The following is a 114315-nucleotide window of genomic DNA, read 5'->3' on the forward strand; positions in this document are numbered from 1 at the left end:
GCGACCGTCCCGCTGGGCCGGGGCGCCATGACCGCGCTGCCGGTGGTCGGCGCCGCCCTGGGGGCGCTGGCCGCGGCCTTGGTGTGGGGCGGCGCGGCGGCGTTCGGTCCGGCCAGCCCGTTGCCCGGGCTGCTCGCCGTGGCGGTGCTGCTGCTCGCGACCCGCGGCCTGCATCTCGACGGCGTCGCCGACACGGCCGACGGGCTGGGCTGCTACGGGCCGCCGCCGCGCGCGCTGGCGGTGATGCGCGAGGGATCCACCGGGGCGTTCGGCGTGGCCGCCGTCGTGCTCGTGATCGCGCTGCAGGGTTTCGCGTTCGCGGCTCTGCCGCCGGCGGGGATCGTCGTGGCGGTCGTCGCGGGCCGGGTCACCGCGGTGCTTGCCTGTCGCCGGGCGGTCCCGGCGGCCGAGGGCAGCGCCCTGGGCGCCCGCGTCGCCGGCAGCCAGCCCGCGGCGGTGGCGGCGGCCTGGGTCGCGGTGTTGCTCGCCGCGTCCGTGCCGGCCGCTCCGCGGCCGTGGCAGGGGCCGGTGGCGATGCTGGTGGCGGTGGGCTGCGGCGCGGTCCTGGCGAAGCACTGCGTGCGGCGGTTCGGCGGCATCACCGGTGACGTGCTGGGCGCCGCGATCGAGGTGACGACGACGGTCGGCGCGGTGACGCTGGCCGGCTTCCAGGGGTGAGCGGTTAGCCCAGCCGGGCCATCCAGCCGTGGGTGTCGGCGAAGGTGCCGCGCTGGATCCCGGTCAGCGTGTCGCGCAGCGCCATCGTCACCTCGCCGGGCTCGCCGTCGGCGATGGTGAACTCGCCGTCGCCGTACTTGACCCGCGACACCGGGGTGATGACGGCGGCGGTGCCGCAGGCGAACACCTCGGTGATCTCGCCGGCTGCCGCCTTCTTCTGCCACTCGTCGATGTCGACCTTGCGCTCCTCGACACTGAAGCCCGCGTCGATCGCCAACTGCAGCAACGAATCCCGCGTGATGCCCGGCAACAGCGAGCCGGACAGCTCCGGGGTGACCAGCCGCGCGGAGCCGCCGCTGCCGAAGACGAAGAAGATGTTCATCCCGCCCATCTCCTCGACGAAGCGGCGTTCGACGGCGTCCAGCCACACCACCTGGTCGCAACCGTTGTCGGCGGCCTCGGCCTGGGCCAGCAGCGAGGCGGCGTAGTTGCCGCCGAACTTGGCCGCACCGGTGCCGCCCGGGCAGGCCCGCACGTACTCCGTCGACACCCAGACGCTGACCGGGCTGATGCCACCCTTGAAGTAGGCGCCGGCCGGGGAGGCGATCAGCAGGTAGCGGAACTGTTTGGCCGGCCGCACCCCCAGGCCCGGCTCGGTGGCGATCATGAACGGGCGCAGGTACAGCGCCTCTTCCCCGCCGGCGGCGGGCACCCAGGCCTTGTCGACGCCGATCAGCTGGCACAGCGAGCCCATGAACAGCTCGTCGGGCAGTTCGGGCATGGCCAGCCGCCGGGCCGACGAGCGCAACCTGGCGGCGTTGGCCTCGGCACGGAACGACACGATCGAGTCGTCGGCCCACCGGTAGGCCTTGAGCCCCTCGAAGATCTCCTGCGCGTAGTGCAGCACGATCGCCGAGGGATCCAACTCGATCGGCCCGTACGGGATGACCCGGGCGTCGTGCCAGCCGCGACCGTGGGTGTAGTCGATCGACACCATGTGGTCGGTGTGGTACTTGCCGAAACCCGGGTCGGCCAGGATGGATTCGCGTTCCGCGTCGGTCGCCGGATGTGGCGAGCGTGAAACCGTGAATTCAGGGGAGCCGCTCGTCATGGCGCCGATTGTATCTCCGGATGCGATGGTGCTTTCGCCGTCGGGAACGCGACCTGAACTCAACTGGCGGCTAATGGGTTTTCGCCGCGACGAACGGTGGTCGCACGACTTCGCATTCGACCGCGCGGCCACGCACGTCGACGGTGACGCGCCGGCCGTCCTCGATGCCGGCGGCGGTGTCGATCAACGCCAGACCGATGCCGATTTGCAGCGTGGGCGAGAACGTTCCGGAGGTGGTGACCCCGACGGGGGCGTCCCCGGCGAGCACCGTGAGCCCGGGGCGCAACACCCCGCGGCCGACCATGCGCAGCCCCCGCAGCAGCCGCCGCGGCCCCGCCGCCTTCTCGGCCAGCAGCGCGTCGCGGCCGAAGAAGGCGGGCTTCTTCCAGCCGACCGCCCAGCCGCACCGGGCCTGCAGCGGCGAGATGTCGAGCGAGAGCTCGTGCCCGTGCAGCGGGTAGCCCATCTCGGTGCGCAGGGTGTCGCGGGCGCCCAGGCCGGCGGGCTCGCCGCCGGCGGCACGCACGGAAACGAGCAGCGCGTCGAACACCACCCCCGCCGAATCCCAGGGCGGTAGCAGCTCGTAGCCGTGCTCGCCGGTGTAGCCGCTGCGACACACCCGCACCGGCACCCCCGAGTAGGAGGCGTCCGCGTAGGCCATGTACTCCATGTCGGTGGGCAGCCCCAGCTCGCCGAGCACGTCGGCCGACCGCGGCCCCTGCACCGCCAGCACCGCGTAGTCGCGGTGCTGATCGGTGATCGTCAGGCCGGCCCCCGAACCGGCCTCAGCGGCCGCCCGCAGCGCCGCCACGACGCCCGCGGTGTTGGCGGCGTTGGGCACCAGGAACATCTCGTCGTCGGCGACGTAGTAGGCGATCAGGTCGTCGATGACCCCACCGGATTCGGTGCAGCACAACGTGTATTGCGCCTTGCCCGGGCCGATGCGGGTCAAGTCGTTGGTGAGCGCGGTGTTGACGAACTCCGCGGCGCCCGGCCCCCGAACCAGCGCCTTGCCGAGGTGGCTGACGTCGAACAGGCCGACGGCGTTGCGGGTGGCGTTGTGCTCGCTGACGGTGCCGGCATAGGACACCGGCATCAGCCAGCCGCCGAATTCGCCGAGGTTGGCGCCCAGCTCGCGATGGCGGTCTTCCAGTGGTCCGTGCAGCAGCTCTGGCCCGTCGCTCACACCATCCCACCCTAATGGGCGCCGCCACCGCCCCGTCGGGGCAGGGGTCCAAGACCCGCCGCAGGTGACTAGGGTGATTTCCCGTGACCACCGAACCGGGCTACCGATCCCCTGCCGTCAACGTCGCCACCTCGCTGCCGAAGCGCGGCGCGGGTTCCACGGTCCTGCTGGTGCCGGTCGTGTCGGCCGGCGAGGAGGACAAGCCGGGCGCGGTCGTGGCCTCGGCCGAGCCGTTCCTGCCCGCCGACGCGGTCACCGAGATCGAGGCCGGCCTGCGGGCCCTGGACGCCACCGGCGGCAGCGAACAGGTGCACCGGCTGGTGGTGGGTTCGCTGCCGGTGGGCAGCGTGCTGACGGTGGGCCTGGGCAAGCCGCGATCGGAGTGGCCGGCCGACACCGTCCGCCGCGCCGCCGGTGTGGCGGCGCGCTCCCTGGGCAACGCCGAGACCGTGCTCACCACCCTGGCCGACCTGCCCGGCGAGGGCGTCTGCTCGGCCGCGGTCGAGGGGCTGATCCTGGGCGGCTACCGGTTCACCGACTTCCGCAGCGCCAAGACGGCGCCGAAAGACAAAGGGCTGCGCAAGATCACCGTGCTGTCCGGCTCCAAGGACGCCAAGAAGCAGAGCGCGCACGGCGCGGCCGTCGCGACCGCGGTCGCCACCGCCCGCGACTTCGTCAACACCCCGCCGAGCCACCTGTTTCCCGCCGAATTCGCCAAGCGGGCAAAGGCCTTGGGTGAATCCGTCGGCCTGGACGTGGATATCCTCGACGAAAAGGCCCTGCAGAAGGGCGGTTACGGCGGCATCGTCGGCGTCGGCCAGGGCTCGTCGCGCCCGCCGCGGCTGGTGCGGCTGATCCACCGCGGGTCGCGGCTGGCCAAAGCCGGACAGGCCAAGAAGGTCAAGAAGGTCGCGCTGGTCGGCAAGGGCGTCACGTTCGACACCGGCGGCATCTCGATCAAGCCGGCGGCGTCGATGCACTACATGACCTCCGACATGGGCGGGGCGGCCGCCGTCGTGGCCACCGTCGCCCTGGCCGCGCAGCTGCAGCTGCCCATCGACGTCATCGCCACCGTGCCGATGGCCGAGAACATGCCGTCGGGCACCGCGCAGCGCCCGGGCGACGTGCTGACGCAGTACGGCGGGACGACGGTCGAGGTGCTCAACACCGACGCGGAGGGCCGGCTCATCCTGGCCGACGCGATCGTGCGGGCCTGCGAGGACAAGCCCGACTACCTCATCGAGACCTCCACGCTGACCGGCGCGCAGACGGTGGCGCTGGGCTCGCGCATCCCCGGGGTGATGGGCAGCGACGAGTTCCGCGACCGGGTCGCGGGGATCTCGCAGCGGGTCGGGGAGAACGGCTGGCCGATGCCGCTGCCCGACGAGCTCAAGGACGATTTGAAGTCAGGAGTGGCCGACCTGGCCAACGTCAGCGGCCAGCGCTTCGCCGGCATGCTGGTGGCCGGGGTGTTCCTGCGCGAGTTCGTCGCCGACGGGGTGGCGTGGGCGCACATCGACGTGGCCGGCCCGGCCTACAACACCGGCGGCCCGTGGGGATACAGCCCCAAGGGCGCCACGGGTGTGCCGACCCGCACGATCTGCGCGGTGCTGGAAGACATCTGCGCGAACGGCTGACCGGCTCATCTGGTCAGCCGTGAGAGCACCGAGCGGGTGAGCTTGCGCCGCGGCCAGCCGGTGACGCCGGCGTCGGCCAGCGCGGCGTTGGCGGCGTTGCGCCCGCAGGCGCCGTGCACCGAGCCCCCCGGGGTGGCCGACGCGCTGCCCAGATACAGCCGCTCGATCGGTGTTTCGGCGCGCCCCATGCCCGGGGCGGGACGAAAGATCAGCATCTGCTGCAGTTGCGCGGTCCCGCCGTTCAAAGCGCCCAGGTGCAGGTTGGCGTCGCTGGCCTGCAGGTCCGAGGGTCGCTGCACGAACCGGCCGATCACCCGCGACCCGAACCCCGGGGCGTGTTCCTCGATCACCCGGTCCACCGCTGCCGCGAGCCGTTCGGCCGCCACGTCGTCGGCCACGTTGCGCGGCAGATGCGTGTAGGCCCATACGCTTTCGGTGCCCGCCGGTGAGCGGCTCGGGTCCGCGGTGGTGGTCTGACCCAACAGCATGAACGGATGCTCGGGCACCACGCGGGTGTTGAGGTCGGCCATCCAGCGCATCAGCCCGTCGGCGTCGGCGCCCAGATGGACGGTGCCCGCGGCGGCCAGGGACTGCGCGCGCCACGGGATCCGGCCGTCGAGGGCGTAGTTGACCTTCACCACCGGCGGGTCCCAGACGAAGTGCTCGAGTTGGCGGCGCAGTCCGGCCGGGACCGCGTCGGCGGGCAGCATCTCGCAGAACAGCCGCGGCGCGGTCACGTCGGCGACGACGGCGCGCCGGGCCCGCACCGTGCGCCCGCCGGCGGTGGTCACCCCGACCGCCCGACGGCCCCGGACCTCGACGCGGGCGACGTCCTGGTCGCAATCGATGCGGGCGCCGGCGGAGCGGGCGCGGCTGACCAGTGCCGCTGTCAGCTGGCCCGACCCGCCGACGGGCACCGGCCAGCCGTGGTCCTGGGCGAACATCGTCATCAGAAAACCCATCGCCCCGCTGCCCGGCGCGTCCGGGGGGATGTCGGCGTGCATCGCGTTGCCCAGCAACAACACCCGTGGGGCCTCGCCGTCGAACAGGTGGTCCACCATCGTGTTGGCGGGCTGGATCAGCAGGTTGGCCAGCCGCACCGCCTCGGAGGTGCCGAGTTCGCGCAGCAGCCGCAGCATCGGGCGCACCGGCGGGAACGGGGCCAGCAGCGCGCCCAGCAGCGGCGCTTTGATCTTCTGCCACAATTCGACCGCCCGCCACCAGTTTTCGCCGTCGGCGCGGTGCCTGCGCTCCAGTTCGGTTGCGGTGCGGGCGGGGTCGCGGTAGATGATCGGCGGGTCCTCGTCGCTGCCGCCGCGCGGGTGACCCACCACCGCGGGAGCGTGTGACCAGCGCAGCCCGTGCTCCTCGAGCCGCAGCGCGGCCATCGCCGGTGAGGCCACGGTCATCGGGTAGTAGGAGCTGCACAGGTCGGTGACGTAGCCCGGTGTCAGCTCGGCGCTGCGCACGGCGCCGCCGGGCTCGTGCTGCGCCTCCAGCACCAGCACGTCCCACCCCGCGTCGGCGAGCATCGCCGCGGCGACCAGCCCGTGGTGCCCGGCCCCGACGATCACGGCGTCGGCGGCGTCCCCCGGCACCTCACTTCACCTGATGACCAGCGGCCAACCACCGACCGAGTGCCGGATGGAGGTGCCCGGTTCCGGCCAGGTCGGGTCGACGGCGCGCGTGCGGCTGTTGCCCACCACCCACTGCGTGTAGGTCCACCCGTCGGCCATCACGTCCCAGACCCGCTGGCAGGGCACGGCCACGTCCCGCGTCGCAATGATCACGGCAAATCCTTTCGCTGCTCGGGTTACCGCCGCCGGGTACCCACCCGGACGGGAGCCAAGCACCGGACCCTGGCGAACTGCAGGTTTACTGGCCGCCCCCAGTGGCTAATCTCCCAGCGTTTTCATTCGCTGACGAGAAAGGCGAGATCGTGACGGTACGACGGTTGATCGTGGCGGTGGGCGCCGTGCTGTTGCTGGCCGGTGTGATCGGTTTGCTGGTGCCGGTTTCCATTTCCGACGGGAACGGAAATTCCATCGGATGCGGGAACGCCGTGGCGGAGAACACGCAGAGCGCCCGTAACGCGACGCAGACAACCAACAACCAGACCGGGGCGAACATCCCGGTCGTCGGTCAATTCGCTCCGCACTCGCCCGATTACGTCGCGCAGTGCAGCTCGGCGGTGGGCAGCCGGCGGGCGTGGACGATCCCGTTGACGGTGGTCGGGGTGCTGGCGGTCGCCGGCGCGTTCCTGGTCCGACGGTCCGAGGGCGCGGCCCCGTCCGTCTAGACCGACCCGTTCGTGCCGCGCGCCGTCGATCGATGCCGGTGAGCCGTGACCGGGATCGCCGCGTTGGGTGAAAACGCCTGTTGCCGTGCAGGATCCGCAGGCAGGATGACCCGGCGTCGAGCCCGGGGCCGACCCGGGATCGGCGGCGCGTGGTACGAAGGGGACGTGACCGGGGGCCGCCGAGGACGCCCCCGGGGATGCAGGGGATAGCCAAGCACACATGCATTTTGCGTTTTTGCCGCCGGAGGTCAACTCCGGGCGCGTCTATGCGGGTCCTGGTGCAGGGTCGATGCTGAGCGCCGCGTGGGCATGGGACGAGCTGGCCAACGAGTTGCACACCACCGCGGCCAACCTCGAGTCGGTGGTCTCCGAGCTCACCAGCGAACCGTGGGAGGGGCCGTCCGCGGCGTCGATGGCGGCGTCGGCCGCATCGCAGGTGGCATGGCTGAGTACCGCCGCCGCGCAGGCCGGCCAGACCAGCGCCCAGGTCAGGGCTGCCGTGGTGGCATACGAGGCCGCGCATGCGATGACGGTGCCGCCGCCGGTGATCGCGTCCAACCGTGCACAGCTCATGTCGCTGATCGCGACGAATGTGCTGGGCCAGAACACCGCGGCGATCGCGGCCACCGAAGTCGCCTATGCCGAGATGTGGGCCCAGGACGTCGCCGTGATGTACGGCTATGCCGGTACCTCGCGGGCGGCCTCGGAGGTGACCCCGTTCGCCCCGCCACGGCCGACCACCGACCAGGGCGGGGTCATCGCACAGAGCGCCGCGGCCGCCGGGGCCGCCGCCACCTCGGCCGGGCACGCACAGGCGGCGCTGTCGAGTGGCGCGCTGATGTCCGCGGTGCCGAATGCGTTGCAGGCGCTGGCGGCGGCACCCTTCGGTTTGACCGGCTTTTCGAACTTCACGAATGTCTATGACCTGGTGGAACTCAGCTCCGGATTTCTGGGCAACGGTTTCGGGCTGATCGGGGTGTCGGGCGCCGCGGGGTTCATCTCCGAGGCTGAACACAACGTCGCGGGGCCGGGTGCCGGGGAGAAAGCCCAGGCCGCGCCGGCGGCACCGGAACGGCCGGCGGGGACGGGGAAGGCGGCGCGCCCGCCGGAGGCGGCCACGTCGGTGTCGGCGCAGATGGGCGGTGCGGGCTCCCGCGGCCGGCTGTCGGTGCCGGCGGGCTGGACGTCGGCGGCCCCGGAGATGCGTCTGGCCGCCGCGGAAGCGCCGATCGCCGGTTCCGTCCCGGCCCCTCGTTCGGGCCTTGGCCCGTTCGGCGACATGCCCCTCTTCGGTGGGACGCCGCTGATGGCGTTTCCCTCGCGCGCCGCGTCCGGTTCCCGAGAAGACCGGCCGGGCGACGAGGGCGGCGCGCCGGGCAGTCGGGTACGGGCCGGGGCGGCCGTCGGGGACCGCGAGCAACGGTCGCGCACGGCCTCGAGCGGCCGGCCGGCCGGTACCGCTGCCGAGCTGCGCGAGATCACCGAAGTGTTGGGCAAACTCGCCGAACTCCGCGACAGGGGCGCCTTGACCGACACGGAGTTCGTCGAACAGAAGCAGCGCCTTCTCGGCGGTCGCTGACCTCGATCGTTCGCGCGGCGGCGTGCCGGCCTCCGGCTAGATCACCCGCAGCCGCGCGGTGCTGCGCAACGCCTGGGGCGCGAACCGCGAAAGGCCGTAGAACGCGTAGGCTTCCGGCGCGACCGGGCGGATCGGCTTGTTCTTGCGGGTCGACGACAGGATCGCGTTGGCGACGTTCTCGGGGCCGTAATGGCGCAGCGCGAACAGCATGCCGAGCTGTCCGCGGCGACCGGCCACCCGCTCCTTCTTGCCCTGGGGCGCGTCGATGCGGGTGGTCTTGATGATGTTGGTATTGATGACGCCGGGGCAGATGGTGGTCAGCCCGATGCCGGCGGTGTCGAGCTCGGCCCGCAGGCAGTCGGAGAACATGAAGGCCGCCGCCTTGGAGCTGCAGTAGGCGCTCAGCGACTGCAGCGGGGAGTAGGAGGCCATGGACGCCACGTTGACGATGTGCCCGCCGGTGCCGCGTTCGACCAACCGCCGCGCGAACGACCGGCAGCCGTTCACCACGCCGCCGAAGTTGACGTCCATCACGCGGTCGAACTCCTCGGCGGGGGTGTCCAGGAAGCCGCCGGCGTGCCCGATGCCCGCGTTGTTGACGACGATGTCGGGGACGCCGTGTTCGGCGCTGACCCGCTCGGCGAACGCCTCGACCGCGTCGGCGTCGGACACGTCGAGCACGTAGCTGTGCGCGACGCCGCCGCGCGCGGCGATCTCCGCCGCGGTTTCCTTGACGGACGCCTCGTCGATGTCGCTGACGACGACTTCGGCGCCGTGGGCGGCGAAGGCGAACGCGGTCTCGCGGCCGATTCCGCTGCCGGCTCCGCTGACCGCGACCAGGGTGTCGCCGAAGTCCCCGCGGGGGCGGCCGACCTGCGCGCGCAGCAGCGCGCGGCTGGGCTGGCGGCCTTCGGCCAGGTCCGCCACGTCGTGCACCGCGGTCGCCATCACCTGGGGGTGCGACATCGGGGAGAAGTGACCGGCCCTGATGTCGCGGCGCCACAGCCGCGGCGCCCAGCGCGCGGTGTCGTCGTAGCCGTAGGGCCGCACGTAGGGGTCGTCGGTGTTGACGATCAACTGCACCGGCACGTCGATCACCGGGATCGGCCGCTTCCTGGCGAACGCGGCGAAGTAGTTGGCGCGGTAGGTCTTCACCGAGCGGGCGGCGTCGGCGGCCAGCCCGGCGGAGTGGTGGATCTTGTCGTCGGGGATGCTGCCGACCATGTGGCGCCGGACCGCCTTGCTCGTCAGCGCCAGCCGCAGCACCAGCGGCGCCAGCACCGGTATCGAGAAGAACACCATGTAGGTCAGCCGCAGCGCCTGGCTGATCGCCCGGGCGAAGGTGCGCGGCCGCCACGGCCGCCGCAGCCCGCCGAAGATGTAGGCGACGAGCTGGTCCTGGCTGGGGCCCGACACCGACGTGAACGAGGCGACCCGGTCAGCGGCGCCGGGCCGGCTCAGGTACTCCCACACCCCCACCGACCCCCAGTCGTGGGCCAGCACGTGCACGGGCTGGCCGGGCGACAGCGCACCGGTGACCGCGGCGAAGTCGTCGGCGCAGCGCTGCATGGTGTACGCGGCGACCGGCTTGGGGGTCGACGAGCCGCCCACCCCCCGGTTGTCGTAGCGGATGACGCGGAACCGCTCGGCCAGCAGCGGCACGACCCCGTCCCACAACACGTGCGAGTCGGGAAAGCCGTGCACCAGGACGACGGTCGGGCCCGCACGGTTGCCCTCTTCGTAGGCCGCGATGCGCACCCCGTCCGTACTGTCGACGAAATGCTGGGAAACCTGCTGTGTTGCCGCCATCTGACCTCCGCCACCCCCGATGTGCTCTGCCTGCCCCTGACTGGCACCGTGACCAGCAGTGGCCACACCGTAGCAAGCGGGTTGACGGTCGCCCCGGCATCGGCGCGCGGCCGCCCTGAATGTGTGCCGTTCCCGCGGCGATGACAAGATAGCGACGGGATAGTTCCGACGCCGACTCGGTTTACCGCCGGTACACCACCGTGCGTCGACCTGCGCCGACCCACCAGCGATTCGAGGAGTCAGAAAAGATGGCCTTCTCCGTCCAGATGCCGGCACTCGGTGAGAGCGTCACCGAGGGGACGGTCACGCGATGGCTCAAGCAGGAAGGCGACACGGTCGAAGTCGACGAGCCCCTCGTCGAGGTGTCCACCGACAAGGTCGACACCGAAATCCCCTCCCCGGCGGCCGGGGTGCTGACCAAGATCGTCGCCCGCGAAGACGACACCGTCGAGGTGGGCGGCGAGCTGGCCGTCATCGGCGACGCCGCCGAGGACGGCGGGGCGGGTGCGCAGGCGCCGAGCCGCCCGGAGCCCGAGACGCAGGCCGAGCCCGAACCGGAACCCGAGCCCGCGGCACCCGCGCAGTCGCAGGCCCCGCAACCCTCCCAGGCTTCCGGCGACGCCACCCCGGTGCTGATGCCCGAGCTCGGCGAGTCCGTTGCAGAGGGCATGGTCACCCGCTGGCTGAAGAAGGTCGGCGATTCGGTGGAGGTCGACGAACCGCTGGTGGAGGTGTCCACCGACAAGGTCGACACCGAGATCCCCTCGCCGGTGGCCGGTGTGCTGGTCAGCATCACCGCCGAGGAGGACGCCACGGTCCCCGTCGGCGGCGAGTTGGCACGGATCGGCTCGGGAACCGGCGCGGCCGCCGCCCCCACCAAGCCGTCCCCACCCGAGCCGGCGCCTCAGCCCAAAGCCGAACCCAAGCCCGAACCCAAGCCCGAACCCAAAGCCGAGCCCAAGCCCGAACCCAAGCCCGCGCCGAAGGCCGAACCGGCACCCTCGCGGCCCGCTGCGGAGTCGCAGGGCCAGGGTGCGGCGGAGGGGACGCCGTACGTAACCCCGCTGGTGCGCAAGCTGGCCAACGAACACGACATCGACCTGAGCGCGGTCAACGGTACCGGCGTGGGCGGCCGGATCCGCAAGCAGGACGTGCTCGCCGCGGCGGAACAGAAGAAGCAGCCCACCGAGGCACCCGCGCCGGCTGCCGCCGCCGGCGCGCCGAGGGCGGCCGCGGAGTCCGGACGGCCCGCACCCAGCCCGGCACCGGCGCTGGCGCACCTGCGCGGCACCACGCAGAAGGCCAGCCGCATCCGGCAGCTCACCGCGGCCAAGACCCGCGAATCCTTGCAGGCGACGGCCCAGCTCACCCAGACCCACGAGGTCGACATGACCAGGATCGTCGGCTTGCGGGCACGGGCCAAGGCGGTGTTCGCCGAACGCGAAGGGGTGAACCTGACCTTCCTGCCGTTCATCGCCCGCGCGGTGATCGACGCGCTGAAGACCCACCCGAACATCAACGCCAGCTACAACGAGGACACCAAGGAGATCAGCTACTACGACGCCGAGCACCTCGGCTTCGCCGTCGACACCGAGCAGGGCCTGCTCTCCCCCGTGGTCCACAACGCCGGCGACCTGTCCCTGGCCGGGCTGGCCCGCGCGATCGCCGACATCGCCGCGCGCGCCCGCTCGGGCGACCTCAAGCCCGACGAGTTGTCCGGTGGCACCTTCACGATCACCAACATCGGCAGCCAGGGGGCGTTGTTCGACACCCCGATCCTGGTGCCGCCCCAGGCCGCGATGCTGGGCACCGGGGCCATCGTCAAGCGGCCCCGGGTGATCGTCGACGAATTCGGCAACGAGTCGATCGGCGTCCGCTCGATCTGCTACCTGCCGCTGACCTACGACCACCGGCTCATCGACGGCGCCGACGCCGGACGCTTCCTCACCACGATCAAGAACCGGCTCGAAGAGGGAGCGTTCGAGGCCGATCTGGGGCTGTGAGAGCGTGGCCCGGGCTGGTGACAAGGCCGTAGTCGCGATCGCGGGTTCGTCCGGCCTGATCGGCTCCGCGCTGGCCGCCGCGCTGCGCGCCGCCGACCACCGGGTGCTGCGCATCGTGCGCCGGGCACCGGCGAATCCCGAAGAGCTGCATTGGAATCCGGATAGCGGCGAGTTCGATCCAGACGCCCTGGACGACGTCGACGCCGTGGTCAACCTGTGCGGGGTCGACATCGGCCGGCGGCGCTGGTCGGGGGCGTTCAAGCAGAGCCTGCGCGACAGCCGCATCACGCCGACCGAGGTGCTGGCCAAGGCCGTCGCCGACGCCGGCGTCGACACGCTGATCAATGCCAGCGCGGTGGGCTATTACGGGCACACCAGGGACCGTGTGGTCGACGAGAACGCCCGGGCCGGCAGCGGTTTCCTGGCCCAGCTGTGCCAGGACTGGGAGGCCGCCACGCTGCCGGCCCAATACGGCGGGGTCCGCGTCGTGCTGGCGCGCACGGGGGTGGTGCTGGGCGCGGCGAGCCAGGCGCTGCGCAAGATGCGGCCGCTGTTCTCGTCCGGCCTCGGCGCCAGGCTGGGCAGCGGCCGTCAGTACATGTCGTGGATCAGCCTCGAGGACGAGGTGCGCGCCCTGCTGTTCGCGATCTCGCAGCGCGCGCTGTCCGGCCCGGTGAACATGACCGGGCCGGCGCCGGTGACCAACGCCGAGTTCACCACCGCGTTCGGCCGCGCGGTCAACCGTCCCACCCCGCTGGTGCTGCCCGGGGTGGCGGTGCGCGCCGCGCTCGGCGAGTTCGCCGACGAGGCGCTGCTGATCGGGCAGCGCGCCATCCCCGGGGCGCTGGAGCGGGCCGGTTTCCAGTTCCACCACAACACCATCGGCGAGGCGCTCGACTACGCGACCGCCCGGCGGGAACGCGACTAGATCCGCGGGGGTGGCGGGGGTGTACCGTCGCCACCGTGACCGCACCCATCAGGTCATCCATCAGGGCCGAGCCGTCCCCCGTCGACGTCCGCCGGCTGGGCACCATGGACTACCGCACCGCGTGGCAGCTGCAGCGCGAGATGGCCGACGCCCGGGTCGCCGGCGGCAGCGACGCGCTGCTGCTGCTGGAACACCCGCCGGTGTACACCGCGGGGCGGCGCACCGAGCCGCACGAGCGGCCGGTGAGCGGCGCTGGCGTCGCAGATGTCATAGACACCGACCGCGGCGGCAAGATCACCTGGCACGGCCCGGGTCAGCTGGTCGGCTACCCGATCATCGGGCTGGCCGAACCGCTCGACGTCGTCAACTACGTTCGGCGGCTCGAGGAATCGCTGATCAAGGTGTGTGCAGACGTCGGCCTGGAAACCGTCCGCGTCGAGGGCCGCTCGGGCGTGTGGGTGCCGGGCGACGCCGCACGACCCGCGCGCAAGATCGCCGCCATCGGCGTACGGGTGTCCCGCGCGACCACCCTGCACGGGTTCGCGCTCAACTGCGACTGCGACCTGGGGGCGTTCGGCGCCATCGTGCCGTGCGGGATCAGCGACGCCGGGGTGACGTCGTTGTCGGCCGAACTGGGACGCACGGTGGGCGTCGACGACGTGTGTGCGGCGGTGGCGGGCGCCGTTTGCGACGCCCTGGACGGGGTCCTGCCGGTGCGGGACCACCCGGTCGCCCGCGTAGCATCGGCGATGTGACTGTCGCACCCGAAGGCCGCAAACTGCTGCGGCTCGAGGTTCGCAACGCCGAAACCCCGATCGAGCGCAAGCCGCCGTGGATCAGGGTCCGCGCGCGGATGGGACCCGAGTACACCCAGCTCAAGGCCCTGGTCCGGCGGGAGGGTTTGCACACGGTCTGCGAGGAGGCCGGCTGCCCCAACATCTTCGAATGCTGGGAGGACCGGGAAGCGACCTTCCTGATCGGCGGCGACCAGTGCACCCGCCGCTGCGACTTCTGCCAGATCGACACCGGCCGCCCGGCCGACCTGGACCGCGACGAGCCCCGCCGGGTTGCCGACAGCGTGCGGACCATGGGCCTGCGCTACGCCACCGTCACCGGCGTCGCCCGCGACGACCTGCCCGACGGCGGGGCCTGGCTGTACGCCGCCACGGTGCGCGCCATCAAGGAGCTCAACCCGGCGACCGGGGTCGAGCTGTTGATCCCCGACTTCAACGGCGAACCCACGCGCCTGGCGGAAGTCTTCGAGTCCCGCCCGGAGGTGCTGGCCCACAACGTCGAGACCGTGCCGCGCGTCTTCAAGCGGATCCGGCCCGCGTTCACCTACCGGCGCAGCCTGGACGTGCTGACCGCGGCGCGCGAGGCCGGTCTGGTCACCAAGAGCAACCTGATCCTCGGCCTGGGCGAAACGCCCGACGAGGTGCGCACCGCGCTGGCCGACCTGCACGACGCCGGCTGCGACATCATCACGATCACCCAGTACCTGCGGCCGTCGGCGCGCCACCATCCCGTCGAGCGCTGGGTGCGGCCCGAGGAGTTCACCGAGTTGGCCTGCCACGCAGAGGAATTGGGATTCTCCGGGGTGCTGGCGGGGCCGCTGGTGCGCTCGTCCTACCGCGCGGGACGCCTCTATGAGCAGGCCGCCCGCGGCTCGGAGAGCATGGAGGCCTCGGCACCCTGACCCGCACCGCATATCCTTGGTGATTATGGCTAAATCCCGCAGAGCCGCCGAGAACAAGGCCGCCAGGGCCCAGGCGCAGGCCGCCCGCAAAGCCGCCGCCAAGGAGCGCCGCGCCCAGCTGTGGCAGGCGTTCAACATCCAGCGCCAGGAAGACAAGCGGCTGCTGCCGTACATGATCGGCGCCTTCGTGCTGATCGTGGGCGCCTCGGTGGCCGTCGGCCTCTGGGCCGGCGGGCTCACCATGATCACGCTGATCCCGCTGGGGGTGCTGCTCGGCGCGTTGGTCTCGTTCATCGTCTTCAGCCGCCGGGCGCAGAAATCGGTCTACGGCAAAGCCGAGGGCCAGGCGGGCGCCGCGGCGTGGGTGCTGGACAACCTGCGCGGCAAGTGGCGGGTGACCCCCGGTGTCGCCGCGACCGGGCACTTCGACGCCGTGCATCGGGTGCTCGGCCGGCCCGGGGTCATCCTGGTCGGCGAGGGATCGGCGGCCCGGGTCAAACCGCTGCTGGCGCAGGAGAAGAAGCGCCACGCGCGGCTGGTCGGCGACGTACCGATCTACGACATCGTCGTCGGCAACGGCGAGGGCGAGGTGCCCCTGGCCAAGCTGGAGCGCCACCTGACCCGCCTGCCGGCCAACATCAGCGCCAAGCAGATGGACAGCCTGGAGTCGCGGATGGCCGCGCTCGGGTCGCGCGCGGGCGCCGCCGTCATGCCCAAGGGGCCGCAGCCGAACGCCGGCAAGATGCGCGGCGTGCAGCGCACGGTGCGCCGCCGGTAGCGGCCGGGGCACCCGGCGCACCTCCGACCGTCAGCGCCGCACCACGGCCGTGCCGGTCACGCGATCGTGCAGGCCGCGGCCGTCGTAGTCGGTGAACAGCGCCGGGATGACCATCGCGACGAGCAGCCCGCGCACGGCCAGCCGCACGACGCCCACCGGCCCCCGGCCGTCCACCGCCGCCACGCCCAGGCCCAGCGTCAGCTGGCCGGGGGTGGAACCGAACAGCCGCACCGCCACCACGCCGAGCACCCACCAGACGACCAGCACCGCGGTAGCCAGGCTGCGCTGGGTCAGCAGGCCGAATGTCACACCCAGCGCCGCCAGGCCGTAGGAGATCAGCCAGTCGATCAGCAGCGCGGCCAGGCGGCGCCCCATCGGCGCCAGCGAACCCGCACCGCTCTCGGGCAGGCCGAGCGCCTCACCGGGGTAGGCGGATCGCGACTCCGGCGTCATCGGGCGCGGACCGGGCGGGGCCGCTCCGCGCGGGAGCGCGGAACACCGGTGCGCCCACACACCGGACCAGATACGATCTTGCGGTCCATGGCCCCACAATAGAGCCCTCGGCGCGTACCGCCGACCCGGCCACTTTTGCGGGCTGCATGGGCGCGTAACGTGCGCGCAACACGGGGTTGACCGACGGGAAATATCAGCTTCGTACCGTCAGGCCGCGGATTTCACCAAGTAAAGGAGCATTCTGTGACAGAAACGACGCCCGACGACATCTTCAAACTCGTCAAGGACGAGAACGTCGAGTTCGTCGACGTCCGGTTCTGTGACCTGCCAGGCATCATGCAGCACTTCACGATTCCGGTGTCGTTCTTCGACAAGAGCGTTTTCGAGGACGGCTTGGCCTTCGACGGCTCCTCGATTCGCGGATTCCAGTCGATCCACGAGTCCGACATGCTGCTGCTCCCCGACCCGGACACCGCACGCATCGACCTGTTCCGTGAAGCCAAGACGCTGAACATGAACTTCTTCGTGCACGACCCGTTCACCCTCGAGCCCTACTCGCGCGACCCGCGCAACATCGCCCGCAAGGCCGAGAACTATCTGATCAGCACCGGCGTCGCGGACACCGCGTACTTCGGCGCGGAGGCCGAGTTCTACATCTTCGACTCGATCAGCTTCGACTCGCGCACCAACGGCTCGTTCTACGAGATCGACGCGATCTCGGGGTGGTGGAACACCGGCTCGCCCAACGAACTCGACGGCAGCCCCAACCGCGGCTACAAGGTCCGCCCCAAGGGCGGGTACTTCCCGGTCGCCCCCGTCGACCACTACGTCGACCTGCGCGACAAGATGCTGCAGAACCTGATCAAATCCGGCTTCAGCCTGGAGAAGGGCCACCACGAGGTGGGCACCGGCGGGCAGGCCGAGATCAACTACAAGTTCAACACGCTGCTGCACGCGGCCGACGACATGATGCTCTACAAGTACATCGTCAAGAACACCGCATGGGCGAACGGCAAGACCGTCACGTTCATGCCCAAGCCGCTGTTCGGCGACAACGGCTCCGGGATGCACACCCACCAGTCGCTGTGGAAGGACGGCAGCCCGTTGATGTACGACGAGACGGGCTATGCCGGGCTGTCGGACACCGCGCGCCACTACATCGGCGGGCTGCTGCACCACGCGCCGTCGCTGCTGGCCTTCACCAACCCCACGGTGAACTCCTACAAGCGGCTGGTTCCCGGGTTCGAGGCCCCGATCAACCTGGTCTACAGCCAGCGCAACCGTTCGGCGTGCGTGCGGATCCCGATCACGGGCACCAACCCCAAGGCCAAGCGCCTGGAGTTCCGTTGCCCCGACGCGTCGGGCAACCCGTACCTGGCGTTCTCGGCCATGCTGATGGCGGGCCTGGACGGCATCAAGAACAAGATCGAACCGCAGGCGCCGGTCGACAAGGACCTCTACGAGCTGCCGCCCGAAGAGGCCGCCAACATTCCGCAGGCGCCCACCCAGCTGTCTGCGGTGATCGACCGGCTGGAAGCAGACCACGAATACCTCACCGAGGGTGGCGTTTTCACGCCTGACCTGATCGACACATGGATCAGCTTCAAGCGCGAGAACGAGATCCTGCCGGTCCAGATCCGGCCGCACCCCTACGAGTTCGCGCTCTACTACGACGTGTAAACGACGTGACGACGCCACCCGTGCCGCGATCACACCACCGATCGCCGCGCGGGTGGTTTCGTCTTTGCCGGGCCAGCCGCGGTCGACGGCGTTATCGTCCCTGCATGCCGCCGCATCGAGTCGACCCCGACCGAGAACTGCGGCCGGCCGTAACCGGAGAAAAGGATCCCGACATGAAGACCAGAGCATTGATGAGCGCGGTCGGCGCCGCGGCGGCGGCCCTGGCCGCCGGCGTCATGTGGACCGCACCGCCGGCGTCGGCCGGCACCCCCTATTGCGATGGGCTCGGCACCCCGCAGGAAGTTCGCGAGTGCAACTGCGGATTCGACTTCGACCCGGGTAGTCAGGAACTTCACGACTGCCTCTATGGAACCGCGGCCCCGACACCCAAACCCTGACATGCCCCCGAGGCGCCTGAGCGGTCTCGTGGGTTTGTGCGCCGCGTCGCTCGCGGTCGCGCTGGCGCCCGTCCCGACCGCCTCTGCCGACTCTCCGTCGTGGAACGGCAAGTACGCGATCACGTTCATGGTCGGCCCGAAGTCCGGCACCAGCCTGGCGGCCGGTGACCCCGAGGAACAGCACACCGACGTCTACACGTTCCGCTCGAGCTGCACGAACGGAAAGTGCACGGCCACGATCGTCGACGGCCCACCGCCGAGCAACCCGACGGTTCCGCAACCGATTCAGTTCACCTGGGACGGCTCGTCGTGGACCCAGACCAGCGACTTCCAGTGGGACTGCATGTTGCCCGACACCACGATCCAGTGGAGTCCCGCCCACGCCACCGTGCGCTACACGCCCCAACCCGACGGGTCGCTTGCCGGCACCATGCACACCGAGATCGCCGGCGGCCCGTGTCAGGGCACGATCGACATGAACATGACCGCCGCGCCCGTGTGAACCTGCGCTCGGTTGCGCTGTCGCTTCGCGAGACATAAACCCCTGCGAGCCCCACCGGCGTGTCTTCGCAACGGACTATGTGTCGCGAAGCCGGGCGACGCGCCTATCCGTCGAGCCCCAGGTCCGCGCGGAAGCGCGCCATGCCGTCGATCTTGTCGGCCAGGCAGGCGTCGGGACCCGCGTAGAACATCCACGGCATGGTGATGATGCCGGTGATGCCGGCGTCGGCGGCGCGCTGGTAGTCGGCGGGGGTGAACGCGTCGGTGAGCGGGGTCAGGATCGTGAAATCGTCCATCGTCAAACCGTTTTCGGCGCGCAGCTCCCGCAGCCGACCGACCGCCTCGATGGCGCGGTCGGTGTCGATCAGGTCGCCGATCCAGCCGTCGTTGCGGGCCGCGCGGCGCAGGGCGGCGTCGCTGAGCCCGCCGGCGTAGACCGGGATCGGCGGTGGCGTCGGCTGCATCTCCAGCCGCGGCGTCGGGTAGAACTCGCCGTCGAACTCCGTCCAGCCCGGCTGCCACAGCGCCCGCATCAACTCGATCATCTCGTCGGTGCGCCTGCCGCGGGCCTCGAACCGCTCCCCCATCAGCGCGAATTCCTCCCGGCACCAGCCGACGCCGATGCCCAGCTCCACCCGCCCCGACGCCAGCACCGCCGCCGTGCCGATGGCTTTGGCCGCCGAGTACGGGTTGCGCATCGCCGGAATGTAGACGGTCGTCACGAAGCGCAGCCGGGTGGTGACCTGAGCCAGGGCGCCGACGAGCACCCAGGGATCCGGCCAGTCGGTGAACGGCTGCCAGCGCCGCTGCCCGTCCTTGGTGTAGGGGTACGGCGTGTCCAGTGTCTCCAGGTTGACGACGTGGTCGGGGATGCCCATCCCGTCGTAGCCGAGTTCGTCCGCGGCCCTGGCGATCTCGATGATCTCGCGGGTGTCCAGGAAGGCGCTGCTGACGTAGAACCTCATTGCGCGGAGTCCCGCGCCCACGCGGGCTCGATGAACACGCCCTCGGCCTCCACGGTGACGCCCGCGCCATCCGAAATGGTACCGCGCGCAAACACTTTGACGCCCTCCCGCCGGTCGATCCAGGCCTCGCAGCGGAGCGCGCCCAGGGGTGTGCCGCGCACGTACTTCACCGTGATGGTTCCGGTGAAGCGCGGCTTGGACAGCCCCTCGCTGGCCGCCTCGCCGAGCATGTGGTCGAGCACCAGTGCGCTCACCCCGCCGTGCGCCAGACCGGGCGGACCCTCGTACGCCGAGCCGAGGACGAACTCGCTCCAGCAGCGTCCGCCGCCCTCGTGGTGGACGACGACCGGCGGGGCGATCGGGTTGCACACGCCCACCGCGGCGTTGCCCAGCGGCAGCGCGCGGCCGTCGACCCGGTAGCTGACCCCGGCGGGCCGGGTCCGCTGCCGCAACGACGCGGTAACCGCCTCGATCGCCGACCGCGCGCCGACGACGACGTCCTCGTCGGCCTCGGTGTGGATGGTGGCGTCGACGAGCTCGCGCACGGCATCGGCCAGCGGCGCGTACAGGGCCGTAACCCGGTCGGCTTCCGTCGCGCTGAGAACCTCGAATGTGGCGTCCAACGCGCCGGCCTCCTGACTCAACTTCCGAACACCTTGCGCACGACCGCCTTCGCCCGCCGCGTCACCCGAAGATAGTTGTCCAGGAATTCGCCGCCGTCGTCGGTCGGCCATCCCGCGGCAACGGCGACCGCGTTGAGCTGGCGTCCGGGGCCCGGCAGCTGGTCGGTGGGCTTGCCGCGGACCAGCACCAGGGCGTTGCGCGCGCGGGTCGCGGTCAGCCACGCCTGACGCAGCAGGTCCACGTCTTCGGAAGGGACCAGTCCGGCCGCGGCGATCTCGTCCAGCGATTGCAGCGTCGAGGTGTTGTGCAGGGCTTCGATCTCGTGCGCGTGCCGCAGTTGCAGCAGCTGCACGGTCCATTCGACGTCGGCCAGTCCCCCGCGGCCCAGCTTGGTGTGGGTGTTGGGGTCGGCGCCCCGCGGCAGCCGCTCGGACTCGATCCGGGCCTTCATGCGGCGGATCTGCTGGACCGCTTCGGCCGACACCCCGTCGGCCGGATAGCGCGTCTTGTCGGCCATCAGCAGGAACCGCCGCCCCAGCTCGGCGTCGCCGGCGACCGCGTGCGCGCGCAGCAGGGCCTGGATCTCCCACGGCTGCGCCCACTGCTGGTAATAGGCGGTGTAGGCGCCCAGCGTGCGGACCAGCGGACCGTTGCGGCCCTCGGGCCGCAGGTTGGCGTCGACCTCCAGCGGCGGGTCGACGCTGGGGGTGCCCAGCAGCGTGCGCGTCTGCTCGGCCACCGAGGTCGACCAGCGGATCGCCTGGGCGTCCTCGACGCCGCGGGCCGGCTCGCAGACGAACAGCACATCGGCGTCGGACCCGTAGCCCAGCTCGGCGCCACCCAGCCTGCCCATCCCGATGACCGCGATCGCCGCCGGCGCGGTCCCGGCGTGGGGCCCGTCGGCGGGCAGGTTGGCCCGGATCATCGCGTCCAGCGCGGCCTGCAGCACGGCCACCCACACCGACGTCAGCGCCCGGCACACCTCGGTGACCTCCAGCATGCCCAGCAGGTCCGCCGAGCCGATGCGGGCCAGCTCCCTGCGGCGCAGCGTGCGCGCGCCGGCGATCGCGCGCACCGGGTCGGTGTAGCGGCTGGCGGAGGCCACCAGCGAGCGGGCCACCGCGGCGGGGTCGGTGTCGAGCAGTTTGGGGCCGTTGGCGCCGTCGCCGTAGCTCTGGATCACCGTCGGCGCGCGCATCAGCAGGTCCGGCACGTAGGCGGAGGTGCCCAGCACGTGCATCAGCCGCTTGGCCACGGCCGGCTTGTCGCGCAGCGTGGCCAGATACCAGCTCTCCTGAGCCAGCGCCTCGGACAGGCGCCGGTACGCCAGCAGCCCGCCGTCGGGGTCGGGCGCGTAGGACATCCAGTTCAGCAGCCGGGGCAACAGCACCGACTGCACCCGGCCGCGCCGGCCGCTCTGGTTGACCAGCGCCGACATGTGCTTCAACGCGGTCTGCGGCCCCTCGTAGCCGAGCGCGGCCAGCCGCCGCTCCGCGGCCTCGGTGCTCATGCCGTGCGAGATCTCCAGCCCGGGCGGGCCGATCGACTCCAGCAGCGGCTGATAGAAGAGCTTGGCGTGCAGCTGCGACACCCGCAGGTTCTGGTGCTTGAGCTCCTCGCGCAGCACCCCGGCCGCGTCGTGGCGGCCGTCGGGCCGGATATGGGCCGCACGCGCCAGCCAGCGCACCGCCTCCTCGTCGTCGACCTCGGGCAGCAGGTGGGTGCGCTTGAGCCGCTGCAGCTGCAGCCGGTGTTCGAGCAACCGCAGGAACTCGTAGGAGGCGGTGAGGTTCGCGGTGTCCTCGCGGCCGACGTACCCGCCCGCGCCCAGCGCGGCCAGCGCGTCGACGGTGGACGCCACCCGCAGCGACTCGTCGCTGCGGCCGTGGACCAGTTGCAGCAGCTGTACGGCGAACTCCACGTCCCGTATCCCGCCGCTGCCGAGTTTGATCTCGCGGGCGCGGACGTCGGCGGGCACCAGCTGCTCCACGCGGCGCCGCATGGCCTGGACCTCGACCACGAAATCGTCGCGCTCGCAGGCGACCCACACCATCGGCAGCAACGCGGTCAGATAGCGTTCGCCGAGCTCGGCGTCGCCGACCGCCGCCCGGGCCTTCAGCAGCGCCTGGAACTCCCAGGTTTTCGCCCAGCGCTGGTAGTAGGCGACGTGCGACTCGACGGTGCGGACCAGCTCGCCGGCGCGGCCCTCGGGCCGCAGGGCGGCGTCCACCTGGAAGAACGCCGCCGACGCCACGCGCATCATCTCCCCGGCGACGCGGGCGCTGACCGGGTCGGCGCGCTCGGCGACGAAGATGACGTCGACGTCGCTGACGTAGTTCAGCTCGCGCGCACCGCATTTGCCCATCGCGATGACCGCCAGCCGCGGCGGCGTGCGATCACCGCACACGGTCAGCTCGGCCATCCGCAGCGCGGCCGCCAGCGCGGCGTCCGCGAGGTCCGACAGCTGGGCGCCCACCACGGTGAACGGCACCACCGGCTCGTCCTCGACCGTCGCGGCCAGGTCGAGGGCGGCCAGCACCAGCAGGCGGTCGCGGTACAGGTTCTGCAACCGCAGCACCGCCGAACCCGGCCCCGCCGACGCGTCGGGGGCGGACTCGTCGACGCACCCGACGAACGTCGCGCACAGCTCCTCGCGGGCGGGCAGTGTGACCTTGCCGCGCAGCAGCTTCCAGGACTGCGGGTTCGCGGCCAGGTGATCGCCCAGCGCGAGCGACGAGCCGAGCACCGCGAACAGCCGGCCGCGCAGGGCACGTTCGCTCAGCAGCGCCGCGCTGAGCTCCTCCCACCCGGTGTCGGGGTTCTCCGCCAGCCGCGCCAGGGCGCGCAGCGCGGCGTCGGGGTCCGGCGAGCGCGACAGCGCCCACAGCAGGTCGACGTGGGCCTGGTCGTCGTGGTCGTACCAACCCAGCTGCGCCAGGCGCTCGGCCGCGCGCGGATCGACCAGCCCGAGCCGGCCCACGCTGGGCAGCTTCGGGCGATGCGTTGCGGGTCTGGTCACGACCACGACCGTAGCGCAACCCGCGGGCCGCTCAGGCGAACTGAGCTACCAAGACAACGGCTACAGAGACAAGTAGGTGCTCAGCTCGTAGGGCGTGACCCGGCTGCGGTAGTTGGCCCACTCGGTGCGCTTGTTGCGCAAGAAGAAATCGAAGACGTGCTCCCCGAGCGTCTCGGCGACGAGCTCGGAGGACTCCATGGCGCGCAGCGCGCTGTCGAGACTGGTGGGCAGCTCGCGGTAACCCATCGTGCGGCGTTCCTCGGGCGTCAGGTCCCACACGTTGTCCTCGGCCTGCGGGCCCAGCACGTACCCCTTCTCCACCCCGCGCAGTCCGGCGGCCAACAGCACCGCGAACGCCAGATACGGGTTGCACGCCGAGTCCGGGCTGCGCACCTCGATCCGCCGCGAGGACGTCTTGTGCGGCGTGTACATCGGCACCCGCACCAGGGCGGAGCGGTTGGCCGCCCCCCACGAGGCGGCGGTCGGCGCCTCACCGCCCTGCACCAGCCGCTTGTAGGAGTTGACCCATTGGTTGGTGACCGCGCTGATCTCGGACGCGTGCTCGAGGATCCCGGCGATGAACGACTTGCCGACCTCGGAGAGCTGCAGCGGGTCCTCGGTGCTGTGGAAGGCGTTGACGTCGCCCTCGAACAGGCTCATGTGGGTGTGCATGGCCGAACCGGGGTGCTCCGCGAACGGCTTGGGCATGAACGTCGCCCGCGCGCCGTTCTCGATCGCCACCTCTTTGATGACGTAGCGGAACGTCATCACGTTGTCGGCCATCGACAGGGCGTCGGCGAAACGCAGGTCGATCTCCTGCTGGCCGGGCGCGCCCTCGTGGTGGCTGAACTCCACCGAGATGCCCATGAACTCCAGGGCTTCGATCGCGTGCCGGCGGAAGTGCGACGCCGAATCGTGCACCGCCTGGTCGAAATAGCCGGCGCTGTCGACGGGAATGGGCACCGACCCGTCGTCCGGCCCGGGCTTGAGCAGGAAGAACTCGATCTCGGGATGCACGTAGCAGGAGAAACCCAGGTCGTTGGCCTTCTGCAGCTGGCGGCGCAGCACGTGCCGCGGGTCCGCCCACGACTGCGACCCGTCCGGCATGGTGATGTCGCAGAACATCCGCGCCGAGTGGTGGTGACCGGCAGGGGTCGCCCAGGGCAGCACCTGGAACGTCGACGGGTCCGGAATCGCCACGGTGTCGGATTCCGACACCCGGGCGAACCCCTCGATCGAGGACCCGTCGAAGCCGATGCCCTCCTCGAAGGCGCCTTCCAGTTCCGCCGGGGCGATGGCGACCGACTTGAGGAACCCGAGCACGTCGGTGAACCAGAGCCGCACGAAACGGATGTCCCGTTCCTCGAGCGTGCGCAGGACGAATTCCTTCTGCCGATCCATATCTCGCACAGTATGCAACCCCTGTTAATTCTGTGTTACCACCGTCGTTAAATGCCCGCTCAGAACCGTTGCGAAGCGCCGACCGGCCGGGACCCGCCTCACGACCGACACTGCAGCGAGGCCGGCGGCAGGGCCACGCCGAGCAGGTAACGCACCACCGCGGTGTCCACACACTGGTCACCGTTGAAGACCGCGGTGTGCTGGGTGCCGTCGTAGGTGATCAGCGGCGCGCCCAGCTGACGGGCGAGGCTGACCCCGGCCTGGTACGGGGTGGCCGGGTCGTGCGTGGTGGACACCACGACCACCTTGCCCGGCGCGGCGGCGCGCGCGACGTGCGGGGCCGACGTGGCCGGCACCGGCCACAGCGCGCACAGGTCGCGGGGGGCGGTCCCGGTGAACGGCCCGTAGCTCAGGAACGGGGCGGCCTGGCGGATCTGCTGGTCGGCGGCGACCCAGCTCGCCGTGTCCGTCGGCGTGGGCGCGTCCACGCAGCGGATCCCGTTGAACGCGTCCTGGTCGTTGCCGTAATGCCCGCTGCGGTCGCGGCCCTCGTAGTCGTCGGCCAGCATCAGCAGGTCAGAGGCGTCGGTGCCGCGCTGCAACCCGAGCAGGCCACTGGTCAGGTACTTCCAGTGCGCCGGGGTGTACAGCGCGTTGATGGTTCCGGTGGTCGCGTCGGCGTAGCTGAGACCGCGCGGGTCCGCCGTGCGGCCCGGCTTGAACACCAGCGGGTCCACCAGCTGGTGGTAGCGGTTCACGAACTGGGCCGGGTCGGTGCCCAGCGGGCAGGCCGGCGAGCGGGCGCAGTTGAGGGCGTAGTCGTTGAAAGCGGTTTGGAATCCGGCCATTTGGCCGATGTTCTCCTGGATGGGGCCGACGGTCGGGTCGATGGCCCCGTCGAGCACCATCGCCCGCACGTGGGCGGGGAACGCCTCGAGGTAGGTGGTGCCCAACTCGGTGCCGTAGCTGTAGCCGAGGTAGTTGATCTGGTTCTCGCCCAGCGCCTGACGGACCATGTCCATGTCGCGCGCGGCCGAGGCCGTGCCGACGTTGGCCAGGAACTCGGTGCCCATCCGGTTCACACACTGCTGGGCCACCTGCCGGTAGAGCTGCTCGATGTGCGCCACACCGGCCGGGCTGTAGTCGACCATCGGTTCGCGCCGGAACGCGTCGAGCTCGGCGTCGGTCCGGCAGCGCAGCGTGGGGGTCGAGTGGCCCACCCCCCGCGGGTCGAAGCCCACCATGTCGAAGTGGCGCGTGATGTCGGTGTCTTCCAGGTCCGAGGCCATCGCGGCCACCATGTCCACCGCCGACGCCCCGGGTCCGCCGGGGTTGACCAGGAGGGATCCGATCCGCCGGCCGCTGGCGGGGACGCGGATCACCGCCAGCTTGGCTTGCGCCCCACCGGGATTGCGGTAGTCGACCGGTACCGGAACGGTGGTACACCGCGCGCCGGCGGGGACGTCCCTGGTGCCGTTCAGAAACAGGCTGCAACTGCCCCAGTTCTGCGGCACCGCCGCGGCGCGCGGCGGTGCGGGACTCGGGGTCTGGCCGGCGCCGGGCTCCGGTGCCGCACCGGCGACCGGCAGCGCCGAGGGTGATTGCGCCCCGAGCAGCAGTCCGAACGAGAGCAGCGCCGAGCTCCATGATCTCAGGCGCAACATGGCAGTCATCGTTTCAGCCGCGGATACCCGTGGCGGCGCGAAAGGATTACGCCTTGGTCTCGCTATCGCGGGCGCCGAGCGTGAACCCAGCGCCAAAAATCGGCGAAAATCTCGCCGTCAGCGCAGGTTCGGCGAAGGCTTCAGCACTTGGCGCCGCGCGGAGGCGTGTCGCCGCCGATGAGGTACGCCGTCACGTAGTTGTCGATGCAGCTGTCGCCCTGGAAGACCACGGTGTGCTGGGTCCCGTCGAAGGTGAGCAGCGAGCTGCGCAGCTCGTTGGCCAGGTCGACGCCGGCCTTGTACGGCGTGGCCGGGTCGTGGGTGGTGGACACCACCACGGTGGGCGCCAGGTTGGGCACCGAGATGGTGTGGGGCTTACTCGTGGGCGGCACCGGCCAGAACGCGCACGTGCCCAACGGTGCGTCGCCCGTGAACTTTCCGTAGCTCATGAAGGGCGCGATCTCCCGCGAGCGGCGGTCCTCCTCGATGACCTTGGCACGGTCCTTGATCGGCGGCTGGTCCACGCAGTTGATCGCCACCCGCGCGTCGGTGGCATTGGAGTAGTGGCCGCGCGAGTCGCGGCGCATGTACATGTCGGCCAGGGCGAGCAGGGTGTCGCCGCGGTCGCTCTCGAGTTCGGTCAGCCCTTCGGTCAGGTGGTGCCACAGCGTCGGGGAGTACAACGCCATGATCGTGCCGACGATGGCGTCGCTGTAGCTCAACCCCCGCGGATCTTTCGTGTGGGCCGGCCGGCCGATCATCGGGTCTTTCGGGTCGACCAGCTTGTCGACCAGGCCGTGGTAGACCTCGACGGCCTTGGCGGGGTCGGTGCCCAGCGGGCAGGTCGGCTTCTTCGCGCAGTCGGCGGCGTAGTCGTTGAACGCGTCCTGAAACCCCTTGGCCTGGCGCAGGTCCGCCTCGATGGGGTCGGCGTTGGGGTCGACGGCGCCGTCGAGGATCATCGCCCGCACGTTTTCCGGGTAGGCCTCGGCGTAGGCGGAGCCGATCCGGGTGCCGTAGGAGTAGCCGAGGTAGGTCAGCTTGTCGTCGCCCAGGGCCGCGCGGATGGCGTCCAGGTCCCGCGCGACGTTGACGGTCCCGACGTTCGCCAGGAAGTTCAGGCCCATCTTGTCGACGCAGCGGCCGACGAACTGTTTGGTCTCGTCCTCGATGTGAGCCACGCCGGCCGGGGTGTAGTCGACGTCCGGCTCGGTGCGCAGCCGGTCGTTGTCGGCGTCGGAGTTGCACCAGATGGCCGGTCGCGAGGATCCCACGCCGCGGGGGTCGAACCCGACGAGGTCGAACCGCTCGCGGACCCGCTTCGGCAGCGACTGGACCACGCCCAGCGCGGCGTCGATGCCGGACTCGCCGGGGCCGCCGGGATTGATCACCAGCGAACCGATCTTGTCCCCCGTCGCGGGGAAACGAATCATGGCCAGCGTCGCCACGTCGCCGCCGAGGCGGTCGTAGTCGACCGGCACCGCCAGCCTGCCGCACAGCGCGCCGCCGGGGAGTTTGATCTTCCCGCCCACCGTGCGGCACGGTGTCCACTCGACCGCCTGGCCCAACTTCGGGCCGGCCATGACCGCGCGCCCGCCGACGACACGGAGGCAGCCGGCGAGAAGAAGCGCCACGGCGGCGATCGTCGTCCAGACCAGCAGCGTGCGCGCGATCTTGGCGCGGCGAGACAGGCTCATGCCCACCTATGCTGCCAGAGGCGGGTCAAGTTGCTGGTTAGCGGCGTCCGCCGGTCGCCGCGAGCAATTCCTCCATTCCCACCGTGAACTCGCCGGCCAGATCCCACAGGTCCGGAAGCAGGTCGGGGCAGGAGATGAGCCCGACGTCCAACCTGCCGCGCAGCGACATCACGGTGATGTTGAGACCCGACCCGTGGAAGATCGGGCCGAGCGGGTACATCGCTTTGACGTCGCAGCCCAACAGGTACAGCGGAACCTGCGGACCCGCGACGTTGGACACCACCAGGTTGTGGACCGGCATGCTCTCGGTCAGCTTGGTTCTGGCGTAGAGGCGCATCGCGATCCCGAAGACGCGCGGAGCCGCGAACTGCGACCAATCCTGCAACAGCGTGGCGCCGATCGCCGAACTGTGTTGCTTGGCAACAGTGTTCGCTTCGGCGATGGCCGTGAGGCGGTCCACCGGGTCGTCGACGTGGGTGTGCAGGCTGGCGAACATGCCCGAGACGTGGTTGCGCCCGGGGCGGTCGGATTTGCCGTGCACCGACACGGGCACCATGGCCACCAGCGACGCGGCGGGCAGGCCGCTGCGCTCTCCCAGGTACTGGCGCAGCGCCCCGGACACCAGGGCCATCACCACGTCGTTGACCTTGACCCCGAAGTGGTTCTTCACCGTCTTGACGTCGTCGAGGTCGAGTTCGGCGTAGGCGATGTTGCGGCGGCCGCTGATGGTGGCGTTGAAGGGGGTGCGCGGGGCGGCGAACGGGCGCGCCATCGTCTGGCCGTCACGCACCTTGCGCAGGGTCGTGACCATCGACGACACGGTCTCGGGCACCACACCGGCCAGCTGCAACGGCCGGCTGGCGAACCGCAGCAACCCGCCGGCGGCGATCCGCCAGCCGCTGGCCCCGCCGACCCCTTCGGCCGGGTCCGGCGCGGGGGCGTCGGGCTCGGTGCTGCACAGCTTCTCCATCAGGCTGGCGCCGGTCACCCCGTCCACCCCGGCGTGGTGCACCTTGGTCATCACCGCCAGGCGGCCTCCCGGATCAGCCAGGCGGTGACAATCGGTGCCCGCCACGTTCTCGATCACCCACATCTCCCAGAGCGGCCTGCGGCGGTCCAGCGGGAGCGACGCGATGTGGCCGCAGATCTCGGACAGCTCCGCGCGGCCTCCCGGCGACGGCAGCGCGATCCGGTGCAGGTGACGGTCGATCTCGAAGCCGTCGTCGTCCACCCAGACCGGGTGGTCGAGGTTCAGCGGGCTGTTGGCCAGCTTTTCGCGAAACTCCGGCATGGCCTTGATGCGCAGCGAGAGCGCGTCGCGCAGCCGGTCGAAGGTGTAGCCCCCCGGCATGGTGGCGGTGTCCAACTCGAGGATCGAGCAAACATGCAAGGGCTGCGACGGGGTCTCCAGGTAGAGGAAGCTCGCGTCCAGGCCGGTGAGGCGCTGCATGCGCAGCATGGTATGTCTCACACACCGCCAACGGTGCGACTGCGTGAAAGAAATGGCAGAATGTCGAGGGTCAGACGAAACCGGGGACCCGCCGGTGCCGCGAGCAACCAGGGCCACGAGGATCGAACCGACCACCTTTGGGGACAGTGATGTCTGAGCAGAACGTCTACGGTGCAAGCTCTTCCGGGCCGTCCCGGCCGCTCACCAAGATTCGCACCCACCACCTGCAGAAGATGAAGGCCGAAGGCCACAAGTGGGCCATGCTGACGGTCTACGACTACTCGACCGCCCGTGTCTTCGACGAGGCCGGCATCCCGGTGCTGCTGGTCGGCGACTCGGCCGCCAACGTGGTGTACGGCTACGACACCACCGTGCCCGTCTCGATCGACGAGCTGATCCCGCTGGTGCGCGGCGTCGCGCGCGGCGCGCAACACGCCCTGGTGGTCGCCGACCTGCCGTTCGGCAGCTACGAGGCGGGGCCGGCCGCGGCGCTGGCCTCGGCCACCCGCTTCATGAAGGAAGGCGGCGCGCACGCCGTCAAGCTCGAGGGCGGCGAGCGGGTCGCCGAGCAGATCGCGTGCCTGAGCGCGGCGGGCATCCCGGTGATGGCCCACATCGGCTTCACCCCGCAGAGCGTCAACGGCCTGGGCGGCTTCCGGGTGCAGGGGCGCGGGGACGCCGCCGAACAGACCGTCGCCGACGCGATCGCCGTCGCCGAGGCGGGCGCGTTCTCGGTGGTCATGGAGATGGTGCCGGCCGAGCTGGCCACCCAGATCACCGGCAAGCTGACCATCCCGACGATCGGGATCGGGGCCGGCCCCAACTGCGACGGCCAGGTCCTGGTCTGGCAGGACATGGCCGGGATGAGCGGCGGCAAGACGGCCCGCTTCGTCAAGCAGTTCGGCGACGTGGGAGCGGAGTTGCGTCGCGCCGCAACGCAGTACGCCCAAGAGGTGGCCGAGGGAGTCTTCCCGGCCGACGAACACAGCTTCTGAGCACCCGCCGCCGACCCACCGGGGCAGGGCCCAACTCCTGTAGACTGGATTGCGGACTCGGCTTGCCGCCGCGAAAGTAGTTGTCGCTGCACCTATTCGGTGCCGGATCGCGAGATCACCGCATCAGGCCGAAGCGCCACGTTTGGTCCGCCGGTAACTGTCAATCCTGTTACGTAACGCCGAAAACCGTTGTGTGACAGGATGGTAACGATTACTCCCATACATGATCCCCGTGTGAGCAAGGGTGCGCGCGTCGCTCCGAGAGTTCGGGGCCACGCCGCCCGCCGGACGATTCTGAAGTTGCCGGCGCTACTGGCAGGAGGCTCCGCACTGGCCCGAGCACCGCGCGCGGCCGCACAACCGCCCAACGCCTCACCGGAGGAGACCCGGTGGTCGCCGGACCGCGCCCAGCGCTGGTATCGGTCGCTGCCCTGGCCCGTCGGCGCCAACTTCATCACCTCGAATGCGGTCAACCAATTGGAGATGTTCGCCGCCGACACCTACGACCCGCGGCGCATCGACACCGAGCTGGGCTGGGCGCGCTCGGCCGGGTTCAACACGGCGCGGGTCTTCCTGCACGATCAGCTCTGGGCGCAGGACGCCCGCGGATTTCAGGGCCGGCTGGCGCAGTTCGTCGCCATCGCCGCGCGCCACAACATCAAACCCCTGTTCGTGTTGTTCGACTCCTGCTGGGACCCGCACCCCAAGCCGGGCCCGCAGCCCGCACCCCGGCCCGGGATCCACAACTCGCGGTGGGTGCAGAGCCCGGGCGCCGAACACCTCGGTGACCGCGGCTACCGGCGGACGCTGCGCGGCTACGTCACCGGCGTGCTGAGCCAGTTCCGCAACGACGACCGGGTGCTGGGCTGGGACCTGTGGAACGAACCCGACAACCCCGCACACCAGTACCGCTCGGTCGAACGTGCGGACAAGCGGGCACTCGTCGCCGACCTGCTCCCGCAGGTGTTCGGGTGGGCGCGCGCGGTCGACCCCAGCCAGCCGTTGACGAGCGGGGTCTGGCACGGCCACTGGTCGGACGCCGGCCGCAGCGCCATCGCCGGCATCCAGCTCGACAACTCCGACGTGATCACCTTCCACTCCTACGCCGAGCCGGCGACCTTCGAGAGCCGCATCGCCGAACTCACCCCGCAGGGGCGACCGATCCTGTGCACCGAGTACATGGCCCGCACCCAGGGCAGCACCGTCCAGAGCATCCTGCCGGTCGCCAAACGCCACAACGTCGGCGCCTACAACTGGGGCCTGGTCGCCGGCAAAACCCAGACCTACTTCCCCTGGGACTCCTGGGACCAGCCCTACCCGGCGATGCCCGAGGTGTGGTTCCACGACCTGCTGAGGCCGGACGGACGACCCTTCCGGGACAGCGAGATCCAGACGATTCGCCAGCTGTCGGGGCTGGCGATGCACCTGCGCCAGTAGCCGCCGACGGGCCGCCCGCGCCCACGGCTGCCGGGCCACTGGGCCACCGGTGGCCCGGCGGCTGCGTGTAAATTCAGCAACGTCCACGACGTACCCGACGGCGCCGCCGCGCCCGCCACGGAGCCGACATGCCTGCAAAAGCGCCCGAACCCTCGCGTTATCTGGAGGTGGAGCGCAAGTTCGACATCGTCGACTCGGCGGTGTCGCCGTCCTTCGACGGGATTGCCGCGGTGGCGCGCGTGGAGAAGTCGCCGACCCAGTCGCTGGACGCCACCTACTTCGACACCCCCGGGCAGGACCTGGCCCGCAACAAGATCACCCTGCGGCGACGCACGGGTGGGTCCGATGCGGGCTGGCACCTGAAGCTGCCCGCCGGGCCCGACGCCCGCACCGAGATCCGGATGCCGCTGGACGCCGCGGAGGGTGTCGCCGGAGGAGAGCCCGTCCCGGGCGAGTTGCTCGACGTCGTGCTGGCCATCGTGCGTGATCGCCCCCTCGAACCGGTCGCGCGGATCTCCACCGAACGCGAAACCCAGGTGTTGTACGGCGTCGACGGCGCGCCGCTGGCGGAGTTCAGCAACGATCGCGTGACCGCCTGGACGATCGGGGTGTCACCCGCCGAGCAGCCCGTCGAACAGGAGTGGCGCGAGTGGGAGCTCGAGCTCTCGGCGACCGGGAGGACGACGAACCAGGCCGCCGACGCCGAGCTGCTGACCCGGCTGGCCAATCGGCTGCTCGACGCCGGTGCCGCGCCCGCCGGCCACGCCTCCAAGCTGGCCCGGGTGCTCGGCCCGGCCGTGCAGCCCAACGACACCCGGCTGCCCGCCGACCCCGTGCAGCGCGCGGTGGCCGAGCAGGTCGGCGCGCTGCTGGTGTGGGATCGGGCCGTGCGGGCCGACGCCGACGACGCCGTGCACCAGATGCGGGTGACCATCCGCAAGATCCGCAGCCTGCTCGGTGAGTCGCCGGAGTTCGTGTCGTCCACCGACGCGTGGATCCTCGACGAACTGCGGGAGCTCGGCAACGTGCTGGGCGGCGCCCGCGACGCCGAGGTGCTCGGTGCGCGGTACCGGCTGGCGCTCGACGCGCTGCCGCCCGAACTGGTGCGCGGCGGGGTCCGGGAGCGCCTGATCGACGGCGCCGGGCGCCGCTATCAGGCCGGGTTGCGGCGATCGCTGGCCGCGATGCGGTCGCAGCGCTACTTCCGCCTGCTCGACGCCCTCGACGCGGTGGTGGCCCATCCCCCGCCGGCCGCGGCCGGCCGGGAAGCGCCGCCGGTGACCATCGACGCGGCCTACCAGAAGGTGCGCAGGGCCGCGAAGGCCGCGGCCCGGGCGCCCGAGGAGCATCGCGACGAAGCACTGCACCGGATCCGCAAGCGCGCCAAGCGGCTCCGGTACACCGGGGCCGCGACCGGCGCGGCGGAGGTGTCCGAGCGGGCGAAGGCGATCCAGACGCTGCTCGGCGACCACCAGGACAGCGTGGTCAGCCAGGAGCACCTGCTGCAGCAGGCCGCCGCCGCGCATGCCGCCGGGGAGGACACCTTCACCTACGGCCTGCTCTACCAGCAGGAGGCCGACTTGGCCAAGATGTGCGAGCGGCAGGTCGACGACGCGCTGCGCCAGCTCGACAAGTCGGTTCGCAAAGCGCGGCGCTGAGCCGCGAAGGCGGGCGGACGAGTTGGCCTGTAAGCCGGATTCTGTTCCCCGCCGCCGCGGCGTGGCCAACGGCGGCGGGGCGGCGACCATCCATCTGGACACACCGTCGCCGGGTGCCTCGAGCGGTCCACCCGCAGGCTCGGGCGAGCAACCCTCGAACGCCTGCGCGGCCGCACCTTGCGGTGCGGCCTTCTTGACCTTGCTTCGGGTGGGGTTTGCCTAGCCACCCCGGTCACCCGGGATGCTGGTGCGCTCTTACCGCACCGTTTCACCCTTACCACCGCGAGGGTGGCGGTTTGTTTTCTGTGGCACTTTCCCGCGAGTCACCTCGGATTGCCGTTAGCAATCACCCTGCTCTGTGAAGTCCGGACTTTCCTCGAACCGCCTTGCGGCGCTCCGCGGCCGCCCGGCCAACTCGTCCGCGACGAACAACGGTACCCGCTGCGCAATCCCGGGGCCAGCAACCGCCGCCCCGGCCTATGCGGCTTTGCGCAGCACCATGACGTTGTCGACCAGGTTCGCCGGCTGCCCGTCCGGCCCGATCGTCTCCCGCTCGACCTGCTCGGTCCGCAGCCGCGTCCAGCTCGCGTCCAGCTGCAACGACGCCAGCACCTCCTCGATTCCGGGAAACCGGTGCAGGTGCTGTTTGGCCCAGGGCGGGGCTTCGCCGTGGTCGACGATCAGCAGCACCCCGCCGGGCGCGACGTGCTCGGCCGCCCGCCGCAGCACCGCCTCGCGGTCCAGTCGCGCGGGTGAGTGCAGATATTGCGCCGACACCAGGTCGAACGCCCCGTCCGGGAAGCTCTCGTTGAGGTCGTGGCACTGGAATTCGATGCGGTCCAGTAGGTTTCGCTGAGATGCCGCCTCGGCCGCGCGTTGCAGCGCGGTGTCGGAGACGTCGACGGCCACCACCTTCCAGCCGCGTTCGGCGAGCCACAGCGCGTCGGCGCCCTCGCCGCTGCCGAGGTCCAGGGCCCGACCCGGTGGCAGGTCGGCCGCCGCCGCGGCGAGTTGGGCGTTGACGCGCCCACTCCACGTCCGCCCAGACGAGCCGTAGCGCTCTTCCCAGAACTGGCGTGCGTCGTCGGGTCCGTCGTCGTCGCGTGAGTGGGAGTCGTGTGAGTGGGACATGATCCGAGCTTGCCGTCGCCCCGTGTTTTTGCCAAGCTGGTTTGCCATGCAGGCAAATCCGGACGACGGGTCGTTCGATGTCCGGGTGCGCCGGCGCCTGCGGCAGCTGCGCCTGCAGCGCGGCATGACGCTGGAGGACGTGAGCGCGGGGGCCGGGATCGACGTCTCGACGCTGAGCCGTCTGGAGTCGGGGAAGCGCCGGCTGGCGCTGGATCACCTGCCGCGCCTGGCCGAGGCCCTCTCGGTGAGCACCGACGAGTTGTTGCAGGCGTCCCATGCGCCCGACCCCCGGGTGCGTGGTCCCGCCTTCACCCGGCACGGCGTCACCTACTGGCCGCTGACCCGCCAGGGTCCGGCCGGCGGACTGCACGCGTTCAAGGTCCGCATGGGCGCCCGGCGGCGCACCCCACCCGCCGCGTTGCCCGTCCACGAGGGCCGGGACTGGATGTATGTGCTGGCCGGGCGGATGCGGCTGCAACTCGACGACCGCGACTTCGTCATCGAGCCCGGGCAGGCCGTCGAGTTCAGCACCTGGACGCCGCACTGGTTCGGCGCCGTCGACGGACCGGTGGAGGCCATCGTGATCTTCGGGCCCCACGGGGAACGGCTGCACCTGCACAGTTGACGGTCGACCATTGCCCAGCGACAACCTTGGTGCCAGGCTGACCAGGAATCGTAGCGCGCAAGCCGCGCTGGTTTAGAGCGCGGTTAGCGCATCAAGTTGGTGGATGAGGTGAACGAGATGATCGACGCATTCGCCGAACGGGGCGAATGCGACTTTCATGCCGAGTTCGCCGTGCCGCTTCCGTGCACGGTGTTCCTGCAGCTGCTCGGGCTCCCGCTGGAGGGCCTGGACAAGTTCCTCGAGTGGAAGGACGGCATCATCCGCCCGGAGGGCGCCCGCAACTACGAGCAGCACGGGGTCGCGGCGGCGTCCGCGGCCGAGCACGTCTACGAGTACTTCGAGCGTGCCATCCACGACCACATCGCCCACCCGCGCGACGACGTGCTGTCCGCGATGATCGCGGCCGACGTGGAGGGGCATCCCCTGTCACGCGAAGAGCTGCTCGACATCTGCTTCCTGTTCCTGATCGCGGGCCTGGACACGGTGACCGACTCCCTCGGCTGCTTCTTCGTCTACCTGGCCCGCCACCCCGAGTACCGCCACCAGCTGGTCGAGCAGCCCGACGTGCTGCCCGGCGCCATCGAGGAGCTGTTGCGCTGGGAGACACCGGTGCCGGGGGTCGTTCGCGTGGCCATGGCCGATGTCGAGGTGGGCGGCTGCCCGATCACCAAGGGGGAACGGGTCAGCCCGCTCTTGGGCGCCGCGAACACCGACCCGGCGGAGTTTCCCGATCCCGAGCTGGTGGACTTCCGCCGCAACCCGAACCGGCACCGGCGCGTTCGGCGGCGGCCCGCACCGCTGCCTGGGCTCGCACCTGGCCCGCATGGAGCTGCGGGTCGCGCTGCGCGAATTCCACCGGCGCATACCGGATTACGAGATCCGCCCCGGCTTCGAGCTCGCCGCCGACGCCGCACGCAACTGCCCCGAGGGCGCGATCACCATGTCGCCCTGAGGCGGTGGGCGTCACCGGCGTCGGCGCAGGTTAACGCCGCCTCCGATTGAGTCGGCAGCCCGCGGGTACCTTCCCCTGGTCGCACGCACGCCGCTCCCGGAGGAGGACCAGTCACATGGGTGACCACCCCGACCCGATCGTCGACAAGCTGAGGGCGACCCTCGAGAAGGAACGGGGTCTGACCGAGCGGCTCGAGGGCTCGCTGCGGCGGGCCCGGGAATCGGCCCGGGCGGAGCTTCGCGAGGAGCTGTTCGACGCGCTGGACTGGCCGGAGACCGTCTCCCAGTACGAGGACTACCTGACCGGATTCAACCGCTGGGTCCCCCAGCAGACCGACGACAAGGCCTGGCAGAGCCAGCGGCCCGGGGAGCGCAACGCCAAGGAAGTCAGCGACCGGATGGCGCATTTCTACTTCCTGGTCGACCAGGAGGTCGACGGTGAAGCCCCGCAGACCTGCGCCGCGTTCCGGGAGTGGATGACCGAATTCGCCCGTCAATGGGGCGATTTCCTGGACACCACGGAGTCGTTCAGCGCCAAGATTCTGCAGGAGTTCATGGAGCAGGCACCGGAGTACCGCATCTGGGAATCACTGGTCGACGGCGTGCCCAACATGCCCAGCGGCTGGCTCACGTTCAACCAGTTCATGGCCCGCGAGCTCAACGACGGCCTGCGACCGATCACCGAGCCCGGGGACAACCTGGTCGTCACCTCACCGGCCGACTGCATCTTCATGCACCACTACGACATCGATGCCGACTCGAAGATACCGGCCATCACGGTCAAGAACACGCACAAGTACGGCGACATCAAGCGACTCCTGGAAGGCAGCGAATACGCCGAGAGCTTCGCCGGCGGGACGTTCGTGCATTACGAGCTGCCGCCGTCGGCTTACCACCGCTATCACCTGCCGGTGGCGGGACAGGTGCGGGAGTCGTTCAAGGTCAGCGGGAAGGTCTTCATGGAGGTCGGCCTCGAGGACCACGGGTTCAAGCCCAGCGACAGCGCCACCAGCGGATTCGAATTCACCCAGAACCGCGGGGTCGTCACCGTCGACACCGCCGAATCCGGCTGCGGCGACATCGGAGTCGTCGCGGTCGTCCCGGTCGGCATGGCGCACGTGTCGTCGGTGACGCTGACGGCCGCCCAGGGATCGCATTGCCCCAAGGGCGACCAGTTCGGCTACTTCCAGTTCGGCGGCTCCGACATCATCATCCTGTTCCAGCAGGGGTTCGACCCGCAGGTGGACCGCAGCAAGGACTTCCGCCTCGTCGGCTCGCCCGCGGCGCGGTTGCGCCGCGCCTGATCACAGGTAGGCGGTCTGGTTCACCAGACGCACCGACGAGCCTCCGTCGGAATAGAATTCGGCGATGCTCAGCGACGCCAGGTCGAGGTGCAGCCGGTACAGGATCCCGGGCCCCGCGTCCAGGGCCAGCCGCAGCAGCATCTTGATCGGGGTCACGTGCGAGACCACCAGCACGGTGTCCCCTTCGTGCGCGGCGACGATCCGCCCCCGCGCCCGCGCCGCCCGGTCGAGCACGGCCTCGAAGCTCTCCCCGCCCGGCGGGCTGGTGCCGGTGTCCTGCAGCCAGCGCCGGTGTAGCTCCGAATCACGCTGCGCCGCTTCGGAAAACGTCAAACCCTCCCAGTCCCCGAAGTCGGTTTCGACGAGGTCGTCGTCGACGGTCACGTCCAGGCCCAGCGCCTTGGCCGCCGTCGCCGCGGTGTCGTAGGCCCGCTGCAGCGGCGAGGAGAACACCGCCGCGATCCCGCCGCGCTGCGCCAGGTACCGCGCGGCGGCCCCGGCCTGGCGCCGGCCCACCTCGGTCAGGCCCGGATTGCCGCGCCCCGAATAACGGCGCTGCACCGACAGCTCGGTCTGGCCGTGCCGCAGCAGCAGGAACCTGGTCGGCGTGCCGCGCGCGCCGGTCCATCGCGGTGCGCTCGGGGCCCGGGCCCCCGGCTCGGGGGCTTTCGCCGGCTCGGTGGTTTTCGCCGGCTCGGCGGCCGGCGGGTCCGATGCCCCGTCCATCGCCTCGTTGGCCAATCGGTCGGCGTGCGCGTTGCGCTCCCGCGGCACCCAGGTGTACCGGACCCGGTCGAACCTCGACGCCAGCGCGCGGGCCTCGGCGTGCAGTTCCTTGAGGTCCGGATGCTTGACCTTCCACCGGCCCGACATCTGCTCCACGAGCAGCTTGGAGTCCAGGAAGACGGTGGCCTCGGTGGCACCCAGTTCCAGGGCGTCCGCCAAACCCGCGATCAGGCCCCGGTATTCGGCGACGTTGTTGGTCGCGCGGCCGATCGCCCGTTTGGCCTCGGCCAGCACGGTGGAACGATCCTCGCTGAGCACCACCGCGCCATATCCGGCCGGGCCTGGGTTGCCACGCGACCCGCCGTCGGCCTCGATGACGACCTTCACTGCTCGATTCCCTTGACCCGCAGCAGGATCGCCCCGCACTCCGGGCAGCGCACCAATTCGTCCTCGGGGGCGGCCGAGATGCGCGCCATCTCGCCGCGGTCGATCTCGAGACGGCATGCACCGCAGCGCCGTCCGAGCAGCGGTCCCGCACCCGGCCCGCCCCCGGCGCGCTGCCGCTCGTAGAGCGCGGACAGGGCGGGGTCCAGCGCCGCGGTCAGCTCGTCGCGGCGCGACGCATGAGCCCGGCGGGCCGCGTCGATCTCGGCGCGCGCGGCGTCGAGGGCCTGCTCGGCGCCGGCCAGCTCGGTTTGCAGCGCTTCCGCCGCCGTCGTCTCGGCGTCCAGCTGCGCCTGCAGCTCCTCGCGGCGCTCCATCACCTCCAGCAGCGAATCCTCCAGGCTCGCCTGCCGGCGTTCCAGGGTCTCGAGCTCGTGCTGCAGATCGGACAGCTGCTTGGCGTCCGTGGCCCCCGAGGCCAGCAGCGAGCGGTCCCGGTCCTCCCGCTGCCGCACCGAGTCGACTTCCGCTTCGAGCCGGGCCACCTGCGTGTCCACGTCTTCCAGCGCGATCGTGACCGCGGCGGCCCGGTCCCGGGCGGCGTCCCGTTCGGCCTGCATCCGCTGGCATTCCTCCTGCTCCGGCAGGTGGGTGGACCGGTGGGCGAGCCGAGACAGCTCGGCGTCCAGCTTCGACAACTCGAGCAGCGAAAGTTGCTGTGCTACTTCGGCTTTCATGGCTCATTCCTCCCGGCCTCGTCGCCAAGATGCCCCAGGTTCCAGGGGTCGGTGCGAATGCCGCACACCCGCACCTGCAGCGCGTCGCCGAACCGCGAGCGCAACAGGCCCGCGGCCTGGTCGCACCAGGGGAACTCACTGGCCCAGTGCGCCACGTCGATCAGGGCCACCCCCGAGGCCCGGCGGTGTTCGTCGGCCGGATGGTGCCGCAGGTCGGCCGTGACGTAGGCCTGCACGCCGGCGCCCGCCGCGGCGGCCAGCAGCGAGTCCCCGGCACCGCCGCAGACGGCCACCCGCGACACGGCCAGGTCGGGGTCACCCGCGGCACGCACCCCCCAGGAGGTCTGCGGCAGCGCGTCGCCGACGCGAGCAACCAAGCGCCGCAGCGATTCCGGCTGCGGTAGCGCGCACACCCGGCCCAGCCCGGTGTCGCCCGGCAAGGGCTCGAGGGCGAATATGTCGAACGCCGGCTCCTCGTACGGGTGGGCGGCGCGCATCGCGGCCCAGACGCCGCCCCGCAGTCGCGCCGGGGCGATCACCTCGACCCGGTCCTCGGCGACCCGCTCGACGGCGCCGACGCTGCCGATCGCGGGCGAGGCACCCTCGTGCGGCAGGAACTGCCCGATGCCGCCGACGCTCCAGCTGCAGTGCGAATAGTCGCCGATGTGACCCGCGCCGGCCCCGAACACGGCCGCCTGTACCGCCTCGGCGTTCTCGCGCGGCACATAGATGACCCACTTGTCCAGATCGGCGCGGGCGGCCACCGGCTCGAGCACGGATTCGACGGTCAGGCCGAGGGCGTCGGCCAGCGCGTCGGACACCCCCGGCGATGCCGAGTCGGCGTTGGTGTGGGCGGTGAACAGGGAACGCCCGGTCCGGATCAGGCGGTGCACCAGCGCACCTTTCGGCGTGCTCGCCGCCACCGTGTCGACCCCGCGCAGCAGCAGCGGGTGGTGCGCCAGCAGCAGGCCGCCCGCGGGCACTTCGTCGACGACGGCGGGCGTGGCGTCCACCGCGACGGTCACCGACTCCAGCGCGTCGCCGGGGTCGCCGCACACCAGCCCCACCGAATCCCAGGATTGGGCCAGCCGTGGCGGGTAGGCCTCGTCGAGCACGTCGATGACGTCGGCCAGTCGCACGCTCACCGATAATCCCCGTTCGTCGTCGCCTCCGAGATGGCCTGAACCAGCAGCGGCCACTCGCGGCGCACCGCCGCCCGCAGATAACGCTCGTCCAAGCCGGCAAATGTATCACAGCGGCGGATAGCAATCCCCTTGTCTCTCAGAGCTTCTCGCACTCGGACACCATCCGGGTGGCGGAACAGCACGAACGGCCCCCGACCGGGGAACACCTCGGCACCCACCGCTTGCAGACCGGCCGCCATGTCGGCGCGGCACCCCGCCAGCCGGACCGCTCCGGCCGCCGCGTCGGCGACCGCCGCCGGGTCGCAGCAGGCCGCGATGGCCGTCAGCTGCAAGGTTCCCACCGGCCAGTGTGCCCGCTGCGCGGTCAGCCGCGCCAACAGCCCCGGCGCGCCGAGCGCGTAGCCCACCCGCAGCCCGGCCAGCGCCCACGTCTTGGTCAGGCTGCGCAGCACCAGCACGTCGGGCAGCGATTCGCGGGCCAGCGACTCCGGCTCACCGGGCACCGCGTCGGCGAACGCCTCGTCGACCACCAGAACCCGCCCGGGCCGGCGCCAGGCCAGCAGCTGCTCGCGGGTGTGCAGCACCGCGGTCGGGTTGGTCGGATTGCCCACCACGACCAGGTCGGCGTCCTCCGGCGGCCGCACGCCGTCCAGGCCGAACGGCGGCTCGAGCACGAGGTGGCGCACCGGCACCCCGGCCGCGGTCAACGCCGCCGCCGGCTCGGTGAACGACGGCGCGACGACCACCGCCCGGGCCGGGCGCAGGTTGCTCAACAGCGCGAAGCCCTCCGCCGCGCCGGCCAGCGGCAGGACCTCGTCGCGGGCGCGGCCGTGCCGGCGGGCCGCCGCCTCCTGCGCGCGGCGCACGTCGTCGACGCCGGGATAGCGCGCCAGGTCACCCAGCCGCTCGGCCAGCCGGCGCATCAGCCACTCCGGCGGCCGCGCGTCGCGGACGTTGACGGCGAAGTCGAGCATCCCGGGAGCAACGGCCTGGTCACCGTGGTAGCGCGCCGGCGCAGGCGGGCTCGGCTGCAGACTCGCCATCCGTGAAACACTAGTGGGCCGTCGGGGGCTGGCCGCAGCAACGTCAGGGACAATGGTCTGGTGACACGCAGCATGTTGACGGCGCAGCTGGTGATCTTCGACCTCGACGGCACGCTGACCGACTCCGCGGAGGGGATCGTGGCCAGCTTCCGCCACGCCCTGGAACGGGTCGGCGCGACGGTGCCCGACGGTGACCTGATCGCCCGGCTCGTGGGCCCGCCGATGCACGCCACGCTGCGCACGCTGGGCCTCGGCGAGGACACCGAGGAGGCGATCGCGGCCTACTACAGCGACTACACCGCGCGGGGCTGGGCGATGAACAGGCTGTTCGACGGCATCGAGCCGCTGCTGGCCGACCTGGGCGCCGCCGGCGTCCGGATGGCCGTGGCCACCTCCAAGGCCGAGCCGACGGCCCGGCGCGTCCTCGCCCATTTCGGGCTCGACGGGTACTTCGAGGTGATCGCCGGAGCCGGCACCGACGGCTCGCGCAGCACCAAGGCCGACGTGCTGGCCCACGCGCTGGCACAGCTCGCGCCGCTGCCCGAGCGGGTGCTCATGGTCGGCGACCGCAGCCACGACGTCGTCGGGGCGGCCGAACACGGCATCGACACCGTGGTGGTCGGCTGGGGCTACGGGCGGGCCGACTTCCCCGACGGGCTCGGCGAGAACGCCACGCACGCCGCCACGGTCGCCGACCTGCGGAGGGTGCTCGGTGTCTGATCGCGAGCCGCTGCACGTCACGTTCGTCTGTACCGGCAACATCTGCCGCTCGGTGATGGCCGAGAAGATGTTCGCCGACCAACTGCGGCGCCGCGGCCTGGGCGACGCGGTGCGGGTGAGCAGCGCGGGCACCGGCGACTGGCACGTCGGCAGCGGCGCCGACGCGCGGGCGGCCCGCGTCCTGCGCGACCACGGCATCCCCACCGACCACCGCGCCGCCCAGGTCGGCGCCGACCACCTCGCGGCCGACCTGGTGGTGGCCATGAGCCGCAACCACCTGCGGATGCTGCAACACCTGGGCGTCGACCCGCAGCGGCTACGGATGCTGCGGGCGTTCGATCCGCGCTCGGGGGCCCACACGCCCGACGTCGAGGATCCCTACTACGGCGAACACGAGGACTTCGAGGCGGTTTACACCGTCATCGCGGCCGCCCTGCCCGGCCTGCACGACTGGGTCGACGACCGACTCGAGCGGAACGGAACGGGCTGATGCGCCGCCTGGCGTTCCTGCTGCGGCCGGGCTGGATAGCGCTGGCTTTGGTGGTCATCGCCTTCACCTACCTGTGTTTCACCGTGCTCGCGCCGTGGCAGCTGGGCAAGAACAGCAGGACGACCCGGGAGAACCACCAGATCGAGCAGTCCCTCAACACCGCCCCGGTGCCTTTGAGAACACTTCTGCCGCAGCAGGATTCGTCGGCACCCGATGCGCAGTGGCGCAGGGTGACGGCGACCGGGCACTATCTGGCCGACGTTCGGGTGCTGGCCCGACTGCGCGTCGTCGAGGGCGATCCCGCGTTCGAGGTGCTCGCACCGTTCGCCGTCGACGACGGGCCCACCGTACTGGTCGACCGCGGCTACGTGCGGCCCGAGCAGGGTTCGCACGTGCCCCCGATCCCCCCGGCCCCGCAGCAGACCGTGACCATCACGGCACGGCTGCGCGACTCCGAACCGGCCGCCCAGGACAAGGCGCCGTTCCTCAAAGACGGCTTCGAGCAGGTGTATTCGATCAACACCGAACAGGTCGCGACGCTGACCAGGGTTCCGCTGGCCGGCTCGTACCTGCAGCTGGTCGAGGACCAGCCCGGCGGGCTGGGCGTCGTCGGCATTCCGCACCTGGACGCCGGACCGTTCCTGTCCTACGGCATCCAGTGGATCTCGTTCGGCATCCTCGCACCGATCGGCCTGGGCTACTTCGTCTACGCCGAGCTCCGGGCCCGCCGCCGGGAGAAGCAGGCGCAGACGCCGCCGGCCGGCGCGGCCCCGCCGCCCCCGCAGACCGTCGAGGAGAAGCTCGCCGACCGCTACGGCCGCCGCGGGTAGGACAATCCGGCCGCCAGCAGCGCGGCCACCGCCTGCACCACCGCCGACAACGCCACCGCGCGGCGCAGGTCGGCCACGCCCGGCGTCCGGCCGTCGCCGAGGGTGGGCCGCAGCTCCAGCTCGTGGCGGTAGCGGGTGGGCCCGCCGAGCCGCACCCCCAGCGCCCCGGCGAAGGCCGCCTCGACCACGCCGGCGTTGGGGCTGGGATGTGCGGCGGCGTCGCGGCGCCAGGCCCGCACCGCACCCGCGGGCGATCCACCCACCAGCGGCGCGCACGCCACCACCAGGGCGGCGGTCGCGCGCGCCGCGCCGTAGTTGGCCGCGTCGTCCAATCTGGCTGCGGCCCAGCCGAACCGGGCGTAGCGCGGCGAGCGGTAGCCGATCATCGAGTCCAGGGTGTTGATGCCGCGGTAGACCAGCACCGCGGGCATACCGCCGGCGGCCGCCCACAACAGCGGCGCCACCGCGGCGTCGGAGGTGTTCTCCGCGACCGACTCCAGCGCCGCGCGCGTCAGGCCCGCGCGGTCCAGCGCCGCCGGATCGCGCCCGCACAGCGACGGCAGCAGCCGCCGCGCGGCGTCGATGTCGCCGCGCTCCAGCAGCCGCGACATGTCCCGGCCGGTGCGCGCCAGCGACGTGCCGCCCAGCGCGACCCAGGTGGCCGCCGCGGTGGCCGCGCTCGACCCCAGCCGGCCGCCGCGGTCGCCGGCCCCGCCCGCGGCCGCGCCCAGCGCGCCCAGGCCGGCCACCAGCAGGCCCACGTGCACGGCACCGGCGATCCTGCTGTCGCGGTAGGTGACCCGCTCCAACCGGGCCGCTGCGCGGCCGTACAGCGCGACGGGATGACCCCGCTTCGGGTCGCCCAGCGCGACGTCGGCCAGGTAGCCGGCCAGCACGCCTGCACTGCGGGTCATCCGCATGTGGCGAGGGTTTCTGCCGTTAGCCAACCAACGGGTTCCTCACCACGACTGCGGAGCCGAACCTGCCGAAATCTCGATCAGCGGACCATAATTCGCGCACGCCGTGCGCCGCGCACAATGCCGCTATGTGCGCGTCGTGCACCATCGAGCCGATGACCTTCCCGGCAGCGAGCATCGTCTTGAGCCGTTCCCAGTAGCCCGCGGGCTCGCCGAGCACGGACAGGGAAGGCGATTCCAGCCACGCATCGACTTGTGCGATGGCTTGACTCTGCGCACTCGGCGGGCTGTAGATCTTCGGGTGTGTGCTTATCGCGAAGAATTCGTGCAGGCATGGCCAGGGAACCGCCCATGCGGATTTGCCTTCGGCAAGGGTCTTGATACGTGCGGACGCGGCCGAGTGAAACTCGGAGTCCCGCCGATGGGCATAGACCAAGATATTGGTGTCGACGGCGATCATGCCGGGTTGGCGTAGATCTCGTCGCGGATTTTCTCCCACGAGGCGCCGCGGAACGCCGGCTGCAAGCCCTGCCCGTCGACGCTGGCGTCGGTGAGTACGAAAGACTCGGCGCCGGAGCGCTGCTTGATCACCGCGCGCAGGCCGCTCTCGATCAACTCCCGCAAAGTCGTCTGCTCCCGGCGGGCGAGTTGTTGCGCCTCGCGTAACAGCTCGTCCGGGAGATTCACGGTGGTCTTCATATGGCTGACCTTATCAGTTCAGCCATACAGCCATATCCCGTGGGGCACCGGGGCCGCTCAGCGCACGGTGGCGAAGAATGCGCGCACGTCCTCGACGAACAGCTCCGGCTGCTCGAAGGCAGCGAAGTGCCCGCCGCGCGGCATGGCCGTCCAGTGCGTGATGTTGTAGGCCGGCTCGCACCACGACCGCGGCGGCTTCATCAGCTCGCCCGGGAAAGCCGCGACGCCCGTGGGCAATTCGACCCTGTCCTGCTGCCCCCACACCCTGAAGCTCTCCCAGTACAGGCGGGCCGAGGAGGTGGCCGTGCCGGTCACCCAGTACACCATCACGTTGTCGAGCAACTCGTCGCGGCTCAGCACGTTCTCCGGGTTGCCGTCGCAATCCATCCAGGCCCAGAACTTCTCGACGATCCACGCCAGTTGGCCCACCGGCGAATCGACCAGCCCGTAGCCCAGCGTCTGCGGCCGGGTGGACTGCTGCTTGGAGTAGCCGGTCCCCCACTTGCGGTGCTCGGCGAGCGCGGCCAGGGCCCGCTGTTCGGCTTCGGTCGGGTTCTTCAGCGCTTCGGGGGTCGGGCGCCCGATCGGCATGTTCAGGTGGATGGCCGCGCAGTGTCCTCGGTTGCGGCCGATCTGGGCGGTGACGGCCGCGCCCCAGTCGCCGCCCTGCGCGCCGTACCGCTCGTAGCCGAGGCGGCCCATGAGCGTCTCCCACGCCTGCGCGATCCGCTCGACGCCCCACCCGGTGCGGGTGGGCTTCCCGGAGAACCCGTAGCCCGGAAGTGACGGGCACACAACGTGAAACGCGTCCTCGGCGCGCCCGGAGGCCGGGTTGGTCAACGGCCCGATCACCTTCTGGAACTCCACGATCGAGCCGGGCCAGCCGTGCGTGATCAGCAGCGGGAACGCGTCCTGGTGAGGTGAGCGCTGATGGATGAAATGGATGCCCAGGCCGTCGATTTCGGTGGTGAAGTGGTCGAAGCGGTTCAGCGCGGCCTCGCGGGAGCGCCAGTCGTATTCGCCGGCCCAGTAGTCGGCCAGCGCGCGGGTGTAGCCCAGCGGGATGCCCTGACTCCAGTCGTCCACACATTCGGCCTCGGGCCAGCGGGTGCGGGCAAGACGCGAGCTCAGGTCGCGGAGAACGTCGTCGGGAACGTCGATGCGGAACGGCCGCACCGTGTCACCAGTCGTCATCGTCGGAGCGCGGCCGGTGGCCGGCCTCCCCGCCGGCCCGCTCGAGGTCGCCGACGCGGCGGTCGGCCTCGGCGATCAGCGTCCGGACCATGTCCATCAGTTCCCGCATGTCGGCGCGCAGCGCGTCGACCGCGCGTACAGTTCGGCCTTGCTCGCCGGCTGCCGATCCTGGGACAGCGGCCGCACGGGCGACGCCGTCCGGCCCGCACCCGCACCCGCACTCTGAAAATCCGGATGCTCGTCCACGTCCCCGAGACTGCCACATCGGTCGCGGCGACGCCGCGTCAATCCGCGTGGGCGCGGACGGTATCGAACCGCCGACCGCTGGTGTGTAAAACCGAGCCGGACGGTCTACGACGTTCCGCAGAGTGCGACGATGTCTGCAAATGCCCAGCTCAGCGGCTGCTTGATTTCCGCCCTGTCCCCGCCGTGTCGGGCCGTGTCGGCCTGTCTTGGCACACTCTTGGCACAACGGGGGTTTTGGTCGCCAGGCGATACGACGCCAGCCAAGACGCCTTTCGGAAGCCGCAAGTGATGCCGTTGGTCACCCGTCGCGCTGAGGCAATGAGGTCGGCCCAAGTCGCAGCCCGACGATGCAGTCGCCGTGTCGACGCCGCGGAGAAGTGGGTGCAACGACGACATTTACACCCACTTATATATCTAACTGGGTGTAAGGTCGTGGGATGGGCCCGCTTACCGGCACCGCGGTCAAGTACGAGACGCTGCCTTGGGACGTCTCGCCCGCGGCAGCATATGTGCGCGCGGCGCAACAACAGCAGGGCAACTACCAGGCGGCGATCAGCGCCAACATCGCCGACCTGACCGTGAACCTGCCGTCCGACGTGCTCGCCGACGCCGGGGACGCCAGCCGCGAGGTCACCCGGTTCGACGCTGAGCTCGGCGGCGAGATCGCGCCGTTCTCGTCGGTCCTGTTGCGAACCGAGTCCGCAGCCAGTTCAAACATCGAGAACCTGACGGCATCGGCGCGGGCCATTGCCGAGGCCGAGCTGCCGGGGGCCAAGACAACCGCCAACGCCAAGGTCATTGTCGCCAACACCGCAGCGATGGTCGCCGCGATCAGCCTTGCGGACAACATCGACGCTGACGCGATCCTGGCGATGCACCAGGCGCTGATGCGCGACGTCGACCCGAAGTCCGCCGGCCGGTGGCGTGACGAGCAAGTCTGGATCGGCGGGGGCACCCATGGTCCGCGCGGCGCCATGTTCGTGCCACCGCACCACAGCCGCGTCGTAGCAGCCATCGATGACTTGCTCCGCTTCGCGCAGCGCGACGACATTCCGGCGCTAGCGCAAATCGCGTTGGCGCACGCGCAGTTCGAGACGATCCACCCCTTCACCGACGGCAATGGTCGCGCAGGCCGGGCACTGATTCAGGCGATGTTGCGCCGCAAAGGGTTGACGCGAAACGTCACAGTCCCGGTATCGGCTGGGCTACTGACCGACACCGACTCCTACTTCGCCGCGCTGACCGCCTACCGCGAGGGCGACCAGGCCCCGATTGTCCGCCGCCTGTCGCAGGCCGCTGTCGCGGCGGTCTTCAACGCTCGTGAGCTGGTCAGTGAATTGCACGCCATGCGCGCGGAGTGGAATGACAAGATCACCGCACGCAGCGACTCCGCCGTGTGGCAGATCGCCAATCTTCTACTGCGCCGCCCGGTCATCAACACGGCACTGCTGGCCGAGGAGTTGGACATCGACTCGAAGCACGCGCGCCGGTACCTCGAACCCTTGTCGGAGGCAGGCATCATCATCGAAACCAGCTCGGGCCCACGCAGCCGCGTCTGGCGCTCGCCAGAGGTCATTGCCGCACTCGATGCCTTTGCCGAACGCGCGCGCCGGGGCGGGCTGAGATGATGGAGGGCAATAGATGGCTCCCCTGGGTTGGACAAGCCGACTGCGTCGTCTGGCTATCGCTGGGTTATGAGCCACGAACCGTGAATTTTTCCATGTCCGCCTGATCTCAAAAGCGCGGTTCAACGTGGGTTAGCCATCCCACGAATCGCGCGCTGTCGCACTGATTTGAGCCGGTTTCACGGCGTTTTGCTCCCAAATCTGGCGGCCAGGAGGCTGCCCAGCAGATCCCCGGCGCAAGCGGTGTCGTTCGTAACGATGCGAATCAGCGACCACCAGCAACAGGCAACGAACTATGCAGTCGGAGTAATCACGGATTGCAGCTCAGCTAATGCAGATCACACGGATCACCGCACGCAACTTCCGCAACCTCGACCGTATCGACATCCATCTGATTCCTGGCGCCGTGGTCGTCGGCGAGAACCGCTCGGCCAAGAGCAATCTGGTCCATGACCGCTTGCATGCGTGCTGGCTGCTAACGCTGGCTGGCTGGCGGCGCTCAGAAGTGCTCGGCCTGGCGTAGTCAGCGGTGGACTTCGACGCCGGGACCGTCGGCGTCGCCCAGGGCCGCGTTGTCGTGCGCGGTGCGGGCACCACGACCGGCGCACCGAAGTCCGAACGCTTGCGGCGCACACTGCCAATGCCCGCCGACGTCATGGCTGCGTTGCGGACACTGAACGCGGATCAGAAGCGCGAAAGGCTGGCGCTCGGCCCGACATGGATAGACACGGGGCTCATTGCGGTCAACGAGAACGGCTCTCCGATTCGGCCCGAAACCTACTCGAAGGCATTCCGGCACCACTGCTCAGCCGCGGGCGTGCCGGTGATCCGGTTGCCCGAACGCACCCCGGCGACAGCCGGTGCCCCCTCCGGGCAACGCAAGGCCCGCCGGCCGATCATGCTTTCTGTGTCGTCGGCGGCGCTCGGCGCAACGAATGAATGAGTGTCACATCGCCTGTGTACGGTTTTTTCATGGCATCGGTTGTGATTAGGGACTCGGATCTCGGGTCACGGTGCCTGCCGACCGCGACCGCCGCCCCGCCAGACGATCGCCCGAAGTATCGATCGAGAATGCGCGAGCCGCATAATCCTGCTGTACGACCGACGCTTGTTCGGGAAGTGATCAGCCGGATAGTCGCCGTGCTTCAGGTAGTAGACGCCGGCCGGATCGACAGTTGCGTTCCACCCTCCCTTCTTGGTGACAGTGACGAGCCGCCGGTTCTGCAAGGATTTTGCAGTCGTCTTATATGTGGAGTCGGTCCAACGACCGTCAGGGCAACCGTCACAGATCCAACGGAGAACATCCAGCTGTCGGGTATTGAGCGGAGTACCAAGTGCCACAAGGCATTCCACCACTTACCGAGCGGTGGTGTCGACACGACGAAGAACTCCATGAACTCCAGGGCATGCGAACGCCGCGCACCTGACAGAACGAACGAACCCCCGGTGGCCGTACTGGGCTGCCGAGGGCTATTCGTTGGTCGGACGACTCATTGCCCGGCTGGCGCTAATGGCTGCTCTAGCCAATTGATTTCCGCAGATTTCGCGGCGCCTTCACCTGAGGCCAGCAAACCCTGCTCGGTTCCCTCGTGCAAGCGCCGCGCGAAATAGGCCGTATCGTCTTCGTAGTCAACCTCGACGGCGGAATCGGCTCGGACGAACACATCCTTCTCTGCGTCGGGTGGCCCGTCCCAGCCGTTCCAGCCGTGTCCGTCAGCTACCTCGCGGATGTGCTGGCGGTCGCCGCCCAACCGCTCGGTGACGGGACCGACCAAGACGTACTCCTTCGGATCGAAGAACCGGTTTTTCCCGTCTGCGAAGTGGACCGTGGTCGTCTCGGGCATGAATCCCGGCCCGCCGCCGTGCGGCATCAACGTCGTCTGTGGCCGTTTCCCGACGAGGTTCCATTCGGAGTCGTCGTCCTCCAACGCCTTGAGCAGGTAGGGCGGCGCCTCCGTGGTTTCCCGCCAGACAGCTTGGCGTTGCCGTGTTTCCGCGGGCGGTTGGAAGGCCATTATCTGATGTTGTCTCACCCGAATCCGCGAGCCGGGTCCTTCCGTTTCGGCCTGCCAGCCGGCGGAGGAACTGACGCGCGAGGCATCTCCGGTTTGTCGCCCTCGTGGGGGATGACCGTGGTCCCCTTCGGCCAGATTTTCCCCTTAGACACCACGGTTCCGTCGGCACGCTTCTCGGGTTCCTCGGTGACGTTGTCGCTGTCGGTGCCGTGCAGCAGGGTCCAATAGGGCATGGTTGCCGCCTACCGGGCGTGGTGGCGTCCGCCACCGTCGTCGGGGTCGTCCACCCACTCCGCCGGTGTGGGGAACGGCTGCGCCCACTCTTTGAGGTAGGCGGCGATCGCGGGCACGTGTTCGGGGGCATTCAGGTTGAGCACCACGGGGTAGCGATCCGGCGTTGACGATGAGTAGCTCGTCAGCTGGTCGTAGCTGGTTTGGTGCTTGCGGTGCCGGGGCGGCACGGTGATCACGTCGTTGTAGGCGACGGCCCCCCCGGTAGGTGTCTCTGGCTGGAGTCTTGCGGGAGGGCCGTCTGTGCGCTTGGGAGGCGCAGTGGTCACGGTAGAGGCGGATGTCGATCTAGTCGAGCGCAGGTTGGCAGCGGGTGAGCTGCGGTGCCCGGCATGCAGTGGGGTGTTGGCGGGTTGGGGGCGGGCCAGGCCGCGACTGCTGCGCGGTGCGGATGGGCCGGTGTGGTTGTGTCCTCGCCGGTCGCGCTGCACCGACTGCCGCGTCACCCACGTGTTGTTGCCGGTGACGGCGTTGCTGCGGCGCGCCGACGTGGGTGCGGTGGTCGTGTCCGCGTTGGTGGCCAAGGCCGTGCGCCGGGTGGGGTTTCGCCGGATCGCGGCCGAGTTGGCCTGTCCGGCGGAGACGGTGCGGGGCTGGCTGCGTCGCTTCGGTGAGCGGGCCGAGGCGGTGCGGTCGGTGTTCACGGTGTGGCTGCGCGCGGTGGATGCCGATCCGGTGATGCCTGAGGCGACCGGCAGCGGGTTGGCCGACGCGATGACAGCGATCGTCGCGCTGGCGGCGGCCATCGGGCGCCGGTTCGTGCTGTCCGAGGTGTCGCTGGCCGAGACCGCGGTGGCGGTGTCGGGTGGGCGATTGTTGACACCGGGCTGGCCCGGCCCGGCAGCGCAACACGAACCGACCCTGCCGCCGACGCCGATCACCCCGTAAACCTGTGCGCTGTCATGTGTTTGAAAGACAGCAAAGGAGGCGGCCAGTGGTCGGCGATGATGAGGTGAAGGTGCGGTCCGAGCGGGCCCGGGCGATCGGGCTTTTCCGGTACCAGCTAATCCGGGAGGCCGCCGATGCGGCGCACTCCACCAAGGAACGCGGCAAGATGGTGCGCGAGCTGGCATCGCGCGAGCACACCGACCCGTTCGGGCGCCGCGTGCGGGTCAGCCGCCAGACCATTGATCGCTGGATCAGGGACTGGCGTGCCGGCGGGTTCGACGCGTTGGTACCCAACCAGCGCCAGTGCACCCCGCGCACCCCGGAGGAGGTGCTGGAGCTGGCGGTTGCGCTGCGGCGGGAGAACCCGCAGCGCACCGCCGCGGCGATCCGCCGAATCCTGCGGACCCAGCTGGGCTGGGCACCCGACGAACGTACCCTGCAACGTAACTTCCACCGGCTCGGCCTCATCGGTGGCGCGGCCACGGGGTCGGCACCAGTGTTCGGGCGGTTCGAGGCCGCCCACCCCAACGACTTGTGGACCGGGGATGCGTTGCACGGCATACGTATTCAACTCAGAAAGACCTACCTGTTCGCGTTCTTAGACGATCATTCCCGGCTGCTGCCGGGCTATCGGTGGGGCTATGCCGAGGACACGGTGCGGCTGGCCGCCGCGTTGCGGCCGGCACTGGCCTCACGCGGTGTTCCCAAGGCGATCTACGTTGACCGCGGCTCGGCATTCGTCGATGAATGGCTGCTGCGCGCGTGCGCGAAACTCGGTGTGCGCCTGGTGCATTCGGCACCATACCGGCCGGAAGGTCGGGGCAAGATAGAGCGGTTTTTTAGGACCGTGCGCGACCAGTTTTTGGTCGAGATCACCGGCGAGCCCGACACCATCGGCCGCCACTATGTGACTGACCTGGACGAGTTGAATCGGCATTTCGCGGCCTGGACCGAAACGGTCTACCACCGCACGATCCATTCCGAGACCAGCCAAACCCCGCTGGAGCGCTGGTCAGCCGCTGGGCCGGTCGCGCTGCCCGCACCCGAGGCTCTCACCGAGGCGTTCCTGTGGGAGGCGCACCGGCGCGTGACCAAGACCGCCACCGTGTCACTACATGGCAATTCCTATGAGGTTGACCCGGCATTGGTCGGGCGCAAGGTCGAGTTGGTGTTCGATCCGTTCGACCTGACCCGCATCGAGGTTCGCCTGGCCGGCGTGCCGATGGGGCTGGCGATCCCGCACCACATCAGCCGCCACTCCCATCCCAAGGCCAAACCAGAAACCCCGAGCACACCACCGCAACCGTCCGGTATCGACTACGCGCAGCTGCTCGAGACCGCGCATGCGGCCGAACTGGCCCGCGGCGTCAACTACGCCGCCCTCACCGGGGCCGGCACGGAGATTCCCGGCCAGCTTGACCTGCTCACCGACCAGGAGGTCGCACCCCGATGATGGAATTGATCTCCTACTTCGGCTTTTCTCGGATGCCGTTCGGCCGCGACCTGGCCCCGGGCATGCTGCACCGCCATGCCGCCCACAACGAAGCGGTCGCCCGCATCGGCTGGTGCATCGCCGAACGGCGCATCGGCGTGATCACCGGCGAAGTTGGCGCCGGCAAGACCGTCGCCGTGCGTGCCGCGCTGGCCGCCCTTGACCGCAGCCGCCACAGCATCATCTACCTGCCCGACCCCACCGTCGGGGTACGCGGCATCCACCACCGCATCGTCGCCTCCCTCGGCGGCCAACCCCTGACCCACCACGCCACCCTGGCTCCACAGGCCGCCGACGCGCTGGCCGCCGAACACGCCGAGCGCGGGCGTACAGCCACCGTCGTCGTCGAGGAGGCGCACCTTTTAAGTCACGACCAATTGGAGGCCATCCGCTTGCTCACCAACCATGATCTCGATTCGTCGAGCCCGTTCGCCTGCTTGCTCGTCGGCCAGCCCACCCTGCGGCGGCGGATGAAACTCGGCGTGCTGGCCGCGCTCGACCAACGCATCGGGCTGCGCTACACGATGGCGCCCATGACCGACAAAGAAACCGCCAGCTACCTGCACCACCACCTCAAGCTGGCCGGGCGCGACGACGCACTGTTCTCCGACGACGCCATCGGGTTGATCCACCAAACCAGCCGCGGCTACCCCCGCGCGGTCAACAACCTCGCGCTACAAGCCCTCGTCGCCGCGTTTGGCGCCAACAAGGCCATCGTCGACGAATCCTCCACCCGCACAGCCATCGCCGAAGTCACGGCAGACTGAACACCACCGCGACACCCTGAACACCACCGACCCCGCCGGACCCCGCCCGGCGGGGTCATTTCATACCCCCACATCCTCACCGCCAACGCCGCCATAATGCTCATCCTGAGTGCCGGGCAACAGCACGTCGAGTTGCCCTTCGGCGACATCGACTACGAGGCCGACGACTCGGCCCGGGTCGACCATGTCGGCGATCACGTATCCGTTGATCTGGTAGAACACCGCGACGGCAGCCCAACTGGTTCTTTTGTTGCCATCCACGAAGGGGTGGTTGCGCGCCAAGCTGTGCAGCAGGGCTGCCGCCTTCTCGTGCAGCGTGGGGTACGCATCTTCGCCGAAGGCGGTCGCCTGGGGCCGCATGACTGCGGCGTCAAGCGCCCCAAAGTCCCGAAGCATGTCGGGACCGACGAATCGCTCGTTGAAGCGCTGCACGTCGTCGGTGATCAGCCAGTATGTCGTCACGAGGGGCGCATTTCCTACTTGTCAGAGGTCTTTCAACTTGTCGAAGGCAACCGAGTGCTGCTGGAGGACTTTGTCGAAGGCAACCCGAACCATGTCGGTGCGGGCGTGGGCCTTCAGGTAGTCGATCAAGGCCTGCTTGATGACATCGTTAGCCGAGGTGTTGGTAACGAAGGCGTAGTTCTTCAATGCATCGGCCAGCTCTGCTGGCAGGCGCACGGTCATACCTGTGACCTTTGCGTTCGGAGTAGTGTTCCCAGCCATGCCACCATGGTGTCATGGTGCAGGCCTGGTGTCCACTGTCGCGACATGTGACATGAGACAGTTCAGCCCGCCGCCGGAGACCGTGGTGGGGGGCTACTCACCAAAGCTGACGGCGACGCCCTGGTGCGATGGATGCTGACCGCGGCGCGCACCTCTTCCCGCCACTACCGCGACGGCTCACTGGCGGGCCAGGTGGTCGCGCTGAGCCGTCTCACCGATGCTCTGCAATTCACGCGTCCGGAGTCTACGAAGTCTCCTGAAATATGACACTGACCTGCAATAACACTCGTGGGCGCGGACGGTATCGAACCGCCGACCGCTAGTGTTTAATGCACGACGTCCGCCGCGTCCATCGGCAAGTCATGGCTCCAGTGTGGGACGTCGACCCACATCCCGACGCGACGCCGGCCGAAGGTCCAGGCTCATTCCGCGAACACGAAATCGACGTGTTCGCGGGCGGAATGAAGCCCGTGACCTGGCTCCGTGTTCATTGATGAGACGGGCTGCGGTGATGGCATCCCAGGTATCCATCACCACGTGCGGCACTCCCTGGAGCAGCATGCGGAACAGCCCGAGGGTGCCCGCGACGTGGCCGGAGGGGAACGCCGCGAGGATGATGCTGTCGGTTGCGCCGCCGGTCAACCGCGTGCGCAGTTCCGCGAGCAGGGTGGTGTGGGTGTGCTGGACCCCTGTGGGCTGTCCGGTCGTCCCTGAGGTGTCGACCAGCAGGCATACGTCGTCCGGTGCGGCAGCCGTCGGCGTGGAACACCCGGCTGTCCTCTTCGCCCGACATCGCCGTCCAGTCTTCGAAGAACGCCTCGACCGGCAGGCCCACGCGGATGTCGTCCATTGATACATCAACGACATTGGTGATGAGACGCACGTCGGGCTCATCGGCGAGCTCCACCATCGCCACGATGTACGGCGGATCGAGTCCAGGTATCCACGGCTGCCGATTGACCGTGTACGCCGCAACAGTGCCCCTGCCGGACACCGGCTCCGGTGCGACGTCGGTGCTCCGGCAGCGCCAGCATGCCGGTCCGGGTGGATGGAAGAAGTGCCCGCAGCCGTGACAGCGGTTTATCAGCAACTGCCCATCGCGTCCGCCCGTCCAGAACGCCGTCGATTCGGGTGTCGGGCTGGGCGCCAGCCGGGTCTGCGGCCTGCGGTATCCGGAGTCGGTCGTCATGAGTTGGCTCCCTGCCAGTCGCAGCCGGTGAGTTCTACGGAAAGCTCCCAGAGCCGGCGGGCGCTTTCCGGATCGCGCACTTTGGCGATCAGCTTCGTCGGTTTCGGTTTGCCCCACTGGTGGAAGAGGCCGCGGGGAGCGATGTACGTCCCGTTGGGCAGATCCGTGGTCACCGCCTGAATGGTGGAGCGGGCGCCGTCGGCGGGGCTCTGCGCGATGTGCGGCGATAGCGCCCGGCCGGCCCACTTCAACAGACCGGAACCGTCGCGGGTGATGTCCGTGGCCGTCATGCCTGGATCGGACGCATACGCGGTCCGGCCGCGCCGGACGAGCTCCCGCACGAACAGCATGTTCGCCAGCTTTGATTCCCCGTACGCCGACCACGGGTTGTAGCGGCGACGGTGCCAGTTGAGGTCATCGAAGTGCATTCGTGCCAGTGCGTGGTTGCTGCTGGCGACCACGACAACTCGATCGCGGATTCGGTCGCCGAGCAGGCAGGTGAGGGCGAAATGGCCGAGGTGATTTGTGCCCATGTGCGCCTCGAAGCCGTCGGCGGTGCGAGTAAGCGGTAGACCCAGCACGCCGGCGTTGTTGACCAGCACATCCACGAAATCCACGGAGTCGGCGAACTTGCGCACGCTGGTGAGGTCGGCGAGGTCCAACTCGGCGACCTCGACGTTTCCGTTCATGGAGGCTGCCGCTTCATGCGCCTTGCTCATCGTTCGACACGCGATCACCACGTCGTGGCCGGCTGAGGCCAACGCTGTTGCCGTCGCCTTGCCGACACCGCTGTTTCCTCCTGTGACGATGATGCGCACTTGGTCGGACTCCTTCCCACCCTCGTCTGCACAAACAGTCAACTATTTATCGTTTTGACGATATGGGCAATCGTCGGCCGGGTGTGGATTCCGTTGTTCCGTCCCGTTGCGGCGTAACCGGACCACCTCGGGCACATCACTGATAGTGTGACAGTCACCTGTCACAATTGAGTTCGTCGATGAGGAATGCTCATGACACTTCCTGAGTCAACCTCAGGCCGCGTTGTGCAGGCGTTGTGCGGCGGTGTGGAGGTTGGGGTCGTAGGGCTGGTGGTCGTGCCAGCAGCGGTAGATGACGCGGATCCAGGCTCGGGCGAGGATACGTACGGCGTGGGGGTGGTCGTGGCCGCGGGCGCGGGCTCGGGCGTAGATGTCGGCGGCCCAGGGACTTTGGTGGCGGCTGTTGTCGGCGAAGGTGGTGATGGCCCGGCGGAAGCGTTTGTTGCAGGCCCAGCGGAAATGCACGGCGTGCTGTTTACCGGAGGCTTTGGTCACCGGGGCGGCACCGGCCAGGGTGGCTACCGCGTCGGGTCCGTCGTAGGCTGCCCGGGAGTCGCCCCACTCGGCGAGCACCTGGGCGGCGTTGATCTGACCCGACCTTGGCAGCGACGTGAAGATCGCGGCGTCCGAGTGTTCCCCGAGGCGGGTGATGACCGCTTTGTCGAGAGCTTTGCCGGCGCTGTTGAGGGCTTCCAACACCGTGACCACGGCGGTGACAGCCTCAGCGATCGCGTCGCGCATGGTCGGATCGGTGTTACCGGCCGGGGCACTTCGCAACCGATCCAGCAGCTGCGCGGCTGGTCGACGACCGGAGTAGCCGTGTCTGGTCAGGAACCCGGCCAGTCGCTTCTCGCCGAGGCGGGCAGCGCTGGCAGCGGTGGGGTACTGGCGCAGGAACGCCAGGCTGATCGGGGATTCGATATCGGCGAAGATCGCTGTGGCGCTGGGCCAGTGGGCATCGAGCAGCGCGCGCAGTTGGTTGGTGGCCGACACCCGCATAGCGACGATGTAATCACGGGTGCGCACCACAGTGCGCAACGCCTTGGTCTGGGCACTGTGGGGCGTGACCGGACGCAGTCGATGGTGGCGCAGGCGCAGGTACTCGGCGATCACCAAGGCGTCGCCGGCATCAGACTTCGCCCCGGAGATGACTTCGCCGTCGCGCCAGGTCTTGATTGCATTCGGCGATACCGGAATGACCGGGTGACCAGCTTCGAGCAACAGGTCGACCAGCCGCCCGTTGGGCCGTTCGATCCCGATCGCCACATTGGCGGGATCACCGAATCTGGCAAGCTTGCGGATCAGCATGGCTATACCGGCCGCGGTATGATCAATCATGAACTGGGCCATACCTTTTCCTCCCGCCGACAATATGCACACAGCGTGTGTGGCAGCGGCCCAGTCCAGGCCGACATAGATGAGTTCGGTAGTGTCATCAGACAACAGATCTCCTCAGGGTGGCAGCGACGACACGGCGAGGGGATCGACCACCGGACGGTCACTAACTGGCGCTCTGCGGCGCATCTTCCTGATGCCGGTCTGCGACCCCGGGAGGACCGAGGGCGGCGGTGTCATGCAGGCCCTCCAAGAGCAACCAACACAGGCCGTCACCTCGGCCCCCGCCGAGTCCCTTCAACGAACACTCATCGAGCATTCGCAGAAAGCATGGTGCCCTAGTGACCAGCCAGGCCCTGCCCATCACACTGCGTACGGCCGACGACGTGACCCCAGAGGTGTTGACGTCTTTACTCCGCCACTACGAGCCGGGCGTGACTGTCACCGCTGTCACGGTGCGCCACACCTGGCAGGGCACCACCTCGCACGTGCACCTAGACGTGGACTATGCCGAACCTGGCACCCAGCTGCCGCGCCACCTCTTCCTCAAGTCGCAATTGAGCACGGTGCACGACCTGCCCGAAGCCGTCGACGTGTCGCTGTCAGAAGGCGGTGGGGGGACGGTGCTGCTCGACGACGAGACGAGGTTCTACCGCGATCTGCGCTCGGATTTGGACATCGAGACCATGACGACGTACTTCGCGGACTATCTGAACGGTCCGTCGCAGTTTCTGATTCTCGGTGAGGACATCACGCTGCGCGGCGCGCAGGTGCCCGACGCGGTGGCAGGCCTCTCGGTCGAGCAGGTCGATCAGCTGCTGACGACTTTGGGCCGAGTGCACGCCGCGTACTGGGACAGCCCACGGCTGGAAGACGGCGGCGATCTGGCCTGGCTCCAGCATCCGCTCACCGGCGGCTTTGCGGACTTCCTGCGCGCCAACGGCTTCGCCATCATTCGGGCGTTTCTCGAAATCCCTTACAAGAAAGCACTACTGGATTCGGCCGGTGCCGATGCGGACGCGATGGAAGCCACGTTCTGGAAACTCCAGGAACGGGTGGCCCGCGAACCGATCACGCTGCTACACGGCGACCCACATCCGCGCAACACCTATGCGCTCCCCGACGGCAGCGTGGGTGTTCTTGACTGGCAACTCGTTCGGCGCGGGTCGTGGTCGCACGACGTGGGCTATGCGCTCATCGGCGCCTTGCCTCCCGACCTTCGGCGGGCACACGAGCGGGGGCTGCTCGACAACTACCGCGGACGACTGCTGGACGCGGGGGTGACATCGGTGCCGGATCGAGAGCAGATGTGGACGGCGTACCGCGAGAGCCCGGCGTGGGGCTTTTGCATGTGGGCGATCACGCCCGACCAGATGTACTCGGTCGATATCGTCACCGCGGTGCTCGGCCGCTTCGCCGAAGCCTATTCGGACCTCGGCACGGGCAAGCTGCTGAGCTGAGACTGACGGTTAGCGCGGGTTACCTGTCACGCAAGCCATTTAGGATGAATCGCGACAGTTCGTTGATGATGTCTCGGTGCTTGGAACATGGTCATCGGTGGGATAGGTATTGCGTAGGAACGTCGCTGTCGTCCCGACGAACAGCATCATCAGGCGCAGTTGCAGCGCAGGCGAGGAATGACGCAAACCCTCGGCGGCGAGATACCCGTCGACGGGCGCAACCATGGGCGCCAGCGTTTCAGCGATTCGTTCACGCAGACGCTCGATCTTGCGCTCGGTCGACGAGCTCCGAAAAGATGCACCATTGCGCGGGCGATGGCCTGATTCGTCGACATGAACTCGTAGAAGCCGGCTGCGAATCGACGGACCAACCGGTCGTGACTCATCGTCGTCAGCGCCGGGTGGTCGAGCCAGCGATGGTGCAGTCCGCCGACCGCGTCCAGCAGCGGCGTCACCACGGCGTCGAAGAACAACTTCTCCTTGTTGTCGAAGTATCGGAAGATCAGGTCGTGTGATACCCCTGCGCGCGAAGCGATCTCCCGTGTCGTCGCGCCGTAGGCGCGCTCTGCGAACACCTCCCGCGCCGCGTCTTCCAGAAGTCCGGGAGCGCTGCCCCGACGCGCGCGCTGACCTTGACCGGCCATGGCGAAAGCCTCAGAGCCAGAGGTACATACCGGCGAGCACCAGCCACAGCACGACGCAGTATGCCTCGAACGCGGCGCGCAGGAGCAGCGGCGCGGTGCGCAACTCCATGAAATCCAGGCCGACGAAGCGGACCTTGATCATCGCGAGGGCCAGAACGACCACGGCGATGCCGGAGCCGATCCCATGGTCGGCGCCCACCGCCCAGGACACGATCATCACGATCACGAGCGCCAGCCAAACGAATGTCGAGCGTGCGCGCAGAAGGGAAAGGGTCATCGATCAACTCACCAGATAAAGCAACGGGAAAAGCACGATCCACAACAGATCGACGAGGTGCCAGAAGCAGCCACCGCCCTCGACGAGGGCCATCCTGGTGGTGCTCAATTCCGTGCGCCGAGCCTGAGTCAACAGGAGCAGAAGCACCACAACACCGATCAGCACGTGAAACAGGTGCAGGTCGGTGAGGATGAAGAAGTACAGATAGAAGTTGTTCTGTGTTGGCACGTGACCCTGTGACATCTTCGCCGTGTACTCGACGGCCTTCAATGCGACGAATGCCATGCCGCACAACAGGGCTCCGACGAGCAAGAGCTGGGCAGCCCTACGCTGGCCCTGCCGAATCGCTCGGATCGCTGTCACGACGAACAACGAACTGGTCAGCAGGATCAGCGTATTCGCCAAGCCGATACCGATGCTCAGTGTCCGACGAGACGCGTCGAAAAGCTCGGGTGCCAAAGACCGCTGGTACATGAAGGTGGCAAAGAATGCCCCGAACACGACCATGTCACCGAACAGGAGGATCCACACGCCGGGCTCGCCCGGCACATGGCGCGCTACCCTCTCCGCCGTCGACCGATCGCCGCCGACCGATCGCAGGGTCACTATATTCACGCCGCCGGTTCCCACTCCCGTTGAGCGGCATACTTTTCGCGCTCGGCGGCCTCGACGTCGATCGCCTTGAGCAGCATCACCGCCGTGACGATGATCCAGATGAGGAAGACGGTCAGGGGGATCCAGAAGGCGAACATCCCGTTCCACGCCAGAGGTCCGGTCTTGAACAAGTAGATCGCGCACCCGGGCACACCGAGGACGGCGTACCAGATGTTGAAGTAGCCGAACCACCGCGGGAAACTCGGGACTTTGCGCTTGTCGATGAAGACGGCCAGGGCCACGATGAGCACTTGGGTAATGAGTGGCCCGACCAGCCCGACGAAGATGAACCAGAAGACGTCGTTGAGCGCCTGCGTCACATCGGGAGAGCGTTCGGGGCGGTATGCGGCGAGTGCGGCGAAGACCGAGCACAGCGAGAAGCCGAACGGGAACGTCACGCTCAGCAGGATCTGGGTCACCGACATCGCACCCCAGCAACCCTCGATTCGCCGCACCTGGCGCGACAGCACCGCGAAGAGCGGTGCGTACAGATACGCGAAGAAGATCATCAGTGCGAAACCGATCTGCATCCGCAGCTGGCGATCGGAGTAGATCTGCGCCGTCTCCTCGGCAGTGTCGTTGGGGTCCAGCGGCGGGATGACCCCGGCGATGAACCAGAACATGACCAGGAATGCGCCTGTCATGCCCAGTCCCAGCCAGACCGAAGCCTTCTCGATCTTCACGTGCATCACGCGCTCCTACCGCCGCAGGATGAGGTGGCCGTCACAGTAAGCCGGGCGTCCGCCGTTGGTCAATCAGTGGTTGATTAACGATCGATCGGACGGAATTCGGGAATCCGATAACCACTGTCCCCCAGGTCGACGATACGAAGTTCGACACGCTGGCCGATGCGGACGTCGGCCGGATCGCAGTCGATGACCGCGTTGATCCGCAGCCCCGGTTGCTCGTCCAGTTCGATCAGCCCGACGACGTACGGTGGCACACGTCCCGGCACCAGCGCCTGACGAACCACGATGTAACTGTAAACGGTGCCCCTGCCGCTGACCGCCTCGAAATGCACAGGGCCTCCGGTGAACCGGCTGCGCTCAAGCGGTGGGTGGATCCACTTGCCGGTGTCGTCGCACCGGCACAGCATCAACTTGCCGTTCTTGAGACCTTCCCAATACGGCGCGGTGTCTGGGTCGGGAACCGGGATCGGCGGCTGCAGTGCCGAACTCGTCATGGCTTCTCCCTGCTGTAGAGGTTCGCTCCGCCGAACGGTCCGCCGCCCGCGGTGACCAGCGCCAGTTGCGCGTTGTCGACCTGGCGGACCCCGGCGGCGTGGCGCAATTGCAGCGCCGCCTCGTAGTGGTGGTTCAGTCCGTGGATGTAGCCCTCCGATAGCAGACCGCCGTGCGGGTTGACCACCACGTCACCGCCGTAGGTGGCCCGGCCGGTCGAGAAGAATTTTCCGACTTCGCCCTTCTCGCAGAAGCCGAAGCCCTCCATTGCCGCCATCACGGTGTAGGTGAAGCAGTCGTACATGCACGCCACGTCCAGGTCGGCCGGAGTAAGTCCGGTCTTCTCCCAGATCCTCGGACCCGCGGTACGCGAATACATCTCGGTGGGGTCGTCCCACTCAGTCCACCCGGCGCCACCTTGGGAGTTCGACGATCCGACCAGCCACATCGGCGGCTGCTTGCAATCCCGGGCGATGTCCTCGCCGGTGATCAGGATCGCCACGGCGCCGTCGACCTCCGAGGTGCAATCCAGCACCCGGAAGGGTTCGTTGATCCAGCGGGCGGCCAGATAGTCGTCCATCGTGAGCGGTTCCCGGCGCAGCGCATGCTCGTTCGGGCCAGCGTGCGCACGCTGCGTGATCGCGATCTGGCCGAGATCCTCACAGGTGGAGCCGTATTCGTGCTGATGCCTGCGCGCCCACATGGCGAACCACTGGGGCGGAACCATGAAACCCGATGCCGTGTCGAACTGATCGTGATGCTGCACCTGCATCGGGCCCTCGATGTGACCGAACCGGTATCCGGACCGCCCGTTGAGTGAGCGGTACACCAAGACCGCCTTGCACATGCCGGCCTCGATGACGGCGGCCGCTGTGGCGATCTGGTCGGCTACCAGGTTGCCGCCGCCGTACATCGCGTTCGCCCAGGAGAGTTCGTCGATACCGAGCGCCCATCCCACGAAGATCGGCTGCTCTGAGTCGTTGGCCATGTAGGTGCAGATGCCGTCGATGTCGGCGGTCGTCAGTCCTGCGTCGGCGATGGCGTCCCGGCACGCGGCCACCGCCATGCCACGAGTGGTGCGGCCGGACTGCTGCGAGTATGTCGTGCGGCCGATTCCTACTACGGCACAGGTCATTCGATTCTCCGATCTACTTCGCCACTGGCTCTCGGGGAAGCCCGAGGATTCGCTCGGCGATGAGGTTCCTGACGATCTCCGAGGTTCCGCCCGCGATCGTGAGGCATCGGCTGAACAGATAGTCGTGCACAACCTCCTGCTCCTCACCGAGCAGAATCGCCGGGCCGGCGATCCGCAGCGCGAGCTCGGCGACGCGCTGAGCATGCTCGGCGCCGAACAGTTTGGCGATGTTGCCCTCGATGCCCGGCCCGGAATCGAAGACCGCCCTGGCGGCCTGTCGCAGGTTCAAGGCGGCCAACGTGTAATCCTCGATGAGCAGCGCCCCGACATCGCGTGCGAGGCCGGCGTCGCCGACACGGTGCTGTGCCAACAAGTCGATCAGCGCCTCGGCGGTCATCGTCACGGAACCGCCGCCGATGGAGACCCGCTCGTTGCCGAACGTCGCCATCGCGACGGTCCAGCCGGCGTTCACGGCGCCGACCACGTCGCGGTCGGGCACGAACACGTCTTCGAAGAACACCTCGTTGAACATCGTCTCGCCGTTGATCTCCGTGAGCGGCCTTATTTCGACGCCCGGATCGGCGAGGTCGATGATCATCGCCGTAATGCCCTTGTGCTTCGGCGCATTCGGGTCGGTGCGCACGGTGGCCAGACCACGGTGGCAGTTCACCGCGTCGCTCGTCCACACCTTCTGGCCGGATACGACCCAGCCGTCGTCGACGCGCCTGGCCTTGGTGGCCACCGCCGCGGCGTCCGACCCGGCGCCGGGCTCGCTGAAGAGTTGGCACCAGCGGATGTCGCCCTCGAGGCTGGGCCACATCAGCCGTTCAATCTGTTCGGCGCTGCCATGCTGTAGCAGGGTGGGCACCACCCAGTTGCCTAATCCGAGGCTCGGCTTCTCGAGCCCGTCGAGCACTTCCTCGATGATCAGTTGCTCGACGCTGTCGGCGCCGCGGCCGTATGGCTTTGGCCAGTGCGGGTGTAGGTATCCGCTACGCGCCCAGAGTTTGTGGCGATCGCCGGAGTCGGTCGCCTCGAGTTCGGCACGGAATTCCTGCGCGGCCTGCCGGTACTGTTCGGCTTCGGGCGGTAGATCCACCGAATGGCCACGTCGCACACCCTGCGCGTGCAACTCGGCGACCTTGTCGCGCAGGGCGTCCTGATCACCGGCGAAGACCTCCAGCACCGTGGCGCGCCTGACGTAGAGGTGCGCGTCGTGTTCCCAGGTGTAGCCGATCCCGCCGTGCACCTGCACGTTCTGCAATGCCACCCGCTGATACGCCGGTAGCACGTGCCCAGCCGCCATCGTCGCGGCCAGTTCGGCCTCTGATCCGTTGGCGCGCGCGGAATCCCAAATGACGGCCACTGCCAGCTCGGTGTCGACCAGCATGTTCGCGCAGTGGTGCTTGACCGCCTGAAACGATCCGATGGGCCGGCCAAACTGTTCGCGCCTCGCCGCGTAGGCCGTTGCCATCTCGGTGCAGGCACCTAATCCGCCGACGGCCTCGGCCGTGGCGAGAAGCCGCAGGATGCGGGTGACACCGGCGCCCGCTCCCGGGAAGACGTCGGCGACCTCTGCGGAATCCAGGCTCACCACAACGACTGGCCGCATGAGCCGGTCAACCGAATCGATCGTCCGGACGCTCACCCCGTCACCGGCGTGTACCACCACGACGTCGTCACCCACCGGAAGCAAGAACGCATCGGCCGCCGCCTCGGCCAGGGCAGGTATCCCCGTGCCGGACAGTCGCGAATCAGCCACAGTTGCATTGCTTTTCGCGCCGATGCCGACCACCATGTCGCCACTGACCAGCTGCGGCAACCAACGCGCACGCTGCTCATCTGTCCCGAACTCGGCGATCACCGCCGACGCGACGACCGTAGGCAGGAACGGTCCGCCGATCGCTGCACGGCCGAGTTGCTCCAGCACGATGGTCAGCTCCGGCAGCCCGTAGCCCTGCCCGCCGAAGGCTTCGTCCACGTGCAGACCGAGCCACCCGGTCGAGACGATCTCCTTCCACAGCCCGTCGTCGGTCCACCACCGGCCCTTGGCCTCGGCGTCGAGGAGGATCCGACGGGCGACCGCGGCACCACCGCGTCCGGTGACCATCGATTTCGCGACGTCGGCAAGCGCGCGGTGGTCTTCGGTTATTGCCAATGCCATGTAGCGGCCTCACTGGTTGGGGAGTGTTCGATCACCAGGCGGCGCCGAACTTCTCGCGGTAGGTGACCTCGGTGGCGGGGCGACGTCGGGGCGGCGACAGCTTTCTCGCCGGCCGGCCGATATAGAGGGCCGCCATCGGGATCAGGTTCTGTGGCAGTTGCAGAAGTTCGCGGACGCGGTCGACGCCGAACGTAGTCAGGCCGGTGGTCAGACAGGACCCATAGCCCAGATCAGCGGCTGACAGCAGCAGGTTCTGCACGGCCGGGTAGATCGATGACGGCGCGTAGATCTCGGCGACCCGGTCAGTGTCGGCGCAGACAACGACCACCACGGGTGCAGCAGCGAATCCACCCTTGTTGAAACCGTATTCGAGGTCGGCGACCAGTGTCTTGTCCTTGAGGCTCTGCTTGACGAAGTCGCCGCCTCCGGCGTTCCACGTCTCGGTCCACCAGTCGGCAAGCAGCTTCCGGTTCTCCTCGGCGCGGACCACGACGAACGACCAGGGCTGGGTGTTCTCCGCGCTCGGCGCGTGCACTGCGAGCTGCAGCATCTGTTCGATGTCGGAGTCGAGCACCTTTCCGTCCGGGTCGAACCACCTGCAGGCGCGCAGCGCCTGCATCACGGCACGCAGATCCGACATCTCAGTCGGCCAACCGTCGGTCGCCGCAGGGCGTCCAGCCGGTCATCGACACTGTGGACAGATCCAGCGTCTCGCCCAGCGACAACTTCCCCGACATCACCCGCTCGAGGAACTGCGCCATCACGGCTTGGGGCTCCCGATCCAGTTCGTAGATCACCATGTACCGGTGCATGGGCGGGGGCAGTTGGGCGGGCAGATCCTCGTCGTCGGGGATGTCCAACTCCGCGAGGTCGTACCGCTGCGCCGCGACTACACCCGGGACGTCGAGCACCTCGGGCACATGCACCTCGTCGTACCACTTGTTAAACGCGTCGCCCTCGCCCTCGATCGGATTACTCAGGACGACGAATCGATTTCCGGTCACGGACGCGCCTTTCTCACCGGGCCCGCTTCCCGGGCCACTGGAAACAGTATGACAGTCGACTGTCACAGTCAATGTCGTTGACCGTGACAGTCGCTTGTCATAATGTGCTGATCACAACGGCGCCATTGCGCACCGCCGGGAAATCAGATGCATAGGAAGTCGCCATGACTCGCACCGCGCACACGTCGGTGGTGCTCCTCGACGGCTCCGCACAGTTGCCACGCGAGACCCTCGGCAACAAGGGCTACGGCCTCAACATCATGCGGCGCAACGGATTGCCGGTGCCGCCCGCCTTTTGCATCACCACCGAGGTTTGTGCGCAGTGGCTCGACGACCCGGGCACCACCATCGACGGCTTGAGCGAGACGTTGGCTCAGATGATCCACTGCCTCGAAGAACAGACGTCACGCACCTTCGGCCGCGGTCCGCGTCCGCTGCTGGTGAGTGTCCGCAGCGGTGCCGCCTTGTCCATGCCCGGAATGATGGACACCGTCCTCAACCTCGGCATGAATGACGCCGTCGAGCAAGCCTTGGCCCAGACGTTCTCGACAAGATTCGCCATGGACACCCGCGCCAGATTCGCTGACATGTACCGACGGATCGTGCTCGACGGCGACGCGTCCGCCGCAGTGCCCGACGACCCGTTCCTGCAGCTGCGTGGAGCCATCGAAGCCGTGTTCGCCTCATGGAACTCGCCGCGCGCCGTGGCCTACCGCAAGCATCACAGCCACGACGATCTGGGGGGCACGGCAGTCGTGGTGCAGGCCATGGTGTTTGGCAACATGGAATCCAATTCGGGTACCGGTGTCCTGTTCTCCCGCAACCCGATTACCGGTGCCGACGAGCCGTTCGGCGAATGGCTGTCGGGTGGTCAGGGCGAAGACGTCGTATCGGGTACGTTCGACGCACAGCCGATCAGCGCTCTGGCCGAAGAACAGCCGGACCTCTATGACGAGCTCGTCGCCGCTGCCCGGACACTGGAACGGCTCGGCTCCGACGTTCAGGACATCGAGTACACGGTCGAAGAGGGCAAGCTGTGGCTGCTGCAAACGCGCGCGGCCAAACGGTCGGCTCAGGCGGCCGTCCGGCTGGCACTGAAACTTCGCGACGAAGGCCTCATCGACGACATGGAGACGCTGCGCCGGGTGACTCCCGCCCACATCGAGACCCTGCTGATGCCCTCGCTGCAGCCCGAAACCCGGCTGTCAGCACCACTGTTGGCCAAGGGGCTGCCCGCGTGTCCGGGCGTGGCGTCGGGAAAGGCCGTTACCGACGTCGACGATGCGATCGACGCGGCCGAGGACGGACAGGACGTCATCCTGGTACGCAGCTCAACCAGCCCGGATGACGTGCAGGGCATGATCGCCGCGCTCGGCATCGTCACCGGGATCGGTGGCGCCACTTCGCATGCCGCGGTGGTGTCGCGGGAGCTGGGCCGCCCGTCCGTCGTCGGATGCGGCGCCGATGTCACGGATGCACTTGCGGGCAAGCTGATCACCGTCGACGGGACCGAGGGCGAGGTGCGGGAGGGCATTCTCGAGTTGACCGCCTGGTCCGAGGACGAGTCGGCCGACCTGGCCGAGCTCACCGGGATCGCGTTGTCCGCCAGTCCCCTCCGGGCGCATACCGTCGGTGATCACCCCCCTCTGGACGCCGGTTCCGACGACGCGGTACGTGCCGCGTTGGCCGCCGGGCATACCGATGTGCTCTCCCCCACCCCGTTGATCACCATGCTGACCGCGGTGCGGCTCGCGGCCACAGTGCCCGAGAGTTGAGTCGATGAGCGAGTTGACGTTGTTGCAAGCGGTGCGGCTGAAAGGACGTGTCCGCCACGAGGATTTGGCCGCCATCGTCGACGAGGATCTAGCCGTCGTCAACGAAATGGTCGACAGTTTGGTCGAGTCCGGCCTGCTGGTTGCAGGCAAGTCCCTGAGACTCAGCGCCGAGGGTCGGGCCCGCCTGGCCCAGCTGCTGACCGATGAGCGCAAGGGAATCGATGCCGCCGCGATCGCAGCAGCCTACGACGAGTTCCGCGCGGTCAACGCCGAATTCAAAGCGCTGATGTCGAATTGGCAGCTCAAGGACGGCCAACCCAACACCCATGAGGATTCCGGGTACGACGCAGCGGTCCTCTCCCGTCTCGACGCCGTGCACGAGACAGTGCTACCGATTCTGGATTTAGTGAGCGCGCAGCTGCCCCGCCTGCGCGCGTACGCGGAGAAACTGGGCAAGGCGCTGGCCCGCGTGAAAGACGGTGACGTGGCTTGGTTGACCCGCCCGATCATCGACTCTTACCACACCGTGTGGTTCGAACTCCATGAAGAGCTGATCCTGGCTGCGGGCCTGACCCGCGAGGCCGAGGCGCCAGCCGGTCACGCGCAGTAGCGTTCGCTATCGGAGGCTTTGTCCCGCCGGTGGTAGTACGTCGCGCATTTGGCTCCGGATCAGCTTGGCGGCCGAGGCCGGCGCGAGGCGGTTCAGCTTGTCCAGTAGAAACGCGTCGAGGCCGACGAAGACCCGGTGCGAATCCTTCTCGATGCCGCGGACGATCTTGGCGGCCGCGACCGGCGGCGGGAGCATCCGCATCGACTTGGCCGTGGCCTCGTTTTCTTCAGGGGTCATCGCGCCCGAGTTGACCGCGATATCTGTCTTGACGGCACCGGGAAACACCACACTCACGCGCACGTTGGTGTCGCGCAGTTCGGAGTTGAGGCCCTCCGCCAGCATTTTGACCGACGCCTTGGACGCGCCATAGATCGCCTGCCCCGGCACCGGGGCATACGAAGCCATGCTCGACACGATCGTGATGTGCGCCGTCGGACGCCTGAGCAGATGCGGCAGGAACGCCATTGTCACGTTCAACACGCCGTAGAGGTTGATGTTCAGCACCCTCTCGATCTCATCGAACTCCAGGTCGTTGAGCCGGGCGAAGCGATGGATGATGCCGGCGACGTTGACCAGGCCGTCGACTGCGCCGTGAGCCGCGACGACTGCGTCGGGTAGCACACGGACGGCCGGTCGATCGGCGACATCGACGACATGAGTGGAGATACGGTCGGCTCGTGGGCCGGCAAGCGCGGCTGTTTCTTTCAGCCCAGTCTCGTCTATATCGACCGCGGCGACCCGCCCCCCTCGTCGAGGAGTCCCAATGCCACATACCGACCCATCCCTTTGGCGGCGCCGGTGACGACGAAGACCTTGTCACGAATTTTCAAAATGCTCCTTGCGCAGTTCGGCTTTTCGGACCTTGCCCATCGAGGTGCGGGGCAACGCGTCGACGACCATCAGCCGCTCCGGGGTCTTCTGCCTGGCGAGCCCCGATGCGGCAAAGTGCTCGCGCAGGCCGTGGAGATCCAGTGCTGCACCGGGTTTGAGGACGACGACCGCAGCGATTACGTCGCCGTAGCGGGAGTGTGGTGCAGCCACCACAGCACCCTCGGCCACCGCGGGATGGGCGTTGAGGACGTTCTCGACCTGTCCCGATGAAATGGTTTCGCCGCCCCGGATGATGACGTCCTTGATGCGGTCGGTGATGGTCAACCTGCCGTCAGTGTCCAGATGGCCGAGATCGCCGGTGCGAAACCAGCCGTCGGCGGTGAACGCATCTCGGTCCAGGGTCGGGTCCCGATAGCCGATGAACTGGTCCGGCCCTTGCGTGACGACCTCGCCGTCCACGGCGACCGGACGCTCGGTGCCGTCCGGGCCGATGATGCGCACCCTCACACCACGCATCGGGAGACCGTCGGTGCCCATTCGCGACGGCGCGGCGTCGTAGGACCAGGCTGAGGTGATGGTCGGTTGCTCGGTGCAGCCGTAGCAGCGATAGGTGTTGATGCCCGCCTCGGCTGCGCGCAGGCCCTGCTCCTCGGTGACGATCGCCGCCCCGACGAGGAATTCCCGCATCGTGGTCAACTTCTGGCCGGTGTCGCCGAGATCGAGGAGCCCCTCCAGATGGAACGGAGTTCCCGCGGTGGCCGTTATCCGATGCCGGTGGATCAGCTCCACGGCGGTCAGGGGGTCCCAGCCGTCCATGAACACAGTGCGGGCACCCGAGATCAGCGGCCGCAGCAGAGATCCCACCCCCGCGATGTGGCCGGGCGGAAAGGTGACCAGCTGGACCACGTCGTCGCCGGTTACCAGGTCGGGCAGCGTCTGCTGCTCGGCGAGCATCGAATTGTGGCTGTGTTGAACGCCTTTGGGAGCCGATGTAGTGCCTGAGGTGTAGATCAGCACCGCCACGTCATCCGCCGACGGTGAGGCCCGACGGTATTGGCCAGCGACCAGATCCGGCCAGCCGAGATAACCGTCGCCAGGTGGGGCATCCAGGACCGCCACGTGCTGCAGGGTGGGAACTGCCGAGAACTCGGCGATACGGTCGATATAGGAGATGGAGCGGAACCGGGCCGGCATGATCAGCGCCTTCGCCCCCGACTCTGCGAGGATGAACCCCACCTCAATCGGACCGTAGATGTGGATGATCGGCACCAACGTCGCCCCGCACATCAGCACCGCCACATAGGCGACGGCGCACTCCAGCCGGTTGGTCAACTGCACCGCCACCGCGTCGCCGGGCCCGACACCCAACCGCTGCAAGCCGGCAGCGACATCCTGCGACCGTCGAAGGATCTCGGCGGGCGTGCTGGTGGTTTCGAGGCCGTCGGCCACGAAAACCATGGGGATATCACCATGTTCGGCCGCTCCCTGTTCCAGCGCGTCGACGAGGGTGCGCCGGGAGTACCAGCCCTCGCGGTACCAGCGGTCGCGCAGATCGCCGCGCTCGAACCCGGCCGGGAAAGCTTTCATGCTGGTCATGATGCGCTTTCTTGTCGACGGCGGCTACGGCTCAACGGCCGGACAGATTCGACCGCTCGATATAGACGTGGCCCGTCTCGTCACCCCACGTCACCTCCGCCCAACTCACGGTGTAGGCGCGTGCCGGCTCGAGCACGCCGTACGGCAGTCCGTCGGCCATCGACAGCCACAGCGACGAACGGACGGTCGCCGTCAACGGGGCGCCACCGTCGAACGCCACGGTGAACTGCTCCCCGTCGCGCGACAACTCCGCGGGCGACGGAATCTCATCCACCTGCACGTGCCGCAGTGCGCCGTCTTCGACCACGTAGGCGCCCTCGAGTGTGATGCGACCGTCACGCGCCCAGTAGCGGCACAGCCCGAAGGCGCGTCCGCTGGGCATCACTCCCCCGACGATGACGTGCCCGCCCCAGTCGGTGAGGGTGTCGGCGCCGCGCGGGCCCCGGGAATGATCCCGCCAGCCGCCACCGCCGAACCGAATCGGTTCGCCGTCGATGCGCACTTCCCCGGTCACCCGGGTGAGCTGCTCGTAATGCTCACGGGCCCAGCTCTGTTCGGCCATACCGGCTCCGGACGCGATGGCCGGCCCCGACTCGGCGTCCCACACCGGTGTCAGGCCCTGCACTTTCAGGTCGAGTTGGACATGCGCCTTGGGGCCATCGGTGAGCAGGCCGGTGCGCATCGCCTGGTAGGAGGACTTCACACAGAATCCGTCGAATGTTATGCGCCACTTGGTGAACGGCCGCTCGCAGCGGAAAGCGAGGTTCGAGCCGGCGGGCTGGTGATCGGGCACGGTGCGGTGATAGGCCCACATGCTGAGCACGCCCTGGTCCTCGGGCAAGGCGATGAGGACCCGGTCCTCCCACATCTCCCACATGTCGGCCACCGTGCCGAGATGTAGCCACATCCCGATGTCGTTGACCGGGTCATACGATGTGAACAAGAGGTTCTCGGTCCAGCCGGGCACCTCCGGACAGGCCCTGACGGTCTGCTCCCGATCGGCGGGCAGTCCGGACGACAGATCAAGTTCTGTGGATGTCATACCCTCTCAACTTCCTGCCCATTGCAGCACAGCGATCTCCCCGGTCACCCCGTCCACCCGGACCACGTCGCCGGTGTGCAGGACGCGAGTGCCGTTGCCCGTTCCGACCACACACGCGATGCCCAGTTCCCGCGCGACGATCGCGCCGTGGCTGGCGGGACTGCCGATGTCGGTCACCAGAGCGCCAGCCAGCGACACCAGCGCCGTCCACCCCGGATCGACCATTTTGCAGACCAGCACCTCGCCGTCGTCGAGCGTGTCATCCGATTCGGCGTCGAGCACCACACGCACGGTGCCCTCGAAGATCCCTGTGCCCGCGGGCATTCCGCGCACCGCTGCGTCCTGACCGGTGGATGCGCCGCCCGGATCGATCGGCACCGGCATCCCGGTGAACACGGTGGGCACCTCGATGCGCCGGTACTCATCGCGCCGCGCACGACGGAAGTCGACCAGTTCGCGCACATTCGATGGCAGTGGTGCCAGTAGCTCCTCCACGGTCAGGTAGAACGTGTCGTCAGGGCGCTGGAGGATTCCGGCGCGTACCAGATCACGGCCCAGCGCGGCGGCGGCGGCCCGGCAGCCGTCGATCGCGGTCAGGAAGCCGGCCTTACCCAGCTCGACCGCTCTGACATGCGCCCCCGTGAACGAGAGCAACTTCCGCAGCATCAGACGTCGCAGCGGAGAGAGCGTGGCGAGCACCTCGGCCTCGGCACGCTGTCGTGCGGCGACCGCGCGCTGGACACGCACGCTGGGGCGCTCCTCTTCGGCGCGGCCGGCGTGCGCCTCCGCGGCATGCTTGACGGCATCGTGGTCTTCGCGCCACGAATGGCCGATGACGTTGCCCTCATTGGGCCCGTGGAATCCGTGTCGGGACAGAAATTCGTCCATGCTCAGTCGGCCCTGACCGAGCGACCACACGTCGTCGGCGAGTTCGGTCTCGATGACGCCGCCGTATCCGGCGAGCAGGACGGGCACCAGGTCGGCGCGGCCGATCTTGCCCACGATCGACTCCACCTGGGAACGCAACGCGTTCAGAATCATCCGGCTGCGCACATGGACGCGCATCACCGAGCTGAACCGCTGCACGGAGTCGGCGAGCAGCGCCTTGGGGTCCGTGTAGTCACCGGCCAGCACGGTGGCACGCCACCACGCCATCTGCCGGGCGTGCGCGTCGCGGGCGGCCGACCGGCTGCGCAGGAGCACCAACGGGGTTTTGACCACGGCGACGGGCAGCCGTTTCGGATCGCTCTTGGTGGGTGTGGCGTCGGGCCGGACCGAACCCAGCAGGTCCCGCTCGAAGTCGTCGCCCGTCATCCCCGGCAGCAGACCGGCGAGTTCCCGGGCGCGATCTACGTTCATCGCCTGCCTGCCCAAGAAGCAGGCCGTGCTCCACTGGTTCGGGTCGTTGGGAACAACCAGCGCCGACGCCGGCAGCACGCCGAAGTCGTAGAGCCCTCCGCGAGACGCGAACTCCACACCCGTCCCCCACAGCGACCAGCACAGCGGCGAAAGGATGTCGGGGGTCGCCTCGCCGACATTGGTCAGCGTCCAGAGCCGATCCGGCGCGCTCTCTCCGCGGATCGGATCCGTCAGTTCAGCGATGGGGCCGATCATGTGCCTCCCTGGAACCTGCGACAGCCGACTGTCGCCAAGACGACGATGCCCCTACCGTACGTCACGACCGTTGACGAGTGACAGTGCACTGCCATAATGTATCAGCTCACGGCTTCGGTGCCGTCGCTCCGACGCGCCATGTGACACTGGGCCGCCGAACCGGAAGGCGCACAATGCGACTCACCGTTTATCTTCCCAACACCATGCATGTCAGTGCGATGACCCAACCCTGGGAGCATGCCCTCACAGGTAGCGGCATCGCTCACGCCGCCCGCACCGCCGAAGAACTGGGTTACTCGCAGGTCTTCCTTCCAGAGCATTTCCTGACGCCGATCCCGCATGTCGAGCTGTCGGGCAACCATTACTTCGATGCCACCACCGCCCAGGCGTTCGTCGCGGGTGCGACGTCAACAATTCAGGTCGGCTCGATGGTGACGATCCTTCCTCTGCACAATCCCGTGATCGCCGCCAAGGCGATTTCGACGCTCGACTGGTTCTCCGGCGGGCGGGCGCAGGTCACAGTCGGTGTGGGCTGGCTCAAGGACGAGTTCGACATCATCGGGGTCCCGTTCAACAAGCGTGGTCGGATCACCGACGAGTGCCTTGCTGCGATGTTCGAGCTCTGGCACAGCGACTCTCCGACTTTCGACGGGGAGTTCGTGAAGTTCAAGGACGTGGCCTTCGGACCGAAGCCGATTCGCAAACCGCACCCGGTGATCTGGATGGGCGGAGACGCCGACGCGGTGCTGCGCCGTGCTGCGCGTTTCGGTGACGGCTGGGCGCCCTGGCTCACCAAGCCCGAGGAACTGCCGACCAAAATGGACTATCTGCGCTCCCAGCCGGGGTTCGACGACCGGCCGTTCTCGCTGTTCTACAGCCTCGCCGTGCTGGCCGTCGGCCAGGAGCACGCGATCGTCGACGACCCGAACGCTCAATTCGGCCAGAGCGCGCAGCAGGTGATCGACAACTGCAACATGCTGGCCGAGCTCGGGGTCACCGATACCTGGGTCAACCCGCCGCCTCTCGACGACTTCAACGCCTACCTCGACCATATGCACTGGGTTGCCGAAGAGGTCATTCCCAAAGTCGGCTAGAGGTCTGGCTATGGCCGGGCCTTGAATTCCAGCGGGACCGATTTGAGTCCCATCGTTCCGGTGGGCCACGGCGTCTGCGGATCCTTGCCGTCGGCCAGACTGTATTCGGGGATGCGCTTGTGCCACTCCTCGAGAATGATCCGCAGCTCCAGCCGCGCGAGATGCGAGCCCAGACACCTGTGCGGGCCACGCCCGAAGGCGAAATGCACTGCCTTGCTGTCCAAATGGACGTTGTCGGCGTCCGCGTAACGCCGCGGGTCGCGATCGGCGCTGCCGTAGCTGAGCATCACCGCCGTATCCTTCGGCACCACTCGGCCCCCGACCTCGACCTCCTCGGTGGTGACCCGAGGAGCGAAGGGAACGGGTCCGTCGACGCGCAGCAGTTCCTCGATGAAAACGGGAATCAGGCTGTAGTCGTTGCTGATCCGGCGCCGCAGCTCGGGATCCCCGGCCAGTTTTGCGAGCGAGAAGCCCACGGCGGAGGTGACCGTGTCGAGGCCGGCAAGCACGAACATGAAGCACAGGCCGAGAATCTCGTTGTCGTCCATGCCGCCCTCTTCGCTGTTCTGCATCAGCTGCGTGAGCATGTCGCTGCCTGTGGTGTCGGCGCGCCGCTCGGCGATGTGTTCGGTCAGATAGGTGAACAGTTCCATCGCGTGGGCGAGCACCTCGGGTGTCGCCTCAGCGCTGCCGGGGTCGGTGAACTCCAGGATCGAGTCCTTCCACTGCACCAGTCCGTCGCGGTCGGCCATCGGCAGCCCGAACAGCGTGAGAAACACCTGGGAGGGGAACGGTGTGGCCAGATCCGGGATCACGTCACAGTGCCCTTTGGCCACCATCGTGTCGATCAGTTCGCCGGCCTGCTTGCGCAGCTCCGGCTCACGCTCGGCCATCTTCTTCGGGCTGAAGAACGGGTCCAGCATCCGCCGGAACCGCGTGTGATCGGGCGGATCGATGGCGATGGGAATCAGCGGAACCGGGCTGCCGAGGCGGTCGAAAGCCTTCGCGGAGGAGAAGATCTCGGGCCTCTTCGCGGCGAATTCGACGGTCTCAGCACTGGTGAGGACGATCTCCTCACCCGACAACACCGCCTCGCCCGCTTCCCGCAGTTCCCGCCACGCGCGTGAACGGTCTTCCGCGAAAGGCAAGTCGTCGATGTTCGTGGTGCCGTTCACACTCAGATTGGTCATCGAGGGAAATCCTTTCTCGGGCGGTCGGCTGATCCGCCGATCAAACAAATGACAGTAGACTGTCATTGTTGAGAAGTATCGTCTGCGCGATCGCAGGTGTCAACGATGCACCCGCGGGCGCGTGACGAGTTGTAATCTCGTTCGAGCGGCAGGGAGAGGTGGATCATGGCGCGGGGCGATCGTTCGCCGAGAGGCGAGCACGCGGACCGGACACGGGCCGCACTGTTGGATGCGGCGCTGAATTTGTTCAGCGCCAACGGTTACGACCAGACCACCACCGATGAGATCGCCGAGGCCGCCGGCGTCTCGCCGAGGACGTTCTTCCGCTACTTCCCGACCAAAGAGTCGGTGCTGTTCTTCGGCGAGTACGACTTCATCCACGCGTTCAGTGCCGTCTATCTGGGGTGCGACGAGTCGTTGTCCGACTACGAGGCGATGGCGGAGGCGTTCGCGGTGCTGGCGCCCTCTCTCAAGCGGATCCGCAAGCGGATCGCGCAGTATCACGAGGCGGTCGCATCGTCTCTGGTGTTGCTCGGCCGCGAGCGAAGAAACCACGAGGCCAACCGCGAGACCGTGGCGAACGTGATCGCCGAGCGCCGTGGGCTGCCCGCGCCCGACGGTGAGTGCTGGCTTCTGGCGTCAGTCGGCATGCTGCTGGTAGAGCGCGCGCTCAATCAGTGGTTGTCGACGACGGACCGCGGGCTGGACGACATCATCCGGCAGGAGTTCGCCGCACTGCCCGGTGTCGTGAAGTAGGCCGCCGGCCTACGGGTCGTCGAACAGCGTGCCGTCCGGGCAGGGTCGCGGTGTGTCCGGCCCGCAGTACTGCGTGCGCAGGTACGTCGGATATGTGTCGGTCGGCCCGGCGTATAGGCCGGCGAGGTTGACCGGCAGGTCGTACACACCGATGGCCACGACGTGGTAAAACCCGGCAACCGCCAATACCCGCAGCAGCGCCTTCGTCTTCGTTCCCGCCCAGCGCAACGTCTCGATACCACCCTCGATCCGGATCTGGTCCTTGCGGTTGCGGAAGAACATCAGTGCGCCGGTAGAGCTCAGCACCAACGACCACAGGATGGGGCCGTATAACGGAATTTGTACCGTCTGCCCGACCCACAGCGTCACGCCGGGGATCGACGCCGGATAGCCGACCAGACCGTGGTGCACTGCGAAGATCTCCAGCGGGAACTCGATGACATAGACAGCAAGCCAGCCGCAGCAGAACGTGCGGACAGGACCAAGCATCGGCCACTGCCGCCGCGCCCGACCCATCGCCCAGAAGGCGACTTTGCCCATGGCCAGCGGCATCCAGACGTAGATCATCCCGATCATCAGCACGGGCTCGGCCATAAACCGGCTGCCCGGGCTCAGCGACCCAGGCACGTTTTCCATCCAGTTGCTGAAGTTGACCAGCCCGGCGTTGTAGAACAACACGGGCTGGAACCAGTTGATCAGGGGGTCGTGCCACCACGCGATCGTCGACGCGATGACGACGGCGGCCTCTACGCAGAGTTGGCGCTCCCGAACGCTCTTGCGGACCACGTAAACGATTGCGACCACAGCCAATATCGGGCAGGCGATCTGGAAGGCGGTCATCGCGAACTGAGTACCAGCCGGGATGGGATCAGGGCCCGGATCCGCCGGCGTCGCATTGCCCGAGACAATCCACGACGTGTAGACGTACGCGGCGAATGCCACGCAGACCCCTCCTACACTCGACCAAAAGAGAACCGGCCGAAGGGTTTTGGTCTGCTCGGGCGTTCCCGGGCGCGGTTCTGAGCCCGCAACGCGGACGGAGCTCTTGAGGTCAGTCACTGTGAGGCCTCCTCTGGCATTCTCACGACACCCAAAGATGACAGTTCACTGTCATAGTGTCAATGATTCGCATATGTCTGACAACGACGTCATATATGTGACTCACCATTTCTCTACGGTATCTGCAGGTTACGCGCGCTGTTACAAAATTTGGCCTGCGGCGGCGCGCCCCGCAATATTGTCTGAATCTGACGGTGGTGGCACACTACGGGAAGTAACCACGGTCACAGTTTTCGCACAGCGCGCACGGACTAGGAATCGAGGATCGGATGACGACCGACGCACTTCCCAAGGTTTGTACCGACGACCTGCCGATGCCGGAAGCCCGTGACGACGCCTGGCACCAGTTGGACAAGCATCCGTTGGTCGAGGTCGAGGATGGCTATGCCGTGACGCGGCGAGACGTGGTCGAGCTCGTCCTCAAGAACCCGTCTTTGTTCTCGTCGAAGCGCGCGTTTGACGTCCTCGCCAGCCCCGTCCCGTTGGTGCCGATCGCGTTCGACCCGCCCGAGCAGACGCGCTACCGGCGGATTCTGCAGCCGTTCTTCAGTCCCCGAATGATCAAGCCCCTCGAGCCCGATCTGCGCAGGCAGGTCGTCGACCTGATCGAGCCGATCGCACGACGCGGGGAATGCGACTTCATCGCCGAGGTCGCCGCCGTCTTCCCGATCCAGGTGTTTCTCACATTGTTTGGACTGCCGCTCGATATGCGCGACCAGTTCATGGTGGCGTCCCAGGAGCGGTGTAAAAGTGGCCTGACGTAGGCTCCGCTCGCTTGCGTTCATGATTCTATGCGGTGGCGCTGACAAGCTCGGTCGGCGCCGCGCCGGTTTCGGTGTGATTTCCCGAATTCTTTTGTGGCAGTTGGGTTAGCGGGTCGTGCAGCATGCGACGCAGATCTTGCAGGAGCCGTAACCCGGCCGGGGTCATAGTGAACCCGCGCCATCCGGCCGAGGCGCGGTCGAGTACGGCCCACAGCAGTTTCAGGCAGGAGTGTTCGCCGGGCAGCCGGCCGATCACCTTGACGCGGCGGCGGGTCTCGCCGAAGGTGCGCTCGATGAAATTGGAGTGCCGCACCCGTGTCCAGTGCTCGCGCGGAAATCGCAGGTAGACCGTCAGCGATTCGCGGTCATCGAGCAGACAGCGCACCGCCGCCGGGTAGGAGTCGCGCCAGCGCTTGGCGAACGTGTCGATGCGGCTCTGGGCGAGTTTGACCGCATCCAGGCCGGGTTCGATGTTGTCGGGCAGGTCGAAGATCGCCCAGTAATCGGCCTTGACGTCGGCCTGGGCGTTCTTGGGCACCTTGGCCAAGATATTGCGGGCGCGATGGATCAGGCAGCGTTGCCGCAGCGCTGCGCCCATGGTGCGCTCGACCGCGCCGATCAGCCCGGGTGCGCCGTCGCTGATCACCAGCAGCGGACACGCCAGGCCACGCTCGCCGAGCCCGGTCAAGAAACCCTCCCAGGCATCGCCGGACTCGCTGGCGGCCGCATCGAGCCCGACGAACACCGGTTTGCCGTCGGTGTCGATGCCCCAGGCGGCCAACACCGGCTCGGCCGAGGCATTGGCGTGGTACTTGAAGTGGCTGCCGTCGAGGAACAGGTAATCGAGCTCGATGTCGTCGAGCCGCCGCCTGCTCCAGGCCTCGAACTGGTCGCGGATGTCCTCGCAGATCCGCGACACCGTCGACTTCGATACCGCCGCAGCCTCACCCAGCGCCTCGACCAAGGTGGCCTCCACATCGCGGGTCGACAGTCCGCGCACGAACCCGGCGATCACCAGCGACTCCAGCGCGTTGGTCTTGGTCACCCCCGTGCCGAACAGCTGGGAAGCGAACCGCTCAGTGGTGCCACGCACCTTAGGCCGCTCCAGCGTCACCGGCCCCGCCGTGGTCTTCACCGTGGTCGGGCAATAGCCGTTGCGCATCCCCGCACGTGCATCCTCGGCTGCCGCGGCCCGCTGGTAGCGGTCCCGGCCCAAAAACGCGCTCACCTCGGCCTCGATCGCGGTCTGCAGCAGCAACTGCGCGCCCAGCCGGGCCACCTCCTCAATTGCACCCGCCAGATCCTCGCCGCCGGCGAACACCCCATCAATTTCTTCCTGCAACCGCTGCGCAGGCGATAACCTCTTCGACACGGACGTAGGTTCCTTTCGTCAGACTTGCCGGTCTTCGAGGGAACCTACGTCCGAACTCTTTTACACCGCCGGAGGGACACGACCCAGTTCATCGAGTGGAAGGACGCCGTCCTGAACCTCAGTGCCGCGGCAGGCCAGACATCGGTCGACGAAGCGGCCCAAGAGGGCATGCAGAAAGCGCTTGAACTGTTCATGTACCTCACCGAGCTGATCCAGAAGCGCCGCGGCGCCCCGGGAGACGACGTGCTCAGTCAGGTGCTCAGTATCGAACCACCCGATGCCCTTTCCGATGAGGAGGCCGTCGGTCTGTGCTTCCTGTTAGTGCTCGCCGGACTGGACACGGTCATGGACGCACTGGGATTCGGGATGCAGCGGCTGGCCGAGAACCCGGATAGGCGACAGGAAATCGTAAACGACCCGTCGTTGATTCCCGCGGCCATGGAGGAGTTGCTGCGGCTGGATCCCCCGGCGCCGTTCGTCCCCCGGGTGAGCACCCAGGAGGTGACGGTGGCCGGGCACACGCTGCCGAAAGGCACTCGGATCACCAATTACCTGGCCGTGGCGAATCGCGATGAACGGCAGTTTCCCAACCCCTACGAGATCGACTTCCACCGCACCGAGAATCGGCACGTCAGCTTCGGCATGGGTGTGCACCGGTGCCTCGGCTCACACCTTGCTCGCCTGGAGATGGCTGTCCTCTACGAGGAATGGCACAAGCGGATCCCGAACTACCACATCACCCCGGGCGCGACACCGCGGGTGCACTGGCCCCGCGGTACGGTCGGCCTGGACTCGCTGCACCTGACGATCGAGGCAGGCGATCACGCATGAGAGTAGCGATCGATCCGGCCAAGTGCATGGGACATGGCATGTGTTATGCATTGGCGTCTAACCCGAAGTTAAGGCTGTTGGAATGGGCGGATTCCTGGGTTGACCTGGGGTTTCGTTGGTTTGGGTGGGTGGTTGTTCTGGCTACGGGGCGATGGTGAGTGGGATCGGGGAATCGATGAGTTCGAAGGCGCGGCGCTGGGTGGGGGTGGCCTCGGTGAGTTTGTCGATTTCGATGTCGGTGTCGTGGTAGCGGATCCGGTTGCGGGTGAGGGTGGCCAGGTGGGCGAGCAGGTCGCGGAATCCGCGTACCGGGTTGCCGGTGGCGTCGTGTTTGGTGGAGGCCTTGGCTTGGGCGGCTGGCGAACGCTGCGCGGGCGCGACGGGGTTGTCCCGCTTGGGGGGTGCTTGGTCGGTGAAGGTCAGCGGCGCCCAGGCTTTGCGTAGGTGCCAGACGAGGTAGCAGGCGAGCATACAGATCAGCACGTGGGCTTTGACGCGGTCGTTGAGTCGGTGGTGGATCGGGCGCAGGTCCAGGTCGTCGGATTTGATGATGCGAAAGTCGCGTTCGACGTTGGCGAGGTTCTTGTAGCCTTCCACCACGGCGGCGGGGTCGAGGGTCTCGGCCCCGACCGAGGTGCGCAGCACGTAGATGCCGTCAAGGGCGGCCTCGGTGTTGATGCCGGCTTGATCGCGTTGGAAACCGAAGCTGGTGCCGGTGATGGTGAGGGCAAAGTGCTTGCGCATCTTGTATTTTTCGATGTCTTTGCCGACCGCGATGCCGATGTTGTCGGCCCCGCGCAGGGTGCCGGCCTCGACTCGTTTCTTGATGGCGGCCAGCTGTTTGTCGGTCGCCGCCAGCAGGTCTTGGCGTTTGCGGGCGCGTTCGGCGGCCAGGGCGGGGTTGCGGCAGGCGATCAGGCGTTCGCCGGGGTAGTCGGGGTGGGTGATCTCGGCGAGGTCCTGGGTGTCGAACAGGCTCATCTGCAGTGGGCCGTCGTCGGCGGCGAGTTTGGCGATCGCGGGTGCGCGCAGCGCGGTGATCCAGTCGAAATCCGTGGGGGTGTCGGGGTTGTTGTTGAGTTCGCGGAGTTTGTCGATGCGGGCGGCGGTGATCATGCCGCGATCACCGACCAGGACGAGTTTGGTGATGTCGAGCTTGTCCTTGACGACCTCGACGATCTCGGTGAACGATTGCGGGTCGGCGGTGGCGCCGCCGAACACACGGACCGCGACCGGGCGTCCTTGCGGGTCGCAGAGCACCCCGTATTCGATCTGCTCGCAGCCTTTCTTGCCGTCGCGGGAATAGCCGCGCGCGGCCAGCTCGCAGTGCCGGCCGGTCACCCACGCCGAGGTCAGGTCGAACAACGCCATCCGCGACGGATTGGCCTGCGGGCCAAGGTGTTTGTCGGCAAGCTTCTTCTCGATCGAGTCTTGCCGGCCGGCCAGCCAGTCCATCGCGGCGTAGATCTCGTCGGTGGACGCCTGGGCCACGCCCAAATCGACGCCGAGGGTGGTGTCGGGCCACCACGACAGGGTGGACAGCTTCGGCTTGGGTCGCACCACCCGGGAGATGATCAACGCCAGCACCAGATCCCGGGCCCGGCACGGCGGGCCGAGCAGCCCCGCCAGCCCGAGCTTGCGCGCCATCGCGGCCACCGCCGCGACATGCCCGTGCGGCAGCGACCGGGCCAAAGCGAACTCCGACCCGGCCGCCACCAGCGTGTGGCCCTTCAGCGTCGCCTCGACCGCGGCGACCGCCGCCTCCGGCAGCGCGGACAGGTTGGCCATCGTCTGGTTGCGCACCTTGTCGCCGTCGCGGTAGGTGTGGCGCAGGTAGACCGACTGGTACTCGCGCCGGCGCCCCTGCTTGTCCACGTGGGACTTCTTCACTCTGACTACGTGCGCCTTAACGGTACTCCGTGGCATACACTACATCATAACCGATATAACCCGACCATTATCGTAATGACACGCGGTATTCTGACTACACAAATATGCCAGTAACCACCAAAATCCTCAGGTCACACCCGGATTCCGCTTAGCAAACCGTATCGCGGTAGGGACCGCCCTTTCGGGCGGCCCCCCGCACAGATCCCAGCGTGCGGAACTACCGCACTGGGCTCCTACCTAAGGTACGAACGTCGAAGCGCTGTTCAGGGTATGAATGCAACACTCTGGCCGGTGGCAGCCATCGAGTTGCGAGCAGGTTCATCCGCGCCCAGGTGATACTTGTCTTATGGCTCCTGCGCCGAAGCGCTTGCAACCAGTTCCTCGTTACTTGGGTGCGAAAGGCCGATACTGCATCGATATTGCCAGGCACGGCGTAGTACGCGAAGTGACCTCGTACCACGCTTGCTAACCACCTGCCCTGCACGGGAATTGGCTGGTACCGACGAAACTTGAGTTGTTCACTGACCTCTCGCAACTTCGCCCGCATCCGCTTCGAGATCGTGATACGCCGCAACCAGAAACGCCCATTCCTCGTCTTTCCGCATACATGCGTGAAACCAAGGAAATCGAACGTCTCGGGCCTACCCAGCCCACGCGCCGACCGCCTTCGGGCAGCATGCCGCCCAAATTCAATCAACCGCGTCTTATCTGGATGCAGCTCCAAGTTGAACTTCGCGAACCGCTCCCGAAGGTCGACAAGAAACCGCTGCGCATCAGCTTGATGCTCGAAACCCACAACGAAATCGTCAGCGAAACGCACAATGATCACATCACCGTGCGCATACCGACGTCTCCACCAGTGAGCCCACAAGTCGAAGACATAGTGCAGGTACACGTTAGCCAGCAACGGCGACGCCGAAGCACCCTGCGGTGCCCCTTGCACTGTCTGCGACCAGTTCCCATCCTCGATTACCCCTGCTCTCAACCACTTACTAATGAGACGCAGGACTCGCTTATCGGCGATCCGGTGCTCAAGAAACCTCTGCAGCCAACTGTGATCAAGCTGACCGAAAAAGTCGCGGATATCCGCATCGAGCACCCAGTTCACCTTCTTCCGCGAGATGCCGGTCGCCAACGCATCCAACGCATTGTGCGGGTTGCGTCCCGGCCGAAATCCGTAGGAGAAGCCGAGGAAGTCCACTTCGTAGATAGCATTAAGCACCTCGACAACAGCACGCTGAAGAATTTTGTCCTCCAACGTCGCTATGCCCAACGGACGCATACGCCCATCGGACTTCGAAATGTAGGCCCGCCGTGATGGACTTGCCCGATAAGCGCCACTGTGGACCCTGGCAAGCAGGTTCTCAAGATTCGCCTCGAGATTCTCGCCGTAATCCTGCCATGCCACCCGATCCACACCCGTGGCAGCCTTGGGGTTAATCGCCCAATAAGCCGCCCAGAGGCGATGCACGTCGACATGGTGCAGTAGCGCCGTGAACTGTGCTTCCTTATCCTTTCTTGCCACCTCACGCACATGATCCAACCCGCTTGACACGCTTGACCCGGCGCTGCGTCCGGCACGTGTTAGGTCGATCATGTTCCCCTCGGTCAGCCCCCTTTCCTCCCCCACCTCCGCCGCCACTTCCGTGGCCTTGTTCGGCAGGTTCACAGGTACTACGGGGCTGTCTGACTTCCCACGCTCGTTCATCCCAGGCTTACCGCCTCGGCGTTCCCTGAGCGACCCGACTGGTGATCAACCAGAGGGCAAACGTGGGATCTCCCGGTTCTCGCGCATGGAAGTTCCGTACATGCACAGGTTCTCTGACCGCGTGGGGTCCGCCAACGACTCGCAATAACGCCGCTAGCGATGTTGCCTTCCACAGTTACGACAGCGTCGGCACCCCAAACTCCCTGATTTCGCGGCTCAATAGCTGGCCTGCACGTGCCCCTGTGAACGCTTCGCTGCGCCCTCACGGAACGCCAACGCATCACTCGGGGTCACCGTGGATTGCTACTCCTTCGGCGTAGGGCTCTTTCATCCCCTCCTCCATGCCGGTTTATCCCGGCGCTTTCCGCAACTTCGGTCTAACGTCTTCGAAGATGACGACCAGGGCTACGGCCACGTGATAGGGGATGACGAGGTGCCGCAAGAGCATGCCGAAGCGGCCCGCAACGGCGCCGCGAACTGCCCCGAGGGCGCGATTTCCGTGACCGAGTGAGTTCGCGATGATCACTCGTCGGCTGGTGGTCTGCGCCAGCCACAGTCCCGGCAAGGAGCGCGATGTCGCGCAGGCGTTCGGGCTCGAGTTCCGGTCGGCTCTCGCACAGGCGGCGGATGATGTGCGCGCCTTCGACCCGGAACTCGTGGTTGTGTTCGGCGGCGACCACCGGCGTGCTTTCACTACTGTGGTACCGACTTTCGGGGTGGCGCTGTCGGCATCGGTCATCGCGGAAGGTGGTCATCCCGCCGGCGCGATGGCGGTGCCGTCGGAGTTGGCTCGTGCACTGTGCGAGCACCTGCTCACCGAGGAGTTCGACGTCGCCGTTTGTCGCGAGTCGAATTAGATCATGCTTTCGCACAACCGATTCGGGACCTCGTAGGTGTATTGGACGCCAAGCCTGTCATTCCGGTCGCGGGGTCGCGTCCGAAACTTGCTGTAAAGCACGGGCCGGTTCGCGGCTTCGTCGTCAGCATACGGGTAGGTGAACTCGGGCGGCAGTCACGCCACCGCCCAGCTGGTCCCTGATGGTGTCATGGGTAACAAGACGCGGGTCCTGTTCCGGATCGCTTTGGCGGGCCCAGGGCCGGCACTACTGTAAGGCCGAGAGTTGTTCAGTGGTAGAGGGTTTGGGCGGCTTCGGTCAGTGCGTTAAACGCGGCGTCGAGGCGGTGCTGGCGGCGCCGGTTGGGTTCGTGGTTGGCTTCAGCGGCCACGAACCCGATCAGCTCCTCGAGGTCGTCCGCACTGGCCAGCAAGACAGCGCCGTCGGGGTGGGCGCGCATGCCAAACACCAGTCGCTCACAGTCGGGGTCGAGCAACACCAGCTCGCGTAGCGCGGCGGCGGTCTCGTCGCTGACGATGACCTCCTCGACGTTGCCGGCAACGCTGAGCCGGCGGCGGCGCAGGTCGTAGGGGGTGTCTGCCCAGTTGCTGATCACCCCCTCGTCGTCACAGACGGTGCACCACCATCGGATCGGCGCGGACACCTGAGCCCCCACGATGGCGATGGTCATCCGCCCGGGGCAGCGCTTGTGGGCCGGTCGGCGCCGACACGGCAACGCCGACACCCACGGATCACCAACCTCGCCGGCGGTGCCCGCCCGGACAATATCGCCCAAATGCTGCGCAAGGCGCCGCGCGGAACCCGAAGCGTCCTCCGGCAAGCCCAGAAAGTGACCCAGATCAGCGACCAACACGCCGCCACACACTACCGGCGCCAAGCCACGGCGTTCGTGTGTACCGATCGCCGGTGGCGTTGCCTACGATCATGACTTGTGATGCTGCGATGCACCGCCAAGGTGTTGGCGCTGCTGCGGGTGTCTGAGCCGGCCATCGGCGAAGCCTGCGCGCAGGACTGGTATGCCCACCTGATCAGGATCGAACGGCGCAAATGCCTGCTGTTGACCCACGCCGGCACCTTGTTCTCGGTGTTCATGCCCAACGTCGCCGCCGCCGGCCTGCGCCCGATCGGCCCGCCCGTCGTCTCGGCGATCCAGGCCGCGCTGCAAGCCGAACACATGCCCATCGATACGCTCGGCGAACTCGATCCCTGGCAGGTGGCCGTGGCCAAGACCGCCGACCGCCGCATCCTGGGTACCATCAACGATCTAGCGTTGACCACCGAACACGTCATCGCCACCGCTGGCGGTCTGGCCCGCTGCGACATCAACGCGCTCCACCACGGCCTGCATCGCACCATCAACAGCATCACCGGCTACATCCCACCGATCGACCTGGTCACCGCCAACCATCAAGGCCAGCGGTAAAAGCTGTCAGATGCGGGCAGGCAGACCCTGACACGTATAGCGGGGGCCGGGTTCGTGCAGTGGCCATCAACACCCTCATTCCCGTAGATGTTGCGACCACTGCGCGAACCCGGGCGATCTCTTACTTGAGGCGTACCGGCGTGGCGACTTGAGGTCGCTACGCGATGGCCGAGATGGGATCGGTCTGGTCGCTGTCGCCACTGGTGGTGGAGGGCGGCGGCCGCAATTCCTGGGGTGGGTCAAGCAGTGACCGGCGTAGATCTTGCAGCAATCGGGTGCCCACCGGGGTCATGGTCAGACCGCGCCAACCGGCCCAGGCGCGGTCGAGTACGGCCCACACCAGGCTGATGGCGCTGGTCTCGCCGGGGAAGCGGCCAATGACCTTGGTGCGCCGCATGGTCTCCCCAAAGGAGCGCTCAATGAAATTCGAATGTCGAACGCGCCCATGGTGTTCGACGGGAAATCGCAGATAGGCGGTCAGCCCTGCTGTGTCGGTGAGCAGGATCCGCATAGCCGCCGGGTAGAGGTCGCAGCATTTGGCGGCGAACGCCTCGATCCGCTTGTCGACGATCTCGACCAGCCGGGGTCCCGGTTCGATGCGCAGGTCGGTGGTATCGAACATCGCCCAGTAGCCGTCGCGGACCTCGGCTTGCATCCCGGTGGGAATCTTGGCGAGCACGTTGCGGAGTCGATGAATACGACATCTCTGGCGCAACGCTTTTGGGTAGATGTGTTCGATGGCCGCGATCAGGCCCCTGGCCCCACGCTTGGTATTCGGCGCGGATCGCCTTGCAGATTTCGCAGACCGTGGATTTGGAGATCGCGGCCTGATCACCGAGTGTTTCAGCAAGGGTGGCCTCGACATCTCGGACGGACAGGCCGCGCACCACGAACGCCGCGATCACCAGCGTCTCCAGGGCGTTGGTTTTCGTCACATGCTTGCCGAACAACCGCGACGCGAACACTGCGGTGGTGCCGCGCAGCTTCGGCCGCTCCAACCTGACCGGCCCGGTGCTGGTATTTGACCGTCACCGACCGATACCCGTTGCGTGAGCCGTCGCTAGCGTCGGGACAGGCGGCACTGCGTTGGTAGCGTTCGCGGCCGAGGAACTCGGTGACCTCAGCCTCCAGGGCCGCCTGCGCCAACAGTTGGGCGCCCAGGCGGGCGACTTCTTCAAGGATCTCCGGAAGCTCCCGATCCTCGGCAAACAAGGCGTCGATCTCGGTGCGGATAGGTGGCGTCCCAGGAGCGGTGTAAAAGTGGCCTGACGTAGGCTCCGCTCGCTTGCGTTCATGATTCTATGCGGTGGCGCTGACAAGCTCGGTCGGCGCCGCGCCGGTTTCGGTGTGATTTCCCGAATTCTTTTGTGGCAGTTGGGTTAGCGGGTCGTGCAGCATGCGACGCAGATCTTGCAGGAGCCGTAACCCGGCCGGGGTCATAGTGAACCCGCGCCATCCGGCCGAGGCGCGGTCGAGTACGGCCCACAGCAGTTTCAGGCAGGAGTGTTCGCCGGGCAGCCGGCCGATCACCTTGACGCGGCGGCGGGTCTCGCCGAAGGTGCGCTCGATGAAATTGGAGTGCCGCACCCGTGTCCAGTGCTCGCGCGGAAATCGCAGGTAGACCGTCAGCGATTCGCGGTCATCGAGCAGACAGCGCACCGCCGCCGGGTAGGAGTCGCGCCAGCGCTTGGCGAACGTGTCGATGCGGCTCTGGGCGAGTTTGACCGCATCCAGGCCGGGTTCGATGTTGTCGGGCAGGTCGAAGATCGCCCAGTAATCGGCCTTGACGTCGGCCTGGGCGTTCTTGGGCACCTTGGCCAAGATATTGCGGGCGCGATGGATCAGGCAGCGTTGCCGCAGCGCTGCGCCCATGGTGCGCTCGACCGCGCCGATCAGCCCGGGTGCGCCGTCGCTGATCACCAGCAGCGGACACGCCAGGCCACGCTCGCCGAGCCCGGTCAAGAAACCCTCCCAGGCATCGCCGGACTCGCTGGCGGCCGCATCGAGCCCGACGAACACCGGTTTGCCGTCGGTGTCGATGCCCCAGGCGGCCAACACCGGCTCGGCCGAGGCATTGGCGTGGTACTTGAAGTGGCTGCCGTCGAGGAACAGGTAATCGAGCTCGATGTCGTCGAGCCGCCGCCTGCTCCAGGCCTCGAACTGGTCGCGGATGTCCTCGCAGATCCGCGACACCGTCGACTTCGATACCGCCGCAGCCTCACCCAGCGCCTCGACCAAGGTGGCCTCCACATCGCGGGTCGACAGTCCGCGCACGAACCCGGCGATCACCAGCGACTCCAGCGCGTTGGTCTTGGTCACCCCCGTGCCGAACAGCTGGGAAGCGAACCGCTCAGTGGTGCCACGCACCTTAGGCCGCTCCAGCGTCACCGGCCCCGCCGTGGTCTTCACCGTGGTCGGGCAATAGCCGTTGCGCATCCCCGCACGTGCATCCTCGGCTGCCGCGGCCCGCTGGTAGCGGTCCCGGCCCAAAAACGCGCTCACCTCGGCCTCGATCGCGGTCTGCAGCAGCAACTGCGCGCCCAGCCGGGCCACCTCCTCAATTGCACCCGCCAGATCCTCGCCGCCGGCGAACACCCCATCAATTTCTTCCTGCAACCGCTGCGCAGGCGATAACCTCTTCGACACGGACGTAGGTTCCTTTCGTCAGACTTGCCGGTCTTCGAGGGAACCTACGTCCGAACTCTTTTACACCGCCGGAGGGACACGACCGTGCGGATACGGTCGGTGGCTGATACTCGAACAGGCACGGGCGTAACTCCTCCTTCTTCACAGACTTGCAGGTCGTGAAGCGGAACCTACGCCCGTGCTCCCTACTTACACCGGATTCCGGACACGACCCATCTCGAATGATGTCAGATCAGGCCGTGTAGCCCCGAGCATGTTGCGGCTCAGGGAGATATACACCAACAGTGCTGCTGCGGTGATCGACCCGGCTGCTGCTCTCGGATCAACGGGCCGACGAGTTCCTCAAACCCCGTGGGCGGGACTCAGTAGCCACCTGCTGATGCGATAAGCGGATTGTGCCCGACACTCTGGCGGCATTGAGCTCCCGCCGTACTACCGCGAGGGTGAAGCCGTCAACATTTGTTTAGTCAGCAGCGGCCGCGCGCGACGAGCTGGCTGGCGATCACATTGCGCTGGATCTCGTTGGTGCCCTCGCCGACGATCATCAGCGGGGCATCGCGAAAGTAGCGCTCAACATCAAACTCCGTCGAATAGCCGTAGCCGCCGTGGACGCGCACCGCGTTCAACGCGATCTCCATCGCGACCTCGGACGCGAACAGCTTTGCCATGCCGGCCTCCATATCGACGCGTTCGCCACTCTCGTACCGCTCAGCGGCATACCGTGTGAGCTGGCGAGCAGCAGTAAGCTTAGTCGCCATGTCGGCAAGGTAGTTACCGACAGCCTGGTGCCTCCAGATCGGTTGGCCGAAGCTCTCCCGTTGCTGTGCATAGGCGAGCGCGTCCTCGAGCGCCGCCGTTGCGACTCCGAGCGCGCGCGCTGCCACCTGAATGCGGCCAGTCTCCAGGCCTTTCATCATCTGAGAAAAGCCCCGACCCGGCTCGCCGCCCAAGACGGCCGACGCCGCCACGCGACAGTGGTCGAACGTCAACTCGCAGGTTTCAACGCCCTTATAGCCGAGTTTGGGCAGATCGCGCGACACGATCACGCCCTGACCATGCTCGACCAGCACGACGGAGATGCCCCGGTACCGTGGCGACGCGTTCGGGTCGGTCTTGCAAAGCAGCGCGATCAGCCCAGACCGGCGGGCATTACTGATCCAGGTCTTGGATCCGTTGACCACTAAATCGTCACCGTCGCGAAACGCGGTGGTGGTCATATTCTGCAGGTCCGAGCCACCTCCCGGCTCGGTCAGCGCCATCGTCGCGCGAATCTGGCCTGTCGCCATCGCTGGCAGGTACTTCTGCTTCTGCTCCTCTGTGCCGAATAGCGTCAGCAGTTTCGCGACGACGGTGTGGCCACCCATCGCCCCAGCCAGGCTCATCCACCCACGCGCGAGCTCCTGAGTCACTTCCACGTAGCACGGCATTGACACCGGCGATCCGCCGTACTCCTCCGGGATCGCCAGGCCGTAAATGCCGATGCGCTTCATCTGCTCGATCCAGGACTCCGGATACTCGTTGGCGTGTTCCACCTCGCGCACCGTCGGCTTGACCTCACGGTCGATGAACGCCCGCACCGTGTCGACTAACATGGACTCTTCATCGGTTAGTGCCGCGAACATCGATCCCCTTCCGCTGCGGTATGTACCAGGAGCTACACGACGATTCGGGCGCAGCCAAAGCCCGCACGAACGACGGTGCCTACTTCGATTGAATGAACGCGGGGCATTGTGCCGCCGCCTACCGGCAACGAAGCATACATGCTTAGCGCATCAAACATGATCTCGCCCTAATCGAGCCGCCGAAACTTCGCCATCCAGGGGGCTCAGCCACCAGTGCTGCGGCACCAGGTCGATGTCTTGACGCATCCCATGACCGAGCGGGACCACCCGCTGTTCTTGAGACCCACCGAGCAGGTTTGGTCCATGCTGAGGGGCGGACAACGTCCGTCCGTATGCCTATTTGATGACGAATTCGGGTATGCGGTAACCGGTTTCCCCGAGATCGGCGACGCGCAGCTCTACCGGCTCGCCGATCCGGACATCGGCCGGATCGGCATCGATGACGGCGTTGATCCGGAGGCCCGGCTGCTCGGCCAATTCGACGAGCCCAACGACGTAAGGCGGCACACGGCCCGGGACAAGGGCCTGGCGGACGACGATATAGCTGAAGATCGTGCCGTCACCGCTGACCTCCTCGAAATGCACGGGACCACCCGTGTACCGGCTGCGTTCCAATGGCGGATGTATCCACTTCCCTGTGTCGTTGCAGCGGCACAGGATCAACTTCCCGTTTCTCAGACCTTCCCAGAAAGGCGCCGAGTCAGGGTCGGGCACCGGAACAGGCGCCGCCAGCGCGGGATTCTTCACGGGTGCTCCTTGCTGTAGACGTTCGCCCCGCCGAAGGGCCCGCCGCCGGCGGTGACCAGCGCGAGTTGCGCATTGTCGACCTGGCGCACGCCCGCGGCGTGGCGCAGTTGCAGCGCCGCCTCGTAATGGTGGTTCAGCCCATGGATATAGCCCTCGGACAGTAGGCCGCCGTGCGGGTTGACCACCACGTCGCCGCCGTAGGTCGCGCGCCCGGTGGAGAAGAACTTCCCGACTTCACCTTTCTCGCAGAAGCCGTAGCCCTCCATCGTCGCCATTACCGTGTAGCTGAAGCAGTCGTACACGCACGCGACGTCCATGTCCGATGGACTCAGTCCGGTCTTGTCCCAAATCTTCGGACCGGCTGTGCGTGCATACATTTCGGTGGGATCGTCCCATTCCGTCCAGCCTGCCCCGCTTTGAGAGTTCGACGATCCGACCAGCCACACCGGTGGCTGCTTGGCGCTGCGCGCCACGTCCTCGCGAGTGATCAAGATCGCCACCGCACCGTCGACTTCGGACGTACAGTCCAGCACCCGGAACGGTTCGTTGATCCAGCGAGCGCCCAGATAGTCGTCCATGGTGAGTGGTTCGCGGCGCAGCGCGTGTTCGTTTGGGCCGGCGTGTTTGCGTTGCGTGATCACGATCTGGCCGAGGTCCTCGCACGTCGAGCCATACTCGTGCTGGTGTCGGCGGGCCCACATGGCGAACCACTGCGGCGGCACCATGAACCCCGAGACGGTGTCGAATTGGTCGTCGTACCGCGCCTGCAGCGGCCCCTCGATGTGGCCGAAACGGTATCCCGAGCGGCCGTTGAGCGATCGATAGACGAGCACAGCTTGGCACATGCCCGCCTCGATCACAGCTGCGGCGGTAGCGATCTGGTCGGCCACCAGGTTACCGCCGCCGTACATGGCGTTGGCCCAGGCTAATTCTTCGATCCCGAGAGCCCATCCGACGAAGATCGGCTGCTCGGAATCGTTGACCATGTAGGTACAGATCCCGTCGATGTCGGCCGGTGCCAGGCCGGCGTCGGCAATCGCCTCCCGGCATGCGGCCACGGCCATGCCCCGGGTGGTACGGCCGGACTTGCGGGTGTAGGTGGTGCGTCCGATCCCGGCGATGGCACAGGTCATCAGATCCTCCGATCTACTTCGGTTCGCGCGGCAGACCGAGAATGCGTTCGGCGATCAGGTTGCGCAGGATCTCCGATGTTCCGCCCGCGATCGTCAGGCACCGGCTAAACAAATAGTCGTGCGGGATGTTGCCCTCAGCGCCGGTGAGAACGGCCCGGACGGCGATGCGAAGCGCCAGTTCCGCAACGCGTTGGGCATGTTCGGCACCGAAAAGCTTGGCGATGTTGCCCTCTATCCCGGGGCCGGTATCGAAGACGGCCCGTGCAGCCTGCCGAAGGTTAAGGGCCGCGACCGAATACGCCTCGATGAGCAGTGCTCCGACCTCTCGCGCCAGGCCCTGGTCGCCGGCGCGGTGACGCGCCAACAGATCGACCAACGCATCGGCCCGATGGTCACCGAACCACCGCCGATGGACACCCGTTCGTTGCCGAACGTTGCCATCGCCACACTCCAACCGGCGTTGACGGCGCCGACCACGTCACGGTCGGGCACGAAGACGTCGTCGAAGAACACTTCGTTGAACAACGTCTCGCCGGTGGCCTCCTTGAGTGGGCGGATCCGGATGCCCGGTGCGGCGAGGTCGATGATCATGGCCGTGATGCCTTGATGCTTGGGCACGTTCGGATCGGTGCGTACGGTGGCCAGCCCGCGCTGGCAGTTCATCGCGTCACTGGTCCACACCTTCTGGCCAGTCACCCGCCAGCCGTTGTCGACCCGCGCGGCCTTCGTCGCGACTGCGGCGGCATCCGAACCGGCACCGGGCTCGCTGAACAACTGGCACCACCGCAGCTCGCCTTCCAGGCTCGGCCAGATCAGGCGCTCGACCTGCTCAGCGCTGCCGTGCTGCAGCAGCGTGGGCACCACCCATCCGCCGAGTCCCAGGTCCGTCTTGTCGAGGCCGCCGAGCACCTCCTCGATCACCAGTTGCTCCGCGGAATCGGCGGCCCGTCCATACGGCTGGGGCCAGTGCGGGACCAGGTAACCGCTGCGGGCCCACAGCTTGGGCTTTTCGGCGGCGTCGGTTCGCCTAAGCTCGTCACGGAATTCCTCTGCGGCCCGCCGGTACTGCTCGGCCTCAGGTGGCAGGTCCACGGTGTGACGCCGCCGCAGCCCTCGGCTCTGCAGTTCGATAACTTTGTCGCGCAACGCCTCCGGCCCACCGACAAAGGTCACCAACACCGTCGCCCGCCGGACGTAGAGGTGCGCGTCGTGCTCCCACGTGTAGCCGATGCCGCCGTGCACCTGTATGTTCTGCAGCGCCACCCGCTGGTAGGCGGGCAGCACGTGACCGGCCGCCATTGTGGCGGCCAGCTCGGCTTCCGGCCCGCACGCCCGGGCGGCATCCCATGTGACTGCCACCGCCAACTCCGTGTCGACCAGCATGTTCGCACAGTGATGCTTGACGGCCTGGAACGAGCCGATCGGCCGGCCGAACTGCTCGCGCGCGGCCGCATAGGTCGTCGCCATCTCGGTGCACGCCGCCAGGCCGCCGACGGCCTCTGCGGCGGCGAGCAGGCGCACCATCCGGGTCGCCGCCCCGGCGGCGCCCGGGAACACATCGGCGATGGGCGCCGACGACAACCTCAGGATGGTAACCGGCCGCATCAACAGATCCACGGAGTCGGTGCGGCGAGCAGTGACGAATTCTCCGGCCTCGACCAGTATCAGGTCGTCTCCCACCGGGACGAGGAAGACATCGGCGTCGGGTTCGGCCAGGGCGGCGACGGCGTCGGCCGAGATCGCAGAATCCGTTCGGACCGCGTCGCTGCTCGTGCCGATGCCTGCCACCAGCTCACCGGACACCAGGCGCGGTAGCCACCGCTCGCGCTGCTCTTCGGTGCCGGCCTCGGCGATCACCGACGACACGATCACCGTCGGCAGGCACGGTCCGCCGATCGCCGCGCGGCCAAGTTGCTCCAGGACAATGGTCAGCTCGGGCAGCCCATAGCCCTGGCCGCCGAATCGCTCCTCGATGTGCAGGCCCAGCCAGCCGGTGGAAACGATCTCTTTCCACAACCCGTCATCGAGCCACCAACGGCCGCCAGCCGGGGCGTCGAGCAGGATGCGGCGGGCGCACTCCGTCCCCGCGCGCCCGGCCACCATCGCCTTCGCCACGTCGGCCAGCGCGCGGTGATCTTCGGTTATCGCCAAAGGCATTGGCAGCGCTCGATTCTCGTCACTCGGTCGTCACCAGGTGTTGCCGTACCGCTCTCGGAACGTCACCGAGGCCGCGGGCCGGCGACGCGGTGGTGACAGCTTTTTCGCAAGCGCGCCGAGGTAGACAGCCGCCATCGGCAGCAGGGTGCCCGGCAGTCCCAGCAGTTCGCGGACGCGGTCGACGCCGAACGTCGTCAGTCCGGTGGTCAAGCAGGAACCGTAGCCCAGGTCCGCCGCGGCCAGCAGCAGGTTCTGCACGGCCGGGTAGATCGACGACGGCGCGTAGATCGCGGCAACGCGTTCGGTGTCCACGCAGACGGCGACGACGACCGGGGCCGCTGCGAATCCTCCCCGGTTGAAGCCGTATTCGAGGTCGGCGATCAGCGCCTTATCGTCGCGGCTGCTCCGGATAAAGTCGCCCCCGCCGGCGTTCCACGTCTCGGTCCACCACTCGGCGGGCAGCGACCGCGTCTTCTGGTCGCGGACCACCACGAATGCCCAGGGCTGCGTGTTCTCGGCGCTGGGGGCGTGCACCGCGGCCTGCAGGATCTGCTCGATATCGGAGTCGGGCACATCGGCGTTGGGGTTGAATCGCCGGCAGGCGCGCTGGGCGTGCATGATGGCCAACAGGTCACCCACTATTGATCAGCAACCCGACGTTCGCCCCGAGGTTTCCAGCCCGTGAGCGAGATGGTGGTGAGGTCCAGCGTCTCGTGCAGCGACAGCTTGCCTGCCATGACGCGTTTCAGGAACTCTGACATTACGGTGTCAGGGTCGCGGTCCAGTTCGTAGATCACCAGGTAGCGGTGGGTCGGCGGCGGCAACTGCGCCGGGAGGTCCTCGTCCTCGGGGACGGTGACCTCGGAGAGGTCGTAGCGCTGCGCGGCCACCACGCCGGGCACGTCGAGAACCTCGGGCACATGCTGGGTGTCGTACCAGGTGTTGAAGGCCTCGTCTTGGCCCTGCACAGGGTTGGTGAGCACAAGAAAAAGGTTCTCGGCCACGGGTCACGCCTTTCTGAGTGGGCTGGTCCAGCGCGTCGAGGTCACATTATGACAGTCGACTGTCACAGTCAACGCACCGTCAATCCGGACCGCGCAAGGTAGATTTGAAGGCCGCAGGGGTGAGTCGCGTGTCCGCCAGGATCGGATCGGGGCCGGATTCAACCGGCGCGGCGTCGGAAACGATCCAGGCTGTGTAGACGTACGTGGCTAAGACAAAACAGATAACCCCGATGCTCGAGCAAAACAGCACTGGCCGAATGGTTTTGACCCTCGTAGGCTGTACTAACGGTCGGCTCGACGTTGCCGATAACGCGGGGACACTCCAGATCTGTCACTGCTCACGCCTCGTTTGGCGCATTGACGACCGCCCAATGATGACAGTCGAATGTCACAGACAGCTCGACTGGACCTTCCGCTCAGGCCGTCACTTGCCAGCTAATCGTGAATTATACAACTAGTTTGATGATTCTAAATGCTTGGCGTAGCATCCCATTCGTGGGACGGCTGACCCCATTTGATCTTACGCGCCTGGGCGCCGTGCCCCCCATCATCAATAATCGGCGAGAGGAACGGGTATGGCGGTACTTGATGGTCGGGTCGTATTCATTACCGGTGCCGCACGCGGCCAGGGCCGTTCGCACGCGGTGATGTGCGCAGAGGCGGGCGCGAACATCGTCGGTGTCGACATCTGTAAAGACCTCGACGTGGTGCCCTACAGGCTGGGAACGGCCAACGAATTGGAGGAGACCGCACGCTTGGTCGAGAAGACCGGGCGGGAGATGTTGTTCCGTACCGCCGACGTCCGCGACAAGGCCGCTCTGCAAGAGGCGTTCGACGCGGGTGTGCAGCACTTCGGCCACATCGACACCGTAATCGCGAACGCCGGAGTGATCCTGACCAACCCCGACGAAAGCGACGCCTCCGAAGCGCTTCGTGTCGGCATCGACATCATGCTGATCGGCGTCTGGAACGCGTTCCAGGTCGCGATCCCCCACCTCAAAGAACGCGGCCAAGGCGGCAACCTCGTAGCCACCAGCTCGATGGCTGCCCTGCTGGATCTCACCGACGGCCGCGGCGGCTCTGACGCCTATCTGATGTCCAAGCTAGCGATCACCGGCCTCGTCCGCGCATACGCGAATATGCTTGCACCGGCGCGTATCCGGGTCAACGCGGTCGCTCCGACGAACTGCGCGACGCCCATGATCACCGAGAACCCAGCCCTGTTCAAGGTCATCGAGGACAACCCTCACCTGGTCAGCGCAATGCAGACGGCGCTGCCGGACCTTCCCATGATCGAGCCCAAGGACGTCAGCAACGCGATCCTGTTCTTGATCTCCGACGCTGGGCGGTCGTTCACCGGAAGCCTGCTCAAGGTGGACGCAGGTATGGACGTGCGGCGCTAGCTTATCCCGGTTTATCGAGGAGCAGACGTGGACTACCGCATCACCGGCAAAACCGCGCTGGTCGTCGGCGGAAGCAAGGGCATCGGCTTTGAGGTCGCGAAAATTCTTGCTGCCGAGAGCTGTCGAGTAGCGGTACTCGCCCGCACCGAATCCGACATCGACGCTGCGGTCGATGTGATCCGCGCGCAGGGCGGCGCCGCAATGGGCCTCGTGGCCGACGTCAGTCACCAGGACGAGATGGACGATGCGGTCCGCCAGGTTCGATCACAGTGGGGGCCACCGCTGATCGTCGTGGGTCAGGCCAAGTACCAGCGGCCCGGCGATTTCGGCGACATCACCGACGTGAACTGTTACCGCGAGTCATTTGAACTGCACACGATGAGCCAGATCTTCCTTCTCCGGGCCGTGCTACCTGGTATGCGCGACGCTGGATGGGGGCGGTTCGTCCACGTCGGTTCGGCTACCGCGAAGGAGCCGGCCGGCAACATCCATCACGCGGTCGCCAACACCAGTCGCCCATCGACGATCGGGCTGCTCAAGACAGTGTCCGACGAATATGCCCGCTACGGCATTACGGTGAATACCGTTGCGCCGGGCTGGATCGAAACCGACAACGCGATCGCCTACATCGATAAGAATCTGGGGGCCGGCACCGATGAGCAACGACGCGAGTACATGCTGACCCAGGCCCGAGTGCCAGCGGCGCGGATGGGCAAGCCGCATGAGATCGCCTCGCTTATCGCCTATCTCTGTTCCGAGCCTGCAGGCTATATCACCGGCAGCTGGATCGAAGTCGATGGCGGCCTGCACCGGTCAGCGTTCTAAACGCCACCGTACTTCTTGACCAGCTCGCCCTGGCACAGATTGCCGGCATCGGGGACCTGCCAGCGGCGCCTCGAACGAGATCGACCGCGCCCGCCGCTGGAGATAAGGCGTAACACCCGTCAATGATCGGACCCCACCAGTCGATCATCTGCTTCTGGATATCCATCTGCTGGCCTGGTCACGACGGCATCGACGACACCAATACCGAGGACGCCTATCCTGCCTGCCATCGATGCCGCGAACAACAATGATCCCGATCTACAGCTGCGGTATTCGAATTAGCCTTAAATTAGATCGGATCGAACGATGAGATCAGCCATCGGCTGCCGACCCTGTCCAATGTCACCCGGACGGTGGATGCGGTGTCGGTAGGCGCATCATTGCCAACGGTCACAACCTGGTCGACATACACCAGAGCGACCGCGTGGTTTGGTGTCGCCGACACCGAGGCGGCAGCGGGCACGGTGGCGATCGCCGAGATGTGGTCCTTCTTGGCGCCGGGTATCACCACGTCGCGGACCAAGTCTGTGTAAGAGTCCCGAAACTTGCCGGTCAATCGGCTACGGGCGGCCCCCAAATCCTTTTCCACGCTGTCGGGCTGGTAAGACAACAGCGAGATGGTGGATTCCTTGGCCGCTGCAACCGACTCGATCGCGGCGGTTCCAGAGTTGCGGATCCACCCGTCTTGCCACTTCAGGAATCCAGCGGCCGCCGCGACTAGCAAGGCCAGCACGGGCAGCACTCCGAAGGCCAACACCCCAGACCATTTAACTCTGCGCCTACGCACCGGGAGCTCAACGTCTTTCGGCTCCTCGGTTTCAGTGTCCGCATCCTCGGAAGACGCTTCCTCTGACGCAAGAATGTCTTGTATTGCGCTGATGCCTTGGGCATCACCGGTCGTCCGAGGGTCATTTGGCGCGCTTGCGGCCTGGTCAGTCGTCTCCTCGGTGACCGTGGCCTCGTCTTGCTCGGCGGTGGAATCAATTTCAACCGGCACAGCGATGGTTCTCTTTCTGGCTCTTAGACTTAGTGCTCGGTGCTTGCCGAGCTGGAAGTTCCTCATGGCACGAAGGCGACGTTGGAGACTTTCGCATCGTTTCCGACCTTTTGCACGGTGATTCGCATTCGCCAATGTCGCTGATCCTGTTCGGCCGCACCGAGATTCGATGTCTTCACGGACACAGCAACCAGAACTTGGGCTTCGTTGCCCGATTGCGACTCCACGCCCGCCTCGGTGATCGTTCCTACCGACTTCGACTGCGCTTTCTTGACGACGTCGATGAAGGGTTTCGATCGATTCGAGAAGTCGTCGTAGAAAGTGCCCGTCGCCGAGTCCAGAATGCGCTGGATGTCGGCATCGGCGTGTTGCCAGTCGATCGTCGTCAGGTTCAGTGCCCCTTGCCTTGCGACCTGCACTAAGAACTCGCGCTGCTCTTGGGCCTGGTGTGACTGATACATTCGAAACCCGAACCACCCGGCCAGCGCCCCCAGGGCGGCGACTGTGACCAGGCCCAACACTGTTGCCAGCCGTAGCGGCGACATCCGCTTGTTGACTGGCGCAGCCTCTTGCGAGGCATCGTCGACTTCGTCATCAACCGCGGGGCTGTAATCGTCGGCTTCGTCGGTCAAGTCTTCCGCCGCCTGCGCCGATGCGAGTGCCGCCGCGGCGCTCTTCTCCTTCGAGGTGACCTGGTTGGGCAAATCCGACGAACCCTCGTCGGTGTGTCCGGCCGAGGTTATCGCCGCCGATCCCGTTTCACTCAGCTCCTCTTGGGAGGAATCAGCATGCTCTGCCATGTTTGCTCCTTTGTGGCCCCGTGGGCCAGGTCTGCTTGGGTATACATACGCCCGTCTGGCCCCACGTACATGCCGGTGGCTGGGTCGTATTGGACAGCCGCGATGGGAGGTGGTGGCGGACCCGGCGGCGACGGTGGTGGGGCCTGCCCGGACGGCTCCTCTCCTGGCCTGAGCTGCGGGACATCCTGCCCGGTATACGTCGCGTTCGGGTCACCCTTCCAGTTCCACCCATCATTGAGGGGAACATACGTCTCGTCGCTTTCGCACATCTTCACCGTCGGGGCGCGCTTGCCCGGGCGGGTCTCACACGGCAGGTTGCGCGCGCCGCGCACGTCGAGCATCGAGTCTTGCGGCACCCGGCAGTATAGGTCGCCTTTAGGTGGATCCGGGTAGTCCTCGTAGCTGGGAGACCGCCGCTGCTGGGCGGGCAGGAACCCCGTGGTGCATGGCGGCGGCCAGTTGAGGTTCAGGTTGAAGGCGAGGTAGCTACCCAGGTAATCCTGTTTGGTGTTCCTGTTGGGCACCCCCGTCGCCTGGACGTCGGCCGCCCCCTGCGGTAACTCCACCAGGACAGCTTCCAGGTTATCCCGGTAGGTGACCCCCACCTGCCCAACACTGACCAGATTGGCCAGCACGATCGGCAATGTGGGGTTGAGCCGGTCGAACAACTGCCGGGCCTCGGCAGCTGCTGGGCCGCCGGTGCTAAGCAGGCCCGCGACCGCGGAGTCGTTGTCCCGCAGCTGCGACGTGATGGTCGCCAGGTGGGCGGCCCACTCCTGCACCGCATTCGATGACTGAATCTGGCTGTCCAGCAGTGGCTTTGACCCGTCGATCAAGGTCACGAGCGCGTCGAGGTTCTTTCGGCTGTCAATCGCGAGCTTCGAGGTCCCATTCACCAGCCGGGACAGTTCTGGGCCGAGCCCGCCGACGGCGGCATAGGAGTCGTCGACCACCGTTTTGAGGTTGTCGCGCGGGATCGCGTTCAGGCCACGATTGGTCGCCTGCAGCAGCGAGTTGAGGCTTGGCGGAATAGAGGTGCGGTCCACGGGGATCACGTCGCCGTTTGTCAGCGACGGCCCCTTTCCGGTGCGCGGCAGCAGCTCAACATATTGCTCGCCGACCGCGGACACGCTGTGCACCTGGGCGCTCAGATCCGCGGGGATACGAACATCGGAATCCAACTGCAGCACCGCCTCGGCGCCACTATTGGTTAATCGCACGTCGCGCACTCGGCCCACCTCCACTCCGCGGTAGGTGACGTTGCCTCCGGGATAGAGGCCAGAGGCCTGGGCGAGCTGCACCGTGACTGTATAGCGGTCGACCCCGAAGAACACGGTCGGGACCTGCATGTAGTCGAAGAACATGATGGTACCCGCGGTGAGGCTGACAACCGTGAAAACCAGCAGCTGGATTTTGATTCGCCTGGTGAGCATGAGATCAGCGCCCCTGATCGAAGTGGTAGGGGACAACCAGCGGGTTACCGGGATTGTACTGGCTTCCCGCCATGCATGGGCTGGGCATCTGGCCGATGGTGCGGCCCCACTGCAGCTCTAGCTCAGTCAGATTGCACTCGAACCGGGTACCGGTGAAAAATGACGAGTCGAGTCGGCTCAGCGTCAGGTCGATGATGGCAGTCAGGTTCGCGTAGTCGCCGCGTATCCATTTGCTGAGTGTGCTCGTGGGGAACGGGAAGGTCCCGTAGAAATCCAGCGATCGAGTCAGCGCCGGCCCGGCATCAGCCAGCGACTGCAGCACCGGGCCAAGGTCCTTGAGTTCCTTGACCAGGTTTTCCTTGGTCTTGTTGACCGAGTCAGCGGCAAGTGCGCCGAATCTGCTGAGGTCACCGAGCGCGTCGGCCAGGGCGTTCCGCTCGTCTTTCAACACGCTCAACGCATCCGGGATGGTCTTGGCCGCCCTGTCGATCACCGGCTTCTGGTCGGCGAATTGACCGACCAGGTTGTTGAGACTGTCCGTTGCGGCGATGATGTCGTTTTTTTGGTCGTTGAGGTAGCCGACGAACGTGTCGAGCTGTCCCAGCAGGCTTCTTAAGTCCTCCTCGCGGCCGGTGAAGGCGGTGCTCAAGGCTTTGGTGATGTCCTGGACTTGGCCGAGACCGCCGCCGTTGAGCACCAGCGAAAGCGCGGCCAATGTCCGTTCGGTAGACGGGTAGGTGCCGGCTGACGACAGTGGGATCAGCGACCCGTTTTTGAGCTTGCCTTCGGGCGAGATCCCAGAAGGCGGTGGAGCCAGTTCGACGTGTACCGACCCCAGCAGGCTGGTCTGCCCGACCGTGGCGGTTGCGTTGGCGGGCAGGTCGACGTTGCCGTCGATCGTCATGGTCACCAACGCATGCCAGCCCTGAAGCTCGATATTGGTCACCTTGCCGACAGTGACATCATTGACCCGAACCCGGGAATTCCGTTCCAGATTTTGCGCATCGGGCATCTGCGCCTGAATGGTGTAGGAACCCGGGCCACGCCCTTTGGTTCCCGGCAGCGGAAGCGAATTCGCGCCGCGGAACCCGCAGCCGGACAGCGTCGCCAAAGCAAGTACCGCCACCACCCCTATGGCTGCGCGCGACAAGCACCGTGATCGGCTCACTGCCCACCTCCGTGCGGCGCCATCATCCCGCGCAGGCCGTCGGCTGGATTGGTCGGCACCGGTTGGGCGGCCGCCGCCGGCGCCTGCGCCGCCAGCGGCGAGGGTGAGGCCTGCACTGGGGTGTTTGCCGGCGGCGGGTTGGCGGGGGCGGGCGCTGCTGGCCCCGGAGGAACATAATCGGGCCGCAGCCAGTCCTCGCTGTAGGTAATTTCGTTGGGGCGCGCCGTGGCTCCGACGAAAAGATTCTCGCCCAGCGGCGGGAAATTATATTGACGGTTCTTAAAGATCGGCGCCAGATACTGCACACAGAGTTTCGCTGACTCTTTGGCGCCCCGGCGCGAGGCCGCTTCTATTGCGCTGCACAGGAACTGGATCGGGTTGGCGAATTGGTTCACCGCCAACGTGCCGGTCAATACGCCCTGCGCGGGTTGGTAGATGTTGAGGAAGTTCTGGAAGGCTGTCGGGGCGACGTGCAAAACCTGTTTGATGTCGTCGAGGCTCGCGTTGAGCGCCTGTGACACCGACGCCAGCCTGTCGGAGGTGGTCCCCAGCGTCTCGCGGTTATCGGCCACAAAGTTTCGCACGTCGTCGGCCACCTCGTTGAGGTTGCGAACCGCATTTCCGACCTCGTCGGGATCGTTGGCCAACAGGTTCGTCACCGCGGCCAGGTTCTGGTTCAGTTGTCGCAACAAGTCGCTGCTGTCATGTAGTGCAGAGACCAGGATCGACAGGTTCTTGACCGTGGTGAACAGGTCGTTGCTGTGGTCGCCGATCGCGGATACCGCCTGTGACAGCTTGATGATGGTGTCGCGGATGTCTGGACCTTGGCCGCGCACATTCTCGGCGGCCGTGTTGATGAACGCCCCCAAAGTGCTGGTGCCGCCCGGTGTGGTGGGCTGTAGTGTCTGCGTCAGTTTCTCGAGCTGCTGGCGCAGGTCGTCGTATTCGACCGGAACCGCGGTGCGGTCCTGCGGGATCACCGCCCCAGCCCGCATCACTGCCCCGCCCGTGTAGGCGGGGGTCAACTGGATGGATCGTGGCGTCACCAGGGACGGCGACAGGATCACGGCTTTGGCGTCGGCGGGCACCTTGTACTTCTCGCCGTACCAGAAGGTGATCTTGACGCGGCTGGGCTGCGGTTCGATTTTCTCGACCTTGCCGACGCGCACGCCGAGAATGACAACGTCGTCCCCGTTGTAGAGGCCAGTGCTATCCGCGAAATATCCGATGACAGTGGTTCGGCCGATGCCGCTGGCCGACCGCACCGCCGTGACGATGCCGCCGATCAGTAGTACTACTAGCGCCACGGCTAAGCCGATCTTGGCGTTTCGTGAATTCACTGTCCACCGCCTTGATCCGGCTGCGGACTCGGAAGCGCGGGAGGCCCTGGCGGCGGTCCGCCGGGTGGCGGTGCGGGTGGCGGCTCCCGATACGGATAGCAGCCAGGGCCGGGCAACGCCACCCCGGGTAAACCGCACGGATGGTCGCTGGGGTTGCCGGTGATGGCATCCGGGATGGTCATGCGTGGTTCCCCGCCCTGACCGGTCCGCGGGTAGGGCATCGGTAGCGGCGGTGTGCCCGGCTGGCCGACCTCCGGGTCGGTGAGCTGCGAGGGCAGCAGCACGTTCGGGTCCAGGCCCAAATCGGAGAAGGCCGCGTCGATGAACGGCTGCACGAACTGGCCGGGCAGCAGGTTGGCGACATACGCTTTGTAGAACGGCGTGGACGACACCGTTTCACCGAGTCTCAAGGAGAAGCTGTTCAGCCCTGTGAGTGCCTTTTGCACGCGTTCTTTGCGGTTGTCGACGATGGCTAGGACCTCGTTGAGCTTGTCCAGCGCCGGCTTGAGGGTGTTGCGGTTCTCGGCGATGAAGCCCCTGACCTGCTGGGCCGCCGCGGAGAGATTGTTGGAAATCTGGTCTAGCGCGCTGCTCTGGCTTTTCAGTTGCACTAAAAGCGCGTTGGTGTTGGCGATCAGCTTGACGACTTCGTCGCTGCGTTCGGCCAGCACCTTCGTCGCTTTGTTAGCGTTGCTCAACAGGTTTCGCAGCTGGGTGTCGCGTTCGTCTAGTGTCTGGGAGAATCGCGCCAGCCCCTGCACCGCGGCCTTGAGGTCGGGTGGGGTGTCCGAGAACGTGTCGGCCAGCACGGCCAGCGAGTTGGACAGTTGATCGGTATTCAACCCGCTGATGGTTGTCGTGAGGTCACCCAACGCGTCGGGCAATTGATAGGCCGGTCTGGTCCGGTCGAGCGGTATCGGGCCGGTCAGCTTTCCATCTCCACGTGGGGTGACCTCGAGGACCTTGTTGCCGAGAAGGGTCTTCAATTTGATTGCTGCCTCGGTGCGGTCACCGAGGCGCACGTTGCCGGCGACGTGGAACTTAACCAGCACCCGGGGTCCGTCCAGCTCGACGCCCGAGACTTGACCGACCCGCAAACCCGACACCTGAACGGCGTTGCCGGGGATTAGGCCACCGGCCTCGGCGAAGTAGGCCGAGTAACTTTTGCCCGTGTTGAAGAACGGCAGCTTGTCGTAGTTCAGGGATATCAACATGACAGCAGCGGTGATGCCGAGGCCGATGGCGCCGATGCGGAGCGGGTTGCGTTCGGAAAAGGTTTTCATCGCGGCGTGCACCTTCCGGTGGACTGGCCGGCGACCTTGATGTACACCGGTTGGCCCCCTTTACCGTTGACCTTCAGCACGACATCGCACAGATAGAAGGTGAACCAGTCGCCGGTTAGGCCCTGTCTGTTCAGAATTTTGTACGCGTCGGGCCATGTGTTGAGGTAATTGTCGAAGAAATCGCGATCGCTCAGCACGGTTCCGGCGGTCCGGTCCGTCTCAGCCACAACCTTTTTCAGCGGCGGGCGGGCGTGTGCTAGCAAATCGGCGATCGACCCGGCAGCGGCGTTGGCATATGCCACCCCGTTGCTGATGTCCTGCTTGCGGGCGTTGAGGCCTGCGACGAGTTCAGATAGCGAGTCGACGGCCTTGGCGAACTGCTTGCTCTGCCCGCTGAGCGAACCGAGCAGGGTGTTCAGGTTGGTGACGACTTGACCGATCAGTTGATCCCGGTCGGCCAGGGTGTTGGTCAGTGCCGCGGCCTGGGCGAGAAATGAACCGATCGTGCCGCCCTGGCCCTGGAAGGCTGCGATCAGTTGGCCGGTCAGCTTGTTCACTTGATCGGGGTCCAGCGCGCGGAACAGGGGCCGGAAGCCGCCGATCAGCGCGTCGAGGTCCAGCGCCGGCTCGGTGCGGCTCAGCGGGATGGTCGCTCCCGGATGAATTCTCTTCACTCCCCCGGCGCCCTCCTCAAGTGCTACATATCTGCCCCCGATCAGATCAGCAAAGCGGATGGCGGCCCTCGTCCCCTCGGTGAGCATCACCGAGTCGGCGGCGGAGAATTCCACGAGCACGGTCGCGTCGGGCTGGATGGTGATGTTTTTGACCTTGCCGACCTCGACCCCGGCGATGCGGACGAAGTTTCCGCCCTCCAGCCCGGACACGTTCGCAAAAATGGCCTTATAGGTCTTCTCCGGTTGGAAGCTGAGCTGGCCGAAGACGGCGACCAGCGCAAACGCGCCGACCAGGCACACGACCAAGTAGATGGCGAGGCGCCAGGTGGCGCCCGCCAAATTCTCTCGCATATCTGCCTTCCTCTATGGCTTCTGTTGACTCTCACCGTCGGCCGTCAAAGGCTCAAGGGGCAGGCGGCGGTGGCGGTACGCATGGCTGGTTGAGGATTCCGCATGTGGCTTGCACTCCGGACGGCACTGAGGGCACGAACGGTTCGGAACCCGCCGGCGGGGGGCCGGGTTCGCGCGGCCTACCCGACGGAGGCGCCGGCGGCAGGCCGGGATACAGCGGCGTTCCGTCCGGAGCGTAGAGCTGCGCACCGTAGGGTGCCGGGCTCGAGTATCCAGCCGTTCCAGGGACCGGACCCGGGGCCGGGCCGCCGGGGTGACGGATGCTGGGCGGTTGAGGGGTTCCCCTGGTGACTGGCAAATAGTCGACGTAGCCGGGGAAGCCGATACCGGGGTTGGGTCGCACATCCATTCCGGTGCCCCACCCCGAGTCGGTGACGAGGTAGCGCTGCGGCCAGTTCTTGGCAACGTCGGGCAACGAGCCACATCCTGGCTGGCCGCCGGGGCCGCCCTTGATGTCGTTGATCGGCAGATTGTCCGGGTAGCGGTAGGCATCCTTGCCCAGCAGCAACGCGACGTCCAAGATCTCCGAATATCCATTGGCGCCGCCCGAAGAATCCCGAGAGCCGAAATCGAGGGCGTTTTTCCCGCCGACCAGCGTGCAGGTCAGTTCCGGGTTGTACTTCATCAGCAGCCGCGAGGTGGACTCCAGCAAGTTGGCGCCGTGCACCAGGTTGTCCTTGTTCGGGCCGATCAAGTTGGTGCCGGCGCGGGAAAGGCCGCTGACATTAAGCAGCAACGAGTCGAGTTGCTTTGCGCTATCGGTGATCGTGACGCTTGTCGTGCTGGCAGCGTCCAGCACCGTCACGATGTTGCCTGCGGCCGCTCCGTAGGTGTCGCTGAACCCTTTGAGGGCGCGGTAGTCGGCACGGACCGTCTCGCTGCGCGGATTGATCGCCATCAGGACCTGGTTGAGGTCGGTGGTGGCCTCGCCGATCGCTTCACCCTTGCCGCGAAACCCGTCGGCAAGCGCAGTGAGCACGGCGTTCAGTTTGGGGACGTCGACCTGGTTCAACACCCCAACAAGATTCTGGAACACTGTGTTCACCTCGACGCCCACGTTGCGCGATTTCACCACCGCTCCAGCCGCCAGCCGTTGCGGGCTCGGGTGCGCGGGGGTAAGCAGGTCCACATATTTGGCGCCGAATGCCGTGGGGGCGGTGATTTCGGCGGTGACGTTGGCGGGAATGTATTCGAGCTGTTCGGGGTACAGTTCCAGCTGCAATTTCACCGGATCGCCCGGCTGAATTGACGCGACCCGGCCGACCTGCACGCCGCGTAACTTCACTTTGGCGCCGGGTTCCATAACCAGTCCCGCGCGGTCAGATGCCAACGTCACCCGGGCGTAGGGCCTGAAGTCCCTGTTGAATGCCCCGACCGTCAGCACGGTCAGCGCACCGATGGAGGCCAAAAGGATAAAGGTCCAGATCGCCGGATGCAGGCCGGCCTCACGACGTTTGCTCTTCATTGCCGCTACCCGGACAGGTGGAAGTTGCCGGAAATGCCATAGGCGGCCAGCGCCACCGCCAACGTCACCGCCACCGCGACGATCAGTGAGGTGCGCACGGCACGACCGACTGCCTCACCGACGCCGGCCGGCCCGCCCGTGGCATTGAATCCGTAGTACGTGTGCACCAACATCACCGTTATCGCGGAGGCGATGACTTGCAGCAGCGACCAAATGAGATCGGTTGGTTGCAGGTACGTATGGAAGTAGTGGTCATAGACACCGGGAGGTTGCCCGTAGACGAAAACAACAAGGCCGCGCGTGGCCAGATACCCGGACAGTGCCGCCAAACACCACAGCGGAACCACGACAATTACACCCGCTAATACTCGGGTTGAGACCAGGTAGGTGATCGTGTGGATGCCCATCACCTCGAGCGCGTCGATCTCCTCGTTGATCCGCATAGCGCCCAGTTGTGCGGTGGCACCCGCGCCGATCGTCGCAGCCAGTCCGATATCGGCGATCAGCGGCGAGCTGATTCGCGTGTTGATGTAGGCGGACGCGAAACCGCTTAACGCCTGCACCCCGACATCGGACAATGATCGGTACAGCTGGATGCCGACGAGTCCACCGGTTGACATCGTCAAGGTAGTGACGATGACTACGGTGCCGCCGATGATTGCCAGCGCGCCGACGCCCAGACTCATATTGGCTATCAGGCGCAGCGTCTCCACCTTGTAGCGGACGATAGCCTCCCAGACAAAGCCGAGCGCTCTAACATAGAAAGCGGTCTGACTTCCGAGCCGGTTCCATCCGTCGACAAAACGGCGCACAAAATTCGTCAGCTGTGGTAGCCGCTGCGCAGCCGGGAGCGCGCTCACATCGTCGCCTTTGCGGTGACCGCGGTCAGCACGACATTGATCACGAACAACGCCATAAACGTGTACACCACGGTTTCGTTGACCGCGTTGCCGACACCTTGCGGACCGCCACCTACGGTAACGCCCTTGTAGCAAGCGATGAAACCGGCAATGAGGCCGAACAGCATCGACTTGGCGAAGGCGATGACCACGTCGGTCAGCCCGACGAGCAGCGTCAGGCTCGCTGCGTAGGAGCCGGGATTGACGTGTTGGAAGTAGACCGAGAAGACATAGCTGGTGACCAAGCCGACGATAGTCATGACGGAGTTCAGGGCTAAGCCGTTGAGCCCGAGCGCAAGTACCCTGGGCACCAGCAGCCGTTGGACCGGGTTGATTCCCATCACCCGCATGGCGTCAAGTTCTTCGCGGATCGTGCGAGCGCCGAGGTCGGCGCACATCGCGGTCGCGCCAGTACCGGCAACTACGAGCACCGTCGCGATGGGGCCGATGTACACCACGGCGGCCAGCGCAGAGCCACTTCCCGATGCGTCGGCAGCACCGATTTCAACAAGCAGGACGTTAGTGATGAATATCGCGAGGGTGTTGAACGGGATCGCCAAGAAGACGGCCGGGGCCGCCGACACCCGGGCCACGAACCACGCCTGATGGATGAACTCACGCCAAGCAAAGGGCGGACGGGCCATCTGCGCCAGGATGTCCAGCGACAATGCGAAGAAGCTGCCGACCTCGCGCAGCGGCTTGCCGGCGGAAGCCGCCAAGGGACTGGCAACCAGGAGCGCCTCGACCCGCGCCGGCGCACCGGTGGCCGCAGGAATAGGAACTGTGTCCATTTCCACCACTAGCACACCCGTTGGTATCTAATCTCAGCCCGCATTCGACCGATGAATCCTCCCCGCAGCGGAAAGACGGCCCGGTGCCGCCTTCTAATGTGTGGCCCACAGCACAGCGGGACGTTACACCATGAGATTGAGGCAAAGCAACATAGGAATCGCTATTCTTAACAAACCGACCCAGCGGACATCCGTGGAGCTATCTCGATTTGCTGCGAGATCCGACAATGTTACCGTGAATGTCGCAATCTCTACGACCTGGGCCCCCCTTAGGCATTGCCTCTCCACACCGCCAGATAGCGCTGTCCACGTCAGGACCTCGCAGATATAGCCGCGTGGCGCCTGACTGAGCAGGTAGAACCCTTCTGGGCGTCGCGGCATTACGCCGCCACTTCAGGGTGACCGCCTGTGGCTACGATGGTTGCTGGAGGTGCGCATTATTTCCGCACGCTCAGCCACGAAATGATTCACATAAATTAAAACTACGACATTCGCAGAGCGATTTGTGAGCGCCACTCTTTTGGATTTATTCATTGACTGATAAGCAATACGTTTCGTGGAAATTCCCGTAGCGCCTATGGCTCGTCTTTGTCGTGTATCCTATACAAATAAAGCAATAAAGAGATCCGACGTAAATCAGACCGAATGGGTGGTGGGGCATGCCTCGCAGTCCGATCCCGACATCCCGGTCCCGAACGGCGTTGGACGCAGCATTGGACGGCCCGCCAGCCCACAAGTCCGACGCGGGCCCAGCAGCCGTCGGCCGGTGTCGATGCACTGGCGAAGCTGTGAACAGCGTTTATGCGCGGCGGCAAGCCTGAGAACTTGACATCGGTCGGTGCGGCCGCGGCTCCTCCGAGCGCCGAACCTCATTATCTAGTGCATCCTCACAACTACCAACGTGGCCCCGACCAGGCTGGGCAATTAATCGCTGCTCGCGGCTAGCCAGTCGGCCCGTCTAGGCTTTATTGCTCCGAGGGTCGGCGGTGCTCCCGTGAACAGGAAAGGCGCCGGCCGTAGCTTCCTCAGCAAATTATCTATCTATATATCGGGTTGTATCATTAGGTGATTATTTAGGAGTATTTGCTGAAGAATCTCAAGGGGTCTGCCCGGTACTGAAACCCAGTGAGTCGCACTCGCTGCTCGATCGTTGCCACCCGGTTAACTGGTCGGATATAACGTCGGTGGTGTACGTGCCGCATTGCCCTGATTGCCGGTTGTCCGGGTAGCCGCTTGAGTGATAGCGGAGCCTAACTTGCGGCGAACTGGGAGCAGTGGGAACTGCCTGCTGTGATGAGCTGACACTGCCAGCTAATCGTCAAGCCCCTCCACCACTTCTAGACCCAGGCTGCTGCTAACACCGCCACGTGGTAGGTGTTGTCCGGTACCAGTCGCTGCCGATCGTGTTGCATCAGTCAGCAGCGGCGGACCCGGGACGGCCGGTGGCGCGGTGGCGAGCCGCCGTAGAACTCCTCCACACGGGCAAAGCAGCTATCGAGCGTTGAGCTGCAGGCAGTGGCTTGTTGTTATCGCGCCAACTGTCTGCCACGAAGGCCGTAGTGTGCTCTTGTGGCCGCTCACTGTTCGGGGGCATTCAGGTTGAGCACCACGGGGTAGCGATCCGGCGTTGACGATGAGTAGCTCGTCAGCTGGTCGTAGCTGGTTTGGTGCTTGCGGTGCCGGGGCGGCACGGTGATCACGTCGTTGTAGGCGACGGCCCCCCCGGTAGGTGTCTCTGGCTGGAGTCTTGCGGGAGGGCCGTCTGTGCGCTTGGGAGGCGCAGTGGTCACGGTAGAGGCGGATGTCGATCTAGTCGAGCGCAGGTTGGCAGCGGGTGAGCTGCGGTGCCCGGCATGCAGTGGGGTGTTGGCGGGTTGGGGGCGGGCCAGGCCGCGACTGCTGCGCGGTGCGGATGGGCCGGTGTGGTTGTGTCCTCGCCGGTCGCGCTGCACCGACTGCCGCGTCACCCACGTGTTGTTGCCGGTGACGGCGTTGCTGCGGCGCGCCGACGTGGGTGCGGTGGTCGTGTCCGCGTTGGTGGCCAAGGCCGTGCGCCGGGTGGGGTTTCGCCGGATCGCGGCCGAGTTGGCCTGTCCGGCGGAGACGGTGCGGGGCTGGCTGCGTCGCTTCGGTGAGCGGGCCGAGGCGGTGCGGTCGGTGTTCACGGTGTGGCTGCGCGCGGTGGATGCCGATCCGGTGATGCCTGAGGCGACCGGCAGCGGGTTGGCCGACGCGATGACAGCGATCGTCGCGCTGGCGGCGGCCATCGGGCGCCGGTTCGTGCTGTCCGAGGTGTCGCTGGCCGAGACCGCGGTGGCGGTGTCGGGTGGGCGATTGTTGACACCGGGCTGGCCCGGCCCGGCAGCGCAACACGAACCGACCCTGCCGCCGACGCCGATCACCCCGTAAACCTGTGCGCTGTCATGTGTTTGAAAGACAGCAAAGGAGGCGGCCAGTGGTCGGCGATGATGAGGTGAAGGTGCGGTCCGAGCGGGCCCGGGCGATCGGGCTTTTCCGGTACCAGCTAATCCGGGAGGCCGCCGATGCGGCGCACTCCACCAAGGAACGCGGCAAGATGGTGCGCGAGCTGGCATCGCGCGAGCACACCGACCCGTTCGGGCGCCGCGTGCGGGTCAGCCGCCAGACCATTGATCGCTGGATCAGGGACTGGCGTGCCGGCGGGTTCGACGCGTTGGTACCCAACCAGCGCCAGTGCACCCCGCGCACCCCGGAGGAGGTGCTGGAGCTGGCGGTTGCGCTGCGGCGGGAGAACCCGCAGCGCACCGCCGCGGCGATCCGCCGAATCCTGCGGACCCAGCTGGGCTGGGCACCCGACGAACGTACCCTGCAACGTAACTTCCACCGGCTCGGCCTCATCGGTGGCGCGGCCACGGGGTCGGCACCAGTGTTCGGGCGGTTCGAGGCCGCCCACCCCAACGACTTGTGGACCGGGGATGCGTTGCACGGCATACGTATTCAACTCAGAAAGACCTACCTGTTCGCGTTCTTAGACGATCATTCCCGGCTGCTGCCGGGCTATCGGTGGGGCTATGCCGAGGACACGGTGCGGCTGGCCGCCGCGTTGCGGCCGGCACTGGCCTCACGCGGTGTTCCCAAGGCGATCTACGTTGACCGCGGCTCGGCATTCGTCGATGAATGGCTGCTGCGCGCGTGCGCGAAACTCGGTGTGCGCCTGGTGCATTCGGCACCATACCGGCCGGAAGGTCGGGGCAAGATAGAGCGGTTTTTTAGGACCGTGCGCGACCAGTTTTTGGTCGAGATCACCGGCGAGCCCGACACCATCGGCCGCCACTATGTGACTGACCTGGACGAGTTGAATCGGCATTTCGCGGCCTGGACCGAAACGGTCTACCACCGCACGATCCATTCCGAGACCAGCCAAACCCCGCTGGAGCGCTGGTCAGCCGCTGGGCCGGTCGCGCTGCCCGCACCCGAGGCTCTCACCGAGGCGTTCCTGTGGGAGGCGCACCGGCGCGTGACCAAGACCGCCACCGTGTCACTACATGGCAATTCCTATGAGGTTGACCCGGCATTGGTCGGGCGCAAGGTCGAGTTGGTGTTCGATCCGTTCGACCTGACCCGCATCGAGGTTCGCCTGGCCGGCGTGCCGATGGGGCTGGCGATCCCGCACCACATCAGCCGCCACTCCCATCCCAAGGCCAAACCAGAAACCCCGAGCACACCACCGCAACCGTCCGGTATCGACTACGCGCAGCTGCTCGAGACCGCGCATGCGGCCGAACTGGCCCGCGGCGTCAACTACGCCGCCCTCACCGGGGCCGGCACGGAGATTCCCGGCCAGCTTGACCTGCTCACCGACCAGGAGGTCGCACCCCGATGATGGAATTGATCTCCTACTTCGGCTTTTCTCGGATGCCGTTCGGCCGCGACCTGGCCCCGGGCATGCTGCACCGCCATGCCGCCCACAACGAAGCGGTCGCCCGCATCGGCTGGTGCATCGCCGAACGGCGCATCGGCGTGATCACCGGCGAAGTTGGCGCCGGCAAGACCGTCGCCGTGCGTGCCGCGCTGGCCGCCCTTGACCGCAGCCGCCACAGCATCATCTACCTGCCCGACCCCACCGTCGGGGTACGCGGCATCCACCACCGCATCGTCGCCTCCCTCGGCGGCCAACCCCTGACCCACCACGCCACCCTGGCTCCACAGGCCGCCGACGCGCTGGCCGCCGAACACGCCGAGCGCGGGCGTACAGCCACCGTCGTCGTCGAGGAGGCGCACCTTTTAAGTCACGACCAATTGGAGGCCATCCGCTTGCTCACCAACCATGATCTCGATTCGTCGAGCCCGTTCGCCTGCTTGCTCGTCGGCCAGCCCACCCTGCGGCGGCGGATGAAACTCGGCGTGCTGGCCGCGCTCGACCAACGCATCGGGCTGCGCTACACGATGGCGCCCATGACCGACAAAGAAACCGCCAGCTACCTGCACCACCACCTCAAGCTGGCCGGGCGCGACGACGCACTGTTCTCCGACGACGCCATCGGGTTGATCCACCAAACCAGCCGCGGCTACCCCCGCGCGGTCAACAACCTCGCGCTACAAGCCCTCGTCGCCGCGTTTGGCGCCAACAAGGCCATCGTCGACGAATCCTCCACCCGCACAGCCATCGCCGAAGT

Annotated in this window: 105 protein-coding genes, 1 other RNA gene and 6 pseudogenes (2 of these 112 running past the window's edge); 42 read left to right on the forward strand and 70 right to left on the reverse strand. The window is 67.2% G+C overall.

What is annotated here, in order from left to right; translation table 11 throughout:
- Positions 1–678, forward strand: partial view of an adenosylcobinamide-GDP ribazoletransferase gene (locus tag ACJ512_RS17590; protein WP_407686520.1) — the 3' portion only. 60 nt of this gene lie to the left of the window's left edge; 678 of the gene's 738 nt are visible here — the last part of the coding sequence; its start codon lies beyond the left edge, outside the window; the stop codon is at positions 676–678.
- Positions 679–682: 4 nt separating this feature from the next.
- Here the strand turns inward: ACJ512_RS17590 and ACJ512_RS17595 are convergent, their stop codons facing one another.
- A complete protein-coding gene (locus ACJ512_RS17595; RefSeq protein WP_407686521.1) occupies positions 683–1789 on the reverse strand; it encodes a branched-chain amino acid aminotransferase in 1107 nt (368 codons plus the stop codon).
- Positions 1790–1859: 70 nt separating this feature from the next.
- Positions 1860–2975, reverse strand: a complete 1116-nt coding sequence (gcvT, locus tag ACJ512_RS17600) for a glycine cleavage system aminomethyltransferase GcvT (protein WP_407686522.1) — start codon at positions 2973–2975, stop codon at positions 1860–1862.
- 83 nt (positions 2976–3058) lie between these two features.
- Between gcvT and ACJ512_RS17605 the strand changes: the two genes are divergently transcribed.
- Positions 3059–4612, forward strand: a complete 1554-nt coding sequence (locus ACJ512_RS17605) for a leucyl aminopeptidase (protein WP_407686523.1) — start codon at positions 3059–3061, stop codon at positions 4610–4612.
- Positions 4613–4617: 5 nt separating this feature from the next.
- Here ACJ512_RS17605 and ACJ512_RS17610 read toward each other — a convergent pair whose 3' ends face one another.
- Together ACJ512_RS17610 and ACJ512_RS17615 are read right to left on the reverse strand one after the other, a co-directional pair.
- A complete protein-coding gene (locus tag ACJ512_RS17610; protein ID WP_461480132.1) occupies positions 4618–6144 on the reverse strand; it encodes a phytoene desaturase family protein in 1527 nt (508 codons plus the stop codon).
- Positions 6145–6222: 78 nt separating this feature from the next.
- Positions 6223–6402 (reverse strand): annotated as a pseudogene (locus tag ACJ512_RS17615) (SRPBCC family protein); the annotation flags it as partial.
- A 149-nt stretch (positions 6403–6551) separates the two neighbouring features.
- Between ACJ512_RS17615 and ACJ512_RS17620 the strand changes: the two are divergent.
- Both ACJ512_RS17620 and ACJ512_RS17625 read left to right on the forward strand, forming a co-directional pair.
- Entirely contained in the window at positions 6552–6911 is a 360-nt protein-coding gene (locus ACJ512_RS17620) for an RNA-binding protein (RefSeq protein WP_407686525.1), read from the forward strand.
- A gap of 220 nt (positions 6912–7131) precedes the next feature.
- The gene (locus ACJ512_RS17625) at positions 7132–8490 is read left to right on the forward strand and encodes a PPE family protein, SVP subgroup (RefSeq protein ID WP_407686526.1); all 1359 of its coding nucleotides are present in this window, start codon (positions 7132–7134) and stop codon (positions 8488–8490) included.
- Positions 8491–8526: 36 nt separating this feature from the next.
- Here ACJ512_RS17625 and ACJ512_RS17630 read toward each other — a convergent pair whose 3' ends face one another.
- Positions 8527–10299, reverse strand: a complete 1773-nt coding sequence (locus tag ACJ512_RS17630) for an SDR family oxidoreductase (RefSeq protein WP_407686527.1) — start codon at positions 10297–10299, stop codon at positions 8527–8529.
- A gap of 248 nt (positions 10300–10547) precedes the next feature.
- Here ACJ512_RS17630 and sucB point away from each other — a divergent pair, with 248 nt between their 5' ends.
- Genes sucB through ACJ512_RS17655 form a run of 5 tightly spaced genes read left to right on the forward strand, consistent with a single transcriptional unit; the run spans position 10548 to position 15704 of the window.
- Complete coding sequence (gene sucB / locus ACJ512_RS17635; protein ID WP_407686528.1) at positions 10548–12302, forward strand: 2-oxoglutarate dehydrogenase, E2 component, dihydrolipoamide succinyltransferase; 1755 nt, start codon at positions 10548–10550, stop codon at positions 12300–12302.
- A gap of 4 nt (positions 12303–12306) precedes the next feature.
- Positions 12307–13230, forward strand: a complete 924-nt coding sequence (locus ACJ512_RS17640) for a TIGR01777 family oxidoreductase (protein ID WP_407686529.1) — start codon at positions 12307–12309, stop codon at positions 13228–13230.
- A gap of 47 nt (positions 13231–13277) precedes the next feature.
- A complete protein-coding gene (gene lipB / locus ACJ512_RS17645) occupies positions 13278–13985 on the forward strand; it encodes a lipoyl(octanoyl) transferase LipB (RefSeq protein ID WP_407686553.1) in 708 nt (235 codons plus the stop codon).
- Positions 13982–14926, forward strand: coding sequence for a lipoyl synthase (lipA, locus tag ACJ512_RS17650; RefSeq protein WP_407686530.1), 945 nt, complete (start codon positions 13982–13984; stop codon positions 14924–14926). Before lipB ends, lipA begins: the two co-directional genes overlap by 4 nt.
- A 25-nt stretch (positions 14927–14951) precedes the next feature.
- Positions 14952–15704, forward strand: coding sequence for a DUF4191 domain-containing protein (locus ACJ512_RS17655; RefSeq protein WP_407686531.1), 753 nt, complete (start codon positions 14952–14954; stop codon positions 15702–15704).
- Between the two features lie 30 nt (positions 15705–15734).
- On the opposite strand, the gene ACJ512_RS17660 is transcribed toward ACJ512_RS17655, so the two are convergent.
- Positions 15735–16157: an RDD family protein gene (locus ACJ512_RS17660; RefSeq protein WP_407686532.1), complete on the reverse strand. Its 423-nt coding sequence runs from the start codon at positions 16155–16157 to the stop codon at positions 15735–15737.
- Positions 16158–16400: 243 nt separating this feature from the next.
- On the opposite strand from ACJ512_RS17660, the gene glnA (ACJ512_RS17665) reads away from it, so the two are divergent.
- The 3 genes from glnA (ACJ512_RS17665) (at position 16401) to ACJ512_RS17675 (ending at position 18737) form a co-directional block, all read left to right on the forward strand.
- The gene (glnA, locus tag ACJ512_RS17665; RefSeq protein WP_407686533.1) at positions 16401–17837 is read left to right on the forward strand and encodes a type I glutamate--ammonia ligase; all 1437 of its coding nucleotides are present in this window, start codon (positions 16401–16403) and stop codon (positions 17835–17837) included.
- A gap of 173 nt (positions 17838–18010) precedes the next feature.
- Positions 18011–18235, forward strand: coding sequence for a hypothetical protein (locus ACJ512_RS17670; RefSeq protein WP_407686534.1), 225 nt, complete (start codon positions 18011–18013; stop codon positions 18233–18235).
- 1 nt (position 18236) lies between these two features.
- Positions 18237–18737, forward strand: a complete 501-nt coding sequence (locus ACJ512_RS17675) for an Rv2253 family sensor-like surface protein (RefSeq protein WP_407686535.1) — start codon at positions 18237–18239, stop codon at positions 18735–18737.
- 103 nt (positions 18738–18840) lie between these two features.
- On the opposite strand, the gene ACJ512_RS17680 is transcribed toward ACJ512_RS17675, so the two are convergent.
- The 7 genes from ACJ512_RS17680 to ACJ512_RS17710 form a co-directional block, all read right to left on the reverse strand.
- Positions 18841–19701, reverse strand: a complete 861-nt coding sequence (locus ACJ512_RS17680; RefSeq protein ID WP_407686536.1) for a TIGR03619 family F420-dependent LLM class oxidoreductase — start codon at positions 19699–19701, stop codon at positions 18841–18843.
- Positions 19698–20345: a PaaI family thioesterase gene (locus ACJ512_RS17685; protein WP_407686537.1), complete on the reverse strand. Its 648-nt coding sequence runs from the start codon at positions 20343–20345 to the stop codon at positions 19698–19700. The genes ACJ512_RS17680 and ACJ512_RS17685 overlap by 4 nt, the downstream gene beginning before the upstream one ends.
- Positions 20342–23350 carry a bifunctional [glutamine synthetase] adenylyltransferase/[glutamine synthetase]-adenylyl-L-tyrosine phosphorylase gene (locus ACJ512_RS17690; RefSeq protein WP_407686538.1) on the reverse strand — a complete coding sequence of 1003 codons (3009 nt, stop codon included), beginning with the start codon at positions 23348–23350 and terminating at the stop codon, positions 20342–20344. Before ACJ512_RS17690 ends, ACJ512_RS17685 begins: the two co-directional genes overlap by 4 nt.
- 54 nt (positions 23351–23404) lie before the next feature.
- A complete protein-coding gene (glnA, locus tag ACJ512_RS17695; RefSeq protein WP_407686539.1) occupies positions 23405–24745 on the reverse strand; it encodes a type I glutamate--ammonia ligase in 1341 nt (446 codons plus the stop codon).
- 98 nt (positions 24746–24843) lie between these two features.
- Entirely contained in the window at positions 24844–26418 is a 1575-nt protein-coding gene (locus ACJ512_RS17700) for an alpha/beta hydrolase (protein ID WP_407686540.1), read from the reverse strand.
- 131 nt (positions 26419–26549) lie between these two features.
- A complete protein-coding gene (locus ACJ512_RS17705) occupies positions 26550–28112 on the reverse strand; it encodes an alpha/beta hydrolase (protein WP_407686541.1) in 1563 nt (520 codons plus the stop codon).
- 31 nt (positions 28113–28143) lie between these two features.
- On the reverse strand, positions 28144–29565 hold the full coding sequence (locus ACJ512_RS17710) for a WS/DGAT/MGAT family O-acyltransferase (RefSeq protein WP_407686554.1): 1422 nt from the start codon (positions 29563–29565) through the stop codon (positions 28144–28146).
- Between the two features lie 140 nt (positions 29566–29705).
- Here ACJ512_RS17710 and panB point away from each other — a divergent pair, with 140 nt between their 5' ends.
- The 3 genes from panB to ACJ512_RS17725 all read left to right on the forward strand — a co-directional run bounded on the left by panB (position 29706) and on the right by ACJ512_RS17725 (position 33646).
- Positions 29706–30551: a 3-methyl-2-oxobutanoate hydroxymethyltransferase gene (gene panB / locus ACJ512_RS17715; protein WP_407686542.1), complete on the forward strand. Its 846-nt coding sequence runs from the start codon at positions 29706–29708 to the stop codon at positions 30549–30551.
- 234 nt (positions 30552–30785) lie between these two features.
- Complete coding sequence (locus ACJ512_RS17720) at positions 30786–31988, forward strand: glycoside hydrolase 5 family protein (protein ID WP_407686543.1); 1203 nt, start codon at positions 30786–30788, stop codon at positions 31986–31988.
- Between the two features lie 128 nt (positions 31989–32116).
- Positions 32117–33646 carry a CYTH and CHAD domain-containing protein gene (locus tag ACJ512_RS17725; RefSeq protein ID WP_407686544.1) on the forward strand — a complete coding sequence of 510 codons (1530 nt, stop codon included), beginning with the start codon at positions 32117–32119 and terminating at the stop codon, positions 33644–33646.
- Positions 33647–33660: 14 nt separating this feature from the next.
- Here the strand turns inward: ACJ512_RS17725 and rnpB are convergent.
- Positions 33661–34064: RNase P RNA component class A (rnpB, locus tag ACJ512_RS17730), an RNA gene on the reverse strand.
- Positions 34065–34123: 59 nt separating this feature from the next.
- Complete coding sequence (locus ACJ512_RS17735; RefSeq protein WP_407686545.1) at positions 34124–34777, reverse strand: class I SAM-dependent methyltransferase; 654 nt, start codon at positions 34775–34777, stop codon at positions 34124–34126.
- Positions 34778–34823: 46 nt separating this feature from the next.
- Between ACJ512_RS17735 and ACJ512_RS17740 the strand changes: the two genes are divergently transcribed.
- The 3 genes and pseudogenes from ACJ512_RS17740 (at position 34824) to ACJ512_RS17750 (ending at position 37657) form a co-directional block, all read left to right on the forward strand.
- The gene (locus ACJ512_RS17740; RefSeq protein ID WP_407686546.1) at positions 34824–35402 is read left to right on the forward strand and encodes a helix-turn-helix domain-containing protein; all 579 of its coding nucleotides are present in this window, start codon (positions 34824–34826) and stop codon (positions 35400–35402) included.
- An 87-nt stretch (positions 35403–35489) separates the two neighbouring features.
- Positions 35490–36354: pseudogene (locus tag ACJ512_RS17745) on the forward strand (cytochrome P450); the annotation flags it as partial.
- Positions 36355–36469: 115 nt separating this feature from the next.
- On the forward strand, positions 36470–37657 hold the full coding sequence (locus ACJ512_RS17750) for a phosphatidylserine decarboxylase (protein WP_407686547.1): 1188 nt from the start codon (positions 36470–36472) through the stop codon (positions 37655–37657).
- Here ACJ512_RS17750 and ACJ512_RS17755 read toward each other — a convergent pair whose 3' ends face one another.
- From ACJ512_RS17755 to cobC, 4 genes are read right to left on the reverse strand one after another with little or no spacing between them, the layout of a single operon-like run.
- Positions 37658–38770, reverse strand: coding sequence for a bifunctional RNase H/acid phosphatase (locus ACJ512_RS17755; protein ID WP_407686548.1), 1113 nt, complete (start codon positions 38768–38770; stop codon positions 37658–37660).
- Entirely contained in the window at positions 38767–39504 is a 738-nt protein-coding gene (locus ACJ512_RS17760) for a zinc ribbon domain-containing protein (RefSeq protein WP_407686549.1), read from the reverse strand. The genes ACJ512_RS17755 and ACJ512_RS17760 overlap by 4 nt, the downstream gene beginning before the upstream one ends.
- Positions 39501–40649: a Nif3-like dinuclear metal center hexameric protein gene (locus tag ACJ512_RS17765; protein WP_407686550.1), complete on the reverse strand. Its 1149-nt coding sequence runs from the start codon at positions 40647–40649 to the stop codon at positions 39501–39503. The genes ACJ512_RS17760 and ACJ512_RS17765 overlap by 4 nt, the downstream gene beginning before the upstream one ends.
- The gene (gene cobC, locus ACJ512_RS17770) at positions 40646–41692 is read right to left on the reverse strand and encodes an Rv2231c family pyridoxal phosphate-dependent protein CobC (protein WP_461479781.1); all 1047 of its coding nucleotides are present in this window, start codon (positions 41690–41692) and stop codon (positions 40646–40648) included. Before cobC ends, ACJ512_RS17765 begins: the two co-directional genes overlap by 4 nt.
- A gap of 72 nt (positions 41693–41764) precedes the next feature.
- Between cobC and ACJ512_RS17775 the strand changes: the two genes are divergently transcribed.
- From ACJ512_RS17775 to ACJ512_RS17785, 3 genes are read left to right on the forward strand one after another with little or no spacing between them, the layout of a single operon-like run.
- Positions 41765–42412: an HAD-IA family hydrolase gene (locus tag ACJ512_RS17775; RefSeq protein ID WP_407689758.1), complete on the forward strand. Its 648-nt coding sequence runs from the start codon at positions 41765–41767 to the stop codon at positions 42410–42412.
- A gap of 55 nt (positions 42413–42467) precedes the next feature.
- Positions 42468–42902: a low molecular weight protein-tyrosine-phosphatase gene (locus tag ACJ512_RS17780; protein ID WP_461480133.1), complete on the forward strand. Its 435-nt coding sequence runs from the start codon at positions 42468–42470 to the stop codon at positions 42900–42902.
- Positions 42902–43732 (forward strand): SURF1 family cytochrome oxidase biogenesis protein, encoded by an 831-nt coding sequence (locus ACJ512_RS17785; RefSeq protein WP_407689756.1) that lies wholly within the window; start codon positions 42902–42904, stop codon positions 43730–43732. Before ACJ512_RS17780 ends, ACJ512_RS17785 begins: the two co-directional genes overlap by 1 nt.
- On the opposite strand, the gene ACJ512_RS17790 is transcribed toward ACJ512_RS17785, so the two are convergent.
- From ACJ512_RS17790 to ACJ512_RS17810, 5 genes are read right to left on the reverse strand one after another with little or no spacing between them, the layout of a single operon-like run.
- Positions 43714–44652, reverse strand: coding sequence for a cobalamin biosynthesis protein (locus ACJ512_RS17790; RefSeq protein WP_461479782.1), 939 nt, complete (start codon positions 44650–44652; stop codon positions 43714–43716). The two genes, ACJ512_RS17785 and ACJ512_RS17790, sit on opposite strands and share 19 nt — an antisense overlap.
- A gap of 19 nt (positions 44653–44671) precedes the next feature.
- Positions 44672–45109 carry a type II toxin-antitoxin system VapC family toxin gene (locus ACJ512_RS17795; protein WP_407689550.1) on the reverse strand — a complete coding sequence of 146 codons (438 nt, stop codon included), beginning with the start codon at positions 45107–45109 and terminating at the stop codon, positions 44672–44674.
- On the reverse strand, positions 45106–45348 hold the full coding sequence (locus ACJ512_RS17800; RefSeq protein WP_407689549.1) for a type II toxin-antitoxin system VapB family antitoxin: 243 nt from the start codon (positions 45346–45348) through the stop codon (positions 45106–45108). Before ACJ512_RS17800 ends, ACJ512_RS17795 begins: the two co-directional genes overlap by 4 nt.
- A 57-nt stretch (positions 45349–45405) precedes the next feature.
- On the reverse strand, positions 45406–46524 hold the full coding sequence (locus ACJ512_RS17805; RefSeq protein WP_407689552.1) for an epoxide hydrolase family protein: 1119 nt from the start codon (positions 46522–46524) through the stop codon (positions 45406–45408).
- 4 nt (positions 46525–46528) lie between these two features.
- Positions 46529–46651 (reverse strand): hypothetical protein, encoded by a 123-nt coding sequence (locus tag ACJ512_RS17810; protein WP_407689548.1) that lies wholly within the window; start codon positions 46649–46651, stop codon positions 46529–46531.
- Positions 46652–47225: 574 nt separating this feature from the next.
- Between ACJ512_RS17810 and ACJ512_RS17815 the strand changes: the two genes are divergently transcribed.
- From ACJ512_RS17815 to ACJ512_RS17825, 3 genes are all read left to right on the forward strand, one after another.
- Positions 47226–48416, forward strand: coding sequence for a Fic family protein (locus tag ACJ512_RS17815; protein ID WP_407689547.1), 1191 nt, complete (start codon positions 47226–47228; stop codon positions 48414–48416).
- Positions 48417–48744: 328 nt separating this feature from the next.
- The gene (locus tag ACJ512_RS17820) at positions 48745–48936 is read left to right on the forward strand and encodes a hypothetical protein (protein WP_407689546.1); all 192 of its coding nucleotides are present in this window, start codon (positions 48745–48747) and stop codon (positions 48934–48936) included.
- 6 nt (positions 48937–48942) lie between these two features.
- Entirely contained in the window at positions 48943–49356 is a 414-nt protein-coding gene (locus ACJ512_RS17825; RefSeq protein WP_407689545.1) for a hypothetical protein, read from the forward strand.
- A gap of 547 nt (positions 49357–49903) precedes the next feature.
- Here ACJ512_RS17825 and ACJ512_RS17830 read toward each other — a convergent pair.
- Both ACJ512_RS17830 and ACJ512_RS17835 read right to left on the reverse strand, forming a co-directional pair.
- Positions 49904–50428, reverse strand: coding sequence for a hypothetical protein (locus ACJ512_RS17830; RefSeq protein WP_407689544.1), 525 nt, complete (start codon positions 50426–50428; stop codon positions 49904–49906).
- 242 nt (positions 50429–50670) lie between these two features.
- Positions 50671–50898: a hypothetical protein gene (locus ACJ512_RS17835; protein ID WP_461479783.1), complete on the reverse strand. Its 228-nt coding sequence runs from the start codon at positions 50896–50898 to the stop codon at positions 50671–50673.
- A gap of 82 nt (positions 50899–50980) precedes the next feature.
- Here ACJ512_RS17835 and ACJ512_RS17840 point away from each other — a divergent pair, with 82 nt between their 5' ends.
- From ACJ512_RS17840 to ACJ512_RS17850, 3 genes are read left to right on the forward strand one after another with little or no spacing between them, the layout of a single operon-like run.
- Entirely contained in the window at positions 50981–51607 is a 627-nt protein-coding gene (locus tag ACJ512_RS17840) for a hypothetical protein (protein WP_407689734.1), read from the forward strand.
- 46 nt (positions 51608–51653) lie between these two features.
- Complete coding sequence (locus tag ACJ512_RS17845; RefSeq protein ID WP_407689735.1) at positions 51654–53060, forward strand: DDE-type integrase/transposase/recombinase; 1407 nt, start codon at positions 51654–51656, stop codon at positions 53058–53060.
- Complete coding sequence (locus ACJ512_RS17850) at positions 53057–53866, forward strand: ExeA family protein (RefSeq protein WP_407689736.1); 810 nt, start codon at positions 53057–53059, stop codon at positions 53864–53866. The genes ACJ512_RS17845 and ACJ512_RS17850 overlap by 4 nt, the downstream gene beginning before the upstream one ends.
- A gap of 60 nt (positions 53867–53926) precedes the next feature.
- Here ACJ512_RS17850 and ACJ512_RS17855 read toward each other — a convergent pair whose 3' ends face one another.
- From ACJ512_RS17855 to ACJ512_RS17880, 6 genes and pseudogenes are all read right to left on the reverse strand, one after another.
- Positions 53927–54262, reverse strand: a complete 336-nt coding sequence (locus ACJ512_RS17855; RefSeq protein ID WP_461480134.1) for a type II toxin-antitoxin system death-on-curing family toxin — start codon at positions 54260–54262, stop codon at positions 53927–53929.
- An 87-nt stretch (positions 54263–54349) separates the two neighbouring features.
- The gene (locus ACJ512_RS17860; RefSeq protein WP_407688204.1) at positions 54350–54550 is read right to left on the reverse strand and encodes a DNA-binding protein; all 201 of its coding nucleotides are present in this window, start codon (positions 54548–54550) and stop codon (positions 54350–54352) included.
- A 399-nt stretch (positions 54551–54949) separates the two neighbouring features.
- On the reverse strand, positions 54950–55456 hold the full coding sequence (locus tag ACJ512_RS17865) for an AMP-binding protein (RefSeq protein ID WP_461480135.1): 507 nt from the start codon (positions 55454–55456) through the stop codon (positions 54950–54952).
- Positions 55353–55778 (reverse strand): annotated as a pseudogene (locus tag ACJ512_RS17870) (Zn-ribbon domain-containing OB-fold protein); the annotation flags it as partial. The pseudogene ACJ512_RS17870 and the gene ACJ512_RS17865, both read right to left, overlap by 104 nt.
- On the reverse strand, positions 55775–56596 hold the full coding sequence (locus ACJ512_RS17875) for an SDR family NAD(P)-dependent oxidoreductase (RefSeq protein WP_407688203.1): 822 nt from the start codon (positions 56594–56596) through the stop codon (positions 55775–55777). The pseudogene ACJ512_RS17870 and the gene ACJ512_RS17875, both read right to left, overlap by 4 nt.
- A 213-nt stretch (positions 56597–56809) precedes the next feature.
- The gene (locus tag ACJ512_RS17880; RefSeq protein WP_407688202.1) at positions 56810–58039 is read right to left on the reverse strand and encodes an IS110 family RNA-guided transposase; all 1230 of its coding nucleotides are present in this window, start codon (positions 58037–58039) and stop codon (positions 56810–56812) included.
- Between the two features lie 233 nt (positions 58040–58272).
- Between ACJ512_RS17880 and ACJ512_RS17885 the strand changes: the two genes are divergently transcribed.
- Complete coding sequence (locus tag ACJ512_RS17885; RefSeq protein ID WP_407688201.1) at positions 58273–59391, forward strand: phosphotransferase; 1119 nt, start codon at positions 58273–58275, stop codon at positions 59389–59391.
- A 149-nt stretch (positions 59392–59540) separates the two neighbouring features.
- Here the strand turns inward: ACJ512_RS17885 and ACJ512_RS17890 are convergent, their stop codons facing one another.
- The 9 genes from ACJ512_RS17890 to ACJ512_RS17930 form a co-directional block, all read right to left on the reverse strand.
- Entirely contained in the window at positions 59541–60035 is a 495-nt protein-coding gene (locus tag ACJ512_RS17890) for a TetR/AcrR family transcriptional regulator (RefSeq protein ID WP_407688200.1), read from the reverse strand.
- 10 nt (positions 60036–60045) lie between these two features.
- Complete coding sequence (locus tag ACJ512_RS17895; RefSeq protein ID WP_407688199.1) at positions 60046–60312, reverse strand: cytochrome C oxidase subunit IV family protein; 267 nt, start codon at positions 60310–60312, stop codon at positions 60046–60048.
- Positions 60313–60315: 3 nt separating this feature from the next.
- Entirely contained in the window at positions 60316–60819 is a 504-nt protein-coding gene (locus ACJ512_RS17900) for a cytochrome c oxidase subunit 3 (RefSeq protein WP_461480136.1), read from the reverse strand.
- Positions 60820–60923: 104 nt separating this feature from the next.
- On the reverse strand, positions 60924–61655 hold the full coding sequence (locus ACJ512_RS17905; protein ID WP_407688197.1) for a hypothetical protein: 732 nt from the start codon (positions 61653–61655) through the stop codon (positions 60924–60926).
- A 77-nt stretch (positions 61656–61732) separates the two neighbouring features.
- Positions 61733–62149, reverse strand: coding sequence for a Zn-ribbon domain-containing OB-fold protein (locus tag ACJ512_RS17910; RefSeq protein ID WP_407688196.1), 417 nt, complete (start codon positions 62147–62149; stop codon positions 61733–61735).
- Positions 62146–63282: a thiolase C-terminal domain-containing protein gene (locus ACJ512_RS17915; RefSeq protein WP_407688195.1), complete on the reverse strand. Its 1137-nt coding sequence runs from the start codon at positions 63280–63282 to the stop codon at positions 62146–62148. The genes ACJ512_RS17910 and ACJ512_RS17915 overlap by 4 nt, the downstream gene beginning before the upstream one ends.
- 13 nt (positions 63283–63295) lie before the next feature.
- Positions 63296–65446, reverse strand: a complete 2151-nt coding sequence (locus ACJ512_RS17920) for an acyl-CoA dehydrogenase (RefSeq protein ID WP_407688194.1) — start codon at positions 65444–65446, stop codon at positions 63296–63298.
- A gap of 31 nt (positions 65447–65477) precedes the next feature.
- Positions 65478–66086: a nitroreductase family protein gene (locus tag ACJ512_RS17925; RefSeq protein WP_407688193.1), complete on the reverse strand. Its 609-nt coding sequence runs from the start codon at positions 66084–66086 to the stop codon at positions 65478–65480.
- 1 nt (position 66087) lies between these two features.
- Positions 66088–66450, reverse strand: coding sequence for a hypothetical protein (locus tag ACJ512_RS17930; RefSeq protein ID WP_407688192.1), 363 nt, complete (start codon positions 66448–66450; stop codon positions 66088–66090).
- 188 nt (positions 66451–66638) lie between these two features.
- Between ACJ512_RS17930 and ACJ512_RS17935 the strand changes: the two genes are divergently transcribed.
- Complete coding sequence (locus ACJ512_RS17935) at positions 66639–68225, forward strand: pyruvate, phosphate dikinase (protein ID WP_407688206.1); 1587 nt, start codon at positions 66639–66641, stop codon at positions 68223–68225.
- Positions 68226–68229: 4 nt separating this feature from the next.
- The gene (locus tag ACJ512_RS17940) at positions 68230–68835 is read left to right on the forward strand and encodes a MarR family transcriptional regulator (RefSeq protein WP_407688191.1); all 606 of its coding nucleotides are present in this window, start codon (positions 68230–68232) and stop codon (positions 68833–68835) included.
- Between the two features lie 6 nt (positions 68836–68841).
- Here ACJ512_RS17940 and ACJ512_RS17945 read toward each other — a convergent pair whose 3' ends face one another.
- Genes ACJ512_RS17945 through ACJ512_RS17960 form a run of 4 tightly spaced genes read right to left on the reverse strand, consistent with a single transcriptional unit; the run spans position 68842 to position 73918 of the window.
- Positions 68842–69600, reverse strand: a complete 759-nt coding sequence (locus tag ACJ512_RS17945) for an SDR family NAD(P)-dependent oxidoreductase (RefSeq protein WP_461480137.1) — start codon at positions 69598–69600, stop codon at positions 68842–68844.
- A gap of 51 nt (positions 69601–69651) precedes the next feature.
- A complete protein-coding gene (locus ACJ512_RS17950; protein ID WP_407688190.1) occupies positions 69652–71253 on the reverse strand; it encodes a class I adenylate-forming enzyme family protein in 1602 nt (533 codons plus the stop codon).
- Between the two features lie 40 nt (positions 71254–71293).
- Positions 71294–72304 carry a 6-phosphofructokinase gene (locus ACJ512_RS17955; protein WP_407688189.1) on the reverse strand — a complete coding sequence of 337 codons (1011 nt, stop codon included), beginning with the start codon at positions 72302–72304 and terminating at the stop codon, positions 71294–71296.
- 6 nt (positions 72305–72310) lie between these two features.
- Positions 72311–73918: a PEP-utilizing enzyme gene (locus ACJ512_RS17960; protein WP_407688188.1), complete on the reverse strand. Its 1608-nt coding sequence runs from the start codon at positions 73916–73918 to the stop codon at positions 72311–72313.
- 173 nt (positions 73919–74091) lie between these two features.
- Between ACJ512_RS17960 and ACJ512_RS17965 the strand changes: the two genes are divergently transcribed.
- The gene (locus ACJ512_RS17965; RefSeq protein ID WP_407688187.1) at positions 74092–75012 is read left to right on the forward strand and encodes a TIGR03619 family F420-dependent LLM class oxidoreductase; all 921 of its coding nucleotides are present in this window, start codon (positions 74092–74094) and stop codon (positions 75010–75012) included.
- 8 nt (positions 75013–75020) lie between these two features.
- On the opposite strand, the gene ACJ512_RS17970 is transcribed toward ACJ512_RS17965, so the two are convergent.
- Positions 75021–76202, reverse strand: a complete 1182-nt coding sequence (locus ACJ512_RS17970; protein WP_407688186.1) for a cytochrome P450 — start codon at positions 76200–76202, stop codon at positions 75021–75023.
- Between the two features lie 225 nt (positions 76203–76427).
- Between ACJ512_RS17970 and ACJ512_RS17975 the strand changes: the two genes are divergently transcribed.
- Positions 76428–76958: a TetR family transcriptional regulator gene (locus tag ACJ512_RS17975; RefSeq protein WP_461479784.1), complete on the forward strand. Its 531-nt coding sequence runs from the start codon at positions 76428–76430 to the stop codon at positions 76956–76958.
- Positions 76959–76967: 9 nt separating this feature from the next.
- Here the strand turns inward: ACJ512_RS17975 and ACJ512_RS17980 are convergent, their stop codons facing one another.
- A complete protein-coding gene (locus tag ACJ512_RS17980) occupies positions 76968–77900 on the reverse strand; it encodes a spirocyclase AveC family protein (protein ID WP_407688184.1) in 933 nt (310 codons plus the stop codon).
- Between the two features lie 386 nt (positions 77901–78286).
- Here ACJ512_RS17980 and ACJ512_RS17985 point away from each other — a divergent pair, with 386 nt between their 5' ends.
- Positions 78287–78781 carry a hypothetical protein gene (locus ACJ512_RS17985; RefSeq protein ID WP_461479785.1) on the forward strand — a complete coding sequence of 165 codons (495 nt, stop codon included), beginning with the start codon at positions 78287–78289 and terminating at the stop codon, positions 78779–78781.
- Positions 78782–78806: 25 nt separating this feature from the next.
- Here ACJ512_RS17985 and ACJ512_RS17990 read toward each other — a convergent pair whose 3' ends face one another.
- A complete protein-coding gene (locus tag ACJ512_RS17990) occupies positions 78807–80153 on the reverse strand; it encodes an IS256 family transposase (RefSeq protein ID WP_461479786.1) in 1347 nt (448 codons plus the stop codon).
- Between the two features lie 168 nt (positions 80154–80321).
- Between ACJ512_RS17990 and ACJ512_RS17995 the strand changes: the two genes are divergently transcribed.
- Positions 80322–80984 carry a cytochrome P450 gene (locus ACJ512_RS17995; RefSeq protein WP_461479787.1) on the forward strand — a complete coding sequence of 221 codons (663 nt, stop codon included), beginning with the start codon at positions 80322–80324 and terminating at the stop codon, positions 80982–80984.
- A gap of 141 nt (positions 80985–81125) precedes the next feature.
- On the opposite strand, the gene ACJ512_RS18000 is transcribed toward ACJ512_RS17995, so the two are convergent.
- Positions 81126–82910 carry an IS1634 family transposase gene (locus ACJ512_RS18000; RefSeq protein ID WP_407689440.1) on the reverse strand — a complete coding sequence of 595 codons (1785 nt, stop codon included), beginning with the start codon at positions 82908–82910 and terminating at the stop codon, positions 81126–81128.
- Between the two features lie 181 nt (positions 82911–83091).
- A complete protein-coding gene (gene ltrA, locus ACJ512_RS18005) occupies positions 83092–84543 on the reverse strand; it encodes a group II intron reverse transcriptase/maturase (protein ID WP_407689441.1) in 1452 nt (483 codons plus the stop codon).
- A 334-nt stretch (positions 84544–84877) separates the two neighbouring features.
- Between ltrA and ACJ512_RS18010 the strand changes: the two genes are divergently transcribed.
- Both ACJ512_RS18010 and ACJ512_RS18015 read left to right on the forward strand, forming a co-directional pair.
- Entirely contained in the window at positions 84878–85093 is a 216-nt protein-coding gene (locus ACJ512_RS18010) for a ferredoxin (protein ID WP_407689442.1), read from the forward strand.
- Between the two features lie 7 nt (positions 85094–85100).
- Positions 85101–85507 (forward strand): annotated as a pseudogene (locus ACJ512_RS18015) (DODA-type extradiol aromatic ring-opening family dioxygenase); the annotation flags it as partial.
- 200 nt (positions 85508–85707) lie between these two features.
- Here the strand turns inward: ACJ512_RS18015 and ACJ512_RS18020 are convergent.
- Positions 85708–86109 (reverse strand): hypothetical protein, encoded by a 402-nt coding sequence (locus ACJ512_RS18020; protein WP_407689443.1) that lies wholly within the window; start codon positions 86107–86109, stop codon positions 85708–85710.
- 264 nt (positions 86110–86373) lie between these two features.
- Between ACJ512_RS18020 and ACJ512_RS18025 the strand changes: the two genes are divergently transcribed.
- Positions 86374–86862, forward strand: coding sequence for a DUF6933 domain-containing protein (locus ACJ512_RS18025; protein ID WP_407689444.1), 489 nt, complete (start codon positions 86374–86376; stop codon positions 86860–86862).
- A 157-nt stretch (positions 86863–87019) separates the two neighbouring features.
- Here ACJ512_RS18025 and ACJ512_RS18030 read toward each other — a convergent pair.
- From ACJ512_RS18030 to ACJ512_RS18065, 8 genes and pseudogenes are all read right to left on the reverse strand, one after another.
- Positions 87020–88095 (reverse strand): annotated as a pseudogene (locus ACJ512_RS18030) (transposase).
- 66 nt (positions 88096–88161) lie between these two features.
- On the reverse strand, positions 88162–89508 hold the full coding sequence (locus ACJ512_RS18035; protein WP_461479786.1) for an IS256 family transposase: 1347 nt from the start codon (positions 89506–89508) through the stop codon (positions 88162–88164).
- Between the two features lie 467 nt (positions 89509–89975).
- On the reverse strand, positions 89976–91130 hold the full coding sequence (locus tag ACJ512_RS18040; RefSeq protein ID WP_407688405.1) for an acyl-CoA dehydrogenase family protein: 1155 nt from the start codon (positions 91128–91130) through the stop codon (positions 89976–89978).
- A 336-nt stretch (positions 91131–91466) separates the two neighbouring features.
- A complete protein-coding gene (locus ACJ512_RS18045; protein ID WP_085242811.1) occupies positions 91467–91877 on the reverse strand; it encodes a Zn-ribbon domain-containing OB-fold protein in 411 nt (136 codons plus the stop codon).
- Positions 91874–93010: a thiolase C-terminal domain-containing protein gene (locus ACJ512_RS18050; RefSeq protein WP_085242812.1), complete on the reverse strand. Its 1137-nt coding sequence runs from the start codon at positions 93008–93010 to the stop codon at positions 91874–91876. Before ACJ512_RS18050 ends, ACJ512_RS18045 begins: the two co-directional genes overlap by 4 nt.
- A gap of 13 nt (positions 93011–93023) precedes the next feature.
- A pseudogene (locus tag ACJ512_RS18055) lies at positions 93024–95167 on the reverse strand (acyl-CoA dehydrogenase).
- A gap of 30 nt (positions 95168–95197) precedes the next feature.
- The gene (locus tag ACJ512_RS18060; RefSeq protein ID WP_085242813.1) at positions 95198–95806 is read right to left on the reverse strand and encodes a nitroreductase family protein; all 609 of its coding nucleotides are present in this window, start codon (positions 95804–95806) and stop codon (positions 95198–95200) included.
- Positions 95806–96171: a DUF4286 family protein gene (locus tag ACJ512_RS18065; protein ID WP_085242814.1), complete on the reverse strand. Its 366-nt coding sequence runs from the start codon at positions 96169–96171 to the stop codon at positions 95806–95808. The genes ACJ512_RS18060 and ACJ512_RS18065 overlap by 1 nt, the downstream gene beginning before the upstream one ends.
- A 575-nt stretch (positions 96172–96746) precedes the next feature.
- Here ACJ512_RS18065 and ACJ512_RS18070 point away from each other — a divergent pair.
- On the forward strand, positions 96747–97574 hold the full coding sequence (locus tag ACJ512_RS18070) for a mycofactocin-coupled SDR family oxidoreductase (protein WP_085242815.1): 828 nt from the start codon (positions 96747–96749) through the stop codon (positions 97572–97574).
- 27 nt (positions 97575–97601) lie between these two features.
- Positions 97602–98399, forward strand: coding sequence for an SDR family oxidoreductase (locus ACJ512_RS18075; RefSeq protein WP_085242816.1), 798 nt, complete (start codon positions 97602–97604; stop codon positions 98397–98399).
- A 289-nt stretch (positions 98400–98688) separates the two neighbouring features.
- Here ACJ512_RS18075 and ACJ512_RS18080 read toward each other — a convergent pair whose 3' ends face one another.
- From ACJ512_RS18080 to ACJ512_RS18130, 11 genes are all read right to left on the reverse strand, one after another.
- On the reverse strand, positions 98689–99396 hold the full coding sequence (locus ACJ512_RS18080; protein ID WP_085242817.1) for a hypothetical protein: 708 nt from the start codon (positions 99394–99396) through the stop codon (positions 98689–98691).
- A 62-nt stretch (positions 99397–99458) separates the two neighbouring features.
- Positions 99459–100196 carry a DUF1109 domain-containing protein gene (locus ACJ512_RS18085; RefSeq protein WP_085242818.1) on the reverse strand — a complete coding sequence of 246 codons (738 nt, stop codon included), beginning with the start codon at positions 100194–100196 and terminating at the stop codon, positions 99459–99461.
- On the reverse strand, positions 100160–101629 hold the full coding sequence (locus ACJ512_RS18090; protein ID WP_085242819.1) for an MCE family protein: 1470 nt from the start codon (positions 101627–101629) through the stop codon (positions 100160–100162). The genes ACJ512_RS18085 and ACJ512_RS18090 overlap by 37 nt, the downstream gene beginning before the upstream one ends.
- Positions 101630–101633: 4 nt before the next feature.
- On the reverse strand, positions 101634–102740 hold the full coding sequence (locus ACJ512_RS18095) for a virulence factor Mce family protein (protein WP_407688404.1): 1107 nt from the start codon (positions 102738–102740) through the stop codon (positions 101634–101636).
- 53 nt (positions 102741–102793) lie between these two features.
- A complete protein-coding gene (locus ACJ512_RS18100; RefSeq protein ID WP_085242821.1) occupies positions 102794–104137 on the reverse strand; it encodes a virulence factor Mce family protein in 1344 nt (447 codons plus the stop codon).
- Positions 104134–105420 carry an MCE family protein gene (locus ACJ512_RS18105; RefSeq protein ID WP_085243108.1) on the reverse strand — a complete coding sequence of 429 codons (1287 nt, stop codon included), beginning with the start codon at positions 105418–105420 and terminating at the stop codon, positions 104134–104136. Before ACJ512_RS18105 ends, ACJ512_RS18100 begins: the two co-directional genes overlap by 4 nt.
- Positions 105417–106445 carry an MCE family protein gene (locus tag ACJ512_RS18110; RefSeq protein WP_407688403.1) on the reverse strand — a complete coding sequence of 343 codons (1029 nt, stop codon included), beginning with the start codon at positions 106443–106445 and terminating at the stop codon, positions 105417–105419. Before ACJ512_RS18110 ends, ACJ512_RS18105 begins: the two co-directional genes overlap by 4 nt.
- A 52-nt stretch (positions 106446–106497) precedes the next feature.
- Positions 106498–107970 carry an MCE family protein gene (locus ACJ512_RS18115; RefSeq protein ID WP_085242823.1) on the reverse strand — a complete coding sequence of 491 codons (1473 nt, stop codon included), beginning with the start codon at positions 107968–107970 and terminating at the stop codon, positions 106498–106500.
- Between the two features lie 5 nt (positions 107971–107975).
- Positions 107976–108830, reverse strand: a complete 855-nt coding sequence (locus tag ACJ512_RS18120; RefSeq protein WP_085242824.1) for an ABC transporter permease — start codon at positions 108828–108830, stop codon at positions 107976–107978.
- Complete coding sequence (locus tag ACJ512_RS18125; protein ID WP_085243109.1) at positions 108827–109660, reverse strand: MlaE family ABC transporter permease; 834 nt, start codon at positions 109658–109660, stop codon at positions 108827–108829. The genes ACJ512_RS18120 and ACJ512_RS18125 overlap by 4 nt, the downstream gene beginning before the upstream one ends.
- A 1577-nt stretch (positions 109661–111237) precedes the next feature.
- Complete coding sequence (locus ACJ512_RS18130) at positions 111238–111360, reverse strand: hypothetical protein (protein ID WP_461479788.1); 123 nt, start codon at positions 111358–111360, stop codon at positions 111238–111240.
- 82 nt (positions 111361–111442) lie between these two features.
- Between ACJ512_RS18130 and ACJ512_RS18135 the strand changes: the two genes are divergently transcribed.
- The 3 genes in view from ACJ512_RS18135 to ACJ512_RS18145 are tightly spaced (at most 46 nt apart) and all read left to right on the forward strand, a layout consistent with a single transcriptional unit that may run on beyond the window.
- Positions 111443–112069, forward strand: coding sequence for a hypothetical protein (locus tag ACJ512_RS18135; RefSeq protein ID WP_407689734.1), 627 nt, complete (start codon positions 111443–111445; stop codon positions 112067–112069).
- A 46-nt stretch (positions 112070–112115) separates the two neighbouring features.
- Positions 112116–113522: a DDE-type integrase/transposase/recombinase gene (locus ACJ512_RS18140; protein WP_407689735.1), complete on the forward strand. Its 1407-nt coding sequence runs from the start codon at positions 112116–112118 to the stop codon at positions 113520–113522.
- On the forward strand, positions 113519–114315 hold the 5' portion of the coding sequence (locus ACJ512_RS18145; protein ID WP_407689736.1) for an ExeA family protein. Its footprint extends 13 nt past the window's final position; the window shows 797 of its 810 coding nt (coding positions 1–797); it begins with the start codon at positions 113519–113521; its stop codon lies beyond the right edge, outside the window. The genes ACJ512_RS18140 and ACJ512_RS18145 overlap by 4 nt, the downstream gene beginning before the upstream one ends.

The sequence above is a fragment of the Mycobacterium cajalii genome, assembly GCF_045809005.2.
Taxonomy (GTDB): domain Bacteria; phylum Actinomycetota; class Actinomycetes; order Mycobacteriales; family Mycobacteriaceae; genus Mycobacterium.

What these genes read in the sequence shown, in the direction of transcription:
- ACJ512_RS17595 (WP_407686521.1), bottom strand. Translation starts at nt 1,789, where the DNA reads ATGACGAGCGGCTCCCCTGAATTCACGGTTTCACGCTCGCCACATCCG.
- ACJ512_RS17610 (WP_461480132.1), bottom strand. Translation starts at nt 6,144, where the DNA reads ATGCTCGCCGACGCGGGGTGGGACGTGCTGGTGCTGGAGGCGCAGCAC.
- ACJ512_RS17625 (WP_407686526.1), top strand. Translation starts at nt 7,132, where the DNA reads ATGCATTTTGCGTTTTTGCCGCCGGAGGTCAACTCCGGGCGCGTCTAT.
- ACJ512_RS17630 (WP_407686527.1), bottom strand. Translation starts at nt 10,299, where the DNA reads ATGGCGGCAACACAGCAGGTTTCCCAGCATTTCGTCGACAGTACGGAC.
- sucB (WP_407686528.1), top strand. Translation starts at nt 10,548, where the DNA reads ATGGCCTTCTCCGTCCAGATGCCGGCACTCGGTGAGAGCGTCACCGAG.
- ACJ512_RS17655 (WP_407686531.1), top strand. Translation starts at nt 14,952, where the DNA reads ATGGCTAAATCCCGCAGAGCCGCCGAGAACAAGGCCGCCAGGGCCCAG.
- ACJ512_RS17660 (WP_407686532.1), bottom strand. Translation starts at nt 16,157, where the DNA reads ATGACGCCGGAGTCGCGATCCGCCTACCCCGGTGAGGCGCTCGGCCTG.
- ACJ512_RS17670 (WP_407686534.1), top strand. Translation starts at nt 18,011, where the DNA reads ATGAAGACCAGAGCATTGATGAGCGCGGTCGGCGCCGCGGCGGCGGCC.
- ACJ512_RS17675 (WP_407686535.1), top strand. Translation starts at nt 18,237, where the DNA reads ATGCCCCCGAGGCGCCTGAGCGGTCTCGTGGGTTTGTGCGCCGCGTCG.
- ACJ512_RS17680 (WP_407686536.1), bottom strand. Translation starts at nt 19,701, where the DNA reads ATGAGGTTCTACGTCAGCAGCGCCTTCCTGGACACCCGCGAGATCATC.
- glnA (WP_407686539.1), bottom strand. Translation starts at nt 24,745, where the DNA reads ATGGATCGGCAGAAGGAATTCGTCCTGCGCACGCTCGAGGAACGGGAC.
- ACJ512_RS17700 (WP_407686540.1), bottom strand. Translation starts at nt 26,418, where the DNA reads ATGACTGCCATGTTGCGCCTGAGATCATGGAGCTCGGCGCTGCTCTCG.
- ACJ512_RS17710 (WP_407686554.1), bottom strand. Translation starts at nt 29,565, where the DNA reads ATGCTGCGCATGCAGCGCCTCACCGGCCTGGACGCGAGCTTCCTCTAC.
- panB (WP_407686542.1), top strand. Translation starts at nt 29,706, where the DNA reads ATGTCTGAGCAGAACGTCTACGGTGCAAGCTCTTCCGGGCCGTCCCGG.
- ACJ512_RS17725 (WP_407686544.1), top strand. Translation starts at nt 32,117, where the DNA reads ATGCCTGCAAAAGCGCCCGAACCCTCGCGTTATCTGGAGGTGGAGCGC.
- ACJ512_RS17735 (WP_407686545.1), bottom strand. Translation starts at nt 34,777, where the DNA reads ATGTCCCACTCACACGACTCCCACTCACGCGACGACGACGGACCCGAC.
- ACJ512_RS17740 (WP_407686546.1), top strand. Translation starts at nt 34,824, where the DNA reads ATGCAGGCAAATCCGGACGACGGGTCGTTCGATGTCCGGGTGCGCCGG.
- ACJ512_RS17750 (WP_407686547.1), top strand. Translation starts at nt 36,470, where the DNA reads ATGGGTGACCACCCCGACCCGATCGTCGACAAGCTGAGGGCGACCCTC.
- ACJ512_RS17760 (WP_407686549.1), bottom strand. Translation starts at nt 39,504, where the DNA reads ATGAAAGCCGAAGTAGCACAGCAACTTTCGCTGCTCGAGTTGTCGAAG.
- cobC (WP_461479781.1), bottom strand. Translation starts at nt 41,692, where the DNA reads ATGGCGAGTCTGCAGCCGAGCCCGCCTGCGCCGGCGCGCTACCACGGT.
- ACJ512_RS17775 (WP_407689758.1), top strand. Translation starts at nt 41,765, where the DNA reads ATGTTGACGGCGCAGCTGGTGATCTTCGACCTCGACGGCACGCTGACC.
- ACJ512_RS17780 (WP_461480133.1), top strand. Translation starts at nt 42,468, where the DNA reads ATGGCCGAGAAGATGTTCGCCGACCAACTGCGGCGCCGCGGCCTGGGC.
- ACJ512_RS17785 (WP_407689756.1), top strand. Translation starts at nt 42,902, where the DNA reads ATGCGCCGCCTGGCGTTCCTGCTGCGGCCGGGCTGGATAGCGCTGGCT.
- ACJ512_RS17790 (WP_461479782.1), bottom strand. Translation starts at nt 44,652, where the DNA reads ATGCGGATGACCCGCAGTGCAGGCGTGCTGGCCGGCTACCTGGCCGAC.
- ACJ512_RS17795 (WP_407689550.1), bottom strand. Translation starts at nt 45,109, where the DNA reads ATGATCGCCGTCGACACCAATATCTTGGTCTATGCCCATCGGCGGGAC.
- ACJ512_RS17800 (WP_407689549.1), bottom strand. Translation starts at nt 45,348, where the DNA reads ATGAAGACCACCGTGAATCTCCCGGACGAGCTGTTACGCGAGGCGCAA.
- ACJ512_RS17810 (WP_407689548.1), bottom strand. Translation starts at nt 46,651, where the DNA reads ATGCGGGAACTGATGGACATGGTCCGGACGCTGATCGCCGAGGCCGAC.
- ACJ512_RS17815 (WP_407689547.1), top strand. Translation starts at nt 47,226, where the DNA reads ATGGGCCCGCTTACCGGCACCGCGGTCAAGTACGAGACGCTGCCTTGG.
- ACJ512_RS17820 (WP_407689546.1), top strand. Translation starts at nt 48,745, where the DNA reads ATGCAGATCACACGGATCACCGCACGCAACTTCCGCAACCTCGACCGT.
- ACJ512_RS17830 (WP_407689544.1), bottom strand. Translation starts at nt 50,428, where the DNA reads ATGGCCTTCCAACCGCCCGCGGAAACACGGCAACGCCAAGCTGTCTGG.
- ACJ512_RS17850 (WP_407689736.1), top strand. Translation starts at nt 53,057, where the DNA reads ATGATGGAATTGATCTCCTACTTCGGCTTTTCTCGGATGCCGTTCGGC.
- ACJ512_RS17855 (WP_461480134.1), bottom strand. Translation starts at nt 54,262, where the DNA reads ATGCTTCGGGACTTTGGGGCGCTTGACGCCGCAGTCATGCGGCCCCAG.
- ACJ512_RS17860 (WP_407688204.1), bottom strand. Translation starts at nt 54,550, where the DNA reads ATGACCGTGCGCCTGCCAGCAGAGCTGGCCGATGCATTGAAGAACTAC.
- ACJ512_RS17865 (WP_461480135.1), bottom strand. Translation starts at nt 55,456, where the DNA reads ATGTCGTTGATGTATCAATGGACGACATCCGCGTGGGCCTGCCGGTCG.
- ACJ512_RS17890 (WP_407688200.1), bottom strand. Translation starts at nt 60,035, where the DNA reads ATGGCCGGTCAAGGTCAGCGCGCGCGTCGGGGCAGCGCTCCCGGACTT.
- ACJ512_RS17895 (WP_407688199.1), bottom strand. Translation starts at nt 60,312, where the DNA reads ATGACCCTTTCCCTTCTGCGCGCACGCTCGACATTCGTTTGGCTGGCG.
- ACJ512_RS17900 (WP_461480136.1), bottom strand. Translation starts at nt 60,819, where the DNA reads ATGGTCGTGTTCGGGGCATTCTTTGCCACCTTCATGTACCAGCGGTCT.
- ACJ512_RS17905 (WP_407688197.1), bottom strand. Translation starts at nt 61,655, where the DNA reads ATGCACGTGAAGATCGAGAAGGCTTCGGTCTGGCTGGGACTGGGCATG.
- ACJ512_RS17910 (WP_407688196.1), bottom strand. Translation starts at nt 62,149, where the DNA reads ATGACGAGTTCGGCACTGCAGCCGCCGATCCCGGTTCCCGACCCAGAC.
- ACJ512_RS17915 (WP_407688195.1), bottom strand. Translation starts at nt 63,282, where the DNA reads ATGACCTGTGCCGTAGTAGGAATCGGCCGCACGACATACTCGCAGCAG.
- ACJ512_RS17920 (WP_407688194.1), bottom strand. Translation starts at nt 65,446, where the DNA reads ATGGCATTGGCAATAACCGAAGACCACCGCGCGCTTGCCGACGTCGCG.
- ACJ512_RS17925 (WP_407688193.1), bottom strand. Translation starts at nt 66,086, where the DNA reads ATGTCGGATCTGCGTGCCGTGATGCAGGCGCTGCGCGCCTGCAGGTGG.
- ACJ512_RS17940 (WP_407688191.1), top strand. Translation starts at nt 68,230, where the DNA reads ATGAGCGAGTTGACGTTGTTGCAAGCGGTGCGGCTGAAAGGACGTGTC.
- ACJ512_RS17950 (WP_407688190.1), bottom strand. Translation starts at nt 71,253, where the DNA reads ATGAAAGCTTTCCCGGCCGGGTTCGAGCGCGGCGATCTGCGCGACCGC.
- ACJ512_RS17955 (WP_407688189.1), bottom strand. Translation starts at nt 72,304, where the DNA reads ATGACATCCACAGAACTTGATCTGTCGTCCGGACTGCCCGCCGATCGG.
- ACJ512_RS17960 (WP_407688188.1), bottom strand. Translation starts at nt 73,918, where the DNA reads ATGATCGGCCCCATCGCTGAACTGACGGATCCGATCCGCGGAGAGAGC.
- ACJ512_RS17965 (WP_407688187.1), top strand. Translation starts at nt 74,092, where the DNA reads ATGCGACTCACCGTTTATCTTCCCAACACCATGCATGTCAGTGCGATG.
- ACJ512_RS17970 (WP_407688186.1), bottom strand. Translation starts at nt 76,202, where the DNA reads ATGACCAATCTGAGTGTGAACGGCACCACGAACATCGACGACTTGCCT.
- ACJ512_RS17985 (WP_461479785.1), top strand. Translation starts at nt 78,287, where the DNA reads ATGACGACCGACGCACTTCCCAAGGTTTGTACCGACGACCTGCCGATG.
- ACJ512_RS17995 (WP_461479787.1), top strand. Translation starts at nt 80,322, where the DNA reads ATGCAGAAAGCGCTTGAACTGTTCATGTACCTCACCGAGCTGATCCAG.
- ACJ512_RS18000 (WP_407689440.1), bottom strand. Translation starts at nt 82,910, where the DNA reads ATGCCACGGAGTACCGTTAAGGCGCACGTAGTCAGAGTGAAGAAGTCC.
- ACJ512_RS18020 (WP_407689443.1), bottom strand. Translation starts at nt 86,109, where the DNA reads ATGACCATCGCCATCGTGGGGGCTCAGGTGTCCGCGCCGATCCGATGG.
- ACJ512_RS18025 (WP_407689444.1), top strand. Translation starts at nt 86,374, where the DNA reads ATGCTGCGATGCACCGCCAAGGTGTTGGCGCTGCTGCGGGTGTCTGAG.
- ACJ512_RS18040 (WP_407688405.1), bottom strand. Translation starts at nt 91,130, where the DNA reads ATGTTCGCGGCACTAACCGATGAAGAGTCCATGTTAGTCGACACGGTG.
- ACJ512_RS18050 (WP_085242812.1), bottom strand. Translation starts at nt 93,010, where the DNA reads ATGACCTGTGCCATCGCCGGGATCGGACGCACCACCTACACCCGCAAG.
- ACJ512_RS18070 (WP_085242815.1), top strand. Translation starts at nt 96,747, where the DNA reads ATGGCGGTACTTGATGGTCGGGTCGTATTCATTACCGGTGCCGCACGC.
- ACJ512_RS18085 (WP_085242818.1), bottom strand. Translation starts at nt 100,196, where the DNA reads ATGGCAGAGCATGCTGATTCCTCCCAAGAGGAGCTGAGTGAAACGGGA.
- ACJ512_RS18090 (WP_085242819.1), bottom strand. Translation starts at nt 101,629, where the DNA reads ATGCTCACCAGGCGAATCAAAATCCAGCTGCTGGTTTTCACGGTTGTC.
- ACJ512_RS18105 (WP_085243108.1), bottom strand. Translation starts at nt 105,420, where the DNA reads ATGAAAACCTTTTCCGAACGCAACCCGCTCCGCATCGGCGCCATCGGC.
- ACJ512_RS18110 (WP_407688403.1), bottom strand. Translation starts at nt 106,445, where the DNA reads ATGCGAGAGAATTTGGCGGGCGCCACCTGGCGCCTCGCCATCTACTTG.
- ACJ512_RS18115 (WP_085242823.1), bottom strand. Translation starts at nt 107,970, where the DNA reads ATGAAGAGCAAACGTCGTGAGGCCGGCCTGCATCCGGCGATCTGGACC.
- ACJ512_RS18125 (WP_085243109.1), bottom strand. Translation starts at nt 109,660, where the DNA reads ATGGACACAGTTCCTATTCCTGCGGCCACCGGTGCGCCGGCGCGGGTC.